This window comes from Nocardioides daejeonensis (genome assembly GCF_003194585.1).
Taxonomy (GTDB): Bacteria; Actinomycetota; Actinomycetes; order Propionibacteriales; family Nocardioidaceae; genus Nocardioides; species Nocardioides daejeonensis.
In genome coordinates, this window is sequence record NZ_QHKZ01000011.1 from 1 (window position 1) to 113882 (window position 113882).

Sequence of the window (113882 nt, forward strand, 5' to 3'; positions counted from 1 at the left end):
TGTCGACCCCTGGAACCAAGGAGGCGACCAGCAGCCGCCGCAGCCGGAGGACGGTCCGGGTGGCCCCAACAGTTCCGGCGAGGACCCCGACTGGCCCAGAGACACCGACTGGCCCAGAGACACCGACGAGCCTGCGGAACCGACCCACAACGACTCCCACAACCCTGACGACCCCGACAAGCACCGCCTCGGAGAGCTCACCGAGCTCACCGACCTGGATGAGGTCAGCTACACCGACGCCCCGAGCAGCAAGGATGAGCGACAGGAGCCGGAGACACGACAGGGGCCGGACGAGCCGGATATCGGCCGGGAGCCCGGTGTCGGTGTCGGGGCGTGGGGTGGGATGTCGCGGGCGGTGGCGTTCCCCGCTGATCTGCTCGACCGGCTGCAGGGCGTGGATTGGTCGGTGCTGGCGCCGCAACGGACGTTGTATGTGCACCTGCACGAAGCGGCCCTGCACGGCACCCCCGGCGTGGCTCGGGTCGAAGGACTGTGCCCCCAAACCCTGACCCAGTTGCAGGGGCTACTGGTGGGGGCGAAGGTGAGCATCAAGCCGGTCATCGACCTCCACCAACGCATCCGTGCCACGGCCTATGAGCACCCGGAGGCGTTGAAGGAGCGGGTCTACCTGATCACCGGCGGTGACTACTGGCCCTGGGCCACCTCCACCAGCCGCCACGTCGACTACGACCACATCACCCCCTGGCCCAGCGACCCCCGACCACGCGACCCCCGACCACCCGACAACGACACCGGCCCGCCGGAAGATCCCGACGACACCGGGCCACCCGACGACGACGGTGGTGGTGGCACGCGACCCCGGCCGCCTGGGTCACCGGGGTCAGGGGCCAGTCCCAGCACCGACTCACCGCGTCTCGACACACCCCCTCGTCCCTCGGCGGCACTCGAGGGCCCAGGCGAGCCCGCAGCCGGGGACCGGCAAGCCGCCCCCGTCGCTGGTGGCCGAGACAACGCGACCGGCAGCCGCCCGGCCGGGTGGACCGGCACCGACAACTCCGGACCACTCGGACGCCGACACCACCGCCACAAGACCTTCTCCGGCATCCGAGTCCGACAAGCAGGCGCCGGACGCTACATCCTCACCACCCGGCACCAGCGCAGCTACCTGGTCGACCACCACGGCACCCGACCCATCCCCTACCCCCACGCCGAAGCAATCCGCGACGCACCCCCAGGCGTCGACCTCTACCCCAGCCCCCTCGCCATCGACGCCAGTCACTGGGACACGGGCGCTTGAAGGTTCACGACCTGAACGTGTGGACCTCTCCACCCACGACGAAAAGGCGAGCTGTTCGCTAGTCGACCTCTGTTGCGACCGGGAGCTCGTCGATCTCGTTCTTGGCGTACCAGCTCTCGAACTGGTCGTGCTCGATGGCGTCGATCATCGTCCGAGCCTGCGCCAGCTTGACCTTCACGATGCTGGCGCCGTCGATGGTGGCCGAGCCGGAGTTGGGGATGGTGACGAAGCGGATCGCATTGCTGCGCAGGTGCCGGGCATCGAGCGCCAGGCTGCGGAGCTTGCTGTTGGTCATCGAGTCATCGACGGCGACGAGCTCTGAGAGCTGGCCGGCCAGTCGGGTGATCCGGACCGGGTTGAACACGGTGCCGCGGTCGACGACCCGGTCGAGGAGGGCGCGGAGGAAGTTCTGCTGCCGATGGATGCGGTCGAAGTCGCCCCGGGGCAGGTCATAGCGCTGGCGGGCGTAGAAGAGCGCGTCGACGCCGTTGAGCCGGTGGTAGCCGGCAGACCAGGTGCGTCCTCTGGTGTCGGCCTTGGACTCTTCGGGGAAGTAGACGTCGACGCCGCCGACGGTGTCGGTCACGTCCACGAAGCCTCCGAAGTCGACGACCACCACATGGTCGATGAAGACGTCGAAGTTCTGCTCCACCGTCTCGACTGCGAGGCTCGGTCCGCCCCAGGAGAAGGCGGCGTTGATCTTCGAGCGCCCGTTGCCCGGGATGTCGACATAGCTGTCTCGGGGGATCGAGACGACCTGGGCCTGGCGCCTGCCCGCCTCCAGGTGCACGAGCATCATGGTGTCGCTACGGAAGGCACCCTTCTGCCAGGTGCCGCTCTCGAGCATCTTGTAGACGTCGGGGCCGACATCGCGCTGATAGTCCAGGTCGTCGACGCCGAGAACGAGGATGTTCAGCTGGTCGCCTGGGACCCGCGCCGGCCGGTTGTCGGCGTCGAGCGGGAACCGGGTCACGCCTCCAAGCTGCGAGTTGAGGTACCAGAGCCACGCTAGGAGGGCGAGGACGACGACGATCACGGCGCCGACGAGGATGCTGAGAGCCTTGTGCTCGGCCACCCAATCCTTCGTCTTCTCCCAGCGTGTCCGTCGCCGACGACGTCGGCGGACGCGGACCGGAATCCCTTCAGCCAAGCGCGGTGCCTCCTCGAGAACTGGCTCCGAAGCGTTGCGAGCCACAGGGTCGGCCCCTGGGGTCGTGCGGTCTTCGGCCACGGCTACCTAACTTCCACCCTCCCCCTCCCCGCACCGGAGTGTAGAGAGGAACGCGGGATCTGCACAGGGTGAGTGCCGCGGGCATGGACGGAAGCGGCCTCTCGGAGGAGCCGCTCTGTCGGCGTCAGGCAGGGTAGGCGTCCCCAGCGGCCTGCCGTGCCGACCAGGCGCTGGCGACCATCTCCTGCAGTGAATGGCGCATCTTCCAGTCGAGATCGCGGGCGGCGAGGTCGCCGTCGGCGACGATACGCGCCGGATCGCCGGCCCGACGGGGATGGATCTCGGGGGTGAAGTCGATCCCGGTGACCTCACGGATCGTGTCCATGATCTGCCGCACCGAGCTGCCCGACCCGGAGCCGAGGTTGTAGACCCGCTCGACGGGCTCGCCGGCGTCGAGTCGTCGTGCCGCCGCGACGTGTGAGACGGCGAGGTCGGAGACGTGCACGTAGTCGCGCACGCAGGTGCCGTCGGGGGTGGGGTAGTCGTCGCCGTTGATCCGTGGCGTGGCGCCGCGGTAGAGCATGTCGAAGACCAACGGGAACAGGTTGTGCGGGCTGGTGTCGAAGAGCGCTTCCTCGCCGCTGCCCACCACGTTGAAGTAGCGCAGGCTCGTGTGGGCCAGGCCGTGGGCGGTGCCCTCGTCCCGCAGCAGCCATTCGCCGATCAACTTCGTCTCGCCGTACGGCGACTCGGGGTTGGTCGGGGTCTGCTCGGTGACCTGGTCGCCGCTGGGGGTGCCGTAGGTGGCCGCGCTGGAGGAGAAGACGAACTTGTCGACGCCGGCCTCGCGCATGGCGCGCAGCAGCACCAGCATGGTGGTCACGTTCTGCTCGTAGGTGTGCAGTGGACGTTGCACCGACACGCCGGCGTACTTGAATCCGGCAATGTGGATCACGCCGTGCACGGAGTGATCGCGCAGGGTGCGGGCGACGAGATCGGCGTCGAGGAGCGAGCCCTCGACGAACGGCACCTCGTCGGGCACGAAGTCTGCGAATCCCGTGGAGAGGTCGTCGAGGACGACGGTGTCCATGCCTGCCGCGCGCAGGGCCCGGACCACATGCGAGCCGATGTAACCAGCGCCTCCGGTGACCAACCAGCTCACGTGGGGTTTCCTCTCCGTCCGACGATCTCCGGGGGTCGAGGGTAGTCGACTCTCGGCGTGCGACCGCCCCTAGGCTGAACGCCGTCGGTGGAATCGCCGGCCGGAGGGCGAGGGGGCACAGCAGGTGCGTTGGGTCGTTGCCGTCATCACGGCGGTGCTGGCGGCGGGCTGCGCGAGCCCGGTGCGCAGCGGCCTCGCCCCGGAGCCGGAGCATCCCAGCAGCAGCCCGGCCTCGACCTCCACCCCCGCCGAACGGTTGCCCCTGGCCGGCCACACCATCGTGATCGACCCCGGGCACCAGCTGGGCAACGGAGCGCATGCGAGCGAGATCAACCGTCCCGTCGACGCCGGCGGCTTCGCCAAGGCGTGCAACACGACCGGTACGGCGACCAATGCCGGCTATCCGGAGGCGACCTTCACCTGGGAGATCGCGCGCTTGTTGCGCCGCGAGCTGCGGCGTCGGGGCGCGACGGCGCGGATGACGCGCTCCACCAACTCGAGCGAGGACTGGGGCCCCTGCATCGACGAGCGCGGCCGGGCCGCCCGCCACGGTGACCTGCTGCTCTCCCTGCACGCCGACGGTTCCCTCGCAGCGGACGCGCGTGGGTTCCACGTGATCTCGCGGCCGGACGATCCCCGCTCGGCACAGTTGGCGCGGGACGTCCGAGCGGGCCTGCTCGCGGTAGGACTGGAGAGCTCGACCTACACGGGGGACGACGGGTTGGTGACCCGCAGCGATCTCGGCACCCTCAACCTCTCGCCGCGGCCGGCGATCATGGTGGAGCTGGGCAACATGCGTGACGACGGCGACGCGAGGCTGATGAGCTCACCCGAGGGACGCAGGAAGTACGCCGCCGGCCTGCTCCGCGGAGTCCGCCGCTACCTGCGCTGACGACGCGTCGGCTGTGAAACGCGCTGGTGTCGTGCCCCTCTCCTACTGTCGGTGCATGGCTGAGCGCAGGCACGGTAGCCCGACCGCAGAGCATCGAGCTGCGGGGCGCGAAGATCGACGTGGCCCAAGCGGTCACGCTCGCCGAAGCGCTGGGCCTTCTTGTCGAACCCTGACGCTGACCGCTGCGGAGCCCTACCCGCCGGGGCGACCAGTCGCTACTCTCCCGGCATGACACTCGACACGGGCATCGCCGGGCTGCTGACGTTCATGGCCGACGCCGGCCAGCCACCCCTCCATGAGGGCACGCCGGAGACCGCACGCCTGGGTTTCAACACCTTGGCCGCGCTCAGCGTCGTCGACGGTGGGCCCATCCCGTGCCAGGTCGAGGAGACGACGGTCGCCGGGCGGCCGGCCCGGGTCTACCGGCCGGATGGTGCGGGCCCGCGCCCCACGGTGCTCTTCCTGCATGGTGGGGGATGGGTGATCGGTGACCTCGACAGTCACGACCAGCCCTGTCGCCGACTCGCGACGGACACGGGGGCCGTGGTGGTCGCGCTCGACTACCGGCTCGCCCCCGAGCATGTCTTCCCCGCGGCGACCGAGGACGCGCTGGCGGCCGCCCGGGAGGTTGCCGCCGACCTCGACTCCTACGGAGGCGACTCCCGCTTCGGCGTCGCCGGTGACAGCGCGGGCGGCAACCTGTCGGCGTACGTCGCCCAGCAGGTGCCCGAGGTGATGGCGCAGCTGCTGATCTACCCGTCGGTGGACAAGGCCGGTGACTACGCCTCGCGGATCGAGAACGGCAAGGGCTACATGCTCGAGCTCGAGACGATGCTCTGGTTCCTCGGCCACTACGTCTCCGGCCAGGTCGAGCCGACCGACCCGCGCCTCTCGCCGATGCACGGTGTGCGTGCTGGCCTGCCCCCGGCGGTCGTGGTGACCGCAGGCTTCGACCCGCTGCGCGACGAGGGCGTTGCCTACGCCGACGCGTTGGAGTCCGCCGGCGTGCGGGTTGAGCGCTCTCACCACGACTCCCTGATCCACGGCTTCCTCGACATGGGCAAGTTCAGTCCCGCGGCGGATGCCGCGGTCGCCGACATGAACGCCCGCTTCGCGGACCTGCTGGGTTCCACGCCGTGAGGAACCGGCTGCTGCTCGCTGCTGCTCTCACGGTGGCCTCGGTCCTCGCGCCCGCGGGGGCGGCGAACAGCATGGTCGTGAAGTCGGACCTGCTCTCACACGCGAGGGTCGCGAAGCTCTACCCTCACCTGGTCGACGGCTCGCGCTACACGAACCGCTCGCCGGGACTCTTCCTTGTCGGTGCCGACTGCGCCACCGACAAGCTCCATCGGGCCAAGGGGTGGTACGCCGGCTACGACCCGAAGCGTCCGATGGCCGTCACCGCGGCCAAGCCCTACGTCTACCTGCACGTCTGGGACTTCGCCACGGTCAAGCGTGCCAAGAAGGCGGTGGCCGCTGCGCGAGACCTGCCGCAGCGCTGTCCGCTGGTCGATGCCCCGTCGGGGGCGACCGAGGTGACGGCGTACGACGTGCCTGCCGTGGGGCAGGAGGGCACCGGCTACCGGATGCACACGCCCAGCGAGAAGGGGTGGGCGACGATCGGGCTGGCCAGGTCCGGCGCGCGAGTCGTCCACGTGGGTGTGGTGAGCTCCCGGAACGGGTTCGGAGCGGACCGGCCGATCCGCAAGCTCATCAAGGCGGCCGCCGCCCGCGCGTTGTGATCTTCGTCCGCTGTCGGCGTTGATGCGTGGCGGCACAGGGTTGGGCAGACCGGGACGCGGGTAGGGAGCCTCCGACCGACGACTCCGGGAGGACCTCTCATGAAGCGGACCCGCCTCGCTGCCGCAGCCGGCATCGCTGCACTCCTGCTCACCGCGCTGCCCAGTGCCCAGGCGGCTCCCGTCGCCAAGAAGGACCTGCCCGGCAAGCGTGACTTCGCCAAGGTCGTCCCGGCGCTCTCCGGTGCCACCTTCACGACGACGTCCGACGCCGGTTTCGTGTATCCCTCCTCAACCGACTGCGGGTACGACGAGAGCGCGTACGGCACCAGCGGACTGCTCCGAGTCGGCGAGGCCGCCTACCCGGGCCCGCTCGGTGGCGTGCAGGTCGTGAAGTTCGCCAAGAAGTCGGAGGCGAAGGCGGTCCTCGCCGAGGTGAAGCGCTACGTCAAGCGGTGCCGCGCGTACGACGACACGGTGATCACCACGCGGATGCGGCCGCTGAAGGTTCCCAAGGTCGGCGACCAGCGGGTCGGCTACAGCACGGTCGATCGCTCGCAGATGGGGACCCGGTACTTCCGGTGGGCGGTGCTGCGGCAGGGCAAGCGGACGGCCCTCGTGGTGGTGACCCGCGGGTCGAAGGTCTCGGCTCCGAAGTTCCGCAAGCTGGTGAAGGTCGTCGCCAAGAAGATGAAGTGAGCCGGGGCCCGTGGGGTCAGGTGGATCACCAAACCGAGATGGTTGGGATCGGCTCGACCTGGGTATGCCGGTCTCGACCTGAACCACGATTCCCCGGAGGGAACCCCCGCATGAACCACACCCGCCTCTCCGCTGCTGCCGCCGGTCTGCTCGTCGTCGGCCTGACCTTCGGTGCCACCCCGGCTGCCCAGGCGAAGGTGACCGCCAAGGACGTGCCCAGCAAGGCAGACATCACCAAGGCGTTCTCGGCACTCAAGTCCGGCCAGTTCGCCTCGGGCAAGGGCAAGGCCGTGAACGTTCCCGGCAAGACCTGCGGCACCTACACCGCCCAGAAGGTGAAGTCGGCAGCGAGCATCTCCGGGGCGGCCGACGCCGGCATCTCCGCCACCGCGAGTGTCGCCGAGTTCAAGTCCGTAGCCCAGGCGAAGTCGCACCTGTCGAAGTACAAGAAGTTCGTGAAGAAGTGCAAGAGCTTCACCGAGCCCACGACCAGCGCCAAGGTCACCCTGAAGAAGGTGTCCTCGCCCAAGGTCGGCCAGGACCGCATCGCCGTCCAGCAGGTGACGGTCGTGCTCGCCGGCACCCCGTACGAGCAGAAGGGCTACGCCCACTCGGTCACCATTCGCCAGGGCAAGCGGATCGCCGTGGTGCTGGTCAGCGACAAGAGCAAGGTCTCGAGCAAGAAGATCAACAAGCTCGCGAAGGTCGCCGCCAAGAAGGCGAAGTGACGGGCCCTACGGTCTGACCTGCATGCGAACGGGCTCCGAAGCGTTGCTTCGGGGCCCGTTCCCGTCGCTCAGCGCGGTGGAGCCTCGCGAAGCCGGTACGTCGAGCCGTGCCGCTCCCAGACCCCGAGCGGTGAGGCGAGGCCGCGGTCGACCTGGCGCTTGATCACCTTGTTGGAGGGAGTCCGGGGCAGCTCCTCGGTGACCTTGATGAAGGCGGGGGCCCACTTCGTGCCGAGGTCGGGCTGCGCGTCCAGAAACGTCCGGAACCCCTCGGGGTCGAAGGGCTCGCTGAGCTCGACGACGGCGAGCACCTGGTCACCCACGGCCGGGTCCGGCGTGGCGACGACGGCGACGCCCCCGAAGCCGGGGTAGCGCAGCAGCAGCCGTTCGATCGGTGCCGCGGCGAGGTTCTCGCCGTCCACCCGTAGCCAGTCTCCAGTCCGGCCGGCGAAGTAGAAGAAGCCGGCCTCGTCGCGATAGGCAAGGTCGCCGGACCAGGTCCAGCCGTGGCGCAGCCGCTGCTGCTCCGCCTCGGGGTTGCGCCAGTAGCCCTCGAAGAGTGCGGCGCCGTCGCGGTTGACGATCTCGCCGATCGCCACGTCGCCGTTGGTCAGGCGGCCCTGCTCGTCGAATGCTGCCGGCGGGCACTCCTGCAGCGTTTCGGGATCCAGCACGACGACACCCGGCTGGAGAGAGCGACCGAGCGCGCCGCTGGGCGTATCCGGGGTGCGCACGATCTGGATCTCGCCTTCGCTCGATCCGAACGAGTCGATGACGGTGCAGCCGAAGCGCTCCGCGAAGCGGGCGATGTCCCGCTCGGACGCCTCGTTGCCGAAGGCGATGCGCAGCGGGTTCTCCGCATCGTCGGGACGCTCCGGAGTCGCGAGGATGTAGTTGAGCGGCTTGCCGACGTAGTTGAAGAAGGTCACGCCGTGCTTGCGCACGTCGCTCAGCCAGTTCGAGGCGGAGAACCGACGTCGCACCACCAGGGTCGCGCCGGTTGCTACGGCCGGAGCGAGGCCGGCCATCACCGCGTTGGAGTGGAAGAGCGGCATCACGACATAGAAGGTGTCGGCCGCGGTGAGGCCGCGGCGCTCCACCTGCTGCCCGGCGATCCGGCCCATCCGTCCCTGGGTGCAGATGACTGCCTTGGGCGCGCTGGTCGTGCCGCTGGTGAAGACCAGCGAGAGCAGGTCGGAGGAGGTTGGTGTGCCCGTCGCCGCCGGTGGCAGTGCCGCGAGTCCTGAGTCGTATCCGACCGCGTCGACCTCGACGAGGGGCAGACCGGTCTCCGGGAGCAGCGGGCGTCGGGCCGAGTCGACCACGACGATGCGGCAGTCGGTGAAGGTGATGTCGCGCTGCAGGTCGGGGCCGCGCCGGGTCGGGTTGAGACCGACGGCAGTCGCCCCGTCGAGGGCGGCCGCAAGCCACCAGAAGACGTGCTCCGCGGTGTTCTCCAGGAAGAGCCCGATGTGCCACGGTTCGCCGGCGGCCGGTCGGTGCGGCCAGACCAGGGCCACCCGCCGCCGCGCTTCCGTCACGGCTTCGCGCCAGCTCCACGAGCGGCCCTCGAAGATCACGGCCGGAGTGTCGTCGTACTCGCGGGCGGCGACGAGCTCGGCAAAGGTCGGATCACTCACCCGGCGACCCTAGTTCGATCGCCCGGGAGGTGGGGGAGTGCTCCCGCCAGGGTGATCGAGCCTGCGGGGATCTCGACAGGCTCGATCACCGGGGACAGGCTCGATCACCGGGGGACAGGCTCGATCAGCGCGGGGCCATCCGCAGGGCTCCGTCCATGCGCACGACCTCGCCGTTGAGATAGTCGTGCGTGATCAGGAAGAGGGCGAGCTGGGCGTACTCGTCCGGGCGACCCAGGCGCTGTGGGAACGGCACTCCGGCAGCCAGTCCGGCGCGGAACTCCTCCGAGACGGTGGCCAGCATCGGGGTCTCGACGATCCCGGGAGCAATGGTGTTGACCCGGATGCCGTACTGCGCGAGGTCGCGCGCGGCGGGCAGGTTGAGGCCGACGACGCCTCCCTTGGAGGAGGCGTAGGCGGCCTGCCCGATCTGCCCCTCGTACGCCGCCACGGAGGCGGTGTTGATGACGACTCCGCGCTGGCCGTGGTCGAGGGCCTCGGTGGCGGCGATCTTCTCGGCCGCCAGCGCCATCACGTTGAAGGTGCCGATCAGGTTGACCTGGACCACCTTGGCGTAGAGCGCCAGGTCGTGCACGCCCTTCTTGGAGAGGATCCGGGCCGAGGGGGCGATGCCCGCGCAGTTGACGACCGTCCGCAGCGGCTCGAGGCCGCTGGCCGCGGTGTCGACTGCGGCCTGGACCTGCTCGGGGTCGGTGACGTCGACCGGCACGTAGGTGACGCCCTTGAGCTGCTCGGCCTGCTCGATCGCCCCGGCCAGGTCGAAGGCGTAGACGGCCGCACCGCGGTCCGCCAGTGCCTGCGCCGTTGCGGCACCCAGACCGGAGGCGCCTCCGGTCACGATGGCGGCGGTGTTCTCCAACTGCATCAGTTCTGCTCCTTGACGATGAGTCCGTCGTTGTTCGTGTCCAGCGCGCGCCCGATCACCATGCGCTGGATCTGGTTGGTTCCCTCGAAGATCTGCATGACCTTGGCCTCGCGCATGAAGCGCTCGACCGGGAAGTCCTTCGTGTAGCCGTAGCCACCCAGCACCTGGACGGCGTCCGTGGTGACCTTCATGGCGTTGTCGGTGGCGACCATTTTCGCAATGCTCGCCTCCTTGCCGTAGGGCAGCCCCTGATCCTTGAGACGCGCGGCGTGCAGGAGCATCGCCCGCGACGTCTGGACAGCGGCCTCCATGTCGGCGAGGACGAACTGCAGGCCCTGGTGATCGACGATCCGCTTGCCGAAGGCCGTGCGCTCCTTGGCGTAGGCGAGGGCGTGGTCCAGTGCTCCCTGGGCGAGGCCGGTGGCGACCGCGGCGATGCCGAGGCGGCCGGCGTCGAGCCCGGCGAGCGCGATCCTCAGTCCCTCGCCCTCCGCGCCGAGACGCCGTTCCACGGGGATGCGCACGTCGTCGAGCAGGATCGCGGTGGTCGTCGATCCGGTCAGGCCCATCTTCCGCTCCGGGGTGTCGGCGACCAGGCCTGGTGTGTCGGCGGGGATGAGGAAGCAGGAGATCCCGTCCTTGCCCTCGGCGGTGCGAGCCATCAGCTTGTAGTAGTCGGCGTGACCTCCGTGGGTGATCCAGGCCTTGGCGCCGTTGAGCACGTATTCGTCGCCTTCCCGACGGGCCGTCGTACGCATGGCTGCGGGGTCGGAGCCGGCGTGCGCCTCGGAGAGCGCGTAGGCGCCGAGCAGGTCACCGCCGAGCATCTCGGGGAGCCAGCGTTGCTTCTGCTCCTCCGTGCCACGGGTGAAGAGGCCGAAGGCGGAGAGCCCGTGCACGCTCACCCCTACGCCGACGCTGGACCAGACGGCGGCGATCTCCTCCAGCACCTGGAGGTAGACCTCGTAGGGCTGCCCGCCGCCGCCGTACTCCTCGGGGTAGGGGAGGCCGAGGATGCCGACCTCGCCGAGCATCCTGAAGACATCGCGGGGGAAGGTCTCGGTGGCTTCCGCCTCTGCGGCGCGGGGCAGCAGCTCCTTGGTGGCGAGGTCGCGGACGAGGAGCAGCAGGTCGGTGGCTTCCTCGGTGGGCAGTACGCGGCGAGCAGGCATCGGATCTCCCTCGACGGTGTGGCGGGCGTCATTGAATGATACTGTACTTAGGTCCACAGTACTGCTTTGAGTATCGCAGGAGTGCCTGATGACCCCTGACCAGCGTGTAGCCGAGCTGTTGAGCGTCTTCGACGCGACCGAGGTCGATCTCGGTCGCGAGCTCTGCGACCGGCACCCGGCCGACGCCGTCGGCTTCACGGTCGTGCAGCCCGACCTCTCGACCGTCGACCTCAGCTACGGCGACCTCGGGGAGAGCTCGCGGCGGATGGCGGCGGTGCTGACCGAGCTCGGCGTGCGGCCCGGCGACCGGGTGGCCACGCTGATGGGGAAGTCGGCCGACTTCGTCACCACGGTGCTCGGGATCTGGCGTGCCGGCGCCGTCCATGTGCCGCTCTTCACCGCGTTCGCGCCCCCCGCCATCGGTCTTCGCCTCGCTGGCTCCGATGCCCGCGTGGTCGTGGTCGACCCGGGGCAGCGCAGCAAGCTCGACCCGTCCGAGGACCTCCCCGCTGACCCGTCGCGTCGCATCGTGGTGGCTGGTGACGCCGTGGCCGAGGGCGACCTGGCGCTCTCCGAGCTGCTGGCTGCTGCCGACCCGGCGTCTGCTCCCGCGGTGGTCCGGGCCGGTTCCGACGAGTTGGTGCGGCTGTTCACCTCCGGCACCACCGGGACGCCCAAGGGCGTGCCGATCCCGGTCAAGGCGCTGGCGGCCTTCGTGATCTACCTCGAGTACGGACTCGACGTCACCGCGGAGGACGTCTACTGGAACGCCGCCGACCCAGGCTGGGCCTACGGCCTCTACTACGGCATCGCGGCGCCGCTGGCGCTCGGACGCCGCAACATCCTGCTGCAGGCCGGGTTCACGCCGGAGACCACCTGGAAGGTGATCCAGGATCTCGGCGTCACCAACCTGGCCGCCGCGCCGACGGTCTACCGCTCGCTCCGGTCGGCCACGACCCCGGCGCCGGCGGGCATCGCGCTGCGCCGCGCCTCCTCGGCCGGCGAGCCGCTCAATCCGGATGTCGTCCAGTGGGGAGCCGAGGTGCTCGGCTCGGAGATCCACGACACCTACGGTCAGACCGAGCTGGGGATGTCGATCGTCAACGGCTGGCATCCCGAGATCGCTGCCGAGGTGCGGCACGGTTCCATGGGTCGCGCGATGCCGGGCTGGGCTGCGACCGTGCTCAAGGACGACGCCGACGAGGTCGCGGATGCCGGCGAGCTGGGTCGCGTCGTGATCGACCTGGCAGGCAGCCCGCTCATGTGGTTCACCGGCTACGTCGATGCTCCGGAGAAGACCGCCGAGCGGTTCAGCGCCGATGGTCGCTGGTACTACACCGGAGACGCCGGCCAGATGGACGACGACGGCTTCCTCTACTTCTCGGCCCGCGACGACGACGTGATCATCATGGCCGGCTACCGCATCGGCCCCTTCGAGGTCGAGAGCGTGCTGGTCGGCGACCCGCGCGTCGCCGAGGCCGCCGTGGTGGGCGTGCCCGATGCCCTGCGCGGCGAGGTCGTCGAGGCGTTCGTGGTGCTCGCGCCCGGAACCGAGCCGTCGGTCGAGCTGGCCGAGGAGCTCAAGCAACGCGTCAAGACCAAGCTTGCCGCGCACCTCTACCCGCGCGAGATCCACTTCGTCGCGAGCCTGCCCAAGACGCCGTCGGGGAAGATCCAGCGCTTCGAGCTGCGTCGCGAGCGCGCCGCACAGGTCGCGTCGTCGTGACGCCCGCCGCCCGCAGCGGTACGGCGACGCGCACGCGTCGTCGTACCGTGCGGCAGGAGGATCTCCTCAACCGGCTGGTTGCGCTCTTCGCCGCCGAGGGCTTCGCCGGCTTCACCCTCGACGACCTGGTCGAGCGGATGCGCTGCTCGAAGACGTCCCTCTACACGTTGGCCGGATCGAAGCAGGAGCTGGTGGTCGAGGTCGTCAAGCAGTACTTCCGCGCCTCGGTCCCCGCCGTCGAGGCGGCCGTCGCCGCGGCGGACGACCCGCAGGGGCGGGTGGTCGCCTACCTGACCGCGGTCGGCGACTACCTGCGCCCGCTCTCGCGGGCGTTCATGGACGACCTCTCCGAGCACACACAGGCGGCCGAGGTCTACCGACGCAACACCGTCGCCGCCGCCGACCGCATCCGGGGACTGATCGCCGACGGGATCGATGCGGGCGCCTTTCGCGAGGTGCATGCGGCCTTCGCTGCCGAGATGGTCGCCGCGACGATGTTCGAGATCCAACGTGGCGAGATGTTCTCCCGCCTCGAGCTCAGCGACGCGGAGGCCTATGCCGAGCTCGCCTCCCTGATGGTGCACGCGCTCCGCGCCTGAGCGTCGCCTCCGGGCGAGAGATCGGTCACATTCTTGGTGTTCGGTCGTCGCTGCCGCGTCATAGCCGGCGTGCTGCGCCGTCGCACCAGTGCGTCGTATCTCGGGGAGCCCCGTCGAGGTGCGGGCGAAGTGATGAGGAGAGAGCACGCATGTCCATCGATCCGGCTCAGGTCCGCTACGTGGCCACCCCGGGGACGACCGCGTTCATGCGACTGCTCGACTCCGGTGCTCGTCAGGAGGCCCTGGCGGTGCTCGATGAGCATTGGGGCGAGATCTGGTACGCGATCGATCCGACCGACCTCAAGGCGCTGCTGGGCACCATTCCGGATCCCTCCGCGACCCTGGGCGACGCCGCGTACCTTCAGGAGCTGGTGGGGAGCGGCACCGGCGCCGGGGTCCAGGAGCCGCCTGCCGGCGCGCGTCCGGAGCAGCGGCTCACCGTCATCGCCCAGCAGATCGCGGACCTGCGGCTGGCCGGCAAGCCCGCGGCGGCCATGGAGATGGTGTGGGCGATCGCCGACGACGTACGCCGCCTGCGCGGCCCGGTGGTCGACACCACCGAGGGCGGCGTCGGCATGTGGCTGGTGCAGGCCGGCATCACTGCGTTCCTGGCCGGCGACCTCACCGGCGCCCGGACCCTCCTGCGGGAGGTGGTCGGGCTCCACCGCCCCGCACGATTCCCCTTCGTCGAACGCGAGGCAGCGGCGAAGCTCGCCCTCGTGCACGCGGTCGCCGGCGAGCCCCAGGAGGCCGAGGTGTGGCTTGCCCGGGCAGACCAGGCGCCGAGGACGGCGAGCTGGGTCGAGAAGCTGATCGACGACAGCATCTGGTTGGCCCGCTACATCTGCGCGGTGGATACCCTCGATCTGGAGCTGGCCGAGCAGATGCGGCGCGCCTCACCCTCGCCGTTCGCGCAACTGGAGTTCTGGGGCCCGGCCCTGCAGGCGCAGGTCCGGCACCTGTGTCTCACCGGACGTCACGCCCAGGCGCGCGGCCTGTGCGACGAGATGGCGGCCGCGGGGCTTCCGCCGCCCGAGGCGGACGGCTGGTTGAGCCGGATGCTCAACGATGCCTACCTGATGTGCTCACCACTGGGCGAGGCGACAGCCGACCGGACGCCCAGGTCCGACGCCGTTGCGCTGCTGGCGAGTCGGGTCCGCTTGCTGACCACTGGACAGTTTGCTCAAGTGACCCTGCGTGACATGGTCGAGCATGCCGCGGACCTACCGACGCGGACTCGACTCGGGCTCACCCTTCTGCGCGGACAGGGACTGCTGTATAGCGGACGCCAGGAGGATGGCCGCCTGGTGATCCAGGCCGCCCTGGCCGAGGCCTTCGAGCGCGGCACGCTGGGCGTGCTCAGTCTGCTCACCGACGACAGCCTCGATCAGCTGAGCGGCACCGAACTCGGCATGCGCGCACGGCATCTGGTCGATGACCGGGGCATCTTCAGGATCAAGATCGTGACCGTCCTGAGCTCACCGCTGAGCGAGGCGGAGACCAGGGTCTTGCGACTGTTGGCGCAAGGGATGTCACGACCCCAGATAGCTCAGGCCTCCTACGTCTCGGTCGACACCGTCAAGTCGCAGCTCTCCTCGGCCTATCGCAAGCTGGGCGTGCGCAACCGTGCCGAGGCGATCACCAAGCTCGAGCAGCTGCAGGGCTGACCTCAGGAGCCTGTGGCTCAGGTCATGCGCCACGATCACCCACCCTTTCACCCCTTTCGTCGCGTCACGGAACCGCGCGCCCCCGTCTCCTCTATGACGCCCTGCCTGGGTGTCGCTGCCTTGGGGAGGGTGGCTCCCGTTCTGTCGAAGCCAGAAGGTGTTGAGGTTGTTGCGTGCCAGATTGTGGCGAGGGCTGCATGCCGTCGTCGTACTGCTTGTGAGTCTGACCATCGTGCTGATTCCGTCCAGCGGGCAGGCGCTCAGCGCGCCTTCCGGGGACGAGCCGACCACCACGCCCTCGTCGGCCCCGGTCGACACCGAGCAGACGGACGACTCGGGACCCGCTGACCAGGAGTCGCCCTCCAGCGACCCCGCGCGCCCGAAGGGAGCGCGTGCCGATGCGGTGCCGACCTCCCAGGTCGGGATCACCAAGGAGACCAACCTGGCCGGCGGCACGCTGGAGCCGGGACAGGAGTTCCTCTACACGGTCGTCGCTCGCTGCTCGGGCCTCGAAGCGGGGTGCGTGAACCAGCAGATCGTCGACGTGCTTCCCGAGGGTCTCGATGTGACGAGCCTGCCGACGACCACCAACACGCGCACCGTCGCCTACGACGGCGCCACGCGCACGCTCACCATCACCTTCACCGAGGCGCTGCAGGCCCCGGTCGGCGCGACCGGTCTCAACGACGGGCGCCAGGTCGCGATCGAGATCGGGATGCGGCTTCCCGCCGACACCCCGCTCCCGGCCGGTACGACGATCCGCAACACGGCCTCCACCGACGCGGACAACGCACCACGGGTCGAGGACTCGGCCGACGTCGAGGTGACGATCCCGCGCAAGGTCGTTCCGGTCGCCACCAAGAGCTGGACCGACGGTGCGGCGGTGGCCCGCAGCGACGAGGAGTCCACGATCAACCTGGGCATCCGGAACGGGTCGACCAGCACCGTCCACGTCGACGAGCTGGTCGTCACGGACGCCGCCCGCGCCACGTTCGAGCACTTCGACCTGACCGAGGTCCGAGTCACCCGCTGGCCCCGAGGCGCCGACCGGGCGCAGCTGCTGGTCTGCACCGAGGCCCTCTCCGACTGCGCCGACGGCGACTACGTGGCGGGGGCGGCCACCTCCGACCTGGGCGCGCTCTCCCTCCCCGCAGGCATCAGCGTCGAGGACGTGACCGGCTTCCGGGTGCGCTTCTTCGCCGCCGACGGCTCCTCCCTCCCCTACGACGCCACGGGCGGAACGGTCGAGGCCGACATGGTCCTGCGCCAGCAGGTGCGCTCCACCGGTGAGGACCTGGCGCCGAGCGCCAAGCAGACGGTTCGCAACACCGCGGTACCCGGTGTCGTCGAGGACGGCGAGGTCACCGAGGGCGACCCTGTGCACGCCAACTACGACATCCTTCCCGACACGGTGGTCATCGGCACGACCAAGTCGTTCTTCGCCGACACCGACGGCAACTTCAACCGGGAGAACGGTGAGTACGCCGTCGTCGGTCATCGCTCACCCGTGAGCGCCAAGGTAGAGGTCAAGAACAACTCGCCCTTCGCCCTGCAGGAGATCCGGATCGTCGAGCCTGACCCCGGTACGGCGGGGGCGGAGTTCGACAAGCTCGACACCAAGAAGGTGCGGCTGCGGCTGCCGAGTGGTGCGACGAACGCCCGCCTGGTGGTCACCTACGACGACGGCCATGTCGCCACGACCGATCACGACACCGGCACCACCGTCGACGTCGAGCGTCCAGGGACGCAGGTCGTCAAGATCGAGGTCGTCTACACAGGCAAGGACGCCGACGGCAAGGCGACGATCGCGGTCGGCGCGACGGCCGGGCTGGACCTGCATGGCAACCTGACGGACGACGTCACCGATGCCGACCTGCCCAACGGCACCTCGCCGGGCGTCGTGAACGCCGCTGGCACCAGCGCCAAGGGCCAGACCACGGTCAACGGCACGGGCACCGCGGTCGGTGTCGGTACCGCCACCTTGCAGGTCGAGCGCGAGCGGATCACCGGCGAGGGCGTCAAGACGGTGGGCCAGGGGGAGATCCCGGCCGACCAGCCGATCCCCTTCACCCTGCGGCTGCGCAACAACGGCAACCTGCCGCTGGTCGACCCGATCCTCTCCGACCCGCCGGTCGACGCCGACGGGAAGCCCCGCACCGGCAGCAACCCCTTCGCCGTGCTCCGACTGGTCTCCGCGACCGTCCGCAAGGACAGCGGAACGCCCGCGGTCGCGATCGAGGTCTTCGACCCGGCGACTGACGCCTGGGTCGCCTACGCGGCCGGCGACGCCGACCTGCTGACGCGGGCGACCGGTGTCCGCGCGCTCGTGGACGGCGCCCTCACCCCGACCAAGACGGTCTACCTCGACCTGGTGACCGAGCGCCGCGACGAGATCGACGACACCGAACTCACCTTCTCCAACTGCTTCGTCGTCGACGCCGACAACCTGCCTGACGGAGACCCGGTCTGCTCCCCGGACCTGACGGTGAAGCCGGCCAGCAGCACCTCGTCGCTCAACAAGCAGATCACGCCGACCAAGGCGCTGGTCGAGCAGATCCCCGGCGTGGGCAAGCAGACCGCGCAGGTCGAGCTGACCATGGTCAACACGGGCAACGTCAACGCCCGGCGCCTGGTGCTGACCGACGACGACGCCGACTTCTTCGACGCCGTCGACCTCGGTCGTGTCCACTCGCTGCGCTTCCCGCTCGGTGCTGACCGGGTGCGGATCGACACGCTCGTGGACGGTACCTGGGTCGAGGGGGCCGCACGCGCCAAGTTGGCCGACGACGCGACGTACCCGCTCCCGACGGGCGTGAACGCCGCCGCCGTGACCGGCGTCCGTGTCACCTTCTTCCACAGCTCGGGCGACTACCGGCTGCGTCCGTGCGACAAGGCCTACGTCAGCGGCCAGTGCGAAGGCACGGTGAAGCTGGAGGTGCACCCCCGCGAGACACTGCGCTCCGCACCGACCACCGCGATCCCGACCGAACTCGAGAACACCGTCGAGGGTGGCGTCGAGAGCCCGCTCGACCCCGAGGGCGAGCTGCGCGAGGCGGAGCCGAACGACGCCACGCTGGAGTTCGTCCCCGGCAACGCCAAGCTGGACGTGGACAAGACCCCCAACACCGCGATCAGCCCCGGGGAGACCGCACCGTTCCGGCTCGAGGTGACCAACAACGGCACCGCCAACCTGCCCCGGCTGGTCGTCCGCGACCTGCTCCCGGAGGGCCTCGCGTTCAACGAGGAGTTCGACGGCGACGACGGTCAGCCCTTCCGGATCGTCGACACCGAGGTGCCGGCGGGAACCGCGCCGGTGCCGGCGCCGACCTTCACCCTGCAGCGTGACGGCGATCGCGTCGTCGGGCTCACCTGGGAGTTCGGCGACTGGGTCTTCCGGCCCGGGGCGCGGTTCTTCATCGAGATCGAGGCCACGCTGGCGCCCGGAGTTCGCGAAGGTGACAAGCACACCAACCTGATGGGTGCCACCGCCGACCACGACCAGTTGGTCTGCACCGGACCCGGGCAGGCCGACGGTGAGCTGGGCGACGGCCTGTGGTGCACCGACGACGCCGTAGTCACCACCAAGGCGGGAGCCGCCTTCCAGGCTCGCAAGTGGGTCGCTGGCACGCCCGAGCTCGGCTGGTACGACACGCGCACCGAGAGCGCGGTGCCGGCCGGCGACGCGAGCTGCCCCGTGCGCCGCGAGAACGGAGTCGCCTTCACCGCCCACCCGTGTGTGGCACTGGTGAACCCGGGAGACGAGTTCGACTACCTGCTCAGCATGGTCAACGCCGGTACCGAGCCGGCTACCGACATGCGGATCATCGACCGGTTCCCGATCAAGGGCGACAAGGGCGTGGTGCTGGACCAGACCGACCGCCGTACCGAATGGGACAGCAGGCCGGTGCTGGCCAGTGAGCCGCGACTCAACGGTGCGGGCGTGCTGACCACGCTCTACGCCGACTCCGAGGCGGAGCTGTGCACCGACGATCTGCGGATGGGGGCAGACTGCGCCGCAGGGACCTGGGGCGCCGCCTTCGGTCCGGACGCGGTCGGCATGCAGATGCGGGTGAAGTGGGACCAGCCCCTGGCGCCGGGTGACGGCGTGACGCTCGGCTTCACCATGCGGGCGCCGCTCGAGGTCACGCAGGTCGCTGACCCCACGGTGGCCTGGAACTCCTTCGGCCATGCCGAGATCACCCGGCGTGCCGGCGGTGGAAGTCGCACGCTGCCGCCCACCGAGCCGATCAAGGTCGGCGTCGCCCAGGCGTACGGCGTACTCGAGGTCGCCAAGGAGATCGCGGCGAACCCCGGCAAGCTTCCGGTGGAGGACCTGACCTACGAGATGGCCTACCGCTGCACGGTCGACCCGGTCGGCAACGCCGACCCGTTCGTGGTGGCGGACGGCACCCTCCAGGTGCCCGGCGGAAGTTCGCAGAGCGTTACCGGCCTCCCGGCGGGTGCGGAGTGCGAGGTCTGGGAGACCGAGGCCCACGGTGGTGTGAGCAACTACCCCGTCGAGGCGCCTGCCAAGGTCACCATCCAGCCGTCGCTGGGTGCGGTCGCGACGAAGCTCGTCACGGTGACGAACTCCTTCCCGCTCGCGGACCTCGCCGTGGTGAAGAAGGTCGAAGGGGAGGCAGCCGACTTCGGCGGCGCGGCCGACTACCGGATCCAGGTGCAGTGCACGATGGACGGCGTCACCGCTGCCGGCTTCCCGCGGGTCGTGACGATCACCGGAAGCGGACGTCAGCGCCTGGAGGCGCCGGTCGGCTCCCTGTGCACGGCGACCGAGCTCGAGGACGGCGGCGCCACCCGCACCGAGGTCGACCCGTCGGCCGGCGTGCGGATCGTCGCGGGAACGCAGGAGGAGCTGACCATCACGGTCACCAACACCTTCGACCGCGGCACGCTCCGGATCAAGAAGCTGCTCAGCGGTGCCGGCACCGAGCTGGCCGCAGGCCCGTTCGAGTTCACCACCGCCTGCACCTTCGAGGGGCGCGAGTTCGGACCGTTCACCACCGTGGTGCGCCGCACGGGTGACGCCACCGAGCTGACCGCTGCCGTCGATGCGCTGCTTCCGATCGGGGCGTCGTGCACGGTGACGGAGACCGACGACGGCGGGGCCGACGAGACCCCGCAGCCGGTCACGGTCCAGATCGTGGAGAACGACGAGGACAACACGGTCGTCGCCACCTTCACCAACGAGTTCTCCGCGGGCCCCGTGGCGCTGGAGAAGCTCCTCGCGGGTGACGGTGCCGACCGTGCATGGGCCACCGACGCGACCTTCGCCGTCGACGTCACCTGCGCCGTCGGTACGGCGGAGCAGGTGGTGCACAGCGCCGAGATCCGGATCCGTGGCGGAGAGAAGTTCGCCCTGACCCACCCGGACGGCGAGCCCGTGCTGCTGCCGCTGGGTGCTCGGTGCTGGGCGCAGGAGACGGAGACGGGTGGTGCCACCTCGGTGTCGACGAACGCAGACTCGTTCGACAACGCCGTCGAGGTGACTGCCGGTACGCCGCAGGAGCTGCAGGCTCTGCAGCTGGTCGTCACCAACACCTTCGACCTGGGTTCGCTCGAGGTGACGAAGAAGGTCGACGGTGCGGCGGCGCACTTCGCCGAGGGCCGTGAGTACACGGTCGCTGTCACCTGCGTCCTGCCGCAGGACGGCGTGCGGACCGAGCTCTTCGCTGCTCAGGAGCACACCGTCACGGCGGGGAAGACCGTCGTGATCGACGGGCTGCCGGTCGGTGCGGAGTGCTGGGTCGCCGAGCCGGAGGCCGGAGGCGCGACCCACACCGTGATCTCGGCGTCCGATCAGGGCAGCCCGGCCGTGGTACCCGGCGACGGCGCCGCGCAGGTGCTGGTCACCAACACCTTCGACGCGGGCGAGCTCGCCGTCACGAAGAAGGTCGAGGGCGCCACCGCTACGCGGGGTCCGTTCCACTTCGCCCTCGCCTGCACCACGGGCCAGGGTGCGGTCGGGCTGGCCGATGACGAGGCATCCTTCACGCTGAAGGCGGACCAGAGCAAGAGCTTCACGGTGCCGCTGGGTGCTCACTGCGTGGTGACCGAGAAGGACGTCGCCGACGGTGTCAAGGTTGCTTTCGACGACTCCGACGCCAAGCCAGACGGCAAGGTGACGGTCTCTCCGGAGGCCTCGGTGACGGTGACCAACACCTTCCCGGACCGAGGGCTGCTCGATGACGAGGACAAGTCCGACGATCGACTGCCCAACGCCGGCGGTCCTTCGGTGCTCATCCTCATCGGTGGACTCCTGGCCGTGCTCACCGGCGGAGTCCTGCTGAGCAGGCGCCGTCGCAGGGCCTGACGAAGCTCCCGTGATCGCGGCCGGTCGCCCCACGGTCGACCGCCTTCACGGGTCATGAAAGCTCGCGAGCGAGCGGAGTCGCCCCCCACTTCTTCGCTCGCTCGCGGGTCAGTCGGACCGGAGCGACTCACCCGGGGAGGGAACGTCCAGGCGCACCGTGGGCAGTCGGCGGCGCAACTCGTCGGCGAAGCGGTGCGGTGGCTCGACGAAGAGGCGCTGCCGGGTCCGCCGGGCGGCCTCGAGCCCGAGCGGCCAATAGCTCCCCCAGTGCACGGGCACCGTCCACTGCGCGCCGACCCGGTGCAGCGCCTCGACGGCCTGTAGCGGGTCCAGGTGGTGCTCACCCAGCGACGGTCCCCAGCCGCCGATCGGGACCAGGGCCAGGTCGACCGGAACCACGGCTTCGAGGCCGTCGAAGAGGCCGGTGTCGCCAGGGAACCACACGGATCTCCCGGCGCCGCTCAGCCGGAAGCCCAGCGGTGGCGCGTGCAGGCGCGAGCCGGGGAACCGGTGGCTCGGGTGGTGCGCCGGCAGTGCCTCGACAGTGACCCCGCGGCGTACCAGCAGCTCACCGTCGCCGATCTCGGTGACCCGGTGCGGCAGGCCGCGCAGCAGCGGCGCGGCGCCACGTGGCACGACGAGCTCCGTAGCCGGGGGGAAGCGGCGCAGCGTCGGCAGGTGCAGGTGGTCGGAGTGCAGGTGCGATATCAGTACCAGGTCGGCCGTCGCCGCCTCGCTCGGCGGTACGGCGACCCGTCGGCGCAGATGGGCCAGCTGCCGCGGGAACACGGGGTCGAGCGCGATGCGGACGTCCGCGATGGTCACCGTGCTGCTGGCATGACCCCACCAGGTGACGTCGAGCTCGCTCATCTCAGGATCATCATCAGCTCGGCGATCGCGATCAAGGCCGTCGCCGATGCCAGGGAGAGGGCGGCCCGCCCGCCGCGCCCGCCGCTGCGTTGGAGATGCCCGGCAGAGTGCCGGTAGCGTGCTCTGCTCTCGGCGAAGATCCACAGTCCGAGGAGCCCGGCGACGACCAGCGGGACGAGGACGGAGGGTCCGGTCTCGTCGATGGCGAGCCGGGCGATCACCGCCGCACCGGCGACCAGTGACAGCGCGGTTCGCTGCCAGGCCAGGGCGGTCCGTTCGTTCGAGATCCCCGGGTCGACCATGAGTCGCGCCTGCTCAGCGCAGCCCGGAGAGGATCACCAGCGCTGCCGCCAGCACGACGAGGCCGAAGGCCGCCGCCACGCCGAAGGAGGGCAGGGGCTCGCGGCGCCGCATGGCTCGCTCGGAGAGGGCCCACCTGCCCCAGGAGGCGAGGGCGGTGACCAGACCGGCCACGACGAGCAAGACGGCCAGCAGGTGCTGGGCGGAATCGCTCAGCGACAGGTCGACGACATCGACCGCCACCCCCGCCGCGAGCAGGGCCAACGCGGTGCGGATCCACGCCAGGAAGGTGCGCTCGTTGGCGAAACTGAACCGGTAGTCGGGCTCCTCGCCCTGCTCGTACACGAATCCGGGCCAACGCTTGCCCACCGGAGGACTCCTTCAGTTGCCGGGTGTGGTCACCCCATCATCGCGTGTCCCGATCATCGTGATCGGCTGCACCCCTCACCGGGCCTCAGTCGGCGGGCCGCAGGACGTCCCAGTCGCCGATCGTGTGGTGGATCTCGAGGCGACGGCGCTTGATCAGCCAGCCGCTGCCCGAGCTGCCTGCCGCACTGGCGAGCTCGCCGGGGCCGGTGTGGTGGGCGCGGACCAGCAGGTCGTCGTACTCGCCGAAGAGCTCGAGCGTCGCGCCCTCCTTCGGTCCGGCGCCGACGTGCATGATCCGGGCGTAGGTGTAGACGCGGGCGGTGTGCTCGTCGAGGAAGGAGACGCGGTGGTTGCCCAGCAGATGCTGCGTTGGTCCGACGCCGCCGAGATTGTCGCGGAAGCCGCGCAGGACCGCCTCCACGCCAGTGGACCCGTAGGCCTTGCACTCCGGATGGAGCATGCCTCGCACCGTCGCGATGTCGCGTGCATCCGTCGCACGGGCGAAGTCCGCCAGCGTCTCCAGCACCTGCTCCCTGGGGGTCATCTCACACCTTCCGCATCGTTCACTGGTCAGGCTGATCCGGCAGTTCCGGGGTCCACGCCACGCCGTTGATGTGGGCGCCGCCGTCGACGAACAGGGTGTTGCCGGTCAGGTACCGGCAATCTTCGCTGGCCAGGAAAAGCGCGACGGGCGCGATGTCGGTCAGGGGATCGCCCAACCGGCCCATCGGGTTGGCACCGTCTGCCACTGCGGCGATCTCCGGGTGCTCCCGTGCTACTCGTTCGTACGACGCGCTGCGGGCACCGGGACAGATCGCGTTGACGACCACTCCGGTCGGCGCCCACTCGCGTGCCGCCGTCCGGGTCAGGGCGCGCAGTGCCTCCTTCGCGGAGTTGTACTCGAGCGTGCCCACGTGGGCATTGACGCCGTTGAGGCTGCACAGGTTGATGATCCGGCCCCAGCCCTGTGCCTTCATGTGCCCGAACGCGGCGCGCATCGCCCAGAAGGGGCCGTAGTAGCCCATGGCGAATCCGCGCTCCAGCATGGCGTCGGTCTTGAACTCGACGCGGCCGGTGTTGCCGCCGCCCCAGGCGTTGTTGACGAGGATGTCGACGGAGCCGAGCTCGTCGACGGCGACCCGGATCATCTCCTCGACCTGGGCGCGGTCAGTGACGTCGACGTGGAGGAAGCGCCCGCCGACCTCGTCAGCGACCGCGCGCCCCGTCTCGTCGTTGATCTCTGCCACCAGCACCTGGGCGCCGGCCGCGGCGTACGCACGGCAGATGCCGGCGCCGATGCCGTCGCCGCCACCGGTGACGACGGCGACACGGCCCGCGAGCTTGCCGGTCATCGTCGGTCAGGCCTGGGGGGTGGAGGTGACGGAGTCCGGTCGTGCCTCGCCGCGACCCCCGGCGTGGGCCAGGGCATGGCCGTCCGGCGTGCCGTCGAGCAGCCGTGAGGTACGTCGGGTGGTCTGCCAGCCGTCGGGCGTGCGGGTGAGCTCCCAGTGGTGGATGCCCGCTCGGGCGGGGACGAAGCGTTCCTTGTGATGCACCATCAGCACCGACTCGCAGACGGCGACGGCGGTGTCGCCGCGCACGGTGACGGCGGCCGGGCCGAGGAAGTGCGCGGTGCCCTTGTGGATCAGGCCCTGGTGAGACTCGCCGTTCACCATCGCGACGATGTCGGCGCGCGATCCCATGTAGAGTTCGTCGACGTCGTAGATGCCGTCCTCGGTCCAGAGCGCCCCGACCTCCGCGGCGCTGCCGGAGTCGACGAGCGGACCGTAGGACGCGATCAGCCGGATGATGGCGAGCTCGTCCTCGACGCGCTGCAGGCGGTCGGTGAGCTCGGTGAGCCGGGCCTCGATGTCGGACACTCAGATCTCCTTCGCGATCGCGGCGAGCGCCTCGAGCTGCTCGACGTAGTGGGCGGCAGACGCAGCCTGGAGGTGCACGTTGGCGATGGTGGCGCCGGCGTCGCGGGTGCGTGCCAGTGCCGCGCGAGCCTGCTCGGGGTCGGCGCCCGGGTCCAGCGGGCGGCCGGCGCCCAGGACCAGCTCGAAGCCGTCGGGAACCTCGACGCCGTCGAGCATCTCGCGGAGCTTGTCGTGGGCGAGCCCGAACGGCACCCAGCCGTCGCCGTACTTGAGCGCACGCCGGAGGCTGACCGGGGTGTGGCCGCCGAGCCAGAGCGGCAGGCGCTCCTGGACGGCGTGCGGCTCGACGACCAGGTCGTCGTAGTCGAAGAAGGGACCGTGGTGGCTCACCTCGCGCTTGCCGAGGGAACCGCGCAGCGCGTCGAGCGCGTCGTCGGCGACCTTGCCGCGCTTGGCGAACTCGGCGCCGAGAAGGTTGAACTCCTGCTCGAGCGACCCGACGCCGAGGCCGAGGATGACGCGGCCACCGGAGACCATGTCGAGGGTGCCGTAGCGCTTGGCGATCTCCAGGGGGTGGTGGTAGCCGATCACCAGGATCTGGGTGGCGAGCCGGATCCGCTCCGTGCGGGCGGCGACCCACGAGAGGGTGACCAGCGGGTCCCAGTAGGTGCCGCCGCGCTGCTGGGCGATCTCGGCGGGCACAGCGACATGCTCGGAGCAGGTCAGGTGGTCGTATCCCAGGCGGTCGGCGGCCTCGGCGATGGCGGTGAACTCCGTGATCCCGGCAGTGGGCTCCCAGGGAGAGAACTGGCCCGGGAAGGCGGTGACCAGCGGGCTGTTGAGGCCCAGGCGCATGGTGGCTCCTCGTGTCGACTCGATGCCGCCATCAAAGAGGCCCGGGACGAGCCATGTCCGGAGGATCCCGATGACTGGAATCCCGCTCACCGCACGAGGTCCGGACCCGGTGTCCGACGACCACTGAAATGATTTTCAGTTCTGGCTTCCCTTTCCAGGTGACGCGGGTTACAGTCCTTCCTAGAATTGATTTCAATTCCTGGTACTGGGAGGTCATCATGACGATCGCGATGCAGCCTGAGGCGGACGCCACGACGGAGACTGCGCGCCGCGAGCTGCCGCCCTCGATGGTCGAGCGGATGACGCTGATCCTCGACACCTTCCCGGGCCGCGAGAGCCGGCACACGCTGGAGGAGATCGCACGGATGACGCATCTCCCGCGCTCCACCGCGCACCGGATCCTCGACCAGCTGGTCCGCCTGGAATGGCTCGAGCACACCTCGTTCGGCTACAGCCTCGGTCGTCGTTCCCTCGGTCTCGGTGGTGGCGCCGACGACCACAGTGAGCTGCGGGCGGCCGCGGCGCCGCACCTGCACGAGATCCTGCTGCGTACGGGCGCCGTGGTGCACCTGGCCGTGCTCGACGGCAGTCAGGTGCGCTATCTCGACAAGATGGGCGGCCGGTTCGCCAGCGTCGTACCGTCGCGGGTCGGGGGATGGGCGCCGGCTCACTGCACCGCGCTGGGCAAGGCGATGCTCGCCTGGATCGAGCCGGAGGAGGTCGACCTCCTGGTCGGCGACGAGCTCAGTGCCCGGACCCCGAGCACCATCGCCGAGCTCGACAGCTTCCACCACGAGCTCGGCCGGATCCGCTCCCGCCACGGCCTGGCCCTCGAGGTCGGCGAGTGCTTCGAGAACATCGCCTGTGCCGCCGCGGCCGTCCGTGGCCCTCGCGGCCCGGTCGCTGCGCTCTCGGTGGTCGGTGAGGCGGGCATGCCGGTCGAGCGGGTCGCCCCGCTCGTCGTCAACGCCGCCCGCCTGATCGGCCAGGACCTCTTCGGCGACCTTCCCGCCGGCCGCCGCCTCGCCTCGGTGCGCTGACCCCTCCTCGTGGGGAGCGGCCGCGTTCGAGGGCGAGCCGCTGGCTGGGATTCGCCGACGCCGCGGCCAGAACGTGTTCTAGATTGACTCCGTGCTGACGCCTGAAGAGACCCTGCGTGAACTGACCACCCCCAGCGGGGTGCTGCGCTACCACGAGGCCGGCCCGGCCGATGCGCCGCCGCTGCTGCTCCTGCACGGCTCCGGTCCCGGTGTGACCGGGTGGCGGAACTTCGCCGGCAACCTGCCCTTCTTTGCCGAGCACTTCCACTGCTACATCCTGGAGTTCCCGGGCTTCGGGGTCAGCGATCCCAGCGACAAGCACCCGATGGCGGCTGCGATGCCGGCCGTCGGGGAGTTCCTGGACGGTCTCGGTCTCGACCAGGTCGACATCATCGGCAACTCGATGGGCGGCATCGTCGGCGCCCGCTTCGCCATCGAGAACCCCGAGCGGGTACGCCGCCTGGTCACGGTCGGAGGGATCGGCAAGAACCTGCTCAGCCCCGGTCCGGGTGAGGGCCTGCAGCTGCTGATGGACTTCACCGACGACCCGACCCGCGAGCGGCTGGTGCAGTGGCTGAACTCGATGGTCTACGACCGCGGCATGGTCACTGACGAGCTGATCGAAGCGCGCTGGGAGCAGGCCACCGAGCCCGCCACTCTCAAGTCGGCCCGGATGATGTACTCACGTGCGGCGATGGAAGCGATGGAGAAGTTCCAGGCCGCCTCTCCGGAGCCGCCGTACTGGGCGCAGTTCCACCGCCTCAAGGCGCGCACCCTCATCACCTGGGGACGTGACGACCGGGTCAGCCCTGTCGACATGATGCTGCTCCCGATGCGCACCATCCCCGACGTCGAGGTGCACGTGTTCCCCAACTGCGGTCACTGGGTGATGATCGAGGCCAAGGCCGCCTGGGAGGCCGCCGTCCTCGCCTTCCTCCGTCGCGAGGACTGACCACCTGCTCCCGATCGTCCCTAACAGATTCGTGGCCGAGGCCGACTTTGGCCACGAATCTGTTAGGGACGATCGCCATTTTCCCGATGATCGGGAGAGGGGTGGCGGCGTACCGCGGGCGGCTGGGAATGTGTGTTCGCTCGTACCCGAGCGCCTCGGGAGCCGGGCGGTAGGCGTGCCACGAGACGTGGCCTCCCGCTCCCCGACACCGTGATCCACGCAGCCGGAAGGAACCCGACGATGGCCAATCCCGTCCTCGACCTGGTCGAAGAGCGCGCCGACGAGATCGCCTCGCTCGGGCCCGACAACGAGAAGGCCGGCAAGCTGACCGACCGCGCGGCGGAGCTGCTGCGCGAGACCGGCGTCATCAAGATGTTCCAGCCGAAGAAGTACGGCGGCGCGGAGGCGCACCCCGCCGAGTTCGCCGAGGCCGTCATGCGGATCGCCTCGCTGGACGGCTCCACCGGCTGGGTGGCGGGCATCGTCGGCGTGCACCCGTGGGAGATGGCCATGTGCGACCCGGCCACCCAGGAGGCCATCTGGGGCGAGGACAACGACACCTGGATCGCCTCCCCCTACGCGCCCCTCGGCATCATCAAGCCGGTCGACGGGGGCTTCCTCTTCAACGGCCGCTGGTCCTTCTCCTCGGGCACCGACCACTGCGACTGGATCTTCCTCGGTGCGATGCTCGGCGACGCGGACGGCAAGATGCAGATGCCGCCGCAGAGCTACCACGTGATCCTGCCGCGCAGCGACTACACGATCGTCGAGGACTCCTGGGACGTCGTCGGCCTGCGTGGCACCGGCTCCAAGGACATCATCGTCAAGGACGCCTTCATCCCGACCGAGCGGGCGATCCCGTTCAGCAAGTTCATGGACGGCTCGCAGCCGCGCGAGGCCGGCCTGACCAGTGCGACCTACCACGTACCCTTCACCACCGCCTTCCCGATGGGGATCACCTCCGCGGTGATCGGCATCGCCGAGGGCGCCCTTGCCTCCGTGATGGCCTACCAGAAGACCCGGGTCCAGATCACCGGGACCGCGGTGAAGGACGATCCCTACGTCCTCTACGCGATCAGCGCGGCCGCGGAGGAGATCAAGGCGTCGCGGGTCGCGATGCTCGAGAACATCAACCGCTTCTACGACATGGCTGAGCGCGGCGTCGAGGTCACCCTCGCCGACCGGGCAGCGTCGCGGCGTACCCAGGTGGCCGCGGCGTGGCGCGCGGTGCGCGCCATGGACGAGGTCGTTGCGCGTTCGGGCGGCAACGGCCTGCGGATGGACAACCCGATCCAGCGGTTCTGGCGCGACGGGCACATGGGTCTGGCCCACGCGATCCACGTGCCCGGGTCGGTCTTCCACGCCACCGCGCTCACCGAGCTCGACGTCACGCCGCCTCCCGGCCCGATGCTTGCGATGATCTGAGGCGCCGGAAGGCTGGGCAGATGGGACACATACGCGGACTGGGCTACCTCCGGGTCCAGAGCCGAGACATCGATCGGTGGCGCGAGCTCGCCGTCGGTGCGCTCGGGATGCAGGAGGTGCCCGGTGCCGTCGCGGGCGCCCTGCACCTGCGGATGGACGAGCGAGCCAGCCGGCTCGTCGTCGTACCGGGGGAGACCGACGCGCTGCTGGCCGTCGGCTGGGAGGTGCGCGACCAGTTCGCCCTGGCGGCGGTCGGGCGTGCGTTGAACGCAGCCGGTACGCCGGTGCGGGAGCTCGACCTGGTCGAGTGCGCCCAGCGCCGGATCGAGGCCGGCATCCGGTTCGCGGACCCGTCGGGCTCCCCGATCGAGGTCTTCTTCAGTCCGGTGCTCGACCACAGCCCGGTGCGTACCGGCCACGCCCAGCGGTTCGCCACGGGCGAGCTCGGGATGGGACACGTGGTGCTGCCGACCGCGCATGTCGAGGAGCTGGTCTCCTTCTACACCGAGGTGCTCGGTTTCCTGCCCCGTGGCGCGATCAGCCTGGGTACCGCGTTCGGCCCACCGCGACGCGGTCGCTCCGCGCCCCAGGCCGCCGCCGACGAGGCGCTCGCCGACGAGACGCTGCTCGAGCGACCGGAGCGGATCCGCTTCCTGGGCGTCAACGCCCGGCATCACAGCCTGGCTCTCTGCCCGGCGTCGATCGAGCGAGTGCCCGGCATTCTCGCGCTCGGCATCGAGGTGGACTCGCTCGACGCGGTTGGCATGGCGCTGGACGCGGTGGAGGCTGCCGACTTCTCGCTCTCCTCGACCCTCGGTCGGCACACCAACGACCGGATGGTCTCGTTCTACGTCCGGGTGCCGGGCGGGTGGGACATCCAGTACGGCACCGACAGCGTCCGGGTGGACGAGCGCTCCTACACCTCGGAGGAGATCACCCGGCCCAGCTACTGGGGCCACTCCTGGCGCGGGGGCGACACCCTCGGCGCCCCTCGTACGCCGTCCCCTTGAGTCGCCACCACTACGTCCGGGAGCCTGCATGACCACCCCCGTCCCCCTCTCCGAGATCCACGACGTCGACCACGAGGTCGACGTGCTGGTCGTCGGCTACGGCTGCGCCGGAGCCGCGGCCGCGATGGAGGCGCGTCGGGCCGGCGCCTCGGTCATCGTGCTGGAGCGGGCCAGCGGCCCCGGCGGCTCCTCGGCCCAGTCCGGCGGCGAGCTCTATCTCGGAGGCGGCACGGCAGTGCAGCGAGCGTGCGGCTTCGACGACGACGCCAACAACATGTACTCCTACCTCGAGGCGGCGCTCGGCCCGCATGTCGACGCCGAAAAGTTGCGGCTCTACTGCGACGGGTCGGTCGAGCACTTCGAGTGGTTCCGCGCTTGCGGGGTCGCCTTCAACGAGTCCCTGTACGACGCGCCCACCTGGATGCCACCCAGCAAGGACGGGCTGATGTGGCTGGGGGAGAACGCCTGGCCCTACAACGAGCTGGCTCGTGCCGTGCCGCGCGGGCACCGGCCTGCCACGGAGTCGTGGGCCGGGCACGCGGTGATGGCGGCGCTCACCGCCACCTGCGACGCACTCGGCGTCGAGACCCACACGGACACCAAGGCCCAGGCGCTCGTCGTGGACGGCGACCGGGTGGTCGGGGTGGTCGCACGCCGCTTCGGCGAGACGGTCGCCTACCGGGCGCGCTCGGTGGTGCTGACGACAGGTGGCTTTGTCGACAATGAGGAGATGCTGGCCGCGCACGCCCCAGTGCTGCTCGGGCACGGCAAGGTCTCCGACGGCTACGACGACGGCTCCGGGATCGAGATGGCAGCAGCACTCGGGGCCGCCACGCGACGGATGGGCTTCGTGGAGGCTGCCTACACCGCGGTGCCGGCGATGGTCTGCCGCGGCATGCTGGTCAACGCGCACGGCAGCAGGTTCATCAACGAGGACGTCTATCCCGGCCTCTTCTCTCACGCGGCGCTGCACCAGCCAGGGCCATGCTGGGTGATCCTCGACGAGCAGGGCCTCGAGGAGGTGCCGAGCGCCGACGCCTGGGGAGTGCGGCCCACCTACGCTGCCGAGACCCTGGCCGAGCTCGAGGCCGAGCTGGGGATGCCAGAGGGTGCGCTCCAAGACACGGTGGCGGCGTACAACCGTGAAGCGGAGGCGGGTGCCGACCCGCTCTTCCACAAGGACGCCAGGTGGATCCGCAAGCTCGAAGGCCCGTGGGCCGCGATCGACCCCCGGCTCGGCTTCGTGCCGGACGGATCGAAGTCGACCGGTTTCAGCGGCTTCACGCTCGGCGGCCTGAGCACCGACGTCGACGGCCGGGTACGCCGGGTCGGCGGCGGCTTCGTGCCCGGCCTGTACGCCGCGGGCCGGGCTTCGTCGGGCATGCACGGAGAGGGCTACATCTCCGGCACCTCACTGGGGGACGGCACCTTCTTCGGCCGCCGGGCCGGCACTCACGCGGCGACGGTGCACTGATCGGTCCCGTCCTCGGGGCTTAGGGACGAACAACCGGCGGAGGAGAACCACATGAGCGCATTGGGCACGCCCGAGCAGCTGGCGCTGGAGGCGAAGCTGATCGCGATGCTTCAGCACCCTGACCTGGTGGCCGCCACCGAGCGGGTGCGGAACCTCTATCTCGCCGATCCGGTCAACGGCGCCACTCCTGCAGGCACGGCCACCGCGGAGTCCGCTGCGGTCAACCTGGTCGCCGGCTCGACCGGCCATGCGCTGGTCTCCGACCCCGCTCGCCCGGTCTTCTTCTGGGGCGCCTGCGCACCACACAGCTGGCACGGTCTCGAGGTGCCGGGCACCGGGTACGGGATCGACAACCCCGACAACGTGCACCGCCGGTGCGCCATCGACGGAGTCTCCACCTACCGGATCCGCGCGCAGCTTCCCGCCCGACCGGCCGCCCAGTTCTCCTTCATCAGCTACGGCGGCCCGGAGGGCGAGCTGCCCGTCACGCGGGAGGGGGCCGAGATCGCCGACGTCCTGCTCTCCGCGCAGGTCGAGGCAGACGACGAGGGCCGGTTCGAGGTCACCGTCGGGCCGGAGCCAGTGCCCGGGTCGCGCCACCACCTGACCTCGACGCCGACCAGCACCTGGCTTCTGGTGCGCGATGCGCTGACCGACTGGGAGACCCAGGAGCCGCTGCATCTGGAGATCGACCGGATCGCCGGTCCCGATGCGCCGTCCGCCCCCACCGATGAGGAGCTGGTGACGCGGGCCGTCGCGATCGCCGACCGGCTCGGCGCCTACTGGCTGGCCTACGACAACGAGTTCATCTTCAGCCGGCCGGTCAACACCTTGCCCGAGCCACGGGTGCGCCCGTTCGGCGCCGCCGTCACGACGGCGTACGAGGTGGCGGAAGGGCACGGCCTCTTCGTGGTCATCGATCCCCTCGGCAGCGACTACGTCGGTGTCGAAGTCACCGATCCGTGGGGTGTCACCCGCCCCAGCGTCGAGGCGACCGGCGGGCTCAACAACCGCCAGCTGCGTCGCGACGCGGATGGTCTGCTCCGCTACTGGATCGGGCCGGTCGACCCGGGCGTGCACAACTGGGTCGACACCGGTGGCATCGACGCCGGGATCCTCGCGGTGCGGTGGCAGGGCGGGGCCATGGCGGCGGCGGGTGCGCGAGCGGTCGTCGAGCTGCGCCACGCTCCCGTGGCCGAGGCGGCCGGGCTCTTCCCCGCTGGGCATGCGATCACCGCGGCGGAGCGGGCCGACCAGCTGCGCCTGCGGCGGACGGCGTTCGAACGCCGGCTCGCGCCTCAGTAGGGTGGAGCGTGTGAGTTCGGAGCTGAACATCCCGCCCGCGCCGGCGATCCCCGGCACCACCCATCTCCATTCGGGGAAGGTGCGCGACCTGTACCGGATCGACGAGGGCGAGCACGCCGGCAAGCTCCTCATGGTGGCTAGCGACCGGATCAGCGCCTACGACTTCGTGCTCGACACCACGATCCCCGACAAGGGCGAGATCCTGACCCGCATGTCGCTGTGGTGGTTCGAGCAGCTGGGCGTGCCGCACCACGTGCTCTCCGTCGATGTGCCCGAGTCGGTGCTCGGCCGCGCGGTGATCTGTGAGCCGTTGGAGATGTACCCGGTCGAATGCGTGGCGCGCGGCTACCTCACCGGCTCCGGCCTCGCCGACTACCGTGCGACCGGTGCGGTCTGCGGTGTCGCGCTCCCTGACGGCCTCGACGACGGCTCCCGTCTCCCCGAGCCGATCTTCACGCCGGCCACCAAGGCCGCCGTGGGTGACCACGACGAGAACGTCTCCTTCGAGGCCGTCGTCGCGCAGATCGGTGCCGAGCCAGCTGCGTCGTTGCGGTCCGCCACCTTGGAGATCTACGGTCGCGCAGAGACGATCGCCCGCGAGCGCGGGATCATCCTCGCCGACACCAAGTTCGAGTTCGGCGTGCGCGACGACGGCACGCTGGTGCTCGGTGACGAGGTGCTCACCCCGGACTCCTCCCGCTTCTGGCCCGCCGCCGAGTGGGAGCCGGGCCGCACCCAGCCGTCGTTCGACAAGCAGATCGTGCGCAACTGGTTGACGTCTCCTGCCTCCGGCTGGGACCGGAGCTCCGGCGTACGCCCGCCGGCGCTGCCCGACGACGTGGTGGCGCTGACCCGAGCCAAGTACGTCGAGGCCTACGAGACCCTCACCGGCCTGCGCTTCTGAGCGCGATCACACCGTGGGGTTCCGGACCGAGGTCGTCTTCGAGGCCGAGCGCGAGCGGGTCTTCGACTACCTGACCGATGCCCGGAACCGGCCGGAGTGGCAGGCCAGCCTGCGCGGGATCCGGCCGGTCACGAGCCGGACCGACGGCCCCGCCGCCACGTGGTACGACGTCACGACCGTCGGTGCGCGTCCTTTGATGCGGGTGACCGAGTGGGCCCGGCCGGCGCGTTGGACCGAGCTCGGGACCTGGCGGGGGCTGGAGATCTCGCTGACCCTGACCTTCGCCGATCTGGGCACGGAGGCGCCGCTGACACTCGTTGTCGCGCAGACCGAGACGCATGCTCCTGGCTGGCGCCGTCCGCTCGGCTGGGCCCTCGACCGCCTGGGGCCGCGGGTCGCCATGCGAGACCTCCAGCGAGCTGCCGAGCTCCTGGCCGCGGCCTGAGCCGACGGCGACCAGGGCTACTCAGTGCAGCGCCGCGGGAAAGGGGAGGCCCCTCCGGAGCCCGGCGTCGCGACACGCGTTCGCGACCGCGGTGTCCAAGGGAATGCCCTGTGCCTCCCGGTCCGCGCGCACCGCGGCGCCACGCTCGCCGGGCAGCAGCACCCCGGATGCGCCGGCAGCCGGCGGCACGGCGTGCACGGCGTCGACGAGCCGAAGCATCTCCTGATCGAACGCAGCGGGCTCAAGGAACGCCTCGATGCTGATCGCCGCCAGCCAGTAGCCGATCCGCCACTGCGGTCCGAATGTCTGGTGGATGCCGGCGCCCGTGCCCGACAGCAGGCCGGCGAGGAGATCGACGACCAACCCCAGGCCGAATCCCTTGTGGCCGCCGCCCTCCGGACCGGCTCCGAGCAGCAGCAGACCCGCATAGGCGTCGGGGTCGGTGGTGGGCCGCCCCTCCGCATCGACGATCCAGCCGGGCGGCACCTGGCGGCCCTCGCGACGCGCGACGATCACCTTCGTCCCGGCCGCCGCCGTGACTGCCATGTCGAAGACGAACGGTGCCCGACCACGGATCGGGGCGCCGACCGCGATCGGGTTGGTGCCGACGGCGGGTGCCGCACCGCCGGGCGGCACCCCGGCCGCGACGGTGTTGGCCATCGCCATGCCGATCATGCCGCGCTCTGCGGCGAGCCGTGCGAAGTAGCCGGCGGTGCCGAAGTGACAGCCGTTCCGCACCGTGATCATGCCGAGCCCGTGCGCCTGAGCCTTCTCGATGGCGGCGGTCATGGCTCGATGCGCCACGACCGGCCCGAAGCCGCGTCCGGCATCCCAAGCCGCGGTCACCGAGGAGCCGCGCAGCTCGGTGATCACCGGAGCCGGCGCCACCACGGCCGACTCCAGGCCGGGAAGGTAGTGGGGATGGGTGGTCAGGTTGGAGAGGCCGTGCGTCTCGACGCCGGACAGGTCCGCATCGACGATCACCTCAGCACCGACCGACGCGTCTGAGGCTGGCAGCCCGGCGTCGATGAGCAGCGCGGTGAGCCAAGCGCGGAGCCCCTCGGCGTCGTACCGTGGGCGGCCGTCAGTCCCATCCATGCCAGCTCCTCCGCCCCTGTCGGTCCGCCTCAACCTAGCCCGGAACCACCGACTCCCGGCTGCTGCGTGCCACCAGCCGGTGGCATGGGCCGGCGGTTCCGGGGCCGAAGGATCGACCGGCGTGTTGGACAACTGCCCAGCGTTGCGGCGCTCGGCTGTGGTCGCAGACCAGTGACGCGGTTGGTTCCCCGCCAGTAGGTTTCTCCCAACGACCCCGATGATGTGGAGGAACTGTGCTCAACTTGGCCTCGTTGCTGGAGGGATCCGCCGAGAAGTACCCGACGCGCGACGCAGTGGTGCTCGGCGACGTACGCCTCAACTACGCCCAGGTGAACGGTGCGGCCAACCAGGTCGCCAACCTGCTGGTCAGCCGTGGCATCAAGCCGGGCGACAAGGTGGCGCTGAGCTGCCCGAACCTGCCGTTCTTCACCGTCGTCTACTACGGCATCCTCAAGGCCGGAGCCACGGTCGTGCCACTCAACGTGCTGCTGAAGGGCCGCGAGGTGGCCTACCACCTCAACGACTCCGACGCGAAGGCGTACTTCTGCTTCCAGGGCACGCCGGACCTGCCGATCGGCGCCGAGGGACACGCCGGCTTCCTCGAGGCAGAGGGCTGCGAGCACTTCTTCGTGATCACCGCGGACCCGGCTGCCGAGTCTCCGATCGAGGGCACCGAGACCATGGGCCGGGCCATGGCCACGCAGCCGCCCACCTTCGAGACGGTCGCCACCGACGAGGACGACACCGCGGTGATCCTCTACACCTCGGGCACGACCGGGCAGCCCAAGGGCGCGGAGCTGCGGCACCGCAACATGCACTCCAACGCCTTGGTCGGGGCCGATCTCTTCGGAGCCGACCCGGAGAGCCCCGACACCTATCTGTGTGTGCTGCCGCTCTTCCACTCGTTCGGGCAGACCGTGATCCAGAATGGCGCGTTCGCCTTCGGCGGCACCGTCGTGATGCTGCCGCGCTTCGAGGCGCAGTCGGCGCTCGGGCTGATGCTGAAGGAGAAGGTGACCTTCTTCGGCGGCGTACCCACCATGTACTGGGGCCTTCTCGGCGCTCTGGACGACGGCGTCGACGTCACCACGCTCGCGGAGAACCTCCGGGTCGCCGTCGCGGGCGGCTCGGCACTGCCGGTCGAGGTGCACAAGGACTTCGAGCGCCGCTTCGGCGTGACCATCCTCGAGGGCTACGGCCTCTCGGAGACCTCGCCGGTCGCCAGCTTCGCCCCGTGGGGGAAGCCGCCACGGGTGGGCTCGATCGGCGTCCCGCTGCCGGGTGTCGAGATGAAGCTGATCGACGACGAGTGGAACGACCTTGCCGCGGGGGACGACGTCGTCGGCGAGATCGCGATCAAGGGCCCGAACGTGATGAAGGGCTACTACAAGCGCCCCGACGCCACGGCCGAGGCGATCCACGACGACTGGTTCCGCACCGGAGACCTGGCCCGCAAGGACGCCGACGGCTACTACTACATCGTCGACCGGTCGAAGGACATGATCATCCGCGGCGGCTACAACATCTACCCGCGCGAGATCGAAGAGGTGCTGCTCACCCACCCGGACGTCTCGCTGGCCGCCGTCATCGGCGTCCCGCACGACTCCCACGGCGAGGAGGTGAAGGCGTTCGTGATCCTCAACCCGGGCGCCACCGTCACCGGCGACGAGCTCGTCGCCTGGGGCAAGGAGCAGATGGCCAACTACAAGTACCCGCGCATCGTCGAGATCGTCGACGCCCTGCCGATGACCGCCACCGGCAAGATCCTCAAGCGCGAACTCTCCTGACGCCGTTCGGGCGTCGGAGGTCGAGCTTGTCGAGACCGTGTCGGAGTGTGGTCTCGACAAGCTCGACCACCGGGCTGTCGGCTCGAGCGCCGGGGCTGTCGGCTCGAGCGCCGGGGCTGCCGGACTCAGGCGAAGGGGTTGGGCAGCGCGCCGGGGAGTTCGGCGAGGAGCTCGAGGGCGCGGGCCCGGTGCTTGTGCTCGACGAGCACCTCGTACTTCGTGGCGACGACGGCGCTGACGGAGGAGAAGTCGCGCTGACCGCGGGTGGTGGCGTAGCCGAGCAGCGCCCAGATCACGCCGAAGAGCGCACCGATCAGGGCGGTGGAGATCAGCAGGGCCAGCACCGAGCCTTCGCCGAACATCGCGAGGATCAGGCCGACGAAGAGCCCGAGCCAGATGCCTGAGACGGCGCCCAGGGTGGCGACCCGCCCGGTGGTGAGCCGCCCGGTGATCCGCTCGACCTGCTTGAGGTCGGTGCCCACGATCATGCAGTTCTGCACCGGGAAGCCGCGATCCGCGAGGTGGTCGACCGTCCGCTGCGCCTCGGGGTAGGTCGGATAGACCGCCAGCGACTGCGGGAACTCCAGGTCGAGCCCGCGGGTGATGCGGGGGTTGGTAGGTGCCATGACTCCCATCGTGCCGCACCGGGACAACCGCGCCGCGCCCAGCGCGCCCGCCGACCTGGATGCCGGTCCGCGGCGGGGGAGAGGACCGACTAGAATCGGCACCGGTCAGCCTTCCGTTGCGCTAGAGGAGTCCCCGTGGCCCGGGTCGTCGTCGACGTCATGCTCAAGTCCGAAATTCTCGACCCCCAGGGCAAGGCGGTGGCCGGAGCGCTGCCGCGGCTCGGCTTCGACGGTGTCCTCGACGTCCGTCAGGGCAAGAGGTTCGAGTTGGAGCTCGAGGGCGAGGTCACGCCCGAGCGGCTCGCCGAGATCGAGCGGATCGCGGAGACGCTGCTCTCCAACCCGGTGATCGAGGACTTCACGGTCCACGTCGAGTCTCCGGTCGAGGCGTGAGCGGCATGCGGGTCGGTGTCGTCACCTTCCCGGGCTCGCTCGACGACGTCGACGCCCAGCGCGCGGTCCGGTTCGGCGGCAACGAGGCCGTGCCGCTGTGGCACGGCGACCACGACCTGCGGGGTGTCGACGCGGTGGTGCTCCCCGGTGGGTTCTCGTACGGCGACTACCTCCGCTGCGGAGCCATCTCCCGCTTCTCCCCGGTGATGACCGAGGTCATCGCTGCCGCAGGGAAGGGGATGCCGGTGCTCGGCATCTGCAACGGCTTCCAGATCCTGTGCGAGTCACACCTGCTGCCGGGTGCGCTCATCCGCAACGACCACCGCAAGTTCGTCTGCCGTGACCAGGTGCTGCGGATCGAGAACAACCGCACACCGTGGACCAGCTCTTACGCAGCGAACGCCGAGATCACCGTCGTCCTGAAGAACGGCGAGGGCTCGTACGTCGCCGACGACGAGACGCTCGACCGGCTGGAGGGCGAGGGCCGGGTGGTCGCGCGCTACCTCGAGGTCAACCCCAACGGGTCGCTGCGCGACATCGCTGGTGTCACCAACGAGCGCGGCAACGTGGTCGGACTGATGCCGCACCCCGAGCACGCGATCGAGGACCTCTGCGGTCCGGGCACCGACGGCCTCGGCTTCTTCACGGGGCTGGCCGCCCAGGCGTTCGCATGAGCCAGCCCGCGATGAGCCCGAAGCGTCTCTTCCGTCTGGTAGCCGTCACCGAGGCCGTCACCTGGGCGATGCTGCTGACCGGCATGGTCCTCAAGTACGGCACCGAGACCACCGAGCTCGGTGTCCGTATCGGCGGCATGGTGCACGGCGTCGTCTTCATCGCCTACTGCCTCACGACGGTCGTCGTGGGGGTCGACCAGCGGTGGCCGCTGCGGCGTACCCTGCTCGGTCTGGTCTCGGCCGTCCCGCCCTTCGTCACCGTCTGGTTCGACCTGGCTGGCGAGAAGCGCGGCTGGTTCGGCGACTCCTGGCGACTGCGCACCGAGGCCGGCTCCGGCCCGGTCGAGAAGGTCACTGCCTGGCTTGTCTCCAAGCCGCTGCAGGGACTCGCGGCCGGCGTCGTCGCCGTCGCTGCCCTGACCGGCGTCGCCCTGCTGGTCGGCCCGCCTGCCAGCTGACCCGTCCGGCCGCAGCTCTCTCAGCCCGCGAGACCGTCGCTGTAGGCGCTCGACACCAGCGCCGCGGCTGCCTGGGCCGCTCGTGGCGCGGATCCTGTTGCCCGCAGCGTCTTCTCGGCGCGTGTCTCCAGCGCGAGCCGGCGGGTATCGACCAGCGATCGTCGCTCGGGCTCGCTGAGGTCGGCGTACGCGAGGGCATCGGCGGTGCCGACCAACAGGCCGAGCGCACGGAGAAGCGGAAGCTGTCGCTCCGTCGTCCCCAGCATTGCGGTGCTCGCCTCGGCCCAGCCGTCGACCACGCGTTCGTGGGCGGCTTCGTCGTCGACGACGAGTCGGAGTGCTGCGCGTACCGCCTCCGGTGGCCACGGTGCCCCCTCGCGCACGGAGGAGAGGACGTCGGAGGTGCGGGCGACCAGCAGCTCGGCGAGTGCTGCACGCGATGCCGGCTCGACCCGGTCGACGGTGAAGAGTCGTTCGGCCGCACGCTCGTCAGCTTCGCCCTTGGCGGGGGCGGTGGCTGCCGTCAGCACCTCGACCAGCCTTGCCTGTACGCCGACATCGTCGACCGCGACCAGCCAGGCAGCGACGTCGTGATCGGGGACGCCGGCCTGGCGTGCCCGGTCGGCGAGCGCGCCTTCGGCTCGGTCGGTGAGCAGGGCCTGCGCCTCGTCGGGTGAGCCGGCGAGCTCGCCGAGGAGCGTGGTCAGCCGGTCCGTGTCGGGCTGCCGCTCCTCGTCGGAGCCGGAGGAGCAGCCCGACAGCACGAGGAAGGTAACCAGCGCGCCAGCCGCCAGCGAGCGACGTACGACCCGATCAGTTCGCGCCACGGCTCGCGCTCACCCCGGAGGTGTAGGAGAGACCGGCCTGAGCGGCCGCTGCCTGGGCCTGCTCCGGGGTGTAGCCGAGATCGAGAAGGACCTGCTCGGCGAGAGACTCGGCCATCAGTCGACGACTGTTGAGGTAGGTCTGGCTGTCGTAGGCGCGGTCGCCGGAGTGGTCGACCTGGTGCTCCCGCTCCCAAGCATCGATCAGGCCGCCCGTCGCGGAGTCGAAGCCGAGCCCGACGATCGGGTTCGAGCCGGTGGGCACCAGGCCGACGATCTTCTTGGCGAGCTCCGCTCGTTCGGTCGTGGTGTCGTTGTGCTCGGCGTCGGAGTCCTCTGACGCCGTGATGTCGGCGAGCGTCGCGCCGTGATCGGTCGCCCCCAGCAGATTGCCCAGGGCGTCCATGTGGGCGGTGACGGCGTCGTGGGGCGCGGTGCTTCCGTCGAGATCGCCGCGCAGTTGGCGGATGGCCTCCTCGTAGCCGGCGACCCGCAGGTATTCGTTGGCGTCGGGGTCCTTCCCGAGGTCGGTGAGCAACGTGCGCAGCTGTCCCTCGTCGAAGGATGTCGAGTACGGGCCCACGTCGGCGTTGTCGCCGCCGAGAAAGGTCTCGTGCACCGTCTCGGAGTGGTAGGCGAAGATCGAGCCGAGGTCGTCGCGCAGGCTCGGATCGACGACGTCGATGTGCTTGTAGTCCGATTGGTCGTCATCGCCGAGCACCAGGTTGTCGTGGCCGCGCGCCTGCTCGTCGGTCGTGGTGGAGCGGACGATCTCGTCGAGGATGGTGCCGACCTGCTCCCGGGTCGCCGGGTCCGGGTCGTCGGTCATCGTGGCGGTCTTGAGCAGGTCGCCCAGGGCGCCGCGGTTGCTCGGGCCGGGGTGCTCGTCGTCCTCATGGTGCAGGCGCGAGTGGCTGACGTGGTCGTCGTCCCACTGCCGGTCGGTGAGGAGGTAGTCGATCCGGCTGCGGTCGGCCTCGTGGCCGTCGGCACCGTAGCGGTCCCCCTCGAACTCCTGAATCCGCACGTCCGGCCCGGTCAGGAACTCGCGCGCGGCGGCGGGGTTGTTGTCCAGGCCGTCCATGAGCGCGCCCATCGGGTCGAAGCCTGCCGGATCGTCCTCGCCGGTGCCCTGGGTCCAGTCCAGACGGAGGCCGTCGAGATGCTCGGTCCACTGCCCGCCGTCCGGGCGGCCACCGATCAGGCGACCGTCCTCGTCGTAGACCGGCATGGTCCACGGCGACTGTCCGTGCTCGCGGTGGAACGCCGTCTCGAAGTCGAGCATGCCGTCGCCGACCTCGTTGAGCAGGTAGGAGTTGTCGACGTTGTGCAGCATCGGCGCCAGGAGTTGATAGCCGTAGACCTGGTGGGTGGCGTAGTGGTTGCTGAGGCCGGGCAGGTCGACCAGGTCGTCGCCCCGGGCGAGCAGCTGCCGGAGCCAGGCGGCCGAGACGTGCTCGTCGGTCCCGCTCTGGCCGTCCTCGGTGAGTCCCTCGGTGGAGGCGTCGAGGAGAAGGCCGAGGTTGCGTTGCAGCTGCCCCATCTGGCGGCCGAGCTCGGGGTCGATCGTCGTCTGGTGCTGGTCGTCCTCGTAGTTGGTGTCGAGCCCGTAGCCGGGGATGCGTGCGGCGAGGTCGACCAGGCCGTCGGGCCCGACCTTGTCCATGAACGAGGTGGCCACCACCGGATCCGAGCCGTAGGCGGAGATCTGCTCGCTGAGGGTGGCCAGCGCTTCCGCGCGCTCCTCCTCCGTCGGGAACGGGGTGTCCACGAGTGGATCGCCCTCGGCGAGATCTGCGAGCTGCTCGCCGATCTCCTGGCGGACCTCGACCGGCAGGGTGGAGAGGAGCGAGCGGCCCAGCTCGGGATGGTCCAGGAGGTACGCCGCCTGCTCCTCGGGGGTCTTGCCGCGCAGGTCGTTCATGACCCCCTGGTCCTGCAGGGTGCCGGAGACGTCGATGTCGCCTTGGTTGGCGGTCTTGAGGACCGCGGTGAGGTCGGCATCGGCGTCCGCCGCCGCTTGGAGGGCGTTGTTGATCAGGGTCACGTAGGTGTTGCGAGCCTTCTGCCGGGCGACCGCATCGGCGGTGTCGGTCGTCGCAGCTTCGGTGTCGGTGATCGTGCCGGTCTCCCGATCCACCGAGAAGCCGGCCTGCTCCGCGCCGGTGATCGCGTTCTCCAGTGACGTCTTCGCACTGCCGATCTCCTCGGCGGCCGTGTCGAGCGCACCGATCACGGTGGCGATCTCGGCCACGTAGTCGACGAGGTCGGTGGTCAACGTGGTGTGTCGCTTCTGGGCGAAGTAGTGATCCGAGCCGATCCAGCCGGAGGGCGGCTCGCCGGCCTCCAGCTCGTCCTCCAGGTCGACCAGGCCCTTGCGATCCAGGTGCAGCTGGTCGGAGATGGTGGTCAGCTCGCCCGGCTTCCACGAGAGCAGCGTGGCGAGGGTGACCTCGGCCATCAGTACTGCCCGTCCATGGTCCGAGCCAACCGCTCCTCGCGGGCGAGTGCGGCGAGATCGGCTCCGTCCCAGTCGTCCGCGGAGTCGCGCATCGAGGTGGCGTGGGTGTCGACGTCGTCGGCCCAGCCGGTGAAGCGGGTCTTCCACTCCGTGGAGAGGGTGGACGCCGCCGAGGCGGAGTCGCTTCCGGGGAGCGCCGTACTCACGTTGCCCACCTCGTCGGGCTTGTGCGTTCGCGCCTCCGTGGCCGCCGTCGCCATCTTGCCGGCGGCCGCGCGGATCTTGTCGGGCACGACCTCTGCCATGACCCACCTCCCGAGTGGTGTTCTGCCTGCCGCGAGGTCACCTTCCCCGGCGGCGCGCCGCGAAACCCGCCGCTCGGCGGCGACGTCCGGGAGAGCGCGGCGGCTACTTGAGGCGGCCCGCGAGCAGCAGCCGCCACGTCGCGGTGTTGACCACGCCCGAGGCGGGGACCTTCACCTTGCGCTGCCACTGCTTGACGGCGGCTTCGGTGCGAGCGTCGAAGACGCCGCTTGCCGGGACGCTCTGCTGGTTGGCCGCGGTCAGGGCGCGCTGCAGTCGGCGCACCGGCGCGCCCTTGCTGCCGTGCTTGAGCACCGGAGTCTTGGCACCCTGCGCGAGGAGGGTCACCCAGCCGGCCCTGTTGAAAGCCTTCTTGGGCGCGAGGTTGTTGCGCGTCCGGAAGGCGTTCGCCGCAGTGAGCGTCTTCTGGTCCAAGGCGCCGTTGATCGGGCCGGAATAGACCTTCTGCTTGCGCAGCAGGCATTGCAGCGCGCGGGCCGCGGCGACGTTGGTCGTGCCGGGCTTCAGCTTCGGATAGCTGGGCAGGCTGACGGTGACCTTCTCCTTGCATTTCGGCTTCTCAGCCTTGGCGGTCGTTCCCTTGCCGAGGCTGAGGTAGTTGCTGTCGATGTTGATCGTCACGCCGCCCCACGTCTCGTTGTGGCCGCCGCGATACTGCTTCACCCGCGCGTGCGGCATCCAGCCGTCGCTGCGCAGGTAGCCGGGGGCCTCGAGGTTCGCGTTGCCGTCCCAGCGAGCGACCCAGAGCCGATCCGGCAGTGCGTACTTGCCGGGAGTCTTCACGCGTGCGTCGTCCAGCATCTTGATGCCGGAGCCGGCGCTGGAGTAGACGCCGGAGACGTAGCCGAGCGCGTGGATCTGGGTGGTCCAGCCATGCAGGAACCACATCGCCGAATCTCGGCAGACCGTGTTCTTGAGGTCGAAGCCCTCGAGGTCGTACCACAGGGTGCTGCCGGCATCGATGCCCAGCGCCTGGGCCGCGGCGACCGCCTTCTTCGCCTCCTTGCGCGCCTGCTTCTGGGCTTTCGCGTAGTTGTTGGCCGACGACTTCTTGATCACCTTGTCGTCGCTGTAACGCGGGAACCGGTCCAGACAGTTCGCCTGGGGCCCGAGGGTGATCGGCAGCAGGCGCCAGCCGTTGGCCAACTGCTTGCTCACCCAGGTGGGGGTGAGGTTGGGCTGGTTGCGGCAGGCCCGCGAGTCGCCGGAGATGTAGATGCCGACCGCGCTGAACGGCGAGTGCTCCATCCAGGTGTCCATGCTCTTCTGCGTGGGGGTGAGGCACTGGTCGAACGCATAGCCGGTGAAGTTGCCGGGGGTGACCTGGTCGGCCTGGGCCGTGACGCCGAGGCCGGTGAGGGTGGCGACGAGGGCGCCGGCAAGGGTGGCGCGGGTGAGGGTGCGGGGACGGGGAAGGCGCATCGAACTCGCTCCGGAAACGGGGGAAGTGTCGCGTCACCCTAACCTCAGAAATCACATGAGTAACACCTACGTCTTTTAATTACAAACCTGTAATTAAATGGCGAAGGAAAATGCGGGCTGAATGACAGGGATGTCATTCTTGTGAGCCGGGAACGAGCACGGTCGTGCCGTTGCGGTGAGCAACCGCCGCAGTGCCGGCGTACCGGGGTGCGGCCGGTGCTCGGGCGCCCCGGGACGACCGGTAGATTTCACCCCGTGGCGAAGACTCAGCTGGACACCGTTGCCGTTGCCCTCGACGACGCGGACCGGGCGCAGCCCTGGGCCGACCTCGGCCTGAAGGCCGACGAATACGAGAAGATCCGCCAGATCCTCGGCCGCCGCCCCACCAGCAGCGAGTTGGCGATGTATTCGGTGATGTGGAGCGAGCACTGCTCCTACAAATCCTCCAAGGTGCACCTGAAGCAGTTCGGCGCCCTTCCGCAGGAGACGCCGCGTGGCGCCATGCTGGCGGGCATCGGCGAGAACGCCGGCGTGATCGATATCGGCCAGGGCTATGCGGTCACCTTCAAGGTGGAGAGCCACAACCACCCGTCCTACGTCGAGCCCTACCAGGGTGCGGCCACGGGCATCGGCGGCATCGTCCGCGACATCTTGGCGATGGGCGCTCGGCCGGTGGCGGTCATGGACCCGCTTCGGTTCGGCCCGCTCGACGCTGACGACACCCAGCGCGTGCTGCCCGGCATCGTTGCCGGCGTCGGCGGCTACGGCAACTGCCTCGGTCTGCCCAACATCGGCGGTGAGGCCGTCTTCGACGAGACCTACCTCGGCAACCCGCTCGTCAACGCCCTGTGCGTCGGTGTGCTCAAGCACGAGGACCTCCACCTCGCCAAGGCGTCCGGCGTCGGCAACCAGGTGATCCTGTACGGCGCCCGTACCGGTGGCGACGGCATCGGCGGCGTCTCGATCCTGGCATCGGAGACCTTCGAGGACTCCGGTCCGGCCAAGCGTCCGGCCGTGCAGGTCGGCGACCCCTTCATGGAGAAGCTGCTCATCGAGTGCACCCTGGAGATCTTCGCTGCCGAGCTGGTTGCGGGCATCCAGGACCTTGGTGGTGCCGGCCTCTCCTGCGCCACCTCCGAGCTGGCCTCGGCCGGTGACGGCGGCATGCACGTGCACCTCGACAAGGTGCCGCTGCGCGACTCCACCCTCAGCTGCGAAGAGATCCTGATGAGCGAGTCGCAGGAGCGGATGATGGCGGTCGTCGAGCCTGGCGACGTCGAGGCATTCCTGGCTATCTGTGCGAAGTGGGACGTCGAGGCGTCAGTCATCGGCGAGGTCACCGACACCGGCCGCCTGCAGATCGACTGGCACGGTGAGCGGGTCGTCGACGTGCCGCCGCGGTCGGTCGCCCACGACGGGCCCGAGTACAACCGCCCGTACGCGCGCCCGGACTGGCAGGACGTCCTCCAGGCCGACGGCGCGGAGAAGCTGCCCCGGCCGGCCACCGGCGAGGAGCTGAAGGAGACGCTGCTGCGGCTCGTCGCCAGCCCGAACCTGTGCGACAAGTCGTGGATCACCGACCAGTACGACCGCTACGTGCGCGGCAACACCGTGCTGGCCCAGCCGCACGACTCCGGCATGATCCGCGTCGACGAGGAGACCAACCTCGGGGTCGCGGTCTCGACCGACTGCAACGGCCGCTTCGCCAAGCTCGACCCGTACGCCGGCGCGCAGCTCGCGCTGGCCGAGTCCTACCGCAACGTGGCGACCGGTGGCGCCACGCCGCTGGCGATCTCCGACTGCCTCAACTTCGGGTCGCCCGAGGATCCGGCGGTGATGTGGCAGTTCGCCGAGGCGTGCCGCGGGCTGAAGGACGCGTGTGTCGAGCTCGGCATCCCGGTCACCGGTGGCAACGTCAGCCTCTACAACCAGACCGGCGAGACGGCCATCCTGCCGACGCCGGTGGTTGCCGTCCTCGGTGTCATCGACGACGTCACCCGGCGCACGCCGTCTGCCTTCGTCGCGGAGGGTGAGCGGATCTTCCTGCTCGGCGAGACGCGGGAGGAGCTCTCCGGGTCGGAGTGGGCGCACGTGGTGCACGGGCACCTCGGCGGCCTCCCGCCCCGGGTCGACCTCGCCGCCGAGAAGGCCCTGGCGACACTGCTCGCCGAGGGCGTCGGCCTGCTCACCTCCGCCCACGACGTCTCCGACGGCGGAGTCGCGCAGACCCTCGTCGAGGCCGCGTTGGGCAACGGGATCGGTGCGGCGGTGGCCGTGCCCGGGGATGCGTTCCTGGGACTCTTCGCGGAGTCGGCGGCCCGCGCCGTGGTGACCGTGACCGACACCGACGCGGACGCTCTCATCGCCCTGGCCGAGAAGCACGACGTGCCGGTGACTGCCCTGGGCCGGACCGGTGGTACCGACCTGGCGATCGAGGGCCAGTTCACCCTCCCGCTCGCACAGATCCGTGAGGCTTGGTCGGCCACGCTTCCCGCGGCCCTCGGCTGAGTCGTCTCCGCGGTTTGTGGCTCAGCACTCCTCTTCAGAGTTCTCCGTCATGATCCACGTGTCGGCGCGCGGCCGCATCTCGACGCGACCGCAGTCGCCGCCGGCGTAGGTGACGAACAGCTCCGCCCGTTGCGCGGTGTGCGACAGCGTCTCGACCTCAACCTCCGCGGCCTGGCCCAGCGCGGCATAGAGCTCCGCAGTTGCGGTGGTCATTGCGGCGCAATCAGCGACCTGCATCCCGATCGCTTGGAACTCGGCGAGCATCTTGTCGACGAGTGCATCTGAGAGATATCCGCACGCTGCTTCCGGGTCGGGGGCGCGGCTTGCCTTGAGCCACGCGCGGAAGGCGGCTTCGGGCGATTCAGGATCCACCTCGGTTGGCGTGGGATCTGCCGACGCGGGATCTGCTGATGTGGGATCTGACTGCGTTGCTGATGCGGGCGGGTGCTCAGATGCGGACGTCTCGTCCTGTTGGGGTGAGCCACATGAAGCGATCGTGAGGAGGGCGACGATTGCCGCGACGAAGCACTGCCAGGCCCGAGAGTCTCTCCGCAACATTGGGCGATGCTAGCCCTCCTGCGCGGGGCGCTGGATGGTTTCGAGCGCGTCGCACGTGGCAGGCTCACTCTGGATCCGAGGAGAGGAGTGCGCGGATGCGGCACACGTGGGCACGAGGACTGGCGATGGCTCTGGCGGTGGGCGTTGGGATGTCCGCCCTGGTCGCCTGTGACGACGACTCAGACGACCGGTCCGGACGTGACGGTGCCGACCGAGGCGAGCCCACCTCGCTCTCTGCCGGCTTCAGCGTCCGGGGCGCACTGGCGGAGCTTCCGGCGGGGGCGAGCGGTCTCGAGCTCGACCAGGCCATGATCTCCGTCGCCGACCTGGACGCCGCCACCACGGCGGTCGGAGCCACCCGGCCGACCGACGCCGGACGCGAGGCCTGGGTGGAGTGGATGGGCCCGCTGACCGGAATCGGGCCGAGCAAGGTCTTCCTCGCGCTGCCGCAGGGCTTCAACACCCAGGCTGCTGCTCCCGAGGAGTTCGCGGAGGTGGCCGGCTGGTCGGCGGTGGACGCGCACTCCTATGCGGAGCTGAGCGCCCCGCCGTACACCTTCACCGTCGTGCAGGGGGTGCCGGACGACGCGCTGGCGGACTCCCTGGTCGACTCGGGCGACGGGATCCGGTCCACGCGCGAGGGCGAGGACTTCGAGCAGGACCTCGAGGAGGTCTCGTCGGTCGACATGCTCGGCCGTCCGATCCGCTTCCTGCAGCGGGACGACCGGGTCGGCTTCGGCACCTCGACCGCGTTGGTCACCGCATGGGCAGAGCGCGGGGAGAGTCTCGCCGACGATGACTCCTTCGACGCCGTGGCGGCGGCGCTCGACGAGGAGGAGGCGATCAGCGCCGTGCTGGCCCGCGCGCCGGGGGGTGGGCTCGCGGCCACGCTGGGGCAGCGCCTGTCGCCGGAGCAGCTGCGCGCCGTGCAGGAGGAACTCGACGGGATGCTCCCGGAGAGGCCTTTCGACACCGTGGGCATCGGCTGGTCGGCCGATGGCGAGGTGCACGTGGTCTACCACTTCGCTGACGACGGCGCCGCCCGCGCGAGTGTCGACGGCCTCGAGCGAGCGTGGCGTGAGGGTACGACGGTGCAGGGACGCCAGCCGATGAGTGACCTGGTGACGGTCGACGAGGTGGAGGCGGAGGGTGAGGTCGTGGTCGTCACGGTCGAGCCCGCGGACGGGCGCGCAGGCGTGCCGATACAGATGCTGCAGTCCCGTGAGTTCGTCTTCGTCTCCCCGTGACGGCGGCGTGCGGCGGGTGGGCTACGGCTCGCACGCCGCGCAGTACGCCGAGTGGTCGCCGGTGGAGGATGCCCGCGGCATCGTGGTCGTCATCCACGGCGGCTACTGGCGTGCCCGCTACGACCTCTCCCTGGGGCGTCCGCTGGCCGCCGACCTCAACCGGCGCGGATGGTCGACCCTCAACCTGGAGTACCGCCGGATCGGCGACGGAGGTGGCGCGCCGCAGACCTTCGATGACGTGGCTGCCGGCATCGACCTGCTCGCCGACCTCGTCCCCGGGTACGCCGCCCCGATCGTCGCGCTCGGACACTCGGCCGGCGGCCATCTCGCCGTCTGGGCTGCGGGGCGTGGGCGGCATGGGTGGCCCGAGCGGGTGCGCCTGACCCAGGTGATCAGCCAGGCCGGGGTGCTCGACCTCGATGCGGCGTTGCGGGACCGGCTCAGCGACGGCGTCGTCGCCGAGCTCCTCGGCTCGGCCGGCGAGCCTCATCGCTTCGATCCTCGACAGCAGCTCCCGCTCGACGTGCCGGTGACCTGCCTACACGCGCCGGATGACGTCGACGTGCCGATCACCCAGTCGCTCGACTATGTCCGGGCGGCCCGGGCGGCGGGAGCCGAGGCGTCCTTCGTCGAGGTTGCCGGCGGACACTTCGACCTGATCCGCCCCGGCACTGATGCCTGGGCGCGTGTGGTCGGCGTTCTCGACCTCCTCCCCACCCGTTGAGCGCGCCCAAGTGACGGGTTGAGTGCGCTCAAATGACGGGTTGAGTGCGCGCACATGGTCTCCCTCAGAAGGCCTTCGCGCGCATCGCCTCGGTGTCGGTGAAGCGCTCGACGACCTGGCCGTCGGAGTCGAGGAAGGTGAAGGTCAGCTTGCTTGCCCGTGCGGTGGCTCGCATGGGGAAGGCGTCGTGCTTCCACGAGCCGGGCAGCGTGCCGGCATAGCCGCCGGTCTGCGGGTCGACGTCGAACGTGGTGTCGAGCGACGTCCCGGTCCACGGCACCACCCCGGTCACACGCACACTGGCCGCGCCGGATTCGGTCGATCCATAGACGACCGGATACCAGCCGCCGGTGCGCCAGCCGGCGTCGCCAGGTGCGGCGGCGTCGGTGCTGACGATCTGGATGCTGGGGTAGCCCGGTTGACGGACGGGCGCGGTGCCGCAGCCGCTGCCGCCGTTCCACATCTGGTTGTGAGACTCGCCGGCGGGGATGTGCGAACTCGCCTCGCACTCACCGTGTGCGCCGCTGACGGGGGTGGTCCGCCAGACGACGAACCCGGTCCCGTCCGGGAGGGTGACGTCGACGATGACCCGAAGGTCGTCGGCCAGTTCTGGCCCACCCCATTCCGCCACGTTCTCGCGCACGGTGTCGGGCGCGTCCTTGCCGCCGAGTGCCGGCAGCTGGCCCGTCGCCCAGGCCGCCCCTCCGCCGGCCAGCAGCGCGCCGACAGTAGCCAGGGCGGCGACCTGACGACGTCGGTGCCGCCTCGGCGCCCCGACGGGATCGGCGAGGATCTCCCGCAGGGTGCTGGCCTCCCACTCCTCGTCGAGCGGGCTGGTCGGCGGGCGAAGCGCTTCGAGCATGCGCAGGTCGGTCATGGCGTCTCCTGGATCGGTCGCAGTGCGGGGGAGGGCAGGGGGTCGGTGGCGAGCAAGCGGGCGCGTGCCCGGCTGAGTCGCTTGCGGAAGGCGGCAGGCCGGAGGCCGAGCGCCCGGGCGGCCTCGTCGTTCGAGAGGCCGTCCCAGGCCACGAGGAGCAGTGCCTCGCGGTGCTCCGGGTCGAGGGTGGCCAGCCGCTCCAGCGCTTCGCGGCGGCTGAGGGAGACGTCCGATACGTCGGCTGCGTGGGCGGCCACGGCGTCCAGCAGCGCGATCCGCTCTGCCAGGGCCCGATGCCGCACGGTGCCGCGGATCCGGTTGCTGATCACCTTGCGTGCCGTGCTCAGCAGCCAGCCGATCGGTGGGTCGGGGACCTCCTCCCAACGTCGCCAGGCATGGAGGAACGTCTCGGCGACCACGTCGGCGGCCTCCTCGCCCACGTGGCGGCGCGCGAAGGCGGCGACGCGGGGCGCCTCGGTCCGCCAGCAGGCGGTGAAGGACTCCTCACGGGTGCTCACACTGGGAAGTGTCCGGCAGGTGTGCCGTTGTGACCCTCCTCGGCAACGTTGGATCCACGGCTTCGCCGACGCGCCAGCGCCACGCCGACCCCAAGGGCGAGAAGCACGAAGACGGCGGACTGGACGTCCTTGGTGAGCGGGTCGACCCCTGCCGGGGTGGGGAACGTGAAGGAGAGCAGCGTGCGCGAGAGCAGTGCGCCCCAGGCGAGGAAGCCGACGTGCTGCCAGCTCCAGTCGGGCGAGGCCGACCAGCGGCGCACCAACAGCACCGCGAGGCCGAGGATTGCCAGCTGGGTGAGCAGTCCCGGCCATCCCGGCAGCTGGTCGAGGCAGGAGAAGAGCGCCAGACTGGTGAGAGCGATCGCCCAGGGCGGGGGCGTCCGCCGGTTCGCGAGCCGGGTGACCGGGCGCCCCAGCGGACTCAGCGCCAGGGCCACCAGTGCCACGGCGAGGCCCACGACGAAGGCGTAGTGCCCCCAGGAGGCCTCGATCGGATTCTCCGGCTCGCGGTTGATGGCGATCGCCACTCCGACGCAGAGCAGCGCCAGGACGCTGGCGCCGAACCCTCCGAGCCAGGGGCGGTCCTGCCCACGCCGGGCCAGCGTCTCCACCAGCGCCAACGGCGCCCCGATGCTCATCAGCACGTGTCCGCCGGCCCAGGAGACGAGGGCGTAGAGGCCGACGCCGCCGACCGATGCGCTGGCCACGAACTCCGCGTAGTAATCGATCTCCGGCACGTCGGGCGTGAAGAGCGAACGGTCGACGACTCCCGTCATCAACACTCCGAACGCCGCGGCGAGCAGCAGCCGGGCCGACCACCCGCGCCCGGTCCGCACCGTCAGCTCACGGATCAGAAGCGCGGCGCCGCCGTACAGGGGGGCCAGGAAGAGCACGAAGAAGACCTGTTCGGCCAACTGGCCGGTCGTCTCCAGGTAGGCCTGGATCAGCTCGGCGGTCATCGGCGCCGCGACCAGCACCGCGACGACAGCGACGATCCGGGTACGGCGCGGGGCTGGGGCGAGCGTCGGCATCGCCCCAGCCTCGCACCAGCTCACGCGCGCCGCATCCCGCGCACGCCGACCCAGACCCCGAAGGCGGCGACCAGGGCGCCACCGGCGAAGCCCGCGGCGATGACGTCGAGGTTCCACATGCCGGAGAAGAGCTCGCGCTGCGCGTCCACCACGTAGGTCAACGGGTTGAGGTCGGAGAGGAAGCGCAGCCAGCCGGGAGCGCCGTCCAGCGGCAGCAGGATGCCGGCGAGCAGCAGCACCGGGAAGATCAACGTCTGCTGCACGGTCCAGAAGAGCCACTCCTGCCCCTCGGCCACCAACGCCAGGGCGAACGACAGGGAGCCGACGCCGATGCTGAAGAGCGCCAGCATCGCCACGCCGACCAGCACGCCGCCCAGGTGCAGGTCGAAGCTGAACGGGGTGACTACGACCAGGATGATCGCGGTCTGCATCATCAGCGGCACGATCTCCTTGCAGGCCCGCCCGACCAGCAGGGAGGAGCGGCTCAGTGGGGAGACCAGCATCCGCTCGTGGGAGCCTGAGATCATCTCGTCGCTCAGGTTCGCGCCGGTGAACGAGGCGCCCATCAGACAGGTCATCGCCACGATGCCGGGCACGAACCACTGCAGTGCCGATCCGCCCGGGGTGCTCGGCAGCAACGGCGCGAAGAGTCCGAGGAAGACGAGCGGCTGCACCATGGCGAAGAGCACCGAGGCCGGCTCGCGCCACAACGGCTTGAGCTCGCGGGTCATCACGTTCCAGGTGTCGGCCAGGAACCCGCTGGGAGGTACGTCGGCGACCTGGGTGGTTGAGGCGGTTGCGGTCAGGGTGGTCATGCTGCTGCTCCTTCGGGGGTGGTCTGCTGGTTGGCCTCGCGGAGACTGCGGCCGGTGAGGTCGAGGAACACGTCGTCGAGCGTCGGACGGGTGATCTCGACCCCGGTGACGGTGAGCCCGCTGGTCTGCAGGTCGGCGATGAGTGCCGGTGCCTGCTCGTGGGCACCCGGCGCCCGCACCTCGACCGACGTCCCGGCGCGGTGGACACTCGCTCCCGGCAGGCCGGCCGCTCGCTCCGCGGCGTGGGTGGCACGCTGCTCGGAGTCGAAGCGGAGCTGCACCCGGTCGCCGAGGCGGTCCTTGAGCCTGGTGGCGCTGTCGTCGGCGATCATCCGGCCGTGGTCGATCACCACGACCCGCTCGGCGAGGGCGTCGGCCTCCTCGAGGTAGTGGGTGGTGAGCACGATTGTCGAGCCGGTCTGCTGATGCAGCCGCCGGACGAGCTCCTGCAGGTTGGCCCGGTTCTGTGGGTCGAGGCCGGTCGACGGCTCGTCCAGGAAGAGGACACGAGGCAGGTGCACCAGCCCCATCGCGATGTCGAGCCGGCGGCGCTGTCCACCGGAGAGCGAGGTGACCTTGCGGTCGGCTACCGCCTCCAGGTCGAGGTCGGCGATCAGCTCCGCCGCCCGGTCGCGGGCGTGCTGACGGGAGAGGCCGTGGGCACGGCCCTGACTGATCAGCTCGTCGCGACCGCGCTGCTGGTGCCCCGCGCCGTTGCCCTGGCCGACGTACCCGATCGCCCGGCGTACGGCGCGGGGGTCGGCGGCGACGTCGTGGCCGGCCACGGTCGCGGTGCCGGAGGTGGGGGTGAGCAGCGTGGTGAGCATGCGGAGGGTGGTCGACTTCCCGGCGCCGTTGGGGCCGAGGAAGGCGACCAGCTCGCCCTGGTCGATGGTCAGGTCGAGGCTGCGGACGGCTTCGACGATCTCCTTGCGGACGGTGAAGTGACGGGTCAGCCCGCGGGTCACGATCGCCGGTCCCTGGTCGATGTGGTGGGTGGTCATGGATCCAGTCCATCTGCCCTTGCGGTCACTTTCTGTCCTCAATCGAACCTAATCTGGGCCCATGGCGAACACGAGTGCGCGGATGCTGCGGCTGCTCTCCTTGCTGCAGACCCATCGCTACTGGCCGGGGTCGGAGCTGTCGCAGCGGTTGGAGGTGAGTCCGCGGACCCTGCGGCGCGACATCGACCGGCTCCGTGAGCTCGGCTACCCGGTCGATGCGGTCCGCGGCGTCGCGGGCGGCTATCAGCTGCAGGCCGGCGGTCAGCTGCCGCCGCTGTTGCTGGAGGACGAGGAGGCGGTCGCGATCGCCGTCGGGCTGCGTACCGCGGCAGCCAGCGCGGTCACCGGCCTGCACGACAGCTCGCTGGCCGCCCTGACCAAGGTGGTCTCGCTCATGCCGCCGCGGCTGCGCCGCCGGATCGACGCGCTGCAGTCCCAGACCCAGCCCGCGGCGCCCTGGGGACCGACCGTCGACGCCGACGCGCTGATCACCCTGGCCCAGGGCTGCCGCGACGACGAGACGCTGCGCTTCGGCTACACCGCCCGCGCCGGCGAGGAGACTCGTCGCCACGTCGAGCCGCACAAGCTGGTCAGCCTCGGCAGCCGGTGGTATCTCGTCGCCTACTGCCGCGACCGCAACGACTGGCGCAGCTTCCGGGTCGACCGGATCGCGAGCCCGACGCTGACCGGCGTCCGCTTCCGGCAGCGGGAGCTGCCCGCCGAAGACGCCCTCGCCTTCGTCCGGGCAGGCATCCGCTCCATCCCCACGACCTACGAGGTGCGCGTCCGGGTGGACGCCCCGGCAGAGCACGTCGCTGCCGTGGTCGGCCGCTGGGGTACGGCGACCGCCACCGACGCGGGCACGCTGCTGGAGATGAGGGTCGACGACCTCTTCTGGCCGCTCGCTGTCCTGGCCTCGCTCGACGCCGACGTCACCGTGGAGTCGCCTCCCGGGCTGAGGGACGCCGTACGGCGGGCGGGGGAGCGGTTCCGGCGGGCATAGAGTGACCCGCCGTGCCAGCAGCCGAACCCCTCAGTCCCTCCGTGCTCACCGTCCTCCGCTCGCCGCGCCTGCTGCGGATCGAGGTCGTGGCCGGACTGGTGGTGGCGTTGGCGCTGATCCCCGAGGCGCTCTCCTTCTCGGTGCTGGCCGGCGTGGACCCGCGGGTGGGACTCTTCACCAGCTTCACGATGGCTGTCGCGGCCGGGCTGCTCGGCGGCCGGCCGGCCATGGTCTCCGGCGCTGCGGGTGCCACGGCGTTGGTGATCGCGCCGCTGGTCGCCGACCACGGCATGGACTACCTGGTGGCGACCGTCCTGCTTGCCGGGCTCCTGCAGGTGCTGCTCGGCCTGCTCGGCCTGGGGCGGCTGATGCGCTTCATTCCGCGCTCGGTCATGGTGGGGTTCGTCAACTCGCTGTGCATCCTGATCTTCGCCGCGCAGGTGCCGCACCTCGTCGACCACGGGTGGACGGTCGCGGCCATCGGCGCGCTCGGCGTCGGCCTGATGGTGCTGGTGCCCCGGCTGACCCGCGTGGTCCCGGCGCCGCTGGTCACTGTGGTCGCCCTGACCGCGCTGGTGTGGGTGACCGGCTCCGGCGCTCCCCAGCTCTCCGGTGAGGGGGACCTCCCCGACGGCCTACCGCACCTGCTGCTTCCCGATGTTCCCGTCACCGGGGAGACGTTGCGGATCATCGCGCCGTACGCCCTGGGCATGGCGCTGGTCGGGCTCATGGAGTCGTTGATGACCGCCAAGCTCGTCGACGACCTCACGGACACCCGTTCCGACAAGACCCGCGAAGCGCTCGGGCAAGGCGGCGCCAACCTCGTCACCGGGCTCTTCGGCGGCATGGGCGGCTGCGCGATGATCGGCCAGACCATGGTCAACGTGAAGGAGGCAGGCGGGCGCAGCCGGGTCTCCTCGGTGCTGGCCGGAGTCTGGCTGCTCGCCCTCTGCGTCGGCCTCGGTGAGACGGTCGGCCGGATCCCCATGGCGGCGCTCGCCGCGGTGATGGCGGTCGTGGCGGTGACCACCTTCGACTGGCGCAGCATCACGCCGGCCACGCTCCGACGGATGCCGCGGGCCGAGACCGCCGTCATGGTCACCACCGTGGCCGCCGTCGTGGCTACTCGCAACCTCGCCATCGGCGTCATCGCAGGCGTCCTGGTGGCCATGATGCTCTTCGCGCGCCGGGTCGCCCACCTGGTCGGCGTACGTCGCGTGGTCCGGCCCGACCACGTCGTCTACCAGGTCACCGGTGAGCTCTTCTTCGCCTCCAGCAACGACCTCTACACCCAGTTCTCCTACGCGGCCGACCCGGAGCGGGTGGTCATCGACCTGTCCGCATCGCACGTCTGGGACGCCTCCACCGTCGCCGCGCTGGATGCGGTGGAGGCGAAGTACGCCCGCCTCGGCAAGCGGGTCGAGATCCGGGGGCTCAACCACGCAAGCGCCCAGATGCACGAGCGTCTCACCGGCCAGCTCGGCGTCGATTAGGGGCTGCTGCGGCTGGAGCGGCGCGTCGGGCGTGGAGGCGATCCTCAGGCGACCGGCGCTGCTACCCTGACGCGGCGCCGCCTGCTTGCCACCCGACCGAAGGAGGGGCCCCATGACCCGACTTCCGGTCCCGACCGCGCAGCGGCCGGTCGGTCCCGTTCCCGGGTGAGGCGATGAGCAGCGGCACGCCTCGGCCTGCGCACGGACCCATCACCGCGCCCGCGCCTCCGCCCTCGGAGGAGGACCGGCGGCGGGTCGCGGACTGGGTCGAGGAATGGCGCGAGCAGATGGCGGTCGAAGCGACCGAGGCGATCCTGGCCGCCGTCGAGGGATACCGCGGTCGCGGGCAGGAGGCCGATGTCGCGCGCCACTGCGCCCAGATCTTCGAGGTCTTCGCAACCACGATCCGCGAAGGCCGGGAGCCGGTGCTGGCCGACTTCCCGTGGACAGCGGGGCATGCGGCCAAACGGGTGGACAGCGGGGTCTCGCTGGCCGACTTCCTCAAGGCGTTCCGGGTCGGGCAGCTGGCGCTGTGGCGCAGCCTCGTCTACTACGCCCGCGAGGAGCAGCAGCCCCTCGAGGCGCTGCTCGGCTTCGTCGACCACGTGATGCTGACCGTCGAGGTCGGCAGCACCGCTGCCGCGACGTCGTACCTGGAGGAGCAGCAGTACCGGGTGGCTGATCGGGAGCGGCTACAGCGGGCTGTGGTCGAGGACCTGCTCAGCGGCCTGCCGCCTGCCACCGCCGGCCGTGAACGGGTGCTCCGGGAGGCGGACATCCATGCCGACGACACGTTCATCGTCGTGACGGCGACCGCCGCCGGAACGGGTGCCGACGACGAGCGCGTCGACGCGTTGGTGACGACGGCGCGCTCCGGGCTCGCACACGCAGGTCCCGGTCTCTTCGTGCCGCGCCACAACGAGCTCGTCGGGATCGTGACACTTCGCGGCCGCCCCGTCGCGGAGGCGATCGACGCGCTGAGGTCGGTGCGTGAGCGCATCGCCGGGCGTGGGCTGCCGCTGTCGATCGGCATCAGCACCTCTCACGTGGGGCTGGGCGCGGTCCGCGAGGCCTACAACGAGGCGGTGCTCGCCCGCGACAGCCTCGACCAGCGGGGTGGGGTGGTCTCGATCTCGAGCCTCTCCGCCCTCAACTACCTGGTCCGCCGCCCGGACGCCACTGCGCAGCGCCTCGTCCGGCCCGAGGTGCATGCCTTCTTCGCCGAGGACGCGGCCGCCGACGGCATCTACGCCGAGACCCTCCAGGCGTTCGCCGATCACCACCTCAACGCCCGGGAGGCGGCGCGAGCGATCCACGTGCACGTCAACACCGTCTACTACCGCCTCGAGCGGATCGCATCGCGCACCCACACCGACCTACGCAAGATCGACGAGCTCGTGGAGCTGCTCCTTGCCATCCGGGCTGCCGCTCAGGAGCAGTGAGCGCCCCCGCGCTCTGCCGCTGTGATCTGATGGCCGAGTGCCCCGCAGACTCATCCCCGCCCCCGCCGCGGAGGTACGCCGTGCCCTCGCCATCCGTGCGGAGGGCACGGCCGGACGGCCCGAGCTGAAGACGCTCACCAAGCACTATCTGGCATTGCTCCAGGAGCGTGCTCCCGGCGCCTCGGTCGAGGTCCGCGTGCCGCCGTACGCCGCGGTGCAGGTCATCGCAGGCGTCCGGCACACCCGGGGCACACCCCCGGCGGTCGTGGAGACCGACGCGGAGACCTGGCTCGCGCTGGCGGTGGGTGAGCTCACCTGGGCCAGCGCACTGGACTCCGGCCGGGTCCGGGCAAGTGGCGAGCGTACCGATCTGTCCCTCTACCTGCCTCTGGAAGGAGCGCGTTGATGTTGGTGGTGATGCCTGACCAGGCCCTGATCGATGAGGTGGGCCCGGTCGACGGAGTGGAGTTCCTGCTCGCCAGCGAGGTCGTGGACCGAGCCGACGAGGTCGAGGTCCTGGTCGCCGGCTATGTCACCAACACCTCGGTCGCCGACGACCTCGACCGCTTCCCGCGGCTGCGGCTGCTGCAACTCCAGTCGGCCGGCTACGACGGCATCCCTGCGCTTCTGCCGTCGGGCGTCCAGCTGGCCAACGCGGGCGGTGTCCATGACGACGCGACGGCGGAGATGGCGCTCGGACTCACCATCGCCGCGCTCCGTGGCATCCCGGAGTCGGTCCGTCAGCAGGGCACCTGGCGGCGCATGCCCGGCCGTCGCTCGTTGGCCGACTCGGAGGTGCTGATCTACGGCTACGGCTCGATCGGGCGTGCCATCGCCGAACGGATGCTCGCCTGCAAGGCGAGGGTCACGGCCGTCGCCAGCCGGGCGCGTACCGACGACCTCCTCGGCCGGGTGCACGGACCGGAGTCGCTCCCCGAGCTGCTGCCCCGTCAGCACGTGGTGGTCGTGGTCCTCCCGCTCACCGAGGAGACCCGTCACGTCGTCAACGCCGACCTGCTGGCCACGCTGAGCGACCAGGCCCTGGTGGTCAACGTCGGCCGCGGTCCGCTGCTCGACACCGACGCGGCGCTGGCCGAAGAGGGCAGGATCCGGTTCGCGCTCGACGTCACCGAGCCCGAGCCGCTGCCCGACGGTCATCCCCTGTGGGACATGTCGGGGGTGCTGATCACCCCGCATCTCGGCGGCGGCACCACCGCGATGCTGCCCCGGATGGCCGACCTGGTGCGCGCCAACCTCCGCGCCCTCGTCGCCGGCTCCCCGCTGCGCAACGTCGTCGCCTGACCCGGCGCTGTGGTCGGGCGCGAGTCCGGTGATCGGGCGGGAGTCCGGCGACTCGGGCGGGAGTCCGGCGGTCGAGCCTGTCGAGACCCCATGGCGGGCGCGAACAACCGAGGTGCGCTCCGGCGTACCGACCTGAGACGATGGGTGGGTGCGTGAGATCAAGCAGAGCAAGAAGCTGAAGAACGTCCGCTACGACGTCCGGGGACCGATCCTGGTAGAGGCTCAGCGCCTGGAGGCACAGGGCCACAAGATCCTCAAGCTCAACATCGGCAACCCCGCGCCCTTCGGCTTCGAGGCACCGCAGGCGATCGTCGCCGACATGGTGCACCACCTGCCTGACGCACAGGGCTACAGCGACTCCCGAGGGATCTTCTCCGCGCGCACCGCGGTCGCGCAGTACTACCAGTCTCGCGGCCTGACCGACGCCCACGTCGACGACATCTTCATCGGCAACGGCGTCTCCGAGCTCATCACGATGGTGCTGCAGGCGTTCGTCGACGACGGCAACGAGATCCTGGTGCCGGCTCCCGACTACCCCCTGTGGACCGGCGCGGTCTCGTTGACCGGCGGCACGCCGGTGCACTATCTGTGCGACGAGGAGAACGGCTGGGAGCCCGACCTCGCCGACATCGAGGCGAAGATCACCGAGAACACCCACGGCATCGTGGTGATCAACCCCAACAACCCGACCGGCGCGGTCTACAGCGAGGAGATCCTCCAGGGGATCGTCGACATCGCGCGCCGCCACGACCTGGTCATCTTCAGCGACGAGATCTACGAGAAGATCCTCTTCGACGGGGCGGTGCACCACCACACCGCGACGTACGCCGGCGACGACGTCCTCTGCCTGACCTTCAGCGGTCTCTCGAAGGCCTATCGCGTCTGTGGCTACCGCTCCGGATGGGTGCTGGTCTCGGGCCCGAAGCATCTCGCCAAGGACTTCCTCGAAGGCCTCACCCTGATGGCCAACATGCGTATGTGCGCCAACGTGCCTGCGCAGCACGCGATCCAGACGGCACTCGGCGGCTACCAGTCGGTCGAGGAGTTCATCGGCCCCGGCGGCCGGTTCTACGAGCAGGCGATGCTCGCACATCGCCTGCTCAACGAGATCCCGGGAGTGAGCGCGGTCCGGCCCCGCGGTGCGCTCTACGTCTTCGCCAAGCTCGACCCGGAGGTGTATCCGATCAAGGACGACCAGGAGTTCGTGATCGACCTGCTGCGGGCCAAGCACCTCCTCGTCACCCACGGCACCGGCTTCAACTGGCCCGACCCCGACCACTTCCGCCTGGTCTGTCTCCCCGACGTCACGATGCTCGAGGAGGCCATCGGCCGTATCGCCGACTTCCTCGCCGAGTACCGGGCTGCCGCCGGCACCGACGTCGCCTCCTGAGCCTCCCCCTCTCCTCCGGCCCGGCCCCCTGGATCGTCCCTAACAGATTCGTGGTCGATCGGCCTGACGACCACGAATCTGTTAGGGACGATCGGCTCTGGGCGGCGGGTTAGGGTTGCCGGGTGACTCAGATCGACGTACTTCGTGCCCGCCTTGCCGACCTCATGCCGGGCCTCCGGCGCGACTTGGAGGAGCTGGTCCGGATCGAGTCGGTGAGCGCCGACCCGGCGCGGGCCGGCGAGGTGCAGCGCAGTGCGGAGAAGACCCGGGACCTCTTCGTCGCCGAGGGCTTCGAGGCGGAGATCGTCAGCGCTCGCGAGGACGGCGGCGCGCCGGCGGTGATCGCGCACAAGGCGGGGCCTCAGGGCGCGCCGACGGTGCTGCTCTACGCCCACCACGACGTGCAGCCGGAGAACGACCACGCCGACTGGGACACCCCGCCGTGGGAGCCGACCGAGGTGGGCGACCGTCTGTATGGCCGTGGCGCCGCCGACGACAAGGCCGGCATCGTGACCCACCTCGCCGCGATCCGCGCGCTCGGCGACGGGTTGCCGGTCAACGTCACCCTCTTCATCGAGGGCGAGGAGGAGGTCGGCTCCGAGACGCTGCCCGCCCTGCTCGAGCAGTACGCCGACCGGCTCCGCGCCGATGTCATCGTCATCGCCGACTCCGGCAACTGGGACATCGGCGTCCCTGCGCTCACGACCAGCCTTCGCGGCCTGGTGCGACTGGACGTCGAGGTCCGCACACTGAGCCACGCTGTCCACTCCGGTATGTGGGGCGGCCTGGTCCCTGACGCGATCATGACCTTGAGCCGGCTCATCTCCTCCTGCTTCGACGACCGGGGCAACCTGGTGATCGACGGGCTCAAGAGCAGCCCCGCCGCCGACGTCGACTACCCCGAGGAGCGACTGCGCGCGGAGTCCGGCGCCGCACCCGGCGTCGAGTGGATCGGCAGCGGCCCGGTCGTCGAGCGACTCTGGACCCAGCCGGCGCTGAGCATCACGGGCTTCGACGCACCGAAGGTCGAGGGCGCCTCCAACACCCTCACGCCGACCGCCCGCGCGCGGTTCAGCCTGCGCACGGCCCCGGCCGACACCTCCGAGAACGCGCTTGCCGCGCTCCAGGCGCACCTTGAGAAGCACGCCCCGTGGGGCGCGAGCCTCACCATGACGGTGGTCGACACCGGTGAGGCGACGCAGATCAAGGCAGACGGGCCGGCGTACGACATCGCTCGTGACGCCTTCCGCCAGGCCTGGGACGGCACGGAGCCGGTCGACATGGGCGTCGGCGGATCGATCCCGTTCATTGCGGAGTTCCTGGAGGCGTTCCCCCAGGCCAGCGTGCTGGTGACGGGGGTCGAAGACCCGGACACCCGCGCGCACGGCGCCAACGAGGGACTGCACCTGGCGGAGTTCGACCGCGTCTGCCTGGCCGAGACGCTCCTCCTCGCCAACCTCGGAGACCTCGCGAACCGCGCATAGCCGACATCCTTTTGTCGGTCCTCACGAGGCCGGTTGGACGGGTCTACAAACTTGCGGCGACAGCCGAGAAGTGACGTAACCCACTGCTCGAGCGGTCCGTTGCGCCCCTGTGACGAGTCTTGAGCAGGAGCGCGTGACGGAGCCGGCCGCAGCCACCGGAGTGGGGCGCCGACGATTCCTCGGGTACGTCGTCGGTGGCGCCACGCTGGTCGTGGCCGCGGACCTGGGCCTGAGCCCGGCGCGGGCGGGGGCGCTGCCGGCGGCCCTGCCGACGATCCCGCAGCCGGCGGAGCTCTTCGACCTCAACGACTTCCTGACGCTGTGCGCGATGCCGACGGCGAACCTCATCGCGATCCAGTTGCACAAGGACGGCACGGCTTCGTTCGCGCTGCCGCGTGCCGAGGTCGGGCAGGGCATCACCACCTCGACGGCGATGATCATCGCCGAGGAGCTCGACCTGCCGGTGAACAAGGTGAAGGTCACACTCGCGCCTGCCCGCCCGGAGCTGATGTTCAACCAGCTGACCGGTGGCTCCAACACCACGATCTCCACCTTCACCCCGATCCGGGTCGCTGCGGCGATCGCCAAGAACGAGCTGCTGAAGGCGGCGTCGTTGCTGCTGGGCCAGCCGATCAACCTGCTTGTCTCGAAGCTCGGGGTGATCGAGGCGCCGGACGGGCGCTCGGTGACCTACGGCGAACTGGCCGAGAAGGCAGCCAGCCCGGTGACCAGGCCGGTCGACGTGACGCTCGCCGACTCCGGGTTCACGGTGATCGGCAAGCCCACCAACCGGGTCGACGCGCTTGCCGCGGTGACGGGCAAGAAGACCTTCACCACCGACCTCAAAGTCAAGGGCGCGCTGCCCACGATGGTGTGCCGGGCGCCCACGCTCAACGGCACGCCGGCGAAGGTCAACAACCTCACCAAGGTCCGGAGGATGAAGGGCGTCACCGACGTCGTCATGGTCGACTTCGGGGTCGCGGTGCGTGCCAAGACCTTCGGACAGTGCATCGACGCGATCCGGGCCCTCGACGTCACGTGGGCGGACGGTCCGGTGGCCGGCGAGTCGGACGCCGACGTCCTGGCGCGGCTACGTAAGTCCGAGATCCCGCTCAAGCTCCCCGACCTGCCTGACAACCCGTTGCTGAAGACGAAGTCGCTCGACCTCACCTTCTACTTCCGCAGCAACTCCGCGATGGACACCAACTCCGCCATCGCCGACGTACGCAAGGACTCCGCCACCGTGTGGTCGGGCCTGAAGTCCCCGGTCACCCTGCAGAGCGAGGTGGCCGGCTACCTGAAGCTGCCGGTCGGCAAGGTCAAGGTCAACGTGATGCAGTCCGGGGGCTCCTTCGGTCGCCGGCTCTTCTCCGACGGCGCCATGGAGGCGGTGAAGATCTCCCAGGCGATGGGCAAGCCGGTGAAGCTGATGTGGCACCGGGCCGACGACGCGCGTGCCGGGCGCACGCACCCCATGGCGACCAACCGCACCCAGGTGGCGATGCTCGGCAAGGAGGTGCTGGCGTTCACCCAGGCCCACACCAGTGTGGAGACCGACTTCCGGCACGGGCTCGGAGAGGCGATCACGGCCAACGTCGCCTCGCTGCCCACCGGGTTGGGCAACCTGGGCTTCTCCGAGACCGTCTTCCTGCTGACCCAGGAGATCCCCTACAACGTCGGGGTCGTCCTGCAGACGCTGGTGGAGACCGAGCAGCGCTTCAACACCGGCAGCATGCGCAACATCTTCTCGCCCGACATGCGCGTGGGCTCGGAGCTGATGATGGACCTGCTCGCCCAGGAGCTGGGGGAGGACCGCCTGGAGTTCCGGTTGCGCCGGATCCGCAACAAGATGGTGCGCGGCGTCCTGGAGAAGGTCGCCAGCGAGGGTGACTGGGGCCGCAAGCTCCCAGCCGGCGTCGCGCAGGGCGTCGCGATCCACAAGGAGTACAAGGGCGCGACTGCCTGCCTCATGGAGGTCGACACCCGGCCGACGACCGTCAAGCGCAAGGTCCGCGACGCCGTGACCGGTCCCCGCGTCACCCGCGCGACCTTCGCCGTCGACGTGGGCCTGCCGATCAACCCGACCGGCCTGAAGGCCCAGATGCTGGGTGGCATCAACGACGGCATCGCGTTGGCCTTCACCTCCAGCCTGCATCTGCGGAACGGGCACTTCCAAGAGGCCAGCTGGGACAACTACTTCTACACGCGGCAGTGGAACACCCCGCCTCGCGTCGATATCCACGTGATGCCGGCCAGCACCTCGGAGCCGGGTGGAGCCGGGGAGGCGGGGGTGGCGGCCAGCTTCGCCGCCGCCGCTTGTGGGTACGCCGCCGCGACCGGCAAGGTGCCGACGCACTTCCCGATCAACCACCACAAGCCGCTTGCGTTCAGGGAGAAGCCGCGCGTCCCACCTGTGCCGCCCTCGCCCACCAACGGCCTCAAGCACACCTACTGAGCAGCACGGAGCGACGACATGCCTCGCCAGAAGTTCATCCTCAACGGCAAGAAGGTCACCATCAAGGTGCCCGACGACGTCCGCCTGCTCTGGGTCCTGCGCGACCTGCTGGGGGTCACCGGCCCCAAGTACGGCTGCGGCATCAACGTCTGCAAGGCGTGCACCAGCCACATCAACGGCAAGGCCTTCAACCCGTGCGCGGTGCCGGTCGGCAAGCTGAAGCCGACCGATGAGATCACCACCATCGAAGGCCTTCCGAAGACGGTCAAGAAGAAGCAGCGGGGCAAGCACGGACTGCACCCGATGCAGGAGGCGTGGCTGGAGCGTGACGTCGCCCAGTGCGGCTACTGCCAGCCCGGCCAGATCATGGCGGCGGTCGCGGTGGTCAAGCGGGCCCGCAGGCAGGGTCGCAAGGTCACCGAGGCCGACTTCGAGGGTATCCGCAACATCTGCCGCTGCGGGACCTACACGCGGATCCGGGAGGCGATCGTCGAGGGGGAGAAGCGGATGTGAGGGCCGTCGGTCCGCGGGTGGACGGCGTTTGGCCACCAACGGACCGACGCCCGTAGACTGGTGCCCGTGCCTCAGCCCAGCAACATGCGCAAGGGTGGCGACGGACGCCTCACCACGTCTCTCGACCCTCAGGACCAGGGCCCCCAGGACGCCTGTGGCGTCTTCGGCGTGTGGGCGCCAGGTGAAGACGTCGCCAAGCTCACCTACTACGGCCTCTACGCCCTGCAGCACCGTGGGCAGGAGTCCGCGGGCATCGCGGTCAGCAACGGCCGACAGATCCTCGTCTACAAGGACATGGGCCTGGTCTCCCAGGTCTTCGACGAGTCCACGCTGGAGTCCCTCAAGGGGTTCCTCGCGATCGGCCACGCCCGCTACTCCACGACCGGGGCGAGCACCTGGCACAACGCCCAGCCGACCTTCCACCCGACGGAGCACGGCTCCCTCGCGCTGGCGCACAACGGCAACCTGACCAACACCGCGGAGCTGGCCCTTCAGGCCGCCGAGCTGGGTCGCGCCGGTGAGGTCGAGTCGACCAACGACACCAGCGTCGTGACCGCCCTGCTCGCTCATCACCCGGACTCCTCGGTCGAGGAGAAGGCGATGGAGCTCCTCCCGACCGTACGCGGCGCCTTCTCCTTCATCTGGATGGACGAGCAGACGCTGTACGCCGCCCGCGACCCCCAGGGCATCCGCCCGCTGGTGCTGGGCCGGCTGGAGCGCGGCTGGGTCGTGGCCTCGGAGACCGCGGCGCTCGACATCGTGGGCGCCTCCTTCATCCGCGAGGTCGAGCCGGGCGAGATGGTGATCATCGACGAGTCCGGCCTCCGCTCGCGGATCTTCGCCGAGCCGGCTCCCAAGCACTGCCTCTTCGAGTTCGTCTACCTTGCCCGGCCCGACACGTTGATCAGCGGCCAGCGCGTGCACAGCGTGCGGGTCGAGATCGGTCGCCGGTTGGCCAAGGCGTTCCCCGCCGACGCCGATCTGGTCATCCCCGTTCCGGAGTCGGGCACACCGGCCGCGATCGGCTACGCCGAGGCCTCGGGCATCCCCTACGGCACCGGGCTGGTGAAGAACTCCTACGTCGGCCGGACCTTCATCCAACCGTCCCAGACGATCCGCCAGCTCGGCATCCGGCTGAAGCTGAACCCGCTGCGCGACGTCATCGAGGGCAAGCGGCTCGTCGTGGTCGACGACTCCATCGTGCGTGGCAACACCCAGCGGGCCCTGGTGCGGATGCTGCGCGAGGCAGGCGCGCGGGAGGTGCACGTGCGGATCTCCTCGCCCCCGGTGAAGTGGCCGTGCTTCTACGGCATCGACTTCGCGACCCGCGCGGAGCTCATCGCCAACGGCCTCACCACAGACGAGATCCGCCGCTCGATCGACGCCGACTCGCTGGCCTACATCTCCCTGGAGGAGCTGGTCGAGGCCAGCTCGGTGCCGCACGACAACCTGTGCCGCGCCTGCTTCGACGGCGTCTACCCGGTGCCGCTGCCCGAGCCGACGCTGCTCGGCAAGAGCCTGTTGGAGTCGGCCCCGGTCGAGGCGGAGGGACTGGCCACGTCGCTCAGCGGCGCGGGCGCCACCGACGCGCTCGACCGTCCCTGACCCAAGCCCCCACCCCGCGCACCGCTTGCACAGGAGAGACATGAGCGAGAGCCAGCAGAACGCCTACGCCCAGGCCGGAGTCTCGATCGAGGCCGGTGACCGTGCCGTCGAGCTGATGAAGACCTGGATCGACAAGGCCCGGCGGCCGGAGATGGTCGGCAGCATCGGTGGCTTCGCCGGCCTCTTCGATGCCTCGGCGCTGAAGTCCTACGACCGCCCGCTGCTGGCCAGCTCCGCCGACGGCGTGGGCACCAAGGTCGCCATCGCCCAGGCGATGGACAAGCACGACACGATCGGCCACGACCTGGTCGGCATGCTCGTGGACGACCTGGTGGTGTGTGGCGCGGAGCCGCTCTTCCTCACCGACTACATCGCCACCGGCAAGGTGGTGCCCGAGCGCATCGCCGCGATCGTCAAGGGCATCGCCGAGGCGTGTGTGCTCGCCGGCTGCGCGCTGGTCGGCGGCGAGACCGCCGAGCACCCGGGCCTGCTCGAGCCCGACGAGTACGACGTCGCCGGCTCGACCACCGGTGTCGTGGAGGCTGCCGATCTCCTGGGCGCCGACCGCGTCCGCGCCGGTGACGTGGTCATCGCCATGGAGGCCAGCGGTCTGCACTCCAACGGCTACTCACTGGTGCGTCACGTGCTGCTGAACACGGCCGGCTGGAGCCTGGACCGCGAGGTCGCCGAGCTGGGCCGCACCCTGGGCGAGGAACTGCTCGAGCCGACCCGGATCTATGCGCTCGCCTGCCTGGCGCTGGCGCGCGAGACGGAGACGCATGCGATGTCGCACATCACCGGCGGTGGCCTGGCCGCCAACCTGGCGCGCGTGATGCCCGCAGGCCTCACCGCTCGGCTCGACCGGTCCACCTGGACCCCGCAGCCGATCTTCGACGTCGTCCGTCAGGTCGGCTCGGTGGCGCAGGCGGACCTGGAGATGACCCTCAACTGCGGTGTCGGGATGGTCTCGTTGACCGCGCCCGACGAGGCGGACCGAGCAGTCGAGGTGCTGGCCGGGCACGGGATCCGTGCCTGGGTCGCGGGTGCCGTCGCCGCCGGTGAGGCCGGTGCTCCGGGCCGCGTCGAGCTGGTCGGCCAGCACCCGGGCTGGTGACCCCCGGGGCGCCGGGAGACCGGCGGAACCCGCCGAAGGGATGGCCGGGTTCGCTCTTCAACCACGCCTCGGGTAGCGTTGGGCCCACGAGATACCAGACAAGAAGCCGAGGGTTTCGGGACCTCTGAGTCAACCGACCCCGGCCGAGCGCGCGAAGGGGTCGATCCTATGGGACGCGGCCGAGCCAAAGCCAAGCAGACCAAGGTTGCCCGGGACCTGAAGTACCGCACCCACGAGACGGACTTCTCTGCCCTGGCTCAGGAACTGCACGGGGCGAAGCAGGACAAGCAGCCGGACTCTGCGGAGGACGACTACGACGACTACGCGGGCTATCCCGACACGCGCGACTGATCGCCCAGCGCGGTCGAGACGACCGCCCCTGGGTTCTTGGTGATCGACGTGTCGGCGCTGTTGTCGAGCCTGTCGATCCGGTGATCGACAGGCTGATCCGGGGATCGAGCCTGTCGAGATCCGGCTCGACAAGCTCGACTCCCGGAAAGTGCCTGGGCTCTCAGGGGAGCCAGACCGAGCGCAGCCGACTGACGTCGCGGATCCGCCGCTCGGCGAGCCGGTCCGCGGCGACGGCGGGCGGCACCCCCTCGGCTCGGGCAGCCTCGAAGACGGCGCGTGTGGTCTCCAGAATGCCTTCCGCCCGCTGGCGCGCGCGTTCGAAGTCGAAGCCTTCGAGCTCGTCGGCGACCTGGATCAGGCCGCCGGCGTTGACGCAGTAGTCGGGCGCGTAGAGGATCCCGCGGTCGGCGAGGCTCTTCTCGATGCCCGGATGGGCGAGCTGGTTGTTGGCGGCCCCACAGACCACCTGGGCGCCCAAGTCGGCGACCACGTCGTCGGTCAGGGCGCCGCCGAGGGCGCACGGGGCGTAGACGTCCAGCGGCTGGGCGAGCAGGGCGGCCTCCGAGTCGACGATGGTCACCTGGGGAAGCTCGTCGCGCACCCGGTCGAGGGCGGGCTGCCACACGTCGGTGACGACGACCTCGGCGCCGTCGTTGACGAGGTGCTCGACGAGGTGTCGGCCAACCTTGCCGACGCCGACCACGCCGACGGTCCGGCCGTCGAGACTGGTGCTTCCCCACGCGGCCTCGGCGGAGGCGCGCATGCCCTGGAAGACGCCGAAGGCGGTGAGCACCGAGCTGTCGCCAGCGCCGCCGTGGGCCACGGTCCGGCCGGTGACGTGGTCGCACTCGCGCGCGATCAGATCCATGTCGGCGCTGAACGTGCCGACGTCGCAGGCGGTCTTGTAGCGCCCGCCGAGGGACTGGACGAACCGGCCGTAGGCGCGGAGCAGTGCCTCCGACTTCAAGGTGCGGGGGTCGCCGATGATCACCGCTTTGCCGCCGCCCAGATCCAGCCCGGCCAGCGCGGCCTTGTAGGTCATCCCGCGAGACAGGTTCAGCACGTCGTCCAGCGCTGACGCGGTGTCGGAGTAGGGATGGAAGCGGGTGCCACCCAGGGCCGGGCCGAGCGCGGTCGAGTGGATCGCGATGATTGCGCGCAGGCCGCTGGCCTCGTCGTGGCAGAAGAGGACCTGCTCGTGCTCGGAGTCGAAGACGTCAGCTGACCGGGTCATCGTGGGACCTTTCGTAGTTCGTGGCGTCGGGGGTGACCGGCGCCGTTCGGGCGTGCGCCGACGGGGTGATGCGGCTCACGACGTCAAGCCTAGTGTGCCCGCTGTCTGTGCGCCGACTCCCGGCAATGCCTGTCTACTTGTCTGAGGAGTTGTGTTAGCCTGCGATGGTGCTGACTGCTCAGGTGCTTCTCCTCGGTCGCCACGGTGGGGCCTAGCCGGACCGGCTCCCCTCCGTGGTGTTGAGCAGCGCGCCGGTTCCCAGAGCACCAGGAGAGAACGGAGCCGGCACATGTCCGCCCACCCCACGATCAACACGCCCGCAGGACCCGTCCCCGCGTCCGCCCCCCGCTGGAACCGCCAGCGGGGATCGCAGATGCCGTCCCAGCGGTACCGCGACGTCTACGCGCGCGTCGACGTACCGCACATCAGGAGAGAGTGGCCCGATCGACGCGTGACCGAGGCGCCGCTGTGGGTCCCCGTCGACCTGCGTGACGGCAACCAGGCTCTGCCGGAGCCGATGGACCCGGTCCGCAAACGTCGCTTCTTCGACCTGATGGTCGCCATGGGCTACAAGGAGATCGAGGTCGGCTATCCCTCCGCATCGCAGACCGACTTCGACTTCGTGCGGCTCATCGCCGAATCCACGATGGCCCCCGACGACGTCACGATCGTGGTCTTCACCCCGGCCCGTCGCGAACTGATCGAGCGCACCGTCGACGCGGTTCGGGGCATCGCCAACCCGGTCGTCATCCATCTGTACGCCGCCACGGCACCGATGTGGCGAGAGGTCGTGCTCCAGAAGGGCCGGGGCGAGCTGCTCGACCTGATTCTCGCCGGTGCGCGCGACGTGCTCGATCTCGCCGGGCACCTGCCGAACGTCCGTTTCGAGTTCTCGCCCGAGGTCTTCAACCTGACGGAGCCGGACTACGCCCTCGAGGTCTGCGATGCGGTCACGGAGCTCTGGGAGGCGACTCCGGAACGCCCGGTCATCCTCAACCTGCCGGCGACGGTCGAGGTTGCGACGCCGAACGTGTACGCCGACCAGATCGAGTACATGCACCGGCATCTGGCCCGTCGCGACGCCGTGGTTCTCTCCGTGCATCCCCACAATGACCGTGGTACCGGCATTGCCTGCGCCGAGTTGGCCCTGCTCGCCGGTGCGCAGCGCGTGGAGGGGTGCATCTTCGGGAACGGCGAGCGCACCGGGAACGTCGATATCGCCACTCTTGCCCTGAATCTGCACGCTCAGGGCGTTGACCCGATGATCGACTTCTCCGACATCGACGAGATCCGCCGCACCGTCGAATACTGCAACCGCATCGAGGTGCCGTCCCGGCATCCCTATGTCGGAGACCTGGTCCACACAGCGTTCAGCGGGACGCACCAGGACGCCATCAGGAAGGGCTTCGTCGAACACCGCCAGCGTGCGGCGGCCGCGGGCCGGCCGGAACGTGATGTCGAGTGGCGGGTTCCCTACCTGCCCATCGACCCAGCTGACATCGGGCGGGCCTACGACGCGGTCATCCGCGTCAACTCCCAGTCCGGAAAGGGAGGCATCGCCTATCTGCTGCAGACCGAGTACGGCATCGAGCTGCCGCGTCGTCTCCAGATCGACTTCGCTCGGCATGTGCAGAAGCACGCGGATGCGACGGGACTCGAGGTCGACGCCCCGCGGCTGCTGGAGCTGTTCGTCGCCCACTACCTGGCGTCCGGCGGCAGGGGCATCGAGTTGGTTCGAGTGGAGTCGGTCGACCACGGCGGCGCCAGTCGCGCGGATGTCAGCCTGCTGATCGACGGCGTCGAGCACAGTCGCGCCTACGAGGGCATCGGCCCCGTCGAGGCGGTGGTACGGCTGCTCGGCGAGCAGCGCATCCATGTCGAGATCCTGACGCTCCAGCAGTGCTCACTCGCCGCGGGGAGCCAGAGCGAAGCGTTGACTCTGATCGAGTATCGGGACGGATCGGGCGCGGCCTGGGCGGGAGGACGGGACCGGTCGGTCCTCACGGCGAGCGTACGTGCCGTCCTCGCGGCGGCACGCGCCTGTCGGCCCGAACCCGCGACGGTCCTCGGCGGGCCAGACGGTTAGGAGGAACGCCGCGGGGAAGGGGTGAGGGTTGTCGGGTGTGTCAGACTCGACAAATCTGGACATGTCCCCTGATGAAAGTGGATCCATGAGTACCCGCGACGGAGAAGTCGACAGTCTGCTGACTCCTGCCGAAGTGGCCGCGCTCTTTCGGGTGGATCCCAAGACAGTCACCCGTTGGGCCAAGGCCGGCAAGATCAGCTCCATCCGTACCCTCGGCGGTCACCGCCGCTTCCGCAGGGAGGAGATCATGACGCTGCTGCGCGAACACTCGGGGGATTGACCCCGCCGCGCGGTCCCAGGCGGCGTGCCGACCCACCGGCCGCGGCTCAGCCGGTGGTGTCGTCGAAGACCAGCACGTCGCCGTGGGTGCCGTAGCCGGCCACTCGGCCGCCGTACGGAGTGCCGTCGAAGGTGATCATCAACCACGAGCCGCCGTGGTCCACGAGCGTGGGCCACGGCAGGTTCGAGGGGTACGCCGCAGCCAACGTCCCCACTTCGCGCAGCCTCAGGTCGAAGACCGGGAAGCGCTGTCGCAGCTGCCGCGGATTGTCCGGCCCGTCGCTGGCCAGGACCCGCCACTCGGAGCCGATGCGCACGATCTGGGTGCCTTCGGTGGCTGTCCGCTCCCGCGCGTCGCCCAGTAGCTGCCAGGGGCCCATCCGGCCCTCCGCAACGGCTCGGGCGAGCACGGGGCGGAAGACGAAGAACTCGCTGGCGACGACGAAGGCGAGATGCCAGTGGCCGTCGATCCGCGTCAGGTGCGGATCCCAGGCGGCTACGCCGTCGGTCACGCTTCCGGCGAGGTCGAGCGGCAGGCTGCCGAGCACGTGCTCGCCGCTCAACAGGTCTGCGTCGCTCCGTGCCACCGTGATGCCGACGTCGTCATGGTCGAAGTCGCCCCAGGTGGAGGCGGCGACCAGCCAGGAGCCGCCGTCGCGCACCAGGTGTACGGCGTGGTCACCCCAGACGCGGCCCTCCCGCTCGAACCACAGGTCGGCGGTGTGCTCCAGCTCGTAGGTGCGCGGGTCGAACCGCCAGACGCCACAGTGTGCGGTGGCGAAGAACCCGGGCCCGGCATGCGTGGCGGTGAGGTAATAGCAGCCGTCCCGCGTCACCGGTTCGCCCTCCGCATGGGTGACCAGGTGCAGGTCGCGCAGCCCGAGCTGGCCGAACCTTCCTTCCGCCACGACCTCGGCGTCGGTGACGACCTCCACCGCCCGCGGGTCCAGCGACGTCTGGCCGTCGGGACCGGGGGTGTGCGCGAGGTCGACCTTCGCCTGCACGGTCCAGATGCCCTGCGCGCGGGTCAGCAGAGAGAGCTGCCGCCCGGTGAGCGTCATCGCCACCCGGTCGGTCGCTGCGTCGACGCGGCCCTGGCGGCGGCTCCGCAGCCGCGTGCGTGCCTTGTCGGCACCGATCAGATCAATGCCGGCGCGGCCTGTCGTGGCGTCGTACCAGGCCTCGGCGCGGAGGTCGGGCGTCTGGAGGGCGACCCGGGTCCGCGGCGCGTCGGCGACCACCTCGACCGCTCGGGAGGGGATCCGGTCGTCGCTGCCTCGGGGGAGGTCGCTGACCACCCGCACCGGGCGGGTGCGGTGGCGCAGGCGGAGCGGGCCAGGGAGCACAGGTCAGCCCTCCGGGGCGATCCGGTCCTCCGGTGAGTTGGGCAGGAACTGGGCGGCGATGACCGGCCAGGCGGCGTCGATGAGGGGGACGAGCGGGATCCGCCGCGCCTTCTGCACGTGGGGCTTCTCCAGCTCGCGCGCCACGAAGCGGAGGATGAAGCGACGCAGCTCGCCTTCCAGCCCGGCGGCCTTCTGGAGCAGCGCGGAGCGCAACGTCGAGGAGCGCACCTCCAGCCGTACCTCGGACTCGGTCGGGGGCACGATGTCCCAGATGATCGTGACCGGCTCCTCGAGACGGATCAGCACGGTCAGTGGGATGACCACGTCGGCCTCGAAGCGCATCGAGTCGACCCGCAGGTCGAGATCGAAGGTCACCGCGATCGGCACGAACACCTTGTAGCCGAACTGACCGTCCTCCAGGGCGTGGCCGTAGGAGGCGCTGAAGGTGCCGGTGGCCGTGGCCTTGGCGACCTTGCGGCCGGGACCCGCTCCGATCGGCCCGAGTGCGAAGGTCTCGCCGAGCACCCGGTCGATCGACTCGGTGACCCGCTGCTTGTGCAGGATCAGGCGCACGAAGTCGTGACCGAACCGGTGGTAGTCGAGTGCTGCCGTCGGCGTCGGGGACACCGGAACCGGCGAGGCCGGATCCATGTCGTCGAGCACGGTGGGTGACTCCTGCTGCGTGTTCATCACGGGGTCAACGATGCCGCTTGCCTGCAAGTGACGCGGGTCCGGGCCTGGCTTAGGCGCGCTGCCGTGCGATGCAGCGAGGCCGTGGATCCAAGGGATCCACGGCCTCGTGAGGTGGTGGCCAGGGGCGGGGTCGAACCGCCGACCTACCGATTTTCAGTCGGTCGCTCGTACCAACTGAGCTACCTGGCCAAGCCGCGCTGAACGATACAGGAGTGTGCCGGTGATGTGAAAACCTGGGCCGGCCGGGGAGGCGGAGCCTGAGCTTTGGCAGGGAAGGGTGGCTGCCCCTATGCTTTCGCAGAGCACGACCGTACGCCGGCCGTGCGGGCCCCCATCGTCTAGTGGCCTAGGACGTCGCCCTTTCACGGCGGTAGCACGGGTTCGAATCCCGTTGGGGGTGCCGACAGAGAGGCCCTCGACCCTGCCCGGGTCAGGGCCTCTCGGCATCTTCGGGAGGGCTCCCAGGTCGATCGGATCCGCGGATTTGTGGATACCCGGGGGGCATGGGTTAGAGTTCCACTCGCCTCAGTACGAGGCAATGGCCCCGTAGCGCAGTTGGTTAGCGCGCCGCCCTGTCACGGCGGAGGCCGCGGGTTCGAGTCCCGTCGGGGTCGCAGAGAGAAAGCGCTCCGGATCGCCAGATCCGGAGCGCTTTCTGCTTTGCAGACGACGGTCTCAGCTGTAGGGGTTCCGCGGCGCGTCGATCTCGGCTACGCGCGTGACCTCGAGGGTTGGGGGGACGGAGGCGCTCGTGCCGCTGCCCGCGTCCCAGACTCCCTCGACGCGTACCCACTGGTCGCGCGGCGGAGCCTCGGCCCCGGTTGCCCTGACCCGCACCACAGCGACGTCGGCGGCACAGCAGAAGAGCACCAGCGCCGTGACGTACCAGTCGCCCGCCTTGTCACTGCTCACGAAGCCCTCCAGCCGCACGACCTGGTCCTTGAGGCCCATCACATCGTCGGACTGTGCGACCCCCCAGGTGAACTCCTCCAACGAGAGGACCAGCGGACGGCCACCCTCGGCTACTGGGATCCGGGCAGGCGCCGGCGGTGGCGTGGTGACCTGCTCGGCGCGCCGCTCGGCGATGTAGGCCCCCAGGGGAGGGGGTGCCACGCTGAACACGATCACCAGGGGCAGGAGGATGAGCCAGCTGGAGCGCGGCACCCGGCTCCGGGCGTCCTCGCGCGCCAACATCGGTCTGAGCGCCATCAGCGCCAGGAGAGCGCCAGTGGCCAGGAGCGGCCAGCGCATCCACGGTTGCACGAAGCGCAGGTACTCGCCGGTCAGCGAGATCCGGACCAGAAGCGCGGCCAGCGCGGCGACCACCAGGCCCTGCGTCGGAGAGGTCACAGCAGCACCCTCCCGACGAGCGCCGCGGAGGCCACAGCGACCACCAAGACCACGGGCACGAACTGCCGGGCGAACCGGTACCCGAACTGGCCCGACTCCATGGCCGCCAGCTTGATGTCCATGGCCGGCCCGACGACCAGGAACGTCAGCTTCGCCGTGTCGGAGAACGCGGTCAGGCTGGCTGCCACGAAGGCGTCGGACTCGGAGCAGAGGGCGGCGACGAAGGCGAACAGAGCGAGCGCCAGCACTCCGAGGAGCGCCTGCCCCGCCAGGCTGTCGACCCACGCGCGAGGCACGAACGTGTTCACCGCGGCAGCTGCCATCGCGCCGACGACGAGGAAGCCGCCGGCGTGCAGGAAGTCGTGCAGGGCAACTGCGACGAGTCCGCCACCATGACGGTGTGCGTCGGGCCGGCGCGCCATGCCCAGGGCGTCGCCCCGAGCCACACACCACCAGCCCACCGCGATCGCCGTCGTCAGTGAGGCGACGACGCGGGCGACGACCATCAGGTGGTCGTTCGGGAACGCTACGGCCGTGGAGACGATCACGGCCGGGTTGACCGCCGGCGCGGCGAGCAGGAAGGTCAGAGCCGCAGCAGGGGCCACTCCGCGACGCATCAGGCCCTCACTGACCGGCACCGCCGCGCACTCGCATCCCGGCAGCCCGAATCCGGCGATCCCTGCTACCGGCACGGCCAGGGTTGGGTTGCGCGGCAGCACTCGGCGAAGCAGGCGCTCGGAGAGGAACCGCGAGATCACCGCCGACAGCAGGACACCGCCGAGGAGGAACGGCGTAGCCTGCACGACCAGCGCGACGAACATCGTGCACCAGGCGCGCAGCGACTCGTTGTCGGTCAGGGGCTGGATCCAGCGCTGGCCGAGGATCGTGCCGAGCAGGGCCAGGGCCACGACGCTGGTCTGGTTCACGAGGGGACGACGCGGCGCCGCGGCGGGCCCGCTGCTCATGAGCCGGCTGCCGCGGCATAACGATCGGCGGCCGCGCGGACCCGGGCGGTGTAGTCGAGCCCGGCGTTGTGCGCAGCCACGCCCGTGCTCCATCCGTCTGCCTGGGTGAGGTCGCCGCCCGCCGCGCACAGGTGCAGTGCCACGGTGAGGGCGGCGTCCTCCAGGTCCTGAGGGTCCGGTACGCCGTCGCCGCTGCCATCCGTCGCCAGCGCCGCCCAGACCTCGCGCTCGATCCGCATCGGGCCCGAGGCGTCGCGCTCGCCGCCGTGCTCGGAGTCGAGCAGGCCGATGGCGGCCAGGGTGTTCCACCCGAGACCGCAACCCGGGTGCGCGGCCTCGGCGGCGATCGCGGCGCCTGCGTACGCAGCCAGTGCGGGCTCGGCGATCTCCGCGGCCGTCGCCGTCCGCGCGAGCCAGGCGGGGTCGACCAGGTCGCCGACCGATCCACTCGGCGGCAGTGCGCCGGTCGGGCGGGCCGGCGTTGCTAGGGCCTGCGCGCTGCTGGACGGCATGCGGGCCGGAAGGGAGGCATCGCTCAGCCGGAGGGTGACGGCCACCGTGACCGCGATGGTGCCGAGCAGGAGCAGGCCGAGGGCTGCGACAGGTGCCAGCCATGGCTGACGCGGGCCGCGCCCGGAAGCAGACTCACTCACGCACTCACCTCCACGATCCCTGGCGAGACGCGCCGACGTCGTTCAAGCGCTCGGCCGAGGAGCCCTTGGTGGGGAGAGCCGAACCAGGCGGCGAGGAAGACCGCCGTGAGGGTGAGCACGATCGTGCCGCCCGTCGGCAGGTCCCACGACCAGGAGACGTAGACCCCCACCAGGGCGGAGAGCCCGCCGATGACCGGTGCCAGCGCCATCATCACGCCCAGGCGGTCGGTGAGCAGCCGCGCGGTTGCTGCCGGCGTGATGAGCAGGGCGAGCACCAGGATGTTGCCGATCGTCTGCACCGAGATCACCACCGCGAGCGTGATGAGCACGTAGAGCACGAGATCGAGCCAGAAGACCGGCACCCCGAGGGCCCGGGCCGACTCCCGGTCCAGGCTGATGGTGACGAACTCCTTGTGCAGCGCGAACATCACCGCCAGCACCACCAGACCGGTGATGCCCACGACGTACAGGTCGGAGGTGGGGATCCCGGCGATCGAGCCGAAGAGGAACTGCTGCAGGGAGCCGGCGTAGCCCGGTGCCTGGGAGATGACCACGATGCCCAGGGCGAAGGAGGCGGCGAAGAAGACCCCGATCACGGAGTCCTCCTTGAGGCGCCTGTTCTGGGAGAACAACGCGACCAGGATCGCGGTGAGGACGCCGGCGACCGTGCCGCCGAGCACGAGGTTGCCGGAGACGACGAAGGCGACGGCCAGGCCGGGGAAGACCGCGTGCGCGACGGCGTCGCCGATGAAGGCCATCCCGCGCAGCACCACGTAGCAGCCGACCACCCCGCAGACCAGCGAGGACATGACGGCGACCGCCAGTGCCTTGGGCAGGAAGGCGAGGTCGGGGTTGAACAGGTCGGTGACGAAGTCGATCGGGTTCATGTCAGGCGGCCTTCAGGATGCGCAGCAGGGCGGAGTCGGGGCCGACGCCGAAGGCGTCCATCCACACGTCGAGGTCGTCGGCCAGTTGGAGGGGCGTGCCGGCGGCCACGACGGTGCGGTTGAGCAGCGCGATCCGGTCGCAGCCGTCGAGGGCGGCCAGGATGTCGTGGGTGGTCATCAGCACTGCCCGACCTTCGTGCGCCAGATCGGCGAAGAGACCGGAGAGCAGCTCCTGGGTGGGCATGTCGAGTCCGGTGAACGGCTCGTCGAGCAGCAGCACCGTGGGGCGCAGCGCGAGCGCCCGCGCCACCAGCACCCGCTGGCGCTGACCGCCGGAGAGCTGGCCGACCGGTCGTTCGGCCAGCTCGCTCATCCGGACCCGTTCCAGCGCGTCGGCCACCGCCTCCCAGTCCGCCACCCTCGCGCGCCGGAAGAGGCCGAGCCGACCGGTCAGCCCGGTCATCACGGTGCCCGCGACGGAGGTGGGGAAGTCCCAGGCGAACTCGTGGCGCTGGGGCACGTAGCCGACCGGGACCCGGCCCGGACGAGCCGGACGTCCCTCGACCTCGACCCGCCCGGAGGCAGGGCGCAGCAGGCCCAGCGCGGTGCGCAGCAGGGTGGTCTTGCCGGCACCGTTGGGGCCGATGAGCCCGACCAGCTCGCCGCTCTCCACGCTGAGGCTGGCACCGGTGAGCACCGGTCGGCCGCCGAGGTCGACGTGGACGCCCTCGACCCGCAGGGCCGGCGTACGTCGTGCCACGGAGGACCGGCGGTCGTCGACGAGCTCGGTCTCGGCGGCGCTCACCGGGACTCCTCGCCATCCGCGTCGCCGGGGGAGGCGTCGGCGTCGCGCTGTGTCTCCGAGCGTCCGGCCAGCACCTGCTTGCGGGCGCGGTTGCCGCGCACCAGCCCGATGCCGAAGCCGACGATGAGGGCGACGGCGACCACGACGATCGCGCCCACCAGCACCGGCACCAGGACGCTGTTCTCCTCCTCGGCGGCGGCCGGCTCCCCGGCAGCAGTCTCCTCGCCGCCGGTTGACTCGGCGGGCCCCTCCCAAGCGGTGCTCAGGGCCTCGTCGGTCGAGGTCCGGGAGCCGACGGCCAGTCGGATGATCTGGCTGTCGGAGACATGGGAGCCGTCGACCAGATCGGCCTCGGCGCGCAGGCGCAGCAGATAGACGCCTGGCTCGGTGAAGGTCCAGTTGGCATGAGTGTGGGTGTTGACGTCGACCCACAACGGCTGTGCGCCGTCCTTGCCGGACTCCCACAGCACCTGGGGTTCGCCGAACGTGCCGGACTGGAGATAGACGCTCACGTCGCCGGGGCCCTGGACGCCGGTGAGGGAGAGGGTGACGCCACGGTCGATGGTGCGCATCACCTCCGGATCCTGGGTGTTCCACCCGAGCCAGACGACTCCTGGGTTCTGGGTCTGCGGCACGACCCAGACCGGCGCCCCCGGGTCGGCTCCGATGAAGGAGTACGCCGCGTCGTCGGGCACCTCGAGCCGGGCGTCGTCGAGCACGTGGAAGACCGTCTCGTCGGGATAGCGCCAGACGCTCTTCGCATCGGCGTCGGCCTTGGCCACATCGTCATGGATCAGGAACGTCCACGCGCCGTCGACGTACTTCGGGCCCATGTCGACGTGACCGGCATCGAGCACGCGCTCGCCGTGGACGACCTCCAGGTCGCCGAGCTCCTGTTCGAGGTGGGGATCCTCGTCGGCGAGGGCGGCCATCGGTGTGGCCAGCACGAGTGCGGCGGCGGCCAGCAGCCACGCCACGGGTGACGACAGGGGACGAAACGACATGGGGGTTCCTTCAGGGATTCTCTGGGTCAGGGGATCAGGCAGGCGTGCAGCGAGTCGGCGTTGAAACGCATCATCTGCACGTAGTCGGTGACGTCGGCGTCGAAGGTGTCGCCGTAGATCGTGCAGACGTCGATGCCGGCCTCGCGGGCCACCTCGGTCAGCGTCGAGGCCCGGGCGCGGAGGTTGGGCTCGAGGAAGACCGCCGGCACCTCGAGCGTCCGAATGGTCTCCGCGAGCTTGCGCCGGTCGGCCAGGGATGGCTCGACGGCGGGGTTCGGCACGATGAAGCCGGCCACCTGCACGTCGTAGGCATGGGCGAGGTAGCCGAACGCGTCGTGGGTGGTGATCAGGTAGCGATGGGCCTGCGGGATCGCGGCGATGGTCTCGCGCACGTAGTCATCGGTCCGCTCGAGCTCGTCGAGGTAGGCCGCGGCGTTGGCGACATAGGTGTTCGCGCTCCCGGGATCGGCGGCGATCAGGGTGTCGCGGATGAGCTGTACGTAGGACATGGCGTTGCGCACGTTCTGCCACAGGTGTGGGTCGATCTCGCCATGGACGTGCTTGCCCAACACCGCCTGGGGGAGTTGGTGCACCCGGTCGCCGGGGCGGCCGAGGAAGCGGTACTGGTCCCCGTCGGGGATCTCGTCGAGTGCCTTGGCAGGCACGTCGATGACGACCCGGTCCGCGGGGTAGGAGACCTGGCTGTGCTCACCGCCGCCCTCGGCGTCGTACCGGACCTCCAGCTCGCCGGTCTCGAGGTTCGCGGTGAGATCGGCGTGCCCCTCGTCGAGGATCACGGGGTCCTCGATGCCGGCCTCCTCCGCGGCCCGAGCCGGGTTGACCCCGACGGCGAAGGTGAAGGTGGCCGTGTCGACGGCCTCGGGCCGCGAGGTGTCGGTGGCCTTCACCGAGGCGGCGAGGGTGAGCGTGTGCACGCCGGGCTCGGTGAAGGCCCACGAGAGGTGCGTGTGGGCGTCGGCCGGCAGTGCCATGGTGTCGTGCCGATAGCCGTCGCTGGCATCGAACCCGTCGGAGGAGTCGACGTAGACGTCGGTGTCGCCGAGTGAGCCGGTCAGGTAGGCGTAGATGTCGCCCGGTCCGGTGGCGTCGACCGCCGAGACGAGGACGTCGGAGGTGCGGGTGGCGCCGTACCTGTCGCCGTCGCCGTGCGCGCGCAGTCCTAGCCAGACGGTGTCGAGGTTGACGTTCTCGACCAGGGGGATGAGCTCCGCGGCGTACTTCACCGACTCCTCGGCCAGCGACACACTGGTCGCCTCGGGCTGGAGATTGGCGTCGAGGGTCTTGATGACGTTGCGCTCCTCCAGGAGTGCGTAGTTGGAGAAGGCCACGTCGGCGTAGACGACGTTGCGGGCGTCGCGCAGGGTCGGTTCGTAGGAGTGCGGGTCGGCGCCGTCGGGGACCAGCGAGGCGACGTCGACCCGGTCGCCGCCGACCTGCTCGACCAGGTCGCGCAGCAGGCCGGTGGTGGTGATCACCTGGAGACGGTCGCTGTGGGCGGAGAGCACGGGTTTGGTGGCGCATCCGGCCGATGCCGCCAGGAGGAGGGCGAGGAGGGCGAGGAGCGCCGGGGGTCGACTCATCCGCGCACCTGCCGTCGGGTCCCGCGCCACCACAGCATCCCGCTGCCGCCGGAGCCGAGGAGGAGCAGGCCGCCGAGGGTGCCCAGCAGGAGCGGCACCGGGTCCTCCTCGGCGCCGGCGCCGGCCCGGCTCGCCACCACGCCGTCGGTCGCGCCCAGAGGCGCGATGCCGGTTGCGACGACCGGCGGTGCCACCGCCTGGGGCACGGCGACGGAGTCCCCGTCGTCGGCCTCCGCGCTGCCGGGTGCGCAGTGCTCACCGGCCGCTGCCGAGGCCGGGTCGAGATCGCCGACGGCGATGGTCAGCACCTCGGTGTCGCTGGAGCGCCGGCCGTTCGCCAGGGTGACGGTCTGCGTGGTGGTGAGCCGGTAGATGCCCTGCGCGCTGAAGGCCCAGTTGGCATGGGCGTGCACGCCGAGATCGATGGAGTACGACGACCCGGCGCCACCGAGCACCATCGCCTGCACGCCGCCGAACGACCCGGACAGATAGACCTTGACGGTGCCGGGGCCTTCGACCTTGTCCAGGCGCCAGGTGATCGGGCCGCGGGCGTTGCCGGCGTTGAGGGTCTCGGTGTTCCATCCCAGCCAGATCAGCGCGGGGTCCTGGGTCTGGGGGACCTGCCACACCGTCGAGCCGGAGGCGCCGACCTGCCCGTAGCCGGAGGGCAACGTCACCTTCGAGGCGGGCTTGAGCCACAGGATCGTCTCGCTCGGCTCCCGATAGACCTTGGCTCCCGAGGTGTCGTCGCCGACCTGCGACTGCAGGCTGCCGTCGATGATGCGGGAGGCGTAGTCGACGTGACCGGCCGAGAGGATCGTCGCGCCGGTGGTGCACTCGGTCGCGGGGACGTCGTGCGAGGGGGCCTCGTCACCGGTGCCCTCCGAGCCGGTGCCGTTGTCGTCGACCTTCGGTGGGTCGGTGACAGGAGGGTCCGTCTCGACCTCCTTCCCGCAAGCCGCCGGGTCGACCCTCATCACGTCGGCGCGGCCCACGGCGACCGCGAGCACGAACTGGTCGGAGACGGTCCTGCCGGTGCTGGTCTCGGCGACGCGCTGCATCGACAGGCAGTAGTTGCCCTGCTTGCTGAACGCCCACGAGCCGTGGGCGTGGGTGAGCTTCGGGATCGTGAAGCGGTCCTTGCCGTTGATGCCGTCACGGGTGTTGAACAGCACGGTCGGCTGTCCGAACGGGTCGGTCTCGTAGAGCGCGAAGTCGCCGGGGCCGGAGACGTCGCTGAGCGCCCACGCCACGCCACCGGTGGTGGCGTCCGCGGCGATCGACTCCGTGGACCAGCCGGGCCAGAGCAGACCGGACTGCTGCACCTGGGTCACTTGATAGAGCGACGAGCCGGGCGAGCCGAGGAAGGAGTACGCCGCGCCGCTCGGCACGGTCGTCCGCGACGACGGCAGCAACTGCAGGACCGTCTTCGCCGGGTTGCGCCAGACGGCCGCCGACGAGCGGGTGGTGTCCTTGATCCGGGTGCTCAGCCTGCCACGGTCGAGCAGGGAGGCCACATCGACGTGACCCTTGTTGAGCACAGTCGCACCTCGCTTGTTGACGGTGCCGTTGGGCACGTCCCAGACGGCCCGGGGCTCCGGGTCGGGCTCGGGTTGCGGATCGGGATCAGGTGTCGGGTCGGGATCCGGGTCGGGCGTCGGCTCCGGGTCGGGACCGGGGGAGGGCTCCGCATCGGTGTCGCCCACCTCGAAGGTGTAGTCGACCGGCGTGCTCGTGGCCTCGCTCCCGGTGCGACGCGTCCCCGCGGCGCGCACCGTGAGCGTGTAGCGGCCGGGCTCGGTGAAGGCCCAGTTGGCGTGCACGTGGGCGTTCACGTCGACGTCGATCGTTCCGGGCAGTTGGTGCCCGCCATCGGCCAGGACGGGCAGCGACTCGCCGAACGAGCCGGTCTGCCAGACGAAGACGTCCCCAGGGCCGTCGACCTCGTCGACGTGGATGCGCATCGGACCGCGGAAGTCGGCGGTGCTGAGCCGCTCGGTCGACCAGCCCGGCCAGATCAGGTCGGGGTCCTGGGTCTGCGGCAGGAAGTGGACGTTGTCGCCGGCCTTGCCGAGGAATGCCAGGGACGGGGGCACGGGTGACGGCAGGGTCATCCGGGCCCCTTCCTTGACCCGCAGGAGCACATCGCCCGGCTCGTGCAGCACGTGGCGTCCGGTGACGTCCTCCTGAAGCGCCACGCGGAGCTCACCCGCCTCCTGCAGCAGGGTGAAGGCGTCGATGTGCCCGTGGTCGAGGGTGAGCGGGAACTCCTCGTGAGCCGGTTCGGCCGCGGCCGACGGTCCGACGCCCGAGCCCGCGACTCCTGTGACCAGGAGCGCCAGCGCGGCGCAGCGCAGCAGGGTCCCCAGGCGGTGCCGGGAGCGTGCGGGGAGCGAGAGCATCGCGCCTCCTCCAATGCGATAATGAGAATGATTATTGATACTAGCGGTCACGTGCGGTCGGTCGGAACCGAGGGGTCGAGTCGAGGGCGGGCTTGCGAAACCTGGTGAAGGTGTGAATAGAATGAGAATCGTTATCAATTAACTCACCAGGAGGCACGATGCAGCAAGACGCCCACCCGGCGTACGGCCCGGTCGTCTTCCGCGACCGCTCGGCGGGCGCGCTGTTCCTCACCCGGTCGACCATCGTGGGGAGGCTCGCGCCCGGTCATGCACAGGTGGTCTGGGAGGACGGCCGGTGCTATCCCGTCGTCGACGTGGACGTGTCCAGCGCCAGCCACTCGTTCTGGACGGGGCGAGGACGCGTGCTCGACAGCGAGGGTCGTGTGGAGGCATTCCGCCGTCGCTACGGCTCCGCGACCGCTGGATCCACGACTGCTCAGCCCGTGACCCGCACGACCCCGGCAACGGGAGTGCGGCGATGACGCGGCCCCGTGTGCCCAGGTCGGGCGGACGACTTCCGGTCGTCCTGGTCAGCGGCGTCCAGGAGGCCGCCCTGCTGGCCGCGGCCGGCTCCGTGCAGCTGGGCCTGGACGGGTGTGTCTCGGTGCGGCATGCGATCGACGCCGAGCGTCAGGTGCTCACCCGTTGGGTCAGCGACGTCACCGGCGTCATCGAGCACCAGGAGATCGACCTCGCGCACGCCTGTGTGAGCTGCGCGATCCGTGAGGACATCATCCCCACGCTGGAGAGAGTGGCCGCATCGGGCCGCTGGTCCCACATCGTCGCGTGCCTGCCGATAGGGGCCGAGGCCGTCCAGGTCTGCCGTGTGCTGGCCTGGGCTCCTGGGGATGCGCCGCACGTGAGCATCGCCGCCGTCGTGGCGGCGCTGGACGGCACGACCGTCGCCGACGACCTGCTCGGCGACGACCTGCTCGACGAGCGAGGACTGGCGACCTCGAAGGAGGACCGGCGCGGCGTGGCCGAAGTCGCGTGCTCGATGGTCGAGTACGCCGACGCGGTGTGCCTGAGCGACCCGCCCCCGACGGAGCACACCGGTCTGGTGGCAGCGCTGGCGCGGCCGGGCATCCCGATCGTCGAGGACCCCTCGCTCCTCGATGCCGCGCCTCTCGCGCGAGGAGTGCACCGGCATCAGGCGGTGGAGGCATGGGTGGCAGAGGTGCGCCGTGGTGCGCTCCCGCCGCTCGCCGGGGAGGGTGTCTGGCGCCTCGACCTCGTCTCTGAGCGGCCCTTCCATCCGATCCGCTTCCAAGACGAGCTGGCGACCCTGGGCGGTGGCCCTCGACGTTCGCGCGGATGCTTCTGGCTGCCCACGCGTCCCGATGCGGTCTGCACCTGGGACGCCGCTGGGGGACAGGCGGGCATCGGCTCCAGTCGTCGCTGGGGGCCGGGGCAGCACCGACTCACCCGGATCGTGGTGCTCGGCCTGGACGACAGCCGCGCCGACGCCGCAGCGATCAAGGCTGCCTTCGAGCGCTGCCTGCTCACCGACGACGAGCTGCGCGGCCGCGGGTCTGCCTGGAACGAGTCCTGGGACGGACTGGAGCCCTGGCTCGGCCCCATCGACCGCGTCGCCTGACTCGCCGGCGACGAGAGAGGAAGTCATGAAGGTCCGCAACTCCATCCGCTCGCTGAAGGAGCAGCAGGGCGCCCAGGTGGTACGCCGCCGCGGCCGCGTCTACGTCATCAACAAGCAGAACCCGCGCCTCAAGGCGCGGCAGGGCTGAGCCCTGACGACGAAGGAGACAAGCATGAACAAGAGAGAGCTGATCGAGGCCGTCAGCGCCGGGGCCGGCCTGGAGCGCGGTGTCGCCGCGGCCGCGCTCGACGCGATGGTCGGCGCCATCACGGGAGCGCTCGTGGCCGGTGAGCGGGTCGCCATCCCGGGGCTCGGCACCTTCGAGACCCGGGGCCGCGCCGCTCGCACGGGCCGGAACCCGCAGACGGGCGAGCCGATCGAGATCCCGGCCGGTACCGCCGCCGCGTTCAGGCCGGGGACGGCGCTGCGGCAGGCCGTCAACGCCTGACATGAGCCCTCGACCCAGACCAGACCAACACGATCGAAACCCCGAGGAAGATCAGGTATGAAGGCAAGACGCCGCCATCGTATGACCGCTGTTCCGGCCGCTCTCGCGGTCGGTCTCTCCCTGACCGTCGCCGGCGTGGCACTCTCGCCCGCGCAGGCGGAGCCGCTCCGCACCTTTGCGCTCGACAAGGGCCATCTCGACCTTTTCGAGGTGAGCTACGACGAGGACGCGAACGGCCTGAGGCTGAGCGTGAAGGACGACACCTATCTCCATGCGTCAGGCCCAGTCCTCCGTGATCCGGCCCAGGTGTCGGTCGTCGTCGACAGCAGCACCGCCGCAGTCGACGTGTCGCAGGTGCCGACCGCACTCGACTTCCTCAAGGTCGACGGAGACACCGTCTACCAGCTGCCCCAGACCCAGAACCCGAGCCTGCCCTGGCCCGGTTGGTCGACGGAGCGCCTTGTCCAGACGCTGCCCGGTGGCACGGAGCTGCCGGCGACCGGCCAGCCCGTGCAGCTCGAGGTGGAGATCGACGGTCCGGGCAACGTCTTCACGTGGCAGACCGGCAGCTTCGGCGGCGTACAGAACATGTACGTCGACACGGTCGATCCCGCCCGCGACGTCATCCCGATCGCGCGCGACGCGCACGTGCACACCAACTGGGCCTTCACCAAGCCGGGCGACTACCTGCTCACCGTGACGCCGAGCGCGACGACGACCGGCGGCAGCACCCTCTCCGGCGCCAGCGCGAGCTATCACGTCCACGTCGGCGACCGCGCCCCCGAGCAGATGCTCCGGATCGAGGGACTCGCCGCCCACTACCACCAGGGCGGCACGATCAACCTCAGCCTGGCTGCGGAGCCGGCGCTGACCGCGGACGACGACGTGACCTGGGAGTGGCAGTGGCCGGGGACGGACGCCTGGGCGCCCGCGCCCGGCAGCTCCGGTGCCCTCCATCAGGTGAAGGCGGAGCAGGCGCTCGACGGCGTCAAGGTCCGGGCCACCGTCACGCGCGCCGCTGGTGACCCCATCAGCTCGACGCCGGTGACGATCGACGTCGACGACCACGGAGCAGCAGCGCGTCAACGGCTGTCGATCACCGGGCCTGCGACGGTCGAGCAGGGCAAGACGGTGACGTTGGCTCGGGTGCTCCCTGACGACGCCCCGACGGTCCTGACCCAGCATCGTTGGGAGAGCCGGGCCGACTCCACGGCGGACTGGGAGGTCCTGGCCGGTGACGAGGGCGAGACGCTCTCCTTCACCGCCACGGCCGCGAGCCAGGGCACCCAGTACCGGGTCTCGCTCCTCAAGCCCACCGGCGAGCTTGCCTATGGGCCCTCGCCGGTGCTCACCCTCGGTGAGCAGGGGCCGACTCCCGAGCCGGAGCCGGCGCCCGAGCTGGGCGAGCTCGCGGACGAGTACGAGCTGACGCTGCTGGCGCCGACCAACGACGGGGTGAGCGCGAACGCTCTGGGTATCAACGACGAGGGCGACGTCGTCGGCATCACCCGTCCCACCAGCGCCGCGCAGCCGCAGCGCACGGTGCTCTGGGAGGCTCACGGCGACCACTTCCATGCCCACGAGCTGGCCAACTTCGAAGGCTCCTCGTTCTCTCGTGGCTTCGACCTCAACGACGACCTGCAGATCGTGGGCGAGGCGTTCAGCTCCGGTGGCACATCGGTGCCGATCCGCTGGACGGGCACCGGCGCTCCGCAGTCGGTCGGACTCAACGAGGCAGGCACCGGTGTCCTCAACGACATCAGCCAGGACGGGGTGGCCGTCGGCACCGCCTCCGGCAAGGCGGTGCGGGTGAGCGACGACGCCACCACGACCCTGCCCGCGCCGGGTGTCGAGGGAGCCACCCTGAACAGCTACTCGGCGACGACGATCGCTGAGGGGGAGGTGATCGGCGGGCGCGCGTCCCTGAAGCTGGCCGAAGCGTCGGCGAACACGCTGCACGGTGTTGTCTGGGACGCCGCAGGCCCGCGCCTGCTCGCCACTCCGGAGGGCGGCAGCGCACCGGTCGTGTCGGGCGTCCGCGCCGACGGCTCGGCAGTCGGCAGCCTGATGCTCGAGTCGTCCGAGCGGGCCGTGCTGTGGAACGAGTCGGGTACGCCGTACCTCCTGGAGCTCCCGGGGGTGGCCGACTACAGCCACGCATCCGCCAAGAGCGTCGCCGACGGCGTCGTCGTGGGCTACACCTCGAAGTTCGCCGGGAACACCTCCTTCGGCGGTGCGGCGGTCGGCTGGGACGCGGAGGGTGCGGTCGACCTGAACAGTCGTGTGGTCGACCTGCCGGAGGGAGTCGCGTTGCTGGCGGCTTCCGACGTCAACGCCTCCGGACAGATCGTCGGGAGCGCCAGCACGGCCGACGGCCCTCGAGGCTTCGTCCTCACGCCCGTGGCCGAGGCGCTTCACATCGACGGACTCTCCGGGCACTACCACTCCGGTGGTGCGATCACCCTGACGGCACATCCCGGTCACGACGCCGGCGACTACCGGTGGTCGATGCGCCGCACTGACCAGGCGGACTTCCACCCGATCACCGGCGTCACGGGCGCCACGCTCACCCTCACCGCGGAGCAGGCGCTTGATGGAGCCCGCATCAAGGTGGAGCGCGTGGTGGGCGGAGAGACCGTCGCGGCCTCCGAGCCGGTGACCGTCGAGGTCGACGACCACGGCGCGCCACCGCTGCAGGTGGTCACCGTCGTGGGTGAGTCGAAGCACCGGGCTGGCGATGAGGTGAGGCTGGCTGCGGAGGTGAACCCGGCGTCGGTCCTCGACACCTACCAGTGGTTCGTCAAGCCGGCCGGCGAGGAGACCGCGACGCCCATCGACGGGGCCGATTCGGCGGCGTACGTCTTCCGCGCGGACGCCGAGCGCGACGGCGCCGAACTCAGCGTCGCCGTCGTCGGCGAGGACGGCTCGATCGTCTACGGGCCGTCGGCCCCGCACTCCCTCGTCGTCGAGGCGGGCGATCCGACGCCGAAGGTCGCGTCGAAGGTGACGGTCAAGGCCAAGAAGAAGGTGCGGGCCGGCAAGGCGGTGGTCGTCAGGATCGCCGTGACCGCGCGCGGCGTCACTCCGACGGGCACGGTGACCGTCAAGCTCGCGGGAAGGTCCAAGAGGGTGTCGCTCAATGCCCGAGGCAAGGCGAAGGTCGCGATCAAGGTGAGCAGGAAGACCAGGGCCGGCACGAAGAAGGTCAAGGTGACCTACCGGGGTGACGCCCGGGTCGCGGCGGGCACGAACAAGACGGCGAGGGTCAAGGTGACCCGCTGACGAACAGGCTCCTGCCCCCGAGCGGGGTCGGAGCGCCGAGACAGCTGTGGCCGTGACATCCCAGGTGGGGCGTCACGGCCACAGCCCGTGCGTGGCGTCCGGTCAGCTCGACGTGGAGCAGCTCGGGCAGAGGCCGAACAGCTCCACGACGTGCTCCACCTGCGTGAAGCGGTTCTCCTCAGCCGCCTTGGCTGCCCACTTCTCGACGCTCGGCCCGTCGAGCTCGACGGTCAGGCCGCAGTCGCGGCAGACCAGGTGGTGGTGGTGTCGGGGACCGCACTTGCGATACAGGGTCTCGCTGTCGTTGACCCGGACGGCGTCGATCTCACCGGCGGCGTGCATCGCCTGCAACGTGCGGTAGATCGTGGCGAGCCCGATCTTGTCGCCACCGGCCCGCAGCTCGTCGTGGAGCTGCTGCGCACTCAGGAAGGAGTCGCCGTTCTCGAGATGCTCACGCAGGGCTCGGCGCTGCCGGGTGTCGCGCCGACCCGACTCGGAGAACGCCCGTGGTGCGGTCTGATTCGGCATGCGAGCCATGCTACGGCGTCGGCGGTACGGGGTTCCGGTCGCTCGTCGGCGTCGCTCGCATGGCACGCTGAGGCGTCGATGACGCAGGAGGGACGAGGGCTTCATGGGGCACCACCACGGCCGGCACGCGGCACCGGAGACCCGCACGATGCTTCGGGTGGCGCTGTGGATCGTCGGGCCCCTCGCCCTGCTGACGCTGATCTCGATGGTCTGGCTCTGGCCGACCGACGGGGTGTCACGGCCCGAGGAGGGAGCCTCGGAGGAGTTCAAGGCGCGCATCACGGCTCTCCATGCTGAGCCCTGCGCGGAGAAGCTGGTGGACGACGTCAACGGCTGTGGCCGGGTGACGATCGAGCTGGAGAGCGGTCCTGATCGCGGCAGCGTCCGTGAAGTGGCGATGCCCAACGGGCCGGGAGCGCCGATCATCGACGACGGCGACGACGTGCTGGTGATCGTCAGCGCCAGTCCCGACGGCGAGGTCTACTCGATCACCGACCACCAGCGCGGCCCCGAGCTCTGGATCCTGTGTGCGGCGTTCGTCCTGGTGCTCCTGGTCTTCGGCAGGTGGCGCGGCCTCACCGCCCTGGCTGGCCTGGTGGTGACCTTCGCCGTCCTGCTCCTCTTCGTGGTGCCGGCGCTTCTCGCGGGTGAGTCGCCCTTGCTGGTTGCGATCGTCGCGTCGGCAGCGATCACCCTGGTCGTGCTGTACCTCACCCACGGTCTCTCGCTCGCGACGACGGTCGCCGTTCTCGGCACGCTGGCCAGCCTCGCGCTGACCGGCGTGCTGGCGTTGCTCTCGGTCGCGCTGCTGAACCTGAGCGGCGTGACCGACGACGTCGCGACCGCCGTCGTCATGATGCACGGGATCGACATGAGGGGACTGCTCATCGCGAGCATCGTGATCGGCTCGCTCGGTGTGCTGGACGACGTGACCGTCACCCAGTCGGCCACCGTCGCTGAGCTGGCCCATGCCAACCCCGCCTATCGGTTCAGGGAGCTCTATCGGGCCGCCAGCCGGGTTGGCCGCTCCCACATCGCCTCGGTCGTCAACACCATCGTCCTGGCGTACGCCGGCTCCTCGCTCCCCCTCCTCGTGCTCATCGTCGCCAACAACAGCTCCTTGAGCGACGTCGTGACCACGCAGCTGATCGCCCAGGAGGTGGTGCGCAGTGCCGTTGCCACCATCGGCCTCATCGCGGCGGTGCCGTTGACGACCGCGCTGGCGGCGCTGGCCGTGCGGACCTCGCAGCCGCGGACCGGCTGAGCGGCCGGTCGGCTCCCCGGTTCGAGCAGCCCGGTAGCGTCGGTCCTGTGCTGCAGGTGACGCGCGAGGAGTTCGAGGCCCTGGTCGACCGAGCCCTCGACGAGATCCCCGAGGAGCTGACCCGCTGGGTGCACAACGTCGTGGTGCTCGTCGAGGACGAGCCGCCGCCGGAGGAGCCGGACCTGCTCGGCCTCTACGACGGCGTCGCGCTCACGGAGCGAGGCGCCAACCATGCGGAGCTGCCGGATCGGATCTTCATCTACCGCAGGCCGTTGCTGGAGTTCTGCCACGATGTCGAGGACCTGGTGGAGCAGGTGCGGATCACCGTGGTGCACGAGGTCGCTCACCATTTCGGCATCGACGACGAGCGGCTGCACGAACTGGGCTACGACTAGGCAACGGCCTAGGGAGGTGCTGGTCGACGTCCCCGGCGCAGCAGGCGAGAACGTTCAGCGGCTCCCGGGACCACCGAAGATGGTCGCGAGATCAGGAGCGAGGTTGCGCCGCCGGCCGCCCGGGCTCCCAGGGGATCGGCTCCGCCCCGTGCGCCTGCGCCACCATCTCGCTGAAGAACCACCGCTGGAAGTCGATCCCCTCGGGCGTCGCAGCCGGCGTGAGCATCCGCTCGGAGCGACAGAAGGCATCGGCCAGGTCGAGCACACCGGCCATCTGCTCCAGCACCGGGGCCGCGTCGGCAGGTAGCCGCACCATCCGGTCGCGCGCGCCTACCTCCACGGCGAGCGCCGAGAAACCCTCGGCGTGCCCCACCTGCTCGGAGAAGGTGCTGAGCAGGTCGGAGAGCTGTCGCGCCATCGGGTACGTCGTCTCATGGGCCAGGGCCAGCAGGCGCAGTTCGCGCTGCAGGTCGCGGAAGTGGCGCACCCACGCGGCGTACTGCCGGGTGGGGAAGTTGAGGAGCCACACCTCGAACGCCGCCTCCCGCTCCGCGGCCCGCGGAGTGCTCGGCTCGACCTCGTAGACCTCGCCGAGGAAGGTGGGGTGCTCGATGAGGCCCGCGGAGGGTTCGAACCACACGGTCTTGCCGTCCGAGCGGATGTAGGCGCCCCAGGCGGTGGAGCTCATGGCCACCAGCGTGAGTCCGCGGCCGATCGTCGAGAGCAGGTCGTCGTCGGCGCCGCCGCGAGGATGCGGGATCGGTGGGGCAGCCGAGCCGTCGGAGACCTCGAAGCGGGGGTGCGCAGGCGTGCCGTGCACGCTCAGCCGGATCGGGGGCACGGCGTGCAGCAGGGCGTTGGTGACCAGCTCGGAGATGGCGAGCTCGGCCGAGGCGACCAGGTCGGGCCGGCCCAGGTGAAGGCACGCCTCAGCGGCCCAGCGTCGCGCGTCCTTCGCGGACTGCGGGCTGGCTTCCAGCGTCATGGTCGACTCGTTCAGTGACACATGCCTTCCACCCGTCGACCGGCTCAGCGGTGCCGGTCGACCGACCTCGTACCCACCCCTCGTCGGTTGAAACCACTACCTTCTGAGAACAACGACCGGAGACGTGCCCGGGGGCACCCAGGGGTGATGTGAGTCGCAGTCGGGGCGCCCGTGAGCGGGGCGGGTGGCGGCGTACCCCCGTGCCGATTCGGCAGGCGTCCCGCCGAGTGGGACACTGGTGCACGGATCCACTGGCAGCAGAAAGGCCCGCGAGGGAATGACAACCGGCACTACCGGCAAGCACAAGGTCGTCGTCATCGGCTCGGGTTTCGGTGGCCTCTTCACCACCAAGGCCCTGCGACGCTCCGACGTCGAGGTGACCATGGTCGCGAAGACCACCCACCACCTCTTCCAGCCCCTGCTCTACCAGGTCGCCACCGGCATCCTCTCCCAGGGCGAGATCGCTCCGCCGACCCGCGAGGTGCTGGCGAAGCAGAAGAACGCCCAGGTGCTGCTCGGCACCGTCACCGGCATCGACCTCGAGGCGCGTACGGTCACCCACCACGTGCTCGGTCGCGAGACGGTGACCGACTACGACACTCTCGTGGTTGCCGCCGGCGCCAGCCAGTCCTACTTCGGCAACGACCAGTTCGCCGAGTTCGCGCCCGGCATGAAGAGCATCGACGACGCGCTCGAGCTGCGTGGCCGTATCTTCGGTGCCTTCGAGATGGCCGAGAACGCCGCCCAGCGCGGCGAGCCCACCGAGCATCTGCTCACCTTCGTCGTCGTCGGTGCCGGTCCGACGGGCGTCGAGATGGCCGGTCAGATCGCCGAGCTCGCCCACAAGACGCTGCGTCGAGACTTCCGCGCGATCGACACCCGCAAGGCGCGGGTGATCCTGCTGGACGCCGCCCCCCAGGTGCTGCCGCCCTTCGGTGCCAAGCTCGGCGCCAAGGCGAAGGCCGAGCTGGAGAAGATCGGGGTCGAGGTGCAGCTCGGCGCGATGGTCACCGCCGTCGACGAGCGTGGCCTGGAGGTCAAGGACAAGGACGGCACCGTCCGGCGCATCGACTCCGTCGCCAAGATCTGGGCGGCGGGCGTGCAGGCCAACCCGCTGGGCAAGACGCTCTCGGAGCAGACCGGTGCGCCCCTGGACCGGGCCGGCCGCATCGCCGTCAACCCGGACCTCACGCTGCCGGGGCACCCCGAGGTCTTCGTGCTCGGCGACATGATCAACCTGGACCACCTCCCGGGCGTCGCCCAGGTCGCCATCCAAGGTGGCAAGTTCGCCGCGAAGGAGATCGACAACCGTCTCCGCGGTCACGCGCCGCAGGGCCCGTTCAAGTACTTCGACAAGGGCTCGATGGCGATCATCAGCAAGTTCCGCGCGGTCGCCAGCGTGGGCAGCCTGAAGCTCAACGGCCTGCTGGCCTGGCTGATGTGGCTGGTCGTGCACCTGATCTACCTGACCGGCTTCAAGAACCGGGTGGGTGCGTTGCTGAGCTGGGCGATCACCTTCGTCGGCAACGACCGCTCCGAGCGGACCGTCACCGAGCAGCAGATCTTCGCGCGGATGGCGCTGGAGCGGCTCGAAGGTGGCGCCACCGACCTGGTCAGCGAACCCGGCGAGATGGACGCACTCATCGCCGAGCGCGATGCCGAACGTCGCGCCGAGCTCGAAGCGGTCGCCGCCGAGGAGTCGCGGCTCACCGACGAGGGTGCCCGCGGCGTTCCGGGTCAGCCGACCCGGGTCTGACTCCTCGGAGCCCTGCCGCGGTTACTCGAAGCGTTCGGGGGTCGCGCCCTCCCGCGCCCAGCGCGGGAGGATGAAGATGCCTTCAGCCTCGACCGTCACGCCCTCCGCGTCGGAGATCGCTCCGCTCACGAAGGTCTTGTAGCCCTCGGTGCGCGAGATCCACGCCTCCACGCGGAGGTCGCCCAACGGCGTACCCCGGCGGTAGCGGAGGGTGAGTGTGCCGGTCATGCCGGGGGAGCCGCCTGCAGCCGCGGCCTCGCCGGCGAGCTGGTCGAGGATCAAGGCGCTGACCCCACCGTGCACGAGCCCCGGCGGGCCTTCGTACGCCGCTCCGAGGTGGATGTCGGCCCACGCGCGGCCCTCCGGGCTGTGCTTCACGTGGACGGGCGGGGCGACGGCGTTGCGGAGACCGACGACGGCGTTCCCGTGACCGCGCACGGTGCCGTCGGCGGTGTGGCTGACCCCGAAGGAGCCGGGGATCTGGCTGGCGCGCAGACGGGCGGTGAGCGCCTCGACCTCCGCGGTGACCGCCATCATCTCCTCGTCCGCGACGGTCGAGCGGATCACCGCGTCGACCAGCCCGCGGGTGGCTTCAGCGAGGCCCCCGGCGACCTTGCGCTCGCGCTCGAGCTCGTCGGAGGTCAGGTCATCGATGCGCTCGTCGAACATGATTCGCACTGTAGGTGCTCGCCGGCGCGCCTGGTGGCGGCATCCCGGTGATGCTGGTCACCGCCCGCGCCGGCGCTCGGTCTCCTCCGCCTGCTCCTCGGCCAGCTCGCGGTAGTACTCCAGCACCGGCTGGAACTCCTCCGGATCGACCATCGAGGAGTCGATCACGAAGGGCTTCATGCTCCGGCGATGGATCTGCACCTGCCAGCTCCGCTTTCCGGGGACTCCCTTGACCGTCACCTCGGTGTAGGGGCTGGCCAGGTCGAAGCGGTGGCGGCTCTCCTTGGAGGAGATGTCCAGGACTCCGCGGTCGATGCTGAGCTTGGCCGGCTCGGCCGTGGAGAAGGCGCTCCACAGGATCAGGGTCATCAGGCCGAGGGTGCCGGCGATCGCGATCTCAGTGGTGCCGCGCGTGTCGTTGGCGAGCAGCCCCGTGCCGACCGCGCCGGCGGCGCTGAGCAGCAGCAGCATGCCCAACAGCTTGCGGGTGGACCGCCGCGGCGAGAACCGTACGACGCCGGGAGGCGCCTTCGGGGAGGTCGGTGCTCCCGCCTCGGGTCGACCGGCAACGCGGAGGCCGAGGTCGTCCTTGCGGGCCACGGGCAGCGGCTCACGCCGCTCCTCGGCACGCTTCTGCTCCCGTGCTGCCGGAGCCACGGGGTTGGCGGGTTTCGGCGACGCGGCGACCGTCGTGGTGGCCTGCGCCGGGTTCGCCGGCCGCGACCGCGCTGTCTTCGGGGTCGTCGTCTCGGCGATCGCCGCCTCGGCAGCGACCAGCGGCTCGACGACCGGTGGCAGGGGCGGGAGATCCGCCTCCGCCTGCGCCGTCGGGCTCGCTGTCTCCTCCGTGGATCCGTCCTGTACGGCGGCGTCCTCCTCGGGGTCCGCCTCCTCGGAGTCGACGGTGGCGGGGCTGGCCGTCGCTGCGTCGTCCGCAGCGGTCTCCTCGGCATCGCTCGCGCCTGCCGTGCCGTCGATCGTGCTGGTGGCGCTCTCGTCTGCGTCGGGTGCGGCCTCCTGCTCCACGGCGGCCTGCGCGGCCTCCCGGCGGGCGCGCGCCTCGTCTGCAGAGCGCGTGACGAGAGTCAGGAGGTCGTCCGCAGTCGCCTCTGCTGGCGGTGTCGCCGTCGCCGGCTTGGGGGCTCCCTTGCTGCGGGGGCGCTCGGTCTTCCGCTGGGAGGAGAGCCCGGCCTCCAGTGCCGCCGCGACCGCCGGGTCGAGGGCGATGGCTTCGTCGGTCTCGGTGATGGGCGTGGGCTCAGGGGCCGGTGGGAAGGCTGGTCGCGCCTCCTCGCGGGCCGGCTCCGGCTCCGGAGCGGTCTGCGGGCGCTCGGACGGCCGCTTCTTCCACCGACTCTTGCCGCGACCCGTGTCGGCTGCCGCAGCGGCCTCTGCCGCTTCGACCGCTCGGAGCGCTCCCTGCAGCGCCGGATCCATCGATCCGTCGACGTCCTCGGTCGGGGGTGGCACCGGGATGTCGGCCTTGTGCTTCCCGTTGTTGCGGCGCTCGGAGGGAGTCGATTCTGCTGGGGACGTCTCGGCCGCGGCCCCAACGAGGGCGGCCGGGGCCTCCGGCGCGCCGACGCCCCCAGGCGCCGCTTGGGCCGCGGGCGCCACCTCGGGCGCGAGGCTCGCCTCCGCGGCGCTCCGCGTAGAGGTGGCCCCGGCTGCGGGCGAGATGTCGGTCGCAGCCTGCTGCCGGCGCTGCACCATGCGCGCCAGTCGCTCGCGGCGGGCGTCGGCGTCCGGAAGTCCGGGCGAGGGGTCACTGGGCGGCGGCGTACGCTCGGGGGCGGGGTCGACTGCCTGGCTGGCGGGCGGCTCCGCAGTATCGCGGCGCAGCGCGTCCAACGGGTCGATGGGGGCGGAGAGTGCGTCGGCGACGGCGGGCTGCGACGTCTCGACGGGCACGTCCCCGGACCCGGGCTCGTGAGGATCAGCCTCGGAACCGGACGCTACCGGCTCGGGTTCAGGAGGCGTCGCGCCCAGCGCTCCGAGGATCTCCGCGCCCACGTCGCGTTGCGTCTCGGCGTGCTCGGCCCGCTTGGCGGCGAGTCGGTCCTTGACGCCGCCGACCGGAGGCTCGGCTCGGAGGGCGGCGAGCTTGGCCATCAGCACCGGATCCGGCTCCGGGCCTCCATCCGGGGTGGGCGTGGGAACGGCCGGGGAGGCCACCGGCGGGGTCGTCGGCAGCCCCTGGGCCTCGCGACGCTCCTTCTCCCGGCGCGCTGCGGCGAGGCGGTCCTTGGCCGAGGCGACCTCGGTCTGCGCGATGCTGGGAGTCGGCTGCTCGCCGACCGCCGACTCGTCGGCGAGGGCCGGCGTACGACGTGGCTCGGGGACTGGCTTCTCGTCACCGTCGCTGTGGTGGGCGAGCCACTGGTCGAGCAGGCCCAACTGTGGCTGCTCGGTGGCCCCGCTCTCCTCGTTGGCTCCCATGCCCTGCAAACTACGCAACTTCCCCGGCGTTATGGGGCCGAACCCCAAAACGACCCCTCGATCGGTAGGCCCTGTGGGACTCGAACCCACAACCAACGGATTAAAAGTCCGGAGCTCTGCCAATTGAGCTAAGGGCCCAGGGGCCGAGGCCCCATGGCGCCGCGCGGGAGCCCCGCGGCGGCGTGGCGCCAGCGTATCCGAGGCGCCGGCCACGGTCCGCTTCGGTCGGGCGGCAGCCGTCACAGCGGAGCGTCGAGAGGGCGTGATCACGAGTTCGATCAGAGTTCACGTGCTTCCCCTCTTCCTTAGTGGCCCAGAGTTGGTAGGCTCACGCGTGCAACGGGAGCAAGTTCCAGCAAGGCTGACGCCGGGGAGTTTGTGATCCAACGGCGTTTCTTCGGGTGTCTCACCAGTCGGAGCGACGTGTCACCGCACCCGTTGTGGGGTCGTTGAAGTGACGACCTCTCGCCCCGATTAAGGAGTAACGAGCACATGGCTCAGGGCACCGTTAAGTGGTTCAACGCCGAGAAGGGTTTCGGCTTCATTGCGCAGGAGGACGGCGGCGACGACGTCTTCGTTCACTACTCGGCGATCCAGTCGCAGGGCTACAAGTCCCTGGACGAGAACCAGAAGGTCGAGTTCGACGTCACGCAGGGCCCCAAGGGCCCGCAGGCGGAGAACGTTCGCCCGCTCTGATCGACCTACGTCGATCGATGCCTGAGGACGGCCTGCAGGCCTGACTCGACGAAGGCCCCAGTCCCGAGTGGACTGGGGTCTTCGTGTCATTTCTGGGTCAAGTTGTGCGGTGACCGGTTTGTTCCGGCGCCAGCGGGGGGATGATGGTTCGACGGGCGCTGACGCATGTCCACAGGGAGAGGGAGGTGACATCGTGCAGGACCAGTTCGATGTCACCTTGGAGGACGGCGAACTCCTCCTCGAGGTCGAGATCACGGCCAACCTCATCGTCGCGGCGAGCGAGTCCGATGGACCGCTCAGCCAGGAGGAGATCGACGCCATCCTCGGCGTCGTGCCCCAGGCGCCCGATGCTGACGACTCCGACGACTCCGACGAGCCCTCCCCGGAGGCCTGAAATCGCGTTGTTCGCGGGCCGGATCGGGCTCGCGAAGGCAGGTGTCGGCGTACCGTTGCGGGGTGGTGCTGGTCACCTGACCTACCGCGCGTCCGCCTGACCCGAGGCCCCGGAGACGGTGGCGGTTGCCATCGAGCGCGTCCTTGCCCCTAGCATGTGGACGTTCTCATTCTCCTCACCAGGAGTTCAACGTGGCTTTTCGGTTTCGCCCGGTAGACGCTTCCTTCTACGACCTCTTCGCCGAATCCGCTCAACATCTGGTCACGGGTGCGGGGCTGTTGGCCGAGATGATGGCCGACGGAGCCAACCGCGAAGAGGTGGCCGCGCGGATGCGCGACGCCGAGCACGAGGCCGACGAGACGACACACGCCATCGTGCGCCGGGTCAACAGCACCTTCGTGACTCCGTTCGACCGCGAGGACATCTACGACCTCGCCTCCGGCCTCGACGACGTCATGGACGAGATGGACGAGGCCGTCGACCTGATCCTGCTCTACGAGATCGAGCACCTGCCTGCGGAGCTCTCCGCGCAGGTCGAGGTCCTGCAACGCTGCGCGGAGCTCACCGCGGCCGCGATGCCCAGGCTCCAGGCGATGAAGGACCTCGACGAGTACTGGATCGAGATCAACCGCCTCGAGAACGCGGGCGACAAGTCGTATCGCCGAATCCTGGCCAACCTCTTCAGCGGCAAGTACGAGGCCCTGGAGGTGATGAAGCTCAAGGACGTCGTCGAGGCCCTCGAGGGCGGCATCGATGCCTTCGAGACGGTGGCCAACATCGTCGAGCAGATCGCGGTCAAGGAGTCCTGAGTCCGTGGAACTCGCGATTGTCATCGCGGTCGTCGTCGTCGCTCTCGTCTTCGACTACACCAACGGATTCCATGACGCGGCCAATGCGATCGCGACCTCCGTCTCCACCCGGGCGCTGACCCCGCGGGTCGCGCTGGCGATGGCGGCGGTGATGAACTTCATCGGCGCCTTCCTCGGCCAGGAGGTCGCCAACACCGTCGGATCGGTGATCACGCCGGGAGCGGGCACGCACGGCCTCGTCATCGTGATGGCGGGCCTTCTCGGCGCCATCGCCTGGAACCTGATCACCTGGTACTACGGGCTGCCGTCGTCCTCCTCGCACGCTCTGATCGGTGGTCTGGTCGGCTCCGCCGTCGCGGCCGGGGTGACGGTCAAGTGGGACGTCATCATCGAGAAGGTCGTCATCCCGATGGTCTTCAGCCCGCTCTTCGGCTTCGCCGCAGCCTTCCTGCTGATGCTCGCGATCATGTGGATCTTCCGGCGTGCCAATCCCCACAAGGCACAGCGCGGCTTCCGCATCCTGCAGACGGTCTCCGCAGCCGGCATGGCGCTCGGGCACGGCCTCCAGGACGCCCAGAAGACGATGGGCGTCATCTTCCTGGCACTCGTTGCCGGTGGCTTCTACCAGGCCAGCGACGACCTGCCCTTCTGGGTGATCCTCGCCGCGGCTGCTGCCATCTCGGCCGGTACCTACTCCGGAGGATGGCGGATCATGCGCACGCTGGGCCGCCGGATCATCCATCTTGACCCGGCTCGTGGCTTCGCCTCGGAGGCCGTCGCCGCCTCCGTGCTCTACACGACGGCGTTCGCCTTCCACGCCCCGATCTCCACGACGCACACGATCACCTCTGCGGTCATGGGTGCCGGCGCCACCAAGCGCTTCTCCGCCGTCCGCTGGGGTGTCGCCAAGTCCATCGTCACCGCCTGGGTCCTCACCTTCCCCGCCGCCGGCCTCGTCGCCGCCGCCGCCTACTGGCTCTGCCACATGGCCCTCGAAGTCCTCCCCTGACCTCTCGCTGGCCGCCCATAACGGATCGTCCCTAACAGATTCGTGGTCGATCGGCGTTCTGACCACGAATCTGTTAGGGACGATCGCCTCCCTGTGGATGACTCCGACGCACCTGGGTGAGTCTGGGCGATCATCCATGGCGTGAGCACGACTGCCGGCGTCGAGGAATGGGGGCCGCCCCAGGTCCCACCGCCGCCCTGGCTGCACGGCGAGCGGTTGGCAAGCCGCATCGCGGGAGGGATGCGGCCCTGGTGGGTCGGGCGCCTGTCGATTCCGCGGCGTGTCGGCGACGGGCCGGAGGCACCGACCCCCAACCAGGCACGGGGGCCGAACTGGCGTGCGTCGGCTCCGGGGCTCTTCGTCCCGGACCGTCCTGCTCAGCTGGAGCCCGAGCAGCAGATCGTGGAGGTCGGCCTCTCGATCCGGCACGGTGGCATCACCGGCTGGGCCGCGCTGCGCTGGTACGGCGGCACGTGGTTCCACGGCATGCTCTCCGACGGCCGCACGCGGCGCCCCGTCCCGGTCGCCAGCGCACTCCATCTGCGGACACCGCCGGGTGCCGTGGTCACAGAGGAGCGGATCGCATCCCGGGAGTTCACGTGCTACGAGGGACTCGTCTGTACGACGCCGGTGCGCTCGGTCTTCAACGAGATGAGGGCAGCGCAGGATCCGCTGCGTGCGTGCATCGTCGCGGAGATGGCCTTCTACAACGACTTGGTGAGTCGTGAGGAGCTGGCGGTCTATGTCGATGAGCATCCACGCTTCATCGGGGTCGGTCTGGCTCGGGAGAGACTGGCCTGGCTCGATGAGAACGTCTGGTCGCCCCAGGAAGTCCGGATGCGTGAGGTGTGGATGAACCTTGCCGGCTTGCCTCGACCCCTGTGCAATCGACCGGTCTTCGACCGCGCCGGAAATCTGATCGGCATCCCGGACCTGCTCGACGAGGAGGCGGGACTGGTCGGCGAGTACGACGGTGCAGTGCACCTGCAGCAACGTCGAGAGGACCTCGACCGCGAGTCACGCTTCCGGGCGGCCGGGCTCGAGTACGTAGCCATGGTGGCCGGAGACTCGCACACCCCGGCACGTCTTGCTGCTCGGATCAGGGCGGCACGTGCCCGATCGCGGTTCGCCGCCGCCGGCAACCGGGCGTGGACGGTCGAGGTCCCCCGTTGGTGGGTGCCCCAGACAACCGTCGAACAGCGTCGAGAGCTGTGGGGTACCCGCCATCACAGCCTCTTGAACCACCGGCGGATGGTCCGCTGAGGGAGCAGTCAACCAGGATCGTCCCTAACAGATTCGTGGTCAGATCGCCGATCGACCACGAATCTGTTAGGGACGATCCCCAGGGGCGAGGGGGAGGGCCGGCCAGGGGAGGGGAGGGCCGGCCGGGGGCGGGTCAGCCGAAGCGACCGGAGATGTAGGCCTCGGTGGACTCGTTGTCGGGGTTGGAGAACATCTTCTTGGTGGGGTTGAACTCGACCAGGTGGCCGGGCTCGCCGACGGCCTTGAGGTTGAAGAAGCCGGTGTCGTCGGAGACGCGGGCGGCCTGCTGCATGTTGTGGGTGACGATGACGATCGTGTAGTCGGACTTGAGCTCGTGGATCAGGTCCTCGATCGCGGAGGTGGAGATCGGGTCGAGCGCGGAGCACGGCTCGTCCATGAGCAGCACCTGGGGCTCGACGGCGATGGCCCGCGCGATGCAGAGCCGCTGCTGCTGGCCGCCGGAGAGACCCATGCCGGGCTTGCCCAGCCGGTCCTTCACCTCGTTCCAGAGGTTGGCGCCCTTCAGCGACTTCTCCACGATGTCGTCTGCCTCGGACTTCTTGATCCGCTTGGAGTTCAGCCGGCTGCCCGCGAGGACGTTCTCGTAGATCGACATCGTCGGGAAGGGGTTGGGGCGCTGGAAGACCATGCCGATCTCACGCCGCACGGCGACCGGGTCGATATCGGGGCCGTAGAGGGACTGCCCGTCCACGACGACCTTGCCCTCGACGCGGGCGCCCGGGATCACCTCGTGCATCCGGTTGAGCGAACGCAGGAAGGTGGACTTGCCGCAGCCGGAGGGACCGATGAACGCGGTGACCGACCGGGCCCGGATCGTCATGTTGACGCCCTCGACGGCGAGGAAGTCTCCGTAGTAGATGTTCAGGTCGGAGACGTCGATGCTCTTGGCCATGGGTGATTCCTAATCTCGAAACGTGGTCGGTCAGCGCTTGGACGGGGCGAAGATGCGGCCGATGATCCGCGCGATGAGGTTGAGCACCATCACCAACGCGATCAGCACCAGGGCCGCGCCCCAGGCCCGCTCCTGGCCGTACTGCGGCGGCACGCCGGGCTGGGTGAAGGAGTAGTAGATGAAGACCGGCAGCGACTGCATGCGCTCCGCGAAGGCGTTGAAGTTCACCGAGTCCGTCTTGCCGGCGATGATCAGCAGCGGCGCCGTCTCGCCGGCGACCCGCGCGATGGCGAGCGTGACCCCGGTGATGATGCCGCCGAGAGAGGTCGGGATGACCACCTTGGTGATGGTCCGCCACTTCGGCACGCCCAGGGCGTACGACGCCTCGCGCAGCTCGTTGGGCACCAGCTTCAGCATCTCCTCGGTGGAGCGCACCACGATCGGGATCATGAGTACGGCGAGCGCCACCGAGCCGCCGAAGCCCATGCGGACGCCGGGGCCGAAGAAGATCACGAAGAGCGCGTAGGCGAAGAGGCCGGCGACGATGGAGGGGATGCCGGTCATCACGTCGACCAGGAAGGTGACGATCCGCGCCGGGAGCCGGTTCTCGCCGTACTCGACCAGGTAGACCGCGGCAAGCACGCCGACGGGTACGGAGATCGCTGTCGCCCACAGCGTGATGATCAGGGTGCCGACGATGGCGTGGTAGATGCCGCCACCCTCGCCGACGACGTTGCGCATGCTGTAGCTGAAGAACTGCCCCGACAGCACGCCGGCACCGTTGTCGATGACCTGCCACAGCAGGGTGGTGAGCGGGATCATCGCCACCCCGAAGGTCGACCACACGAGGATCGTCGCCAAGCGGTCCTTGGCGCGGCGTCCACCTTCGACGAAGCGCGACCACAGAGGCAGGACGAGAGCCAGCAGCAGCACCGTCGCCAGGAGGGTCCCGGTCAGTCCCCAGGAGAGCAGGAGGGCGAGGATGCCGGCGCCGGCTGCGGCGATGACGAGCGCCAGCGCCGGAGCCCAGCGGGGGAGCTGCGGAGCGACCAGCGGAAGTGCGTCACGCTGGGCAGTGGGAGGGGTTTCCAGGACGGTCATGTGTCAGCCCTTCACCTGGCCGCGGGACGCGATCCAGCGTCCCGCGAAGTTGACGAGGAAGGTGACCACGAAGAGCGTCAGGCCGCTGAAGATGAGCACGTTGACGTGGACGCCGGTGGACTCGGGGAACTTCAGAGCGATGTTGGCCGCGATCGTGGAGGGGTTCTGGTTGGAGATCAGGTTGAAGCTGATCACGCCGGTCGCGGAGAGCACCATCGCGATCGCCATGGTCTCGCCGAGTGCTCGACCCAGGCCCAGCATCGCGGCGGAGATCACGCCGGAGCGACCGTAGGGGAACACGGTGAGACGGATCATCTCCCAGCGGGTAGCGCCGAGGGCCAGCGCCGCCTCCTGGTGCAGGACCGGCGTCTGGGCGAAGACCTCACGGCTGATCGAGGTGATGATCGGCAGTGCCATCACCGCCAGGACGACGGATGCCGTGAGCAGGGTCCGTCCGGTGGTGGCAGGACCCTCGAAGAACGGGAGGAACCCCAGGTTGTCCTGGAGCCATTGATAGACCGGCAGCATCTTCGGAGCCAGGTACTGGATGCCCCAGAGGCCGTAGACGACGCTGGGTACGGCGGCCAGCAGGTCGATGAGCGCCCCGATCGGCCCGGCCAGCCGGCGCGGTGCGTAGTGCGAGATCACCAGCGCAAGTCCGATGGCCAGCGGGGTGGCGATGAGCATCGCGATCGCGGCAGCCAACAGTGTGCCGAAGAGCAGGGGCCAGACGTGCAGCACGATGTTGTCGGCGCCGAGCTCCCCCGAGCTCGCGGTGACGGCCGGCCATCCCTCGATCGTGAGGAAGATGGCCACGCCCGCCAGCGCGGCGAGGATGAGGAAGGCGGCGCCGGTGGAGAGGCCGGAGAAGATGACGTCCCCCGGCCTGCGGACGGCTCGCGAGCTGCCGGCCTCGGTGGTGTGGGCTGTGGCCACGCTGGTGCTCCTGGTGCGGACGTTCCCGCGCGAGGCCCGGTCAGGCCCCGCGCGGGACGGGTGGATTACTTGGCGGAGATGTCCGCGATGTGCTTCAGCGCCTCGTCGGCCAGCGCGGCCGACAACGGCGCCGAGCCGGCGTTGTCCGCCGCAGCCTGCTGACCGGCGGTGCCGACCACGTAGGTCAGGTAGCCCTTGACCAGGTCGGCGGTCTTGGCGTCGGGGTACTGCTGGCAGGCCACCAGGTAGCTGGTGAGCACGACCGGGTACGCCGACGAGTCGGAGGTCTTGTAGTCCAGGTCGATCGCCATGTCGGTCGCGGGCCGGCCCTCGACGCGGGTGGAGACCTCGAGGATCTTGGCGGCGGCCTCGGCGCTCGGCGCGACGAAGCCCTCGCCGACCTGCACCTCGACGTGGCCGAGCTCGGTGGCCTGGCTGGCGTCGGCGTACCCGATGCTGTTGGGGTTGTCCTTGACCGCCGCGACCACGCCGGAGGTGCCGTTGGCGCCCTCGCCGTTCTTGATCGGCCAGTCCTCGATGGCACCGTGCGGCCAGTTCTCGGGCGCCACGTTGGTGAGGTAGTTGGTGAAGTTCTTGGTCGTGCCCGAGCCGTCGGAGCGGTGCACGGCGTTGATGTCGGCGTCCGGAAGGTCGACGCCGTCGTTGAGCTCGGCGATCTTCGGGTCGTTCCACTTGGTGATCTTGGCGTTGAAGATGTCGCCGATGACCTGCGGGCTCAGCTTGAGGCTGTCGACGCCCTCCAGGTTGTAGATGACCGCGATCGGGCTCACGTAGGCGGGGACCTCGATGGCGTCGGTGCCGCAGGTCTCCTTCGCCTTGGCCACCTCCTCGTCGCTGAGGTAGGAGTCGGTGCCTGCGAAGGCGAACCCGCCGTCGAGGAAGCCCTCGCGGCCTCCGGTCGAGCCGACCGGGTCGTAGTTGACCGTCGCGCCGCCGTTGTCCTTCTGGAACCCGGCGCGCCACGCGGTCTGGGCGGCCTCCTGCGAGCTGGCGCCGCCGCCGTTCAAGGTGCCGGAGAGGCCCTTGTCGCTGTCGTTGCTGTCCTCGTTGGCCGCGCCGCAGGCGGTCAGGGAAATCGCGGCGACCGCCGCAACAGCCGGGACCAGCGTCCGGCGAAGGGAAGTGCGGTTCACTTCGTGCTCCTCAAACTCATCTGTCTGTTGTCAGAACCAGAAAGTAGGGAGGGCAGGTGACGCGGGAAAGCGGCCTCGGTGAACGAGCGGTGAACGCTGTCGGGCCTTTTGGTCACCGGCGGGCAGAGATGAGACGGCCATCACGTGAACGAGGCTCGGGCGGGTTGACACAGCGGGAGCGGCGTCCCTCGACACTGCTCCTACGGAAGGTGGCCCTCGGTCACCAGGACCCGGCCGGCGCGGTGGTGGACGACGAGCATCTCGCCGGTCTCGAGCCCGGGGTCGGCCAGGCCGAGGGCCTCGAAGACCACCGGCAGCACCGGCCGGTGACTGCACAGCACGGTGGGCCGCTTCTGGTCGAGCAGCTCGCGGACCGCACGGCGCACGCGCTCGGCAGTCGCACCTTCCTCGGTGAGCGCCTCGGCCGTGTGGATCCGGCGGTGGGTGAGGTCGGCGTACGGGAGCAGCGTGGTCACGCACCGGGTGCTGGAGGAGGAGACGAGCGTCTGCACGTCGTACGCCGCCAGCACCGGAGCCAGCCGCTGGGCCTGCTGCTCGCCACTCACCAGCAGCGGACGGAACCGGTCGTCGCTGTGCCATCCGCCCCGTGCCCGCGCCTGCGCGTGCCGGAGTACGACGAGGGTGCGGGTGCGTCCGCCGGCATCGGCCCGCGATCGCTCGGCATCGGCCAGGGTGTCGCGGTCGTAGGGATAGGTGAGCAACGCGGCGGCCCGGGTCAGGGGGACCCAGCGAACCTGGTCGATCTCGTCGTTGGGCGGGTAGCCGTCGACGGCGTCGTCTCCGACGACGCGTCCGAGCCAGTAGTGGACGACCTTGTCGCGCTGACCCACCTGGTACTCCTGGGCCGGCAGCGGCGCCGCGAGATGGACGTCGAGACCGGTCTCTTCGTGGACCTCTCGCACCGCGCAGGCAGTCGGATGCTCGCCGCGGTCGAGCTTGCCCTTGGGGAAGGACCAGTCGTCGTAGCGAGGTCGGTGCACCAACAGCACCTCGCCCTTGCGGATGACGACGGCTCCGGCTGCGACGATCGGACCGGGGGGCATGGGTCCAGTGTCTACCACCGCCCGGCAGGCAAGTGCGTCCCGTGCCTCGCGAACTCCGGGCGAACGTCCTCTAAAGTCGCCCTCGGCACCCCCGGAATCGAAAGCCGAGACGACCATGTCCCACCGCCCGTCGCGCCGCGTGCTGATCGTCGGCGGCCTGGTGCTGCTGCTCCTGCTGGGCGTGGGGGCGATCGTCTGGTGGAAGTGGCCTCGCGAGACGGAGCTCGAGCGTGCGGTCGCGATGCTGCCGAAAGACACGCAGCGGGTCATCTGGACCGACTGGGCCGGAGTCCGCGAGGAGCTCGGGGCCGGTGACGTCGCCGGAGATGCGGCCGCCGCGGAGGAGTTCCTGACCGAGGTGACCGACCGGGAGCTGGCCTCGTCGTCGCTGGCCTCCTCGTCGCTCCTGCTCGCCGACGGTCTCGGCTTCAGCCCATTGGCCGCGGAGTGGGAGGTGCTCGGCCAGTCCCCGAGCGGGCAGGCCGTCGTGGTGAAGACGGAGCAGGACCTCGACCGGGTGGTCGGCAAGATCACCGAACTCGGCTACACACGGCCCGCCAAGGACGCGCTGGCGGGCGGTGTCTGGTCCGGCGGACCGGACGCGATCGCCCGGGTGACCGGGCTGACGACGTATGAGCTGCAGGCGCTGGCCTTCTTCGAGGAGGATGGCCTCATCGTCGGCTCCGACTCCCCCCAGGAACTCCAGCGGGTGGTGAAGGTGATCCAGGAGGGCACGGGTGGGATCGCTGCCGACGATCTCCTCGATGCCACCGGCGAGCCCCTGGCCGCGACCGTGCTGCTCGGCGATCGGGCATGCGCCGAGCTGTCGATGAGCAAGGCCGACGACGACGCCCAGGTCACGGCTCGTTCGCTGGTGAAGCAGGCGGGCGGTGTCTCGCCACTGACCGGGTACGTCGTCGCCTTGGGGGCCGACCGGGCGCTGCGGGTGGTCTTCGACTTCGAGAGCGAGACGCAGGCGAAGGCGAACGCCCGCTCGCGCGGAGCGCTCGCGAAGGCCGAGGACCCGGCCCAGTACGTCGCCTATCCGGAGGTCTTCCGGCTCGACGACGCCAAGGCTGACGGGACGATCGTCACGCTGACCGGCACGGTGCAGCCCGAGGCGTTCCCGATGTCGGCCCTCGCGGCCGGCCCGGTGCTGCTGGCCAGCTGCTGAGGCGTGCTGAGGCGGCGCGCAGCAGTCAGAGCCTGCCGTTGGTGAGCGCGGTCGCTACCGACGCCTGCGGGAGCTGATCAGCAGCTCCTGGAGGTGTTGGGTGCCCCGGTTGCGGGTCCAGGTGTCGTCGCCGTCGAGCACCCAGGCATCGGTGGCGGGGTCGAAGGCGAGCTCGAAGAGGCGACCCACCTCGTCGACCAGGGCGGCGTCGGGAAGCCGGACCAGCACCTCGACCCGACGGTCGAGGTTGCGGTGCATCATGTCGGCCGAGCCGATCCAGGCGACCGGGGTGCCGCCGTTCGCAAACCAGAAGACCCGGCTGTGCTCGAGGAAGCGGCCCAGGATCGATCGCACCTCGATCGTCTCGGAGAGTCCCGGGATACCCGGCCGCAGCGCACAGATGCCGCGCACCAGCAGCTTGACCGGCACCCCCTCCCTCGAGGCCAGGTAGAGCGCGTCGATGAGTGCCTCGTCGACGATCGAGTTCGCCTTGATCCGGATCTCGGCCGGTAGTCCCTGGCGGTGGTTGCCGATCTCGACGTGGATCTGGTCGATCAGCCCGTCGCGGACCGAGTCGGGTGCGACCAGCAGCTGGTCGTAGGAGGCGTTGCGCGACCAGCCACTGAGGTTGTTGAAGAGGTGCGCGACGTCCTCGCCGATCGCCTGGTCGTTGGTGAGCAGGCCCAGGTCCTCGTAGATACGCGCGGTCTTCGGGTTGTAGTTGCCGGTGCCGATGTGGGTGTAGCGGCGGATGCCCTCGGGCTCCTCACGCACCACCATCGCCAGCTTGCAGTGCGTCTTGAGGCCGACCAGGCCGTAGACCACGTGACAGCCGGCGTGCTCCAGCTTGCGGGCCCAGCGGATGTTGTTGGACTCGTCGAAGCGTGCCTTGATCTCGACCAGCACCAGCACCTGCTTGCCGGCCTCGGCCGCGTCGATGAGGGCGTCGATGATGGGTGAGTCGCCCGAGGTTCGGTAGAGCGTCTGCTTGATCGCCAGGACGTGCGGATCGGCGGCCGCCTGCTCGATGAAGCGCTGCACCGAGGTGGCGAAGGAGTCGTAGGGATGGTGCAGCAGCACGTTGCCGCGTCGGGTCGCCTTGAAGACGTCGACCGGGCTGGCCGACTCGACCGGTGCCAGCAGGCTGTGGGTGGTCGGCACGAACGCCGGGAACTTGAGGTCCTCGCGGCTCAGGTCGGCGATGTCGTTCAGGCCGCGCAGGTCGAGGGGGCCGGGGAGCTGGACCACTTCCTCCTTGGCGACCCCGAGCTCGGAGACAAGCAGGTCGAGGACCCGCGAGTTGATCGACTTCTCCACCTCGAGTCGCACCGGCGGGCCGAACTTGCGGCGGAGCAGCTCCTTCTCCAACGCGGCGAGCAGGTTCTCCGCGTCGTCCTCCTCGACCTCGAGGTCCTCGTTGCGGGTGACGCGGAAGGTGTGTGCCTCCACCACCTCCATGCCGGGGAAGAGCCGCTTGAGGTGCTCGCCGATGACGTCCTCCAATGGGACGAACCGCTGGTTGCCGAGCGAGACGAACCGATCGAAGATCGGCGGCACCTTCACGCGGGCGAAGTGCTCCTTGCCGGTCTTCGGGTGTCGGATCAGCACCGCGATGTTGAGCGAGAGTCCCGAGATGTAGGGGAAGGGGTGGGCCGGATCGACCGCGAGCGGGGTGAGCACCGGGAAGACCCGCTCCTTGAAGAGCTTCTTGCAGAACTTCTGTTCGTCCTTGTTCAGCTGCTCCCAGCGCAGCAGCTGGATGCCCTCGGCCTCCAAGGCGGGCACGATCTCCTCGGCGAAGTGCTGGGCATGGCGTTGCATCAGCTGCGCAGTGTTCTCCCAGATCCGAGTGAGCACCTCGCGGGGCAGGTGCCCCGACGCGGAGCGAACGGCGACGTCGGCGGCGATCCGCCGCTTCAGCCCGGCCACCCGGACCATGAAGAACTCATCGAGGTTGCTGGCGAAGATGGCGAGGAACCGCGCGCGCTCGAGGAGCGGCATCTGCGGATCTTCGGCCAGCTCCAGCACCCGCTGGTTGAAGCGCAGCCAGGAGAGCTCACGATCGGCGAAGCGGCCCGGGAACTCCTCGAGCGCGGCGACCTCGGGCTCGGTCGGGGCGTACGGCGGGTCGACCTCGAAGACGCCCGTCACGACGGTCTCCCGCAGCTCTTCGAGCGGCCCCTCCTCGAGGGAGCCGGACGCATGGGTGGGCAGACCTTCGGCACTCATGTCTCGAGTGTGGCATCGGCAGGTGAACGGCAGGTGTCGAGCGCGGGCCGGATTCCTCACTCCGTGGTGCGCCGCGGGCGGCGTCGCCCTCTCGGTTACTCTCCAGTACGTGGCGAACAACGGAATCCCTGCTCGGGTGCAGGGCACGGTCAAGGAGTGGACGCTGCGCGGTGCCTTCGCGCTGCCCGAGCGGGTCAAGCGGATGCTGGCGGGGCCGCCGGTGGTCCGTGACGGGCAGACCCTCGACCTCGACACGCAGCTGCTGCTGCGCCTCCAGCGGGTCAGCCACGAACGGCCAGCCGAGTTACTGCCGATCCCCCAGGGACGTGTCGCGCTGGCAGCGCAGAGCGCAATGGTGGGTGGCCGACAGCCGATCGGCACTTCCCTCGACACGACGGCCGCCGGGGTGCCGGTGCGGGTTCTGACTCCGCGCGCGCTGGTCGGCCGGACCGATCCGTTGCCCACGCTGGTCTTCCTTCATGGCGGGGGCTTCATCTACGGCGGCCGGCACGAGACGCACGACGGTCTCGCACGTTTCCTGGCGGAGGCCGCCGGCGTGCAGGTCATCTCCGTCGACTATCGCCTGGCGCCCGAGCACCCGTTCCCGGCCGCACACGACGACTGTCTGGCCGCCTTCCGTGCCGTCGTCGGCGACCCTGAGCGGTGGCAGGTGGATCCGGCGCGCATCGCGGTCGGTGGCGACTCTGCTGGTGGGAACCTGGCCGCCTATCTCGCTCTGACGGCGGCTGCCGAGGGGCTGCCGCTCGCCTACCAGCTGCTGATCTATCCGATGGCGCAGGCCAGCGCCGAGGCACCGAGCCGGCGGATGTTCGACGACGGGTTCTTCCTCACCCGGCAGTTCCTCGACCTCGCGGAGAGCAGCTACCTCCCGACCGAAGCGGACTGCCGCGACCCGCGCGTCGATCTGGTCAACGCCGACATCCCGGCGGGGGTCTGTCCGGGGCACCTGGTGACCGCCGGCTACGACCCGCTGCGCGACGAGGGCGAGGCCTACGCGCGTCGCCTGATCGAGGCGGGAGTGGCGCTGACGATGGAGCGGCAGCCGGGCCTGATCCACGGCTTCGTCAACTGGGTCGGCGTCGACTGTGCGGCGCGCGAGGTCGTCGGAGAGCTCGCCGCACGGCTGCGTGCCGGGTTGGGTCTCGCCTCCGGCTGAGTCCGGGCGGCCACGCCTGCCGCAGCCAGCTCCGAGGACTCGTCAGGAGCGCGGCGGCTCGACGGTGAAGTGGTGCAGGGCGTCGAGCACTGCCCGCGTCAACGGCACCTCATGGGTGCGGTAGATGCCGGTGCCGCCGAGGTGGGCGAGCATCGCGAAGAAGCCCTCACCGCTGCGGAACTGGTCCTCAAAGAAATCGAAGGCATGCGGCAGCGCATGGCAGATCGGCACCCCGAGGCGTCGGAGCCGGAACGAGTTGAGCAGCGTGGTGGCCTGGTGGCTCGCCCGGGCGCGCTGGTCGTCGAGACGGAACCCGAAGCCCATGCCCGGGTCGATCGCGATGTCGCGGACGCCGATCTCACGGGCGCGTTCGATCCGCGGAGCGAAACCCTCCAGCATGCCCGGCACCGGATCCGGGTCGACGTCGCTACCGTCCAGCGCTCGCGCGTGGGGCCCAAGCACGTGGCAGAGCACGATCGACGCGTCGTACTCGGCTGCCAGGGCGAACATCTCGTCGTCGCTCTGGGAGCCGGTGAGGTTGAGCAGCGCTGCGCCGGCCTTCAGTGCCGCGCGTACGACGGAGGGCTCGTAGCTCTCGATCGACACCGCGATCCCGTCGGCGGCGAGCTGCTCGATCACCGGCACGAGGGTGCGCAGCTGCTCGGGGGCGGTGAGGCGGGCTGCAGAGGCCCGGCTCGACTCGGCGCCGACATCGATGAGGTGGGCGCCCTCGGCTGCCTGCACCCTGCCCTTGCGGACGGCGGAGTCGATGCTCACTGCGATCGACTCGCGGTAGGAGGAGTCACGGGAGAGGTTGACCACGCCCATCAGCAGTGGCTCGGTGTCGGTGTCGAAGGAACGCCCGGCCAGCTGGAACGGAGCGACCGGGTGACGCAGCTCCTCGCCGTGCTCGGCAGCCAGGGCGGCGAGCCCGGCCAAGGTGATCATCGGCCCTGCCCGAGGTGGCGCGTCATCAGGAAGTCGTCCTGCTCCAGCACCTGCACCAGTCGGAAGCTCTTGACCTCCGGAAGGGCGGTGGTGACGGGCGAGTGCTCGGTGCCGCTGAAGGTGGCCGAGAGGGTGATGTCGGCCTCGTCCACACGGTCGGCGGCCAGCAGGTCGCGGAGCAGGCTGGGTCCGCCTTCGCAGACGATCCGGCGTAGGCCCCGGCCCACCAGGGCATCGATGATGTGGTCGGGGGTGAGCGCAGGCAGCGTGAGCACGTCGGCGTGCTGCCGTGCTGTCGCCAGTCGCTCCGGGTCCGCGGTCTCGCGGGTGATCACGATGGGGCGGTTCGTGGACTCGGACCAGACGGGCAGCTGCCACGGCAGGTCGAGGGAGCCGGTGACGACGGCGATCACCGGTGCCGGCGACTGGCCGGCCTCGGCCCGTCGCGCGGCGTCCTCCGGCTTCGCCTTCATGGGGGAGTACTGCTCCGCCCGGATGGTCTGGGCGCCGATCAGGACCGCATCCGCATAGCGACGGACCGCGTTGAAGACGAGCTGGTCGGCAGAGGAGGAGACCGAGCCGCTCAAGCCGTCGGGGCCGGCAGCGGCACCGTCGAGGGTGGTCACCATCATCGCGCGCACCCACGGTTGGTCATCGGGCCAGGGGTAGCGGTCGGCGACCTCTTGCTCGCTCAGGCTCTCGCCCGGTGCGGTCTGGTCCATGAGAAGGCGCATTCCGCCATCGTAGAGGGAGGCGATCAGGCACGGGCCCGTCGTCGGCCCTGAGCCGCCGATCCACGGCCGCGCGGTCCGGTCGAGATCAGATCGCGCTGGACTCCGCGGCGAGGCGCAGCTGCCTGCGCCGGTGTCCGGCCGCCTCGAAGGTGAAGATGACCAGGGCCAGCCAGACCAGTGTGAACCCGATCCATCGTCCGGCCGGCATCTCCTCGTGCAGCACCCAGACGCCGAGGGCGAACTGGATGATCGGCGCGAGATACTGCAGCAGTCCCAGCGTGACCATGGGAAGCCTGATCGCGGCAGCACCGAAGCAGATCAGCGGGACCGCAGTGATCACGCCGGTGCCGGTGAGCAGCAGCGCGTGCCCGGCGCCCTCCGTGGCGAAGTGTCCCTCGCCGATGATCGTCAGGTAGGCGATGTAGCCCACCGCTACCGGCGTCAGCAGCATGGTCTCGAAGGTGAGGCTCTCCACCGATCCGGCGTTCGCCTGCTTCTTCGCCAACCCGTAGGTGCCGAACGAGAAGGCCAGCGTCAGCGCTACCCACGGTGGTCGGCCGAAGTCAATCGTGAGCAGGACGACGGCGCTTGCGGCAGTCGCGATCGCCAGCCATTGGAGAGGCCGCATCGTCTCGCGCAGGATGAGCACGCCCATCAGCACGGTGACCAGCGGGTTGATGAAGTAGCCGAGGCTCGTCTCCACGACGTGACCGTGGTTGACGCCCCAGATGTAGGTACCCCAGTTCACCGCGATCACTGTGGAGGCGACCGCCAGCAGGTTGCGGGTGCGCCGGACGGCGAAGAGCCGCCGCAGGTGCGTCGTACGCCGGGTGGCGACGATGAGCACCGCCATCGTCAGCATCGACCACGCCACCCGGTGCGCCAGGATCTCCACGGCCCCCGCCGGCTCGAGGAGCGGCCAGTAGAGCGGAAACAGCCCCCACATGGCATAGGCAGCGACGCCCAGTGCCAGTCCGCGCCGTTCCTCACCCACCTGCGCACTCTAGGGCACGCAGGCGACCGTGAGGTGGATCACGCCGTTCTGGGTTACATGTCGGATACAAGGGGATTGACGGGTCCCGATGCGGGGGAGGAGGGAGCGGCACGAACCACCGCCGGCCCCCGCGCCGCCGTCTTCTTGAGGAACACACATGCGCATGAAGCGTCTGCTCACCGGTGTCATCTCCGCCGCCCTGCTGGGGATGACCCCGATCGCCCTCGCCGCCACCCCGGCGCAGGCGGCCACCCCGACCACGACCTGGATCGAAGGCAAGATCACCTACTCGAAGGCCGAGTACGGGCGTCGCATCTGGCTCGATGGCAACGTCAAGTCGGCGAACGGCTACCCGAGCGGCACCGTCCTGGTGCAGCGGCGGTGGGCCGACGAGTCGAGCTGGTCCACCGTGCTGACGGACACGACGCCGGGCTACTTCAGCTATGACTTCAAGGCGACCCGCAACGCCGTCTTCCGGGTGGTGTTCCAGGGCGGGTCCGACTCGCAGTACATCTACCCGGCCGCTCAGTCCAACGACGTCACCTTCGGCGCCTACCGCAAGCTGGACGTCAAGACGTCGTACTCGAGCCTCGTCGTCAAGGGCAAGGTCTCGCCGGACTTC

Annotated in this window: 101 protein-coding genes, 4 tRNA genes and 2 pseudogenes (1 of these 107 running past the window's edge); 57 read left to right on the forward strand and 50 right to left on the reverse strand. The window is 70.0% G+C overall.

What is annotated here, in order from left to right; all coding sequences use genetic code 11:
* Positions 1–1258 (forward strand): annotated as a pseudogene (locus tag DNK54_RS20055) (hypothetical protein); the annotation flags it as partial.
* 58 nt (positions 1259–1316) lie between these two features.
* On the opposite strand, the gene DNK54_RS20060 reads toward DNK54_RS20055, so the two are convergent.
* Both DNK54_RS20060 and galE read right to left on the reverse strand, forming a co-directional pair.
* Positions 1317–2333: an LCP family protein gene (locus DNK54_RS20060; RefSeq protein WP_110208797.1), complete on the reverse strand. Its 1017-nt coding sequence runs from the start codon at positions 2331–2333 to the stop codon at positions 1317–1319.
* Between the two features lie 280 nt (positions 2334–2613).
* The gene (galE, locus tag DNK54_RS20065) at positions 2614–3591 is read right to left on the reverse strand and encodes a UDP-glucose 4-epimerase GalE (RefSeq protein ID WP_110208798.1); all 978 of its coding nucleotides are present in this window, start codon (positions 3589–3591) and stop codon (positions 2614–2616) included.
* Between the two features lie 124 nt (positions 3592–3715).
* On the opposite strand from galE, the gene DNK54_RS20070 reads away from it, so the two are divergent.
* The 5 genes from DNK54_RS20070 (at position 3716) to DNK54_RS20090 (ending at position 7649) form a co-directional block, all read left to right on the forward strand.
* Entirely contained in the window at positions 3716–4483 is a 768-nt protein-coding gene (locus DNK54_RS20070) for an N-acetylmuramoyl-L-alanine amidase family protein (protein ID WP_110208799.1), read from the forward strand.
* Positions 4484–4711: 228 nt separating this feature from the next.
* Positions 4712–5623, forward strand: coding sequence for an alpha/beta hydrolase (locus DNK54_RS20075; protein WP_110208800.1), 912 nt, complete (start codon positions 4712–4714; stop codon positions 5621–5623).
* The gene (locus DNK54_RS20080) at positions 5620–6225 is read left to right on the forward strand and encodes a hypothetical protein (RefSeq protein ID WP_110208801.1); all 606 of its coding nucleotides are present in this window, start codon (positions 5620–5622) and stop codon (positions 6223–6225) included. The genes DNK54_RS20075 and DNK54_RS20080 overlap by 4 nt, the downstream gene beginning before the upstream one ends.
* A gap of 99 nt (positions 6226–6324) precedes the next feature.
* On the forward strand, positions 6325–6921 hold the full coding sequence (locus DNK54_RS20085; RefSeq protein ID WP_110208802.1) for a hypothetical protein: 597 nt from the start codon (positions 6325–6327) through the stop codon (positions 6919–6921).
* A gap of 110 nt (positions 6922–7031) precedes the next feature.
* The gene (locus DNK54_RS20090) at positions 7032–7649 is read left to right on the forward strand and encodes a hypothetical protein (protein WP_110208803.1); all 618 of its coding nucleotides are present in this window, start codon (positions 7032–7034) and stop codon (positions 7647–7649) included.
* A gap of 68 nt (positions 7650–7717) precedes the next feature.
* Here DNK54_RS20090 and DNK54_RS20095 read toward each other — a convergent pair whose 3' ends face one another.
* From DNK54_RS20095 to DNK54_RS20105, 3 genes are all read right to left on the reverse strand, one after another.
* Entirely contained in the window at positions 7718–9289 is a 1572-nt protein-coding gene (locus DNK54_RS20095) for an AMP-binding protein (RefSeq protein WP_110208804.1), read from the reverse strand.
* Between the two features lie 124 nt (positions 9290–9413).
* Positions 9414–10172, reverse strand: a complete 759-nt coding sequence (locus DNK54_RS20100) for an SDR family NAD(P)-dependent oxidoreductase (protein WP_110208805.1) — start codon at positions 10170–10172, stop codon at positions 9414–9416.
* Positions 10172–11344, reverse strand: a complete 1173-nt coding sequence (locus DNK54_RS20105) for an acyl-CoA dehydrogenase family protein (protein ID WP_110208806.1) — start codon at positions 11342–11344, stop codon at positions 10172–10174. The genes DNK54_RS20100 and DNK54_RS20105 overlap by 1 nt, the downstream gene beginning before the upstream one ends.
* Before the next feature lie 88 nt (positions 11345–11432).
* Here DNK54_RS20105 and DNK54_RS20110 point away from each other — a divergent pair, with 88 nt between their 5' ends.
* From DNK54_RS20110 to DNK54_RS20125, 4 genes are all read left to right on the forward strand, one after another.
* Positions 11433–13070, forward strand: a complete 1638-nt coding sequence (locus DNK54_RS20110) for an AMP-binding protein (RefSeq protein ID WP_110208807.1) — start codon at positions 11433–11435, stop codon at positions 13068–13070.
* Complete coding sequence (locus DNK54_RS20115; protein ID WP_110208808.1) at positions 13067–13669, forward strand: TetR/AcrR family transcriptional regulator; 603 nt, start codon at positions 13067–13069, stop codon at positions 13667–13669. Before DNK54_RS20110 ends, DNK54_RS20115 begins: the two co-directional genes overlap by 4 nt.
* A gap of 149 nt (positions 13670–13818) precedes the next feature.
* Positions 13819–15336, forward strand: coding sequence for a helix-turn-helix transcriptional regulator (locus DNK54_RS20120; RefSeq protein WP_110208809.1), 1518 nt, complete (start codon positions 13819–13821; stop codon positions 15334–15336).
* A gap of 232 nt (positions 15337–15568) precedes the next feature.
* Positions 15569–21667, forward strand: a complete 6099-nt coding sequence (locus DNK54_RS20125) for a DUF5979 domain-containing protein (protein WP_162602571.1) — start codon at positions 15569–15571, stop codon at positions 21665–21667.
* Between the two features lie 108 nt (positions 21668–21775).
* Here DNK54_RS20125 and DNK54_RS20130 read toward each other — a convergent pair whose 3' ends face one another.
* The 7 genes from DNK54_RS20130 to DNK54_RS20160 form a co-directional block, all read right to left on the reverse strand.
* Positions 21776–22537 (reverse strand): MBL fold metallo-hydrolase, encoded by a 762-nt coding sequence (locus tag DNK54_RS20130; protein ID WP_110208811.1) that lies wholly within the window; start codon positions 22535–22537, stop codon positions 21776–21778.
* A complete protein-coding gene (locus DNK54_RS20135) occupies positions 22534–22839 on the reverse strand; it encodes a DUF202 domain-containing protein (RefSeq protein ID WP_110208812.1) in 306 nt (101 codons plus the stop codon). Before DNK54_RS20135 ends, DNK54_RS20130 begins: the two co-directional genes overlap by 4 nt.
* Before the next feature lie 13 nt (positions 22840–22852).
* The gene (locus DNK54_RS20140; protein WP_110208813.1) at positions 22853–23206 is read right to left on the reverse strand and encodes a YidH family protein; all 354 of its coding nucleotides are present in this window, start codon (positions 23204–23206) and stop codon (positions 22853–22855) included.
* A gap of 85 nt (positions 23207–23291) precedes the next feature.
* Positions 23292–23750 carry a nuclear transport factor 2 family protein gene (locus tag DNK54_RS20145; protein WP_110208814.1) on the reverse strand — a complete coding sequence of 153 codons (459 nt, stop codon included), beginning with the start codon at positions 23748–23750 and terminating at the stop codon, positions 23292–23294.
* Positions 23751–23769: 19 nt separating this feature from the next.
* Entirely contained in the window at positions 23770–24558 is a 789-nt protein-coding gene (locus DNK54_RS20150; protein ID WP_110208815.1) for an SDR family NAD(P)-dependent oxidoreductase, read from the reverse strand.
* 6 nt (positions 24559–24564) lie between these two features.
* Positions 24565–25086: a nuclear transport factor 2 family protein gene (locus tag DNK54_RS20155; protein WP_110208816.1), complete on the reverse strand. Its 522-nt coding sequence runs from the start codon at positions 25084–25086 to the stop codon at positions 24565–24567.
* On the reverse strand, positions 25087–25941 hold the full coding sequence (locus DNK54_RS20160) for an LLM class F420-dependent oxidoreductase (RefSeq protein WP_110208817.1): 855 nt from the start codon (positions 25939–25941) through the stop codon (positions 25087–25089). It lies immediately after the preceding gene.
* Positions 25942–26159: 218 nt separating this feature from the next.
* On the opposite strand from DNK54_RS20160, the gene DNK54_RS20165 reads away from it, so the two are divergent.
* The 8 genes from DNK54_RS20165 (at position 26160) to DNK54_RS20200 (ending at position 34496) form a co-directional block, all read left to right on the forward strand.
* Positions 26160–26981: an IclR family transcriptional regulator gene (locus DNK54_RS20165; RefSeq protein WP_204164726.1), complete on the forward strand. Its 822-nt coding sequence runs from the start codon at positions 26160–26162 to the stop codon at positions 26979–26981.
* Between the two features lie 91 nt (positions 26982–27072).
* Positions 27073–27933: an alpha/beta fold hydrolase gene (locus DNK54_RS20170; RefSeq protein WP_239460208.1), complete on the forward strand. Its 861-nt coding sequence runs from the start codon at positions 27073–27075 to the stop codon at positions 27931–27933.
* Between the two features lie 240 nt (positions 27934–28173).
* A complete protein-coding gene (locus tag DNK54_RS20175) occupies positions 28174–29358 on the forward strand; it encodes an acyl-CoA dehydrogenase family protein (RefSeq protein ID WP_110208819.1) in 1185 nt (394 codons plus the stop codon).
* A gap of 20 nt (positions 29359–29378) precedes the next feature.
* A complete protein-coding gene (locus DNK54_RS20180) occupies positions 29379–30368 on the forward strand; it encodes a VOC family protein (protein ID WP_110208820.1) in 990 nt (329 codons plus the stop codon).
* Between the two features lie 28 nt (positions 30369–30396).
* Entirely contained in the window at positions 30397–31842 is a 1446-nt protein-coding gene (locus DNK54_RS20185; RefSeq protein ID WP_110208821.1) for an FAD-dependent oxidoreductase, read from the forward strand.
* Positions 31843–31893: 51 nt separating this feature from the next.
* Positions 31894–33147 (forward strand): hypothetical protein, encoded by a 1254-nt coding sequence (locus tag DNK54_RS20190; protein WP_110208822.1) that lies wholly within the window; start codon positions 31894–31896, stop codon positions 33145–33147.
* 10 nt (positions 33148–33157) lie between these two features.
* Complete coding sequence (locus DNK54_RS20195; protein ID WP_239460209.1) at positions 33158–34051, forward strand: phosphoribosylaminoimidazolesuccinocarboxamide synthase; 894 nt, start codon at positions 33158–33160, stop codon at positions 34049–34051.
* Between the two features lie 13 nt (positions 34052–34064).
* Complete coding sequence (locus tag DNK54_RS20200) at positions 34065–34496, forward strand: SRPBCC family protein (protein ID WP_110208824.1); 432 nt, start codon at positions 34065–34067, stop codon at positions 34494–34496.
* 21 nt (positions 34497–34517) lie between these two features.
* On the opposite strand, the gene DNK54_RS20205 is transcribed toward DNK54_RS20200, so the two are convergent.
* Positions 34518–35594, reverse strand: coding sequence for an Ldh family oxidoreductase (locus DNK54_RS20205; protein WP_110208825.1), 1077 nt, complete (start codon positions 35592–35594; stop codon positions 34518–34520).
* A gap of 233 nt (positions 35595–35827) precedes the next feature.
* Here DNK54_RS20205 and DNK54_RS20210 point away from each other — a divergent pair, with 233 nt between their 5' ends.
* A complete protein-coding gene (locus tag DNK54_RS20210; protein WP_110208826.1) occupies positions 35828–37381 on the forward strand; it encodes a long-chain-fatty-acid--CoA ligase in 1554 nt (517 codons plus the stop codon).
* 125 nt (positions 37382–37506) lie between these two features.
* Here DNK54_RS20210 and DNK54_RS20215 read toward each other — a convergent pair whose 3' ends face one another.
* A complete protein-coding gene (locus tag DNK54_RS20215) occupies positions 37507–38007 on the reverse strand; it encodes a YflT domain-containing protein (protein WP_110208827.1) in 501 nt (166 codons plus the stop codon).
* A gap of 135 nt (positions 38008–38142) precedes the next feature.
* Between DNK54_RS20215 and purS the strand changes: the two genes are divergently transcribed.
* Genes purS through DNK54_RS20230 form a run of 3 tightly spaced genes read left to right on the forward strand, consistent with a single transcriptional unit; the run spans position 38143 to position 39532 of the window.
* Positions 38143–38400, forward strand: coding sequence for a phosphoribosylformylglycinamidine synthase subunit PurS (purS, locus tag DNK54_RS20220; RefSeq protein WP_110208828.1), 258 nt, complete (start codon positions 38143–38145; stop codon positions 38398–38400).
* A gap of 5 nt (positions 38401–38405) precedes the next feature.
* On the forward strand, positions 38406–39074 hold the full coding sequence (gene purQ / locus DNK54_RS20225) for a phosphoribosylformylglycinamidine synthase subunit PurQ (RefSeq protein ID WP_110208890.1): 669 nt from the start codon (positions 38406–38408) through the stop codon (positions 39072–39074).
* Positions 39071–39532, forward strand: a complete 462-nt coding sequence (locus tag DNK54_RS20230) for a DUF3817 domain-containing protein (RefSeq protein WP_239460210.1) — start codon at positions 39071–39073, stop codon at positions 39530–39532. Before purQ ends, DNK54_RS20230 begins: the two co-directional genes overlap by 4 nt.
* Positions 39533–39552: 20 nt before the next feature.
* Here the strand turns inward: DNK54_RS20230 and DNK54_RS20235 are convergent, their stop codons facing one another.
* From DNK54_RS20235 to DNK54_RS20250, 4 genes are all read right to left on the reverse strand, one after another.
* Positions 39553–40359 carry a hypothetical protein gene (locus tag DNK54_RS20235; RefSeq protein ID WP_110208830.1) on the reverse strand — a complete coding sequence of 269 codons (807 nt, stop codon included), beginning with the start codon at positions 40357–40359 and terminating at the stop codon, positions 39553–39555.
* Positions 40346–42817, reverse strand: a complete 2472-nt coding sequence (locus DNK54_RS20240; protein ID WP_110208831.1) for a DUF6571 family protein — start codon at positions 42815–42817, stop codon at positions 40346–40348. The genes DNK54_RS20235 and DNK54_RS20240 overlap by 14 nt, the downstream gene beginning before the upstream one ends.
* Entirely contained in the window at positions 42817–43122 is a 306-nt protein-coding gene (locus DNK54_RS20245; RefSeq protein ID WP_110208832.1) for a hypothetical protein, read from the reverse strand. Before DNK54_RS20245 ends, DNK54_RS20240 begins: the two co-directional genes overlap by 1 nt.
* Positions 43123–43225: 103 nt before the next feature.
* On the reverse strand, positions 43226–44563 hold the full coding sequence (locus tag DNK54_RS20250) for a glycoside hydrolase domain-containing protein (protein ID WP_110208833.1): 1338 nt from the start codon (positions 44561–44563) through the stop codon (positions 43226–43228).
* A 255-nt stretch (positions 44564–44818) separates the two neighbouring features.
* Between DNK54_RS20250 and purL the strand changes: the two genes are divergently transcribed.
* Positions 44819–47071 carry a phosphoribosylformylglycinamidine synthase subunit PurL gene (gene purL, locus DNK54_RS20255; RefSeq protein ID WP_239460211.1) on the forward strand — a complete coding sequence of 751 codons (2253 nt, stop codon included), beginning with the start codon at positions 44819–44821 and terminating at the stop codon, positions 47069–47071.
* A 21-nt stretch (positions 47072–47092) separates the two neighbouring features.
* On the opposite strand, the gene DNK54_RS21190 is transcribed toward purL, so the two are convergent.
* The gene (locus tag DNK54_RS21190) at positions 47093–47629 is read right to left on the reverse strand and encodes a conjugal transfer protein TraF (protein ID WP_162602572.1); all 537 of its coding nucleotides are present in this window, start codon (positions 47627–47629) and stop codon (positions 47093–47095) included.
* A gap of 95 nt (positions 47630–47724) precedes the next feature.
* Between DNK54_RS21190 and DNK54_RS20265 the strand changes: the two genes are divergently transcribed.
* Positions 47725–48876 (forward strand): hypothetical protein, encoded by a 1152-nt coding sequence (locus DNK54_RS20265; RefSeq protein ID WP_110208835.1) that lies wholly within the window; start codon positions 47725–47727, stop codon positions 48874–48876.
* Positions 48851–49600, forward strand: a complete 750-nt coding sequence (locus tag DNK54_RS20270; protein WP_204164727.1) for an alpha/beta hydrolase — start codon at positions 48851–48853, stop codon at positions 49598–49600. The genes DNK54_RS20265 and DNK54_RS20270 overlap by 26 nt, the downstream gene beginning before the upstream one ends.
* Before the next feature lie 64 nt (positions 49601–49664).
* Here DNK54_RS20270 and DNK54_RS20275 read toward each other — a convergent pair whose 3' ends face one another.
* The 5 genes from DNK54_RS20275 to DNK54_RS20290 are packed head-to-tail and all read right to left on the reverse strand — an operon-like array spanning position 49665 to position 53845.
* Positions 49665–50477, reverse strand: coding sequence for a hypothetical protein (locus DNK54_RS20275; RefSeq protein ID WP_110208837.1), 813 nt, complete (start codon positions 50475–50477; stop codon positions 49665–49667).
* Positions 50474–50995: an RNA polymerase sigma factor gene (locus DNK54_RS21195; protein ID WP_162602573.1), complete on the reverse strand. Its 522-nt coding sequence runs from the start codon at positions 50993–50995 to the stop codon at positions 50474–50476. Before DNK54_RS21195 ends, DNK54_RS20275 begins: the two co-directional genes overlap by 4 nt.
* Positions 50992–52026, reverse strand: coding sequence for a hypothetical protein (locus DNK54_RS21200; protein ID WP_162602574.1), 1035 nt, complete (start codon positions 52024–52026; stop codon positions 50992–50994). Before DNK54_RS21200 ends, DNK54_RS21195 begins: the two co-directional genes overlap by 4 nt.
* Before the next feature lie 20 nt (positions 52027–52046).
* Positions 52047–52841 (reverse strand): ABC transporter permease, encoded by a 795-nt coding sequence (locus DNK54_RS20285; RefSeq protein WP_110208839.1) that lies wholly within the window; start codon positions 52839–52841, stop codon positions 52047–52049.
* The gene (locus DNK54_RS20290; protein WP_110208840.1) at positions 52838–53845 is read right to left on the reverse strand and encodes an ATP-binding cassette domain-containing protein; all 1008 of its coding nucleotides are present in this window, start codon (positions 53843–53845) and stop codon (positions 52838–52840) included. The genes DNK54_RS20285 and DNK54_RS20290 overlap by 4 nt, the downstream gene beginning before the upstream one ends.
* A gap of 61 nt (positions 53846–53906) precedes the next feature.
* Between DNK54_RS20290 and DNK54_RS20295 the strand changes: the two genes are divergently transcribed.
* From DNK54_RS20295 to DNK54_RS20350, 12 genes are all read left to right on the forward strand, one after another.
* A complete protein-coding gene (locus DNK54_RS20295) occupies positions 53907–54848 on the forward strand; it encodes a helix-turn-helix transcriptional regulator (protein WP_110208841.1) in 942 nt (313 codons plus the stop codon).
* Positions 54849–54859: 11 nt separating this feature from the next.
* On the forward strand, positions 54860–56341 hold the full coding sequence (locus tag DNK54_RS20300) for a SulP family inorganic anion transporter (protein WP_204164728.1): 1482 nt from the start codon (positions 54860–54862) through the stop codon (positions 56339–56341).
* A gap of 173 nt (positions 56342–56514) precedes the next feature.
* Positions 56515–57783, forward strand: a complete 1269-nt coding sequence (locus DNK54_RS20305; RefSeq protein WP_110208843.1) for a PucR family transcriptional regulator — start codon at positions 56515–56517, stop codon at positions 57781–57783.
* Positions 57784–57820: 37 nt separating this feature from the next.
* A complete protein-coding gene (locus DNK54_RS20310; RefSeq protein ID WP_110208844.1) occupies positions 57821–58189 on the forward strand; it encodes a sterol carrier family protein in 369 nt (122 codons plus the stop codon).
* Positions 58190–58200: 11 nt separating this feature from the next.
* Complete coding sequence (locus DNK54_RS20315; RefSeq protein WP_204164729.1) at positions 58201–59085, forward strand: NAD(P)-dependent oxidoreductase; 885 nt, start codon at positions 58201–58203, stop codon at positions 59083–59085.
* A gap of 148 nt (positions 59086–59233) precedes the next feature.
* A complete protein-coding gene (locus DNK54_RS20320; RefSeq protein WP_110208846.1) occupies positions 59234–60475 on the forward strand; it encodes a pyridoxal phosphate-dependent aminotransferase in 1242 nt (413 codons plus the stop codon).
* 122 nt (positions 60476–60597) lie between these two features.
* Positions 60598–61959 (forward strand): M20/M25/M40 family metallo-hydrolase, encoded by a 1362-nt coding sequence (locus tag DNK54_RS20325; protein WP_110208847.1) that lies wholly within the window; start codon positions 60598–60600, stop codon positions 61957–61959.
* Between the two features lie 133 nt (positions 61960–62092).
* The gene (locus DNK54_RS20330) at positions 62093–64414 is read left to right on the forward strand and encodes a molybdopterin cofactor-binding domain-containing protein (protein ID WP_204164730.1); all 2322 of its coding nucleotides are present in this window, start codon (positions 62093–62095) and stop codon (positions 64412–64414) included.
* Between the two features lie 18 nt (positions 64415–64432).
* Positions 64433–64927, forward strand: a complete 495-nt coding sequence (locus DNK54_RS20335; protein WP_110208849.1) for a (2Fe-2S)-binding protein — start codon at positions 64433–64435, stop codon at positions 64925–64927.
* An 84-nt stretch (positions 64928–65011) separates the two neighbouring features.
* Positions 65012–66532 carry an amidophosphoribosyltransferase gene (purF, locus tag DNK54_RS20340; RefSeq protein WP_110208850.1) on the forward strand — a complete coding sequence of 507 codons (1521 nt, stop codon included), beginning with the start codon at positions 65012–65014 and terminating at the stop codon, positions 66530–66532.
* Between the two features lie 40 nt (positions 66533–66572).
* Positions 66573–67646 (forward strand): phosphoribosylformylglycinamidine cyclo-ligase, encoded by a 1074-nt coding sequence (purM, locus tag DNK54_RS20345; protein ID WP_110208851.1) that lies wholly within the window; start codon positions 66573–66575, stop codon positions 67644–67646.
* Between the two features lie 168 nt (positions 67647–67814).
* A complete protein-coding gene (locus tag DNK54_RS20350; protein ID WP_110208852.1) occupies positions 67815–67997 on the forward strand; it encodes a DUF3073 domain-containing protein in 183 nt (60 codons plus the stop codon).
* A gap of 160 nt (positions 67998–68157) precedes the next feature.
* Here the strand turns inward: DNK54_RS20350 and DNK54_RS20355 are convergent, their stop codons facing one another.
* On the reverse strand, positions 68158–69231 hold the full coding sequence (locus tag DNK54_RS20355; protein WP_110208853.1) for a Glu/Leu/Phe/Val dehydrogenase dimerization domain-containing protein: 1074 nt from the start codon (positions 69229–69231) through the stop codon (positions 68158–68160).
* Positions 69232–69604: 373 nt separating this feature from the next.
* Here DNK54_RS20355 and DNK54_RS20360 point away from each other — a divergent pair, with 373 nt between their 5' ends.
* Together DNK54_RS20360 and DNK54_RS20365 are read left to right on the forward strand one after the other, a co-directional pair.
* Positions 69605–71317 carry a 2-isopropylmalate synthase gene (locus DNK54_RS20360; RefSeq protein WP_110208854.1) on the forward strand — a complete coding sequence of 571 codons (1713 nt, stop codon included), beginning with the start codon at positions 69605–69607 and terminating at the stop codon, positions 71315–71317.
* A gap of 85 nt (positions 71318–71402) precedes the next feature.
* A complete protein-coding gene (locus DNK54_RS20365) occupies positions 71403–71597 on the forward strand; it encodes a BldC family transcriptional regulator (RefSeq protein WP_110208855.1) in 195 nt (64 codons plus the stop codon).
* Positions 71598–71643: 46 nt separating this feature from the next.
* Here DNK54_RS20365 and DNK54_RS20370 read toward each other — a convergent pair whose 3' ends face one another.
* The 3 genes from DNK54_RS20370 to DNK54_RS20380 form a co-directional block, all read right to left on the reverse strand.
* Positions 71644–72942, reverse strand: coding sequence for a hypothetical protein (locus DNK54_RS20370; protein WP_110208856.1), 1299 nt, complete (start codon positions 72940–72942; stop codon positions 71644–71646).
* A gap of 3 nt (positions 72943–72945) precedes the next feature.
* Positions 72946–73635, reverse strand: coding sequence for a hypothetical protein (locus tag DNK54_RS20375; protein WP_162602575.1), 690 nt, complete (start codon positions 73633–73635; stop codon positions 72946–72948).
* A gap of 112 nt (positions 73636–73747) precedes the next feature.
* Positions 73748–73824: transfer RNA gene (locus DNK54_RS20380), tRNA-Phe, on the reverse strand.
* 138 nt (positions 73825–73962) lie between these two features.
* Between DNK54_RS20380 and DNK54_RS20385 the strand changes: the two genes are divergently transcribed.
* Both DNK54_RS20385 and DNK54_RS20390 read left to right on the forward strand, forming a co-directional pair.
* A tRNA-Glu gene (locus DNK54_RS20385) sits at positions 73963–74035 on the forward strand.
* Positions 74036–74175: 140 nt separating this feature from the next.
* Positions 74176–74249: transfer RNA gene (locus DNK54_RS20390), tRNA-Asp, on the forward strand.
* 61 nt (positions 74250–74310) lie between these two features.
* On the opposite strand, the gene DNK54_RS20395 is transcribed toward DNK54_RS20390, so the two are convergent.
* The 8 genes from DNK54_RS20395 to DNK54_RS20430 are packed head-to-tail and all read right to left on the reverse strand — an operon-like array spanning position 74311 to position 83302.
* Complete coding sequence (locus tag DNK54_RS20395) at positions 74311–74985, reverse strand: TIGR03943 family putative permease subunit (protein ID WP_110208858.1); 675 nt, start codon at positions 74983–74985, stop codon at positions 74311–74313.
* Positions 74982–75950, reverse strand: coding sequence for a permease (locus DNK54_RS20400; protein WP_110208859.1), 969 nt, complete (start codon positions 75948–75950; stop codon positions 74982–74984). The genes DNK54_RS20395 and DNK54_RS20400 overlap by 4 nt, the downstream gene beginning before the upstream one ends.
* Positions 75947–76603, reverse strand: coding sequence for a lysozyme family protein (locus DNK54_RS20405; protein ID WP_110208860.1), 657 nt, complete (start codon positions 76601–76603; stop codon positions 75947–75949). The genes DNK54_RS20400 and DNK54_RS20405 overlap by 4 nt, the downstream gene beginning before the upstream one ends.
* Entirely contained in the window at positions 76600–77490 is an 891-nt protein-coding gene (locus tag DNK54_RS20410; protein WP_110208861.1) for an anchored repeat-type ABC transporter permease subunit, read from the reverse strand. Before DNK54_RS20410 ends, DNK54_RS20405 begins: the two co-directional genes overlap by 4 nt.
* Before the next feature lies 1 nt (position 77491).
* The gene (locus DNK54_RS20415) at positions 77492–78250 is read right to left on the reverse strand and encodes an anchored repeat-type ABC transporter ATP-binding subunit (RefSeq protein WP_110208892.1); all 759 of its coding nucleotides are present in this window, start codon (positions 78248–78250) and stop codon (positions 77492–77494) included.
* A 41-nt stretch (positions 78251–78291) separates the two neighbouring features.
* Complete coding sequence (locus DNK54_RS20420; RefSeq protein ID WP_110208862.1) at positions 78292–79299, reverse strand: choice-of-anchor M domain-containing protein; 1008 nt, start codon at positions 79297–79299, stop codon at positions 78292–78294.
* A 26-nt stretch (positions 79300–79325) separates the two neighbouring features.
* Entirely contained in the window at positions 79326–80900 is a 1575-nt protein-coding gene (locus DNK54_RS20425) for an anchored repeat ABC transporter, substrate-binding protein (protein WP_110208893.1), read from the reverse strand.
* Complete coding sequence (locus tag DNK54_RS20430; protein ID WP_110208863.1) at positions 80897–83302, reverse strand: TIGR03773 family transporter-associated surface protein; 2406 nt, start codon at positions 83300–83302, stop codon at positions 80897–80899. Before DNK54_RS20430 ends, DNK54_RS20425 begins: the two co-directional genes overlap by 4 nt.
* Positions 83303–83460: 158 nt before the next feature.
* Between DNK54_RS20430 and DNK54_RS20435 the strand changes: the two are divergent.
* The 5 genes and pseudogenes from DNK54_RS20435 to DNK54_RS20455 all read left to right on the forward strand — a co-directional run.
* Positions 83461–83712: pseudogene (locus DNK54_RS20435) on the forward strand (type B 50S ribosomal protein L31); the annotation flags it as partial.
* A 68-nt stretch (positions 83713–83780) separates the two neighbouring features.
* Entirely contained in the window at positions 83781–84899 is a 1119-nt protein-coding gene (locus tag DNK54_RS20440; protein WP_110208865.1) for a GTP-binding protein, read from the forward strand.
* A gap of 25 nt (positions 84900–84924) precedes the next feature.
* Complete coding sequence (ykgO, locus tag DNK54_RS20445) at positions 84925–85047, forward strand: type B 50S ribosomal protein L36 (protein WP_110208866.1); 123 nt, start codon at positions 84925–84927, stop codon at positions 85045–85047.
* Positions 85048–85071: 24 nt separating this feature from the next.
* On the forward strand, positions 85072–85347 hold the full coding sequence (locus DNK54_RS20450) for an HU family DNA-binding protein (protein ID WP_110208867.1): 276 nt from the start codon (positions 85072–85074) through the stop codon (positions 85345–85347).
* Between the two features lie 81 nt (positions 85348–85428).
* Positions 85429–88629, forward strand: coding sequence for a choice-of-anchor M domain-containing protein (locus DNK54_RS20455; RefSeq protein ID WP_162602576.1), 3201 nt, complete (start codon positions 85429–85431; stop codon positions 88627–88629).
* 102 nt (positions 88630–88731) lie between these two features.
* Here the strand turns inward: DNK54_RS20455 and DNK54_RS20460 are convergent, their stop codons facing one another.
* Positions 88732–89157 (reverse strand): Fur family transcriptional regulator, encoded by a 426-nt coding sequence (locus DNK54_RS20460; RefSeq protein ID WP_110208894.1) that lies wholly within the window; start codon positions 89155–89157, stop codon positions 88732–88734.
* Positions 89158–89260: 103 nt separating this feature from the next.
* Here DNK54_RS20460 and DNK54_RS20465 point away from each other — a divergent pair, with 103 nt between their 5' ends.
* Both DNK54_RS20465 and DNK54_RS20470 read left to right on the forward strand, forming a co-directional pair.
* The gene (locus DNK54_RS20465) at positions 89261–90421 is read left to right on the forward strand and encodes a YibE/F family protein (RefSeq protein WP_204164731.1); all 1161 of its coding nucleotides are present in this window, start codon (positions 89261–89263) and stop codon (positions 90419–90421) included.
* A gap of 47 nt (positions 90422–90468) precedes the next feature.
* Positions 90469–90816 carry a metallopeptidase family protein gene (locus DNK54_RS20470; RefSeq protein ID WP_204164732.1) on the forward strand — a complete coding sequence of 116 codons (348 nt, stop codon included), beginning with the start codon at positions 90469–90471 and terminating at the stop codon, positions 90814–90816.
* A 91-nt stretch (positions 90817–90907) separates the two neighbouring features.
* Here the strand turns inward: DNK54_RS20470 and DNK54_RS20475 are convergent, their stop codons facing one another.
* A complete protein-coding gene (locus DNK54_RS20475; protein ID WP_110208896.1) occupies positions 90908–91801 on the reverse strand; it encodes an ATP-binding protein in 894 nt (297 codons plus the stop codon).
* 277 nt (positions 91802–92078) lie between these two features.
* Between DNK54_RS20475 and DNK54_RS20480 the strand changes: the two genes are divergently transcribed.
* Positions 92079–93557 (forward strand): NAD(P)/FAD-dependent oxidoreductase, encoded by a 1479-nt coding sequence (locus DNK54_RS20480; protein WP_110208870.1) that lies wholly within the window; start codon positions 92079–92081, stop codon positions 93555–93557.
* A gap of 21 nt (positions 93558–93578) precedes the next feature.
* Here the strand turns inward: DNK54_RS20480 and DNK54_RS20485 are convergent, their stop codons facing one another.
* The 3 genes from DNK54_RS20485 to DNK54_RS20495 form a co-directional block, all read right to left on the reverse strand.
* Entirely contained in the window at positions 93579–94226 is a 648-nt protein-coding gene (locus DNK54_RS20485) for a PaaI family thioesterase (protein WP_110208871.1), read from the reverse strand.
* Between the two features lie 57 nt (positions 94227–94283).
* On the reverse strand, positions 94284–96665 hold the full coding sequence (locus tag DNK54_RS20490; protein ID WP_110208872.1) for a hypothetical protein: 2382 nt from the start codon (positions 96663–96665) through the stop codon (positions 94284–94286).
* Positions 96666–96730: 65 nt separating this feature from the next.
* A tRNA-Lys gene (locus DNK54_RS20495) sits at positions 96731–96803 on the reverse strand.
* Positions 96804–97157: 354 nt separating this feature from the next.
* Between DNK54_RS20495 and DNK54_RS20500 the strand changes: the two genes are divergently transcribed.
* The 5 genes from DNK54_RS20500 (at position 97158) to DNK54_RS20520 (ending at position 100836) form a co-directional block, all read left to right on the forward strand.
* A complete protein-coding gene (locus DNK54_RS20500; protein ID WP_028650227.1) occupies positions 97158–97361 on the forward strand; it encodes a cold-shock protein in 204 nt (67 codons plus the stop codon).
* A 193-nt stretch (positions 97362–97554) separates the two neighbouring features.
* Positions 97555–97755, forward strand: a complete 201-nt coding sequence (locus DNK54_RS20505; RefSeq protein WP_110208873.1) for a hypothetical protein — start codon at positions 97555–97557, stop codon at positions 97753–97755.
* A 191-nt stretch (positions 97756–97946) separates the two neighbouring features.
* Positions 97947–98564 (forward strand): DUF47 domain-containing protein, encoded by a 618-nt coding sequence (locus DNK54_RS20510; RefSeq protein WP_110208874.1) that lies wholly within the window; start codon positions 97947–97949, stop codon positions 98562–98564.
* Between the two features lie 4 nt (positions 98565–98568).
* Positions 98569–99573 (forward strand): inorganic phosphate transporter, encoded by a 1005-nt coding sequence (locus tag DNK54_RS20515; RefSeq protein WP_110208875.1) that lies wholly within the window; start codon positions 98569–98571, stop codon positions 99571–99573.
* 141 nt (positions 99574–99714) lie between these two features.
* On the forward strand, positions 99715–100836 hold the full coding sequence (locus DNK54_RS20520; RefSeq protein ID WP_162602577.1) for a hypothetical protein: 1122 nt from the start codon (positions 99715–99717) through the stop codon (positions 100834–100836).
* Between the two features lie 133 nt (positions 100837–100969).
* On the opposite strand, the gene pstB is transcribed toward DNK54_RS20520, so the two are convergent.
* From pstB to DNK54_RS20545, 5 genes are all read right to left on the reverse strand, one after another.
* The gene (pstB, locus tag DNK54_RS20525; RefSeq protein WP_110208877.1) at positions 100970–101749 is read right to left on the reverse strand and encodes a phosphate ABC transporter ATP-binding protein PstB; all 780 of its coding nucleotides are present in this window, start codon (positions 101747–101749) and stop codon (positions 100970–100972) included.
* 30 nt (positions 101750–101779) lie between these two features.
* Positions 101780–102850, reverse strand: a complete 1071-nt coding sequence (gene pstA, locus DNK54_RS20530; RefSeq protein WP_110208878.1) for a phosphate ABC transporter permease PstA — start codon at positions 102848–102850, stop codon at positions 101780–101782.
* A gap of 3 nt (positions 102851–102853) precedes the next feature.
* Positions 102854–103786, reverse strand: coding sequence for a phosphate ABC transporter permease subunit PstC (gene pstC / locus DNK54_RS20535; RefSeq protein WP_110208879.1), 933 nt, complete (start codon positions 103784–103786; stop codon positions 102854–102856).
* 65 nt (positions 103787–103851) lie between these two features.
* Positions 103852–104940 (reverse strand): phosphate ABC transporter substrate-binding protein PstS, encoded by a 1089-nt coding sequence (pstS, locus tag DNK54_RS20540; protein ID WP_110208880.1) that lies wholly within the window; start codon positions 104938–104940, stop codon positions 103852–103854.
* 200 nt (positions 104941–105140) lie between these two features.
* Complete coding sequence (locus DNK54_RS20545) at positions 105141–106004, reverse strand: NUDIX hydrolase (protein WP_110208881.1); 864 nt, start codon at positions 106002–106004, stop codon at positions 105141–105143.
* A 115-nt stretch (positions 106005–106119) separates the two neighbouring features.
* Between DNK54_RS20545 and DNK54_RS20550 the strand changes: the two genes are divergently transcribed.
* Positions 106120–107178, forward strand: coding sequence for a hypothetical protein (locus DNK54_RS20550; protein WP_162602578.1), 1059 nt, complete (start codon positions 106120–106122; stop codon positions 107176–107178).
* Between the two features lie 54 nt (positions 107179–107232).
* On the opposite strand, the gene DNK54_RS20555 is transcribed toward DNK54_RS20550, so the two are convergent.
* Positions 107233–109407 (reverse strand): RNA degradosome polyphosphate kinase, encoded by a 2175-nt coding sequence (locus DNK54_RS20555; protein WP_110208883.1) that lies wholly within the window; start codon positions 109405–109407, stop codon positions 107233–107235.
* A 109-nt stretch (positions 109408–109516) separates the two neighbouring features.
* Here DNK54_RS20555 and DNK54_RS20560 point away from each other — a divergent pair, with 109 nt between their 5' ends.
* Positions 109517–110584, forward strand: coding sequence for an alpha/beta hydrolase (locus DNK54_RS20560; protein WP_239460212.1), 1068 nt, complete (start codon positions 109517–109519; stop codon positions 110582–110584).
* Between the two features lie 42 nt (positions 110585–110626).
* Here the strand turns inward: DNK54_RS20560 and DNK54_RS20565 are convergent, their stop codons facing one another.
* From DNK54_RS20565 to rarD, 3 genes are all read right to left on the reverse strand, one after another.
* Positions 110627–111532 (reverse strand): dihydropteroate synthase, encoded by a 906-nt coding sequence (locus DNK54_RS20565; RefSeq protein WP_110208885.1) that lies wholly within the window; start codon positions 111530–111532, stop codon positions 110627–110629.
* Entirely contained in the window at positions 111529–112266 is a 738-nt protein-coding gene (locus tag DNK54_RS20570) for a dihydrofolate reductase family protein (RefSeq protein ID WP_110208886.1), read from the reverse strand. Before DNK54_RS20570 ends, DNK54_RS20565 begins: the two co-directional genes overlap by 4 nt.
* A gap of 85 nt (positions 112267–112351) precedes the next feature.
* Complete coding sequence (gene rarD, locus DNK54_RS20575; RefSeq protein ID WP_110208887.1) at positions 112352–113260, reverse strand: EamA family transporter RarD; 909 nt, start codon at positions 113258–113260, stop codon at positions 112352–112354.
* Positions 113261–113417: 157 nt separating this feature from the next.
* Between rarD and DNK54_RS20580 the strand changes: the two genes are divergently transcribed.
* Positions 113418–113882: the 5' portion of a hypothetical protein gene (locus DNK54_RS20580; RefSeq protein WP_110208888.1), read on the forward strand. 195 nt of this gene lie beyond the right edge of the window; the window shows 465 of its 660 coding nt (coding positions 1–465); it begins with the start codon at positions 113418–113420; its stop codon lies beyond the right edge, outside the window.

Excerpts from the sequence above, each read along its gene's own strand:
- DNK54_RS20085 (WP_110208802.1), top strand. The coding sequence starts at position 6,325 with ATGAAGCGGACCCGCCTCGCTGCCGCAGCCGGCATCGCTGCACTCCTG.
- DNK54_RS20465 (WP_204164731.1), top strand. The coding sequence starts at position 89,261 with ATGGGGCACCACCACGGCCGGCACGCGGCACCGGAGACCCGCACGATG.
- DNK54_RS20180 (WP_110208820.1), top strand. The coding sequence starts at position 29,379 with ATGGGACACATACGCGGACTGGGCTACCTCCGGGTCCAGAGCCGAGAC.
- DNK54_RS20490 (WP_110208872.1), bottom strand. The coding sequence starts at position 96,665 with ATGGGAGCCAACGAGGAGAGCGGGGCCACCGAGCAGCCACAGTTGGGC.
- DNK54_RS20175 (WP_110208819.1), top strand. The coding sequence starts at position 28,174 with ATGGCCAATCCCGTCCTCGACCTGGTCGAAGAGCGCGCCGACGAGATC.
- DNK54_RS20430 (WP_110208863.1), bottom strand. The coding sequence starts at position 83,302 with ATGCTCTCGCTCCCCGCACGCTCCCGGCACCGCCTGGGGACCCTGCTG.
- DNK54_RS20500 (WP_028650227.1), top strand. The coding sequence starts at position 97,158 with ATGGCTCAGGGCACCGTTAAGTGGTTCAACGCCGAGAAGGGTTTCGGC.
- purM (WP_110208851.1), top strand. The coding sequence starts at position 66,573 with ATGAGCGAGAGCCAGCAGAACGCCTACGCCCAGGCCGGAGTCTCGATC.
- DNK54_RS20440 (WP_110208865.1), top strand. The coding sequence starts at position 83,781 with ATGACGCGGCCCCGTGTGCCCAGGTCGGGCGGACGACTTCCGGTCGTC.
- DNK54_RS20215 (WP_110208827.1), bottom strand. The coding sequence starts at position 38,007 with ATGGCACCTACCAACCCCCGCATCACCCGCGGGCTCGACCTGGAGTTC.
- DNK54_RS20150 (WP_110208815.1), bottom strand. The coding sequence starts at position 24,558 with ATGACCGGCAAGCTCGCGGGCCGTGTCGCCGTCGTCACCGGTGGCGGC.
- DNK54_RS20160 (WP_110208817.1), bottom strand. The coding sequence starts at position 25,941 with ATGCGCCTGGGCCTCAACAGCCCGCTGGTCACCGCCTTCCCGGGCCAG.
- DNK54_RS20410 (WP_110208861.1), bottom strand. The coding sequence starts at position 77,490 with ATGAACCCGATCGACTTCGTCACCGACCTGTTCAACCCCGACCTCGCC.
- DNK54_RS20570 (WP_110208886.1), bottom strand. The coding sequence starts at position 112,266 with ATGCGCCTTCTCATGGACCAGACCGCACCGGGCGAGAGCCTGAGCGAG.
- DNK54_RS20105 (WP_110208806.1), bottom strand. The coding sequence starts at position 11,344 with ATGCCTGCTCGCCGCGTACTGCCCACCGAGGAAGCCACCGACCTGCTG.
- DNK54_RS20550 (WP_162602578.1), top strand. The coding sequence starts at position 106,120 with ATGTCCCACCGCCCGTCGCGCCGCGTGCTGATCGTCGGCGGCCTGGTG.
- DNK54_RS20315 (WP_204164729.1), top strand. The coding sequence starts at position 58,201 with ATGCCTGACCAGGCCCTGATCGATGAGGTGGGCCCGGTCGACGGAGTG.
- DNK54_RS21200 (WP_162602574.1), bottom strand. The coding sequence starts at position 52,026 with ATGCCGACGCTCGCCCCAGCCCCGCGCCGTACCCGGATCGTCGCTGTC.
- DNK54_RS20285 (WP_110208839.1), bottom strand. The coding sequence starts at position 52,841 with ATGACCACCCTGACCGCAACCGCCTCAACCACCCAGGTCGCCGACGTA.
- DNK54_RS20230 (WP_239460210.1), top strand. The coding sequence starts at position 39,071 with ATGAGCCAGCCCGCGATGAGCCCGAAGCGTCTCTTCCGTCTGGTAGCC.
- DNK54_RS20240 (WP_110208831.1), bottom strand. The coding sequence starts at position 42,817 with ATGGCCGAGGTCACCCTCGCCACGCTGCTCTCGTGGAAGCCGGGCGAG.
- DNK54_RS20075 (WP_110208800.1), top strand. The coding sequence starts at position 4,712 with ATGACACTCGACACGGGCATCGCCGGGCTGCTGACGTTCATGGCCGAC.
- DNK54_RS20355 (WP_110208853.1), bottom strand. The coding sequence starts at position 69,231 with ATGACCCGGTCAGCTGACGTCTTCGACTCCGAGCACGAGCAGGTCCTC.
- DNK54_RS20350 (WP_110208852.1), top strand. The coding sequence starts at position 67,815 with ATGGGACGCGGCCGAGCCAAAGCCAAGCAGACCAAGGTTGCCCGGGAC.
- DNK54_RS20475 (WP_110208896.1), bottom strand. The coding sequence starts at position 91,801 with ATGACGCTGGAAGCCAGCCCGCAGTCCGCGAAGGACGCGCGACGCTGG.
- DNK54_RS20250 (WP_110208833.1), bottom strand. The coding sequence starts at position 44,563 with ATGCGCCTTCCCCGTCCCCGCACCCTCACCCGCGCCACCCTTGCCGGC.
- DNK54_RS20120 (WP_110208809.1), top strand. The coding sequence starts at position 13,819 with ATGTCCATCGATCCGGCTCAGGTCCGCTACGTGGCCACCCCGGGGACG.
- DNK54_RS20265 (WP_110208835.1), top strand. The coding sequence starts at position 47,725 with ATGCGGCACACGTGGGCACGAGGACTGGCGATGGCTCTGGCGGTGGGC.
- ykgO (WP_110208866.1), top strand. The coding sequence starts at position 84,925 with ATGAAGGTCCGCAACTCCATCCGCTCGCTGAAGGAGCAGCAGGGCGCC.
- DNK54_RS20110 (WP_110208807.1), top strand. The coding sequence starts at position 11,433 with ATGACCCCTGACCAGCGTGTAGCCGAGCTGTTGAGCGTCTTCGACGCG.
- DNK54_RS20460 (WP_110208894.1), bottom strand. The coding sequence starts at position 89,157 with ATGCCGAATCAGACCGCACCACGGGCGTTCTCCGAGTCGGGTCGGCGC.
- DNK54_RS20185 (WP_110208821.1), top strand. The coding sequence starts at position 30,397 with ATGACCACCCCCGTCCCCCTCTCCGAGATCCACGACGTCGACCACGAG.
- DNK54_RS20135 (WP_110208812.1), bottom strand. The coding sequence starts at position 22,839 with ATGGTCGACCCGGGGATCTCGAACGAACGGACCGCCCTGGCCTGGCAG.
- DNK54_RS20275 (WP_110208837.1), bottom strand. The coding sequence starts at position 50,477 with ATGACCGACCTGCGCATGCTCGAAGCGCTTCGCCCGCCGACCAGCCCG.
- DNK54_RS20145 (WP_110208814.1), bottom strand. The coding sequence starts at position 23,750 with ATGACCCCCAGGGAGCAGGTGCTGGAGACGCTGGCGGACTTCGCCCGT.
- DNK54_RS20090 (WP_110208803.1), top strand. The coding sequence starts at position 7,032 with ATGAACCACACCCGCCTCTCCGCTGCTGCCGCCGGTCTGCTCGTCGTC.
- DNK54_RS20305 (WP_110208843.1), top strand. The coding sequence starts at position 56,515 with ATGAGCAGCGGCACGCCTCGGCCTGCGCACGGACCCATCACCGCGCCC.
- DNK54_RS20545 (WP_110208881.1), bottom strand. The coding sequence starts at position 106,004 with ATGCCCCCCGGTCCGATCGTCGCAGCCGGAGCCGTCGTCATCCGCAAG.
- DNK54_RS20205 (WP_110208825.1), bottom strand. The coding sequence starts at position 35,594 with ATGGATGGGACTGACGGCCGCCCACGGTACGACGCCGAGGGGCTCCGC.
- DNK54_RS20565 (WP_110208885.1), bottom strand. The coding sequence starts at position 111,532 with ATGATCACCTTGGCCGGGCTCGCCGCCCTGGCTGCCGAGCACGGCGAG.
- DNK54_RS20455 (WP_162602576.1), top strand. The coding sequence starts at position 85,429 with ATGACCGCTGTTCCGGCCGCTCTCGCGGTCGGTCTCTCCCTGACCGTC.
- DNK54_RS20190 (WP_110208822.1), top strand. The coding sequence starts at position 31,894 with ATGAGCGCATTGGGCACGCCCGAGCAGCTGGCGCTGGAGGCGAAGCTG.
- DNK54_RS20400 (WP_110208859.1), bottom strand. The coding sequence starts at position 75,950 with ATGAGCAGCGGGCCCGCCGCGGCGCCGCGTCGTCCCCTCGTGAACCAG.
- DNK54_RS20295 (WP_110208841.1), top strand. The coding sequence starts at position 53,907 with ATGGCGAACACGAGTGCGCGGATGCTGCGGCTGCTCTCCTTGCTGCAG.
- DNK54_RS20290 (WP_110208840.1), bottom strand. The coding sequence starts at position 53,845 with ATGACCACCCACCACATCGACCAGGGACCGGCGATCGTGACCCGCGGG.
- DNK54_RS20335 (WP_110208849.1), top strand. The coding sequence starts at position 64,433 with ATGCCTCGCCAGAAGTTCATCCTCAACGGCAAGAAGGTCACCATCAAG.
- DNK54_RS20555 (WP_110208883.1), bottom strand. The coding sequence starts at position 109,407 with ATGAGTGCCGAAGGTCTGCCCACCCATGCGTCCGGCTCCCTCGAGGAG.
- DNK54_RS20450 (WP_110208867.1), top strand. The coding sequence starts at position 85,072 with ATGAACAAGAGAGAGCTGATCGAGGCCGTCAGCGCCGGGGCCGGCCTG.
- pstB (WP_110208877.1), bottom strand. The coding sequence starts at position 101,749 with ATGGCCAAGAGCATCGACGTCTCCGACCTGAACATCTACTACGGAGAC.
- DNK54_RS20365 (WP_110208855.1), top strand. The coding sequence starts at position 71,403 with ATGAGTACCCGCGACGGAGAAGTCGACAGTCTGCTGACTCCTGCCGAA.
- purF (WP_110208850.1), top strand. The coding sequence starts at position 65,012 with ATGCGCAAGGGTGGCGACGGACGCCTCACCACGTCTCTCGACCCTCAG.
- DNK54_RS20360 (WP_110208854.1), top strand. The coding sequence starts at position 69,605 with ATGCCGTCCCAGCGGTACCGCGACGTCTACGCGCGCGTCGACGTACCG.
- DNK54_RS21190 (WP_162602572.1), bottom strand. The coding sequence starts at position 47,629 with ATGTTGCGGAGAGACTCTCGGGCCTGGCAGTGCTTCGTCGCGGCAATC.
- DNK54_RS20425 (WP_110208893.1), bottom strand. The coding sequence starts at position 80,900 with ATGAGTCGACCCCCGGCGCTCCTCGCCCTCCTCGCCCTCCTCCTGGCG.
- DNK54_RS20480 (WP_110208870.1), top strand. The coding sequence starts at position 92,079 with ATGACAACCGGCACTACCGGCAAGCACAAGGTCGTCGTCATCGGCTCG.
- DNK54_RS20130 (WP_110208811.1), bottom strand. The coding sequence starts at position 22,537 with ATGAGCGAGCTCGACGTCACCTGGTGGGGTCATGCCAGCAGCACGGTG.
- DNK54_RS20485 (WP_110208871.1), bottom strand. The coding sequence starts at position 94,226 with ATGTTCGACGAGCGCATCGATGACCTGACCTCCGACGAGCTCGAGCGC.
- DNK54_RS20420 (WP_110208862.1), bottom strand. The coding sequence starts at position 79,299 with ATGTCGTTTCGTCCCCTGTCGTCACCCGTGGCGTGGCTGCTGGCCGCC.
- purQ (WP_110208890.1), top strand. The coding sequence starts at position 38,406 with ATGCGGGTCGGTGTCGTCACCTTCCCGGGCTCGCTCGACGACGTCGAC.
- pstA (WP_110208878.1), bottom strand. The coding sequence starts at position 102,850 with ATGACCGTCCTGGAAACCCCTCCCACTGCCCAGCGTGACGCACTTCCG.
- DNK54_RS20165 (WP_204164726.1), top strand. The coding sequence starts at position 26,160 with ATGACGATCGCGATGCAGCCTGAGGCGGACGCCACGACGGAGACTGCG.
- DNK54_RS20245 (WP_110208832.1), bottom strand. The coding sequence starts at position 43,122 with ATGGCAGAGGTCGTGCCCGACAAGATCCGCGCGGCCGCCGGCAAGATG.
- DNK54_RS20100 (WP_110208805.1), bottom strand. The coding sequence starts at position 10,172 with ATGCAGTTGGAGAACACCGCCGCCATCGTGACCGGAGGCGCCTCCGGT.